General features: G+C 66.4%; 106 protein-coding genes and 3 tRNA genes (2 of these 109 running past the window's edge). 58 read left to right on the forward strand and 51 right to left on the reverse strand.

Annotation, left to right across the window (positions count from 1 at the left end):
• Both ACA097_RS07910 and ACA097_RS07915 read left to right on the forward strand, forming a co-directional pair.
• Positions 1–638, forward strand: the 3' portion of a protein-coding gene (locus ACA097_RS07910; protein WP_371369575.1) for a LysR family transcriptional regulator. The gene continues 283 nt to the left of window position 1, outside the view; only the last 638 of its 921 coding nucleotides appear in the window; its start codon lies off the left edge, out of view; it ends in the stop codon at positions 636–638.
• Between the two features lie 132 nt (positions 639–770).
• Complete coding sequence (locus ACA097_RS07915; protein ID WP_371369577.1) at positions 771–1,745, forward strand: 2-hydroxyacid dehydrogenase; 975 nt, start codon at positions 771–773, stop codon at positions 1,743–1,745.
• Positions 1,746–1,885: 140 nt separating this feature from the next.
• Here ACA097_RS07915 and ACA097_RS07920 read toward each other — a convergent pair whose 3' ends face one another.
• Positions 1,886–2,779 (reverse strand): DMT family transporter, encoded by an 894-nt coding sequence (locus ACA097_RS07920; RefSeq protein WP_043249438.1) that lies wholly within the window; start codon positions 2,777–2,779, stop codon positions 1,886–1,888.
• A gap of 136 nt (positions 2,780–2,915) precedes the next feature.
• Here ACA097_RS07920 and ACA097_RS07925 point away from each other — a divergent pair, with 136 nt between their 5' ends.
• Positions 2,916–3,791, forward strand: a complete 876-nt coding sequence (locus tag ACA097_RS07925; RefSeq protein ID WP_371369579.1) for a helix-turn-helix domain-containing protein — start codon at positions 2,916–2,918, stop codon at positions 3,789–3,791.
• A 47-nt stretch (positions 3,792–3,838) separates the two neighbouring features.
• Here ACA097_RS07925 and ACA097_RS07930 read toward each other — a convergent pair whose 3' ends face one another.
• From ACA097_RS07930 to ACA097_RS07945, 4 genes are all read right to left on the reverse strand, one after another.
• Entirely contained in the window at positions 3,839–4,162 is a 324-nt protein-coding gene (locus ACA097_RS07930) for a DUF3325 domain-containing protein (protein WP_371369581.1), read from the reverse strand.
• Positions 4,162–5,688 (reverse strand): PepSY-associated TM helix domain-containing protein, encoded by a 1,527-nt coding sequence (locus ACA097_RS07935; RefSeq protein ID WP_371369583.1) that lies wholly within the window; start codon positions 5,686–5,688, stop codon positions 4,162–4,164. Before ACA097_RS07935 ends, ACA097_RS07930 begins: the two co-directional genes overlap by 1 nt.
• Entirely contained in the window at positions 5,685–5,978 is a 294-nt protein-coding gene (locus ACA097_RS07940) for a hypothetical protein (protein ID WP_043249429.1), read from the reverse strand. Before ACA097_RS07940 ends, ACA097_RS07935 begins: the two co-directional genes overlap by 4 nt.
• Before the next feature lie 196 nt (positions 5,979–6,174).
• On the reverse strand, positions 6,175–7,566 hold the full coding sequence (locus tag ACA097_RS07945) for a PLP-dependent aminotransferase family protein (protein ID WP_043249427.1): 1,392 nt from the start codon (positions 7,564–7,566) through the stop codon (positions 6,175–6,177).
• 123 nt (positions 7,567–7,689) lie between these two features.
• Here ACA097_RS07945 and ACA097_RS07950 point away from each other — a divergent pair, with 123 nt between their 5' ends.
• Both ACA097_RS07950 and ACA097_RS07955 read left to right on the forward strand, forming a co-directional pair.
• Positions 7,690–8,553 carry a DMT family transporter gene (locus ACA097_RS07950; RefSeq protein WP_371369585.1) on the forward strand — a complete coding sequence of 288 codons (864 nt, stop codon included), beginning with the start codon at positions 7,690–7,692 and terminating at the stop codon, positions 8,551–8,553.
• Between the two features lie 444 nt (positions 8,554–8,997).
• On the forward strand, positions 8,998–11,028 hold the full coding sequence (locus tag ACA097_RS07955) for a DEAD/DEAH box helicase (RefSeq protein ID WP_371370494.1): 2,031 nt from the start codon (positions 8,998–9,000) through the stop codon (positions 11,026–11,028).
• 31 nt (positions 11,029–11,059) lie between these two features.
• Here ACA097_RS07955 and ACA097_RS07960 read toward each other — a convergent pair whose 3' ends face one another.
• From ACA097_RS07960 to ACA097_RS07980, 5 genes are all read right to left on the reverse strand, one after another.
• Positions 11,060–11,425, reverse strand: coding sequence for a YceK/YidQ family lipoprotein (locus ACA097_RS07960; RefSeq protein ID WP_371369587.1), 366 nt, complete (start codon positions 11,423–11,425; stop codon positions 11,060–11,062).
• Between the two features lie 47 nt (positions 11,426–11,472).
• Positions 11,473–12,606: an ABC transporter permease gene (locus ACA097_RS07965; RefSeq protein WP_371369589.1), complete on the reverse strand. Its 1,134-nt coding sequence runs from the start codon at positions 12,604–12,606 to the stop codon at positions 11,473–11,475.
• A 9-nt stretch (positions 12,607–12,615) separates the two neighbouring features.
• A complete protein-coding gene (locus ACA097_RS07970; protein ID WP_371369591.1) occupies positions 12,616–13,782 on the reverse strand; it encodes an ABC transporter permease in 1,167 nt (388 codons plus the stop codon).
• Complete coding sequence (locus ACA097_RS07975) at positions 13,770–14,741, reverse strand: HlyD family secretion protein (protein WP_160285874.1); 972 nt, start codon at positions 14,739–14,741, stop codon at positions 13,770–13,772. Before ACA097_RS07975 ends, ACA097_RS07970 begins: the two co-directional genes overlap by 13 nt.
• A 75-nt stretch (positions 14,742–14,816) precedes the next feature.
• Positions 14,817–15,293 carry a phosphate-starvation-inducible protein PsiE gene (locus tag ACA097_RS07980; RefSeq protein ID WP_043249414.1) on the reverse strand — a complete coding sequence of 159 codons (477 nt, stop codon included), beginning with the start codon at positions 15,291–15,293 and terminating at the stop codon, positions 14,817–14,819.
• Positions 15,294–15,461: 168 nt separating this feature from the next.
• On the opposite strand from ACA097_RS07980, the gene ACA097_RS07985 reads away from it, so the two are divergent.
• Positions 15,462–15,740, forward strand: a complete 279-nt coding sequence (locus ACA097_RS07985; RefSeq protein ID WP_043249411.1) for a DUF3509 domain-containing protein — start codon at positions 15,462–15,464, stop codon at positions 15,738–15,740.
• 243 nt (positions 15,741–15,983) lie between these two features.
• Complete coding sequence (locus ACA097_RS07990; RefSeq protein WP_043249408.1) at positions 15,984–16,241, forward strand: YebG family protein; 258 nt, start codon at positions 15,984–15,986, stop codon at positions 16,239–16,241.
• 225 nt (positions 16,242–16,466) lie between these two features.
• On the opposite strand, the gene ACA097_RS07995 is transcribed toward ACA097_RS07990, so the two are convergent.
• Complete coding sequence (locus ACA097_RS07995; protein WP_371369594.1) at positions 16,467–17,486, reverse strand: Leu/Phe/Val dehydrogenase; 1,020 nt, start codon at positions 17,484–17,486, stop codon at positions 16,467–16,469.
• A 158-nt stretch (positions 17,487–17,644) separates the two neighbouring features.
• Here ACA097_RS07995 and ACA097_RS08000 point away from each other — a divergent pair, with 158 nt between their 5' ends.
• On the forward strand, positions 17,645–18,454 hold the full coding sequence (locus tag ACA097_RS08000) for a SirB1 family protein (protein WP_160285872.1): 810 nt from the start codon (positions 17,645–17,647) through the stop codon (positions 18,452–18,454).
• A 160-nt stretch (positions 18,455–18,614) separates the two neighbouring features.
• Here ACA097_RS08000 and ACA097_RS08005 read toward each other — a convergent pair whose 3' ends face one another.
• From ACA097_RS08005 to ACA097_RS08015, 3 genes are all read right to left on the reverse strand, one after another.
• Positions 18,615–21,134: a LuxR C-terminal-related transcriptional regulator gene (locus tag ACA097_RS08005; protein WP_371369596.1), complete on the reverse strand. Its 2,520-nt coding sequence runs from the start codon at positions 21,132–21,134 to the stop codon at positions 18,615–18,617.
• A gap of 154 nt (positions 21,135–21,288) precedes the next feature.
• Entirely contained in the window at positions 21,289–22,659 is a 1,371-nt protein-coding gene (locus ACA097_RS08010; protein ID WP_371369598.1) for a DUF1329 domain-containing protein, read from the reverse strand.
• A 23-nt stretch (positions 22,660–22,682) separates the two neighbouring features.
• Complete coding sequence (locus tag ACA097_RS08015) at positions 22,683–24,440, reverse strand: DUF1302 domain-containing protein (RefSeq protein WP_371369600.1); 1,758 nt, start codon at positions 24,438–24,440, stop codon at positions 22,683–22,685.
• A 158-nt stretch (positions 24,441–24,598) separates the two neighbouring features.
• Here ACA097_RS08015 and ACA097_RS08020 point away from each other — a divergent pair, with 158 nt between their 5' ends.
• From ACA097_RS08020 to ACA097_RS08030, 3 genes are all read left to right on the forward strand, one after another.
• A complete protein-coding gene (locus ACA097_RS08020; protein WP_371369602.1) occupies positions 24,599–25,474 on the forward strand; it encodes a helix-turn-helix domain-containing protein in 876 nt (291 codons plus the stop codon).
• A gap of 235 nt (positions 25,475–25,709) precedes the next feature.
• Positions 25,710–27,131 (forward strand): NAD(P)/FAD-dependent oxidoreductase, encoded by a 1,422-nt coding sequence (locus ACA097_RS08025; RefSeq protein ID WP_371369604.1) that lies wholly within the window; start codon positions 25,710–25,712, stop codon positions 27,129–27,131.
• Between the two features lie 45 nt (positions 27,132–27,176).
• Entirely contained in the window at positions 27,177–27,524 is a 348-nt protein-coding gene (locus ACA097_RS08030; RefSeq protein WP_371369606.1) for a cupin domain-containing protein, read from the forward strand.
• 208 nt (positions 27,525–27,732) lie between these two features.
• Here ACA097_RS08030 and ACA097_RS08035 read toward each other — a convergent pair whose 3' ends face one another.
• The 3 genes from ACA097_RS08035 to ACA097_RS08045 are packed head-to-tail and all read right to left on the reverse strand — an operon-like array spanning position 27,733 to position 29,001.
• Positions 27,733–28,092: a PilZ domain-containing protein gene (locus ACA097_RS08035; RefSeq protein ID WP_043249391.1), complete on the reverse strand. Its 360-nt coding sequence runs from the start codon at positions 28,090–28,092 to the stop codon at positions 27,733–27,735.
• 59 nt (positions 28,093–28,151) lie between these two features.
• Positions 28,152–28,577, reverse strand: coding sequence for a DUF4124 domain-containing protein (locus ACA097_RS08040; RefSeq protein ID WP_371369608.1), 426 nt, complete (start codon positions 28,575–28,577; stop codon positions 28,152–28,154).
• 52 nt (positions 28,578–28,629) lie between these two features.
• A complete protein-coding gene (locus tag ACA097_RS08045) occupies positions 28,630–29,001 on the reverse strand; it encodes a tol-pal system YbgF family protein (protein ID WP_371369610.1) in 372 nt (123 codons plus the stop codon).
• 100 nt (positions 29,002–29,101) lie between these two features.
• Between ACA097_RS08045 and ACA097_RS08050 the strand changes: the two genes are divergently transcribed.
• From ACA097_RS08050 to pyk, 3 genes are all read left to right on the forward strand, one after another.
• Complete coding sequence (locus tag ACA097_RS08050) at positions 29,102–29,920, forward strand: outer membrane assembly lipoprotein YfiO (protein ID WP_371369612.1); 819 nt, start codon at positions 29,102–29,104, stop codon at positions 29,918–29,920.
• Positions 29,921–29,986: 66 nt separating this feature from the next.
• Complete coding sequence (locus ACA097_RS08055; protein WP_371369614.1) at positions 29,987–30,916, forward strand: universal stress protein; 930 nt, start codon at positions 29,987–29,989, stop codon at positions 30,914–30,916.
• A 66-nt stretch (positions 30,917–30,982) separates the two neighbouring features.
• Complete coding sequence (gene pyk / locus ACA097_RS08060; protein WP_043249381.1) at positions 30,983–32,434, forward strand: pyruvate kinase; 1,452 nt, start codon at positions 30,983–30,985, stop codon at positions 32,432–32,434.
• A 389-nt stretch (positions 32,435–32,823) separates the two neighbouring features.
• Here the strand turns inward: pyk and ACA097_RS08065 are convergent, their stop codons facing one another.
• From ACA097_RS08065 to ACA097_RS08075, 3 genes are read right to left on the reverse strand one after another with little or no spacing between them, the layout of a single operon-like run.
• The gene (locus ACA097_RS08065; RefSeq protein WP_043249379.1) at positions 32,824–33,597 is read right to left on the reverse strand and encodes an enoyl-CoA hydratase-related protein; all 774 of its coding nucleotides are present in this window, start codon (positions 33,595–33,597) and stop codon (positions 32,824–32,826) included.
• 43 nt (positions 33,598–33,640) lie between these two features.
• On the reverse strand, positions 33,641–34,576 hold the full coding sequence (locus ACA097_RS08070; RefSeq protein WP_371369617.1) for an iron-sulfur-binding ferredoxin reductase: 936 nt from the start codon (positions 34,574–34,576) through the stop codon (positions 33,641–33,643).
• Positions 34,569–35,696, reverse strand: coding sequence for a diguanylate cyclase (locus ACA097_RS08075; protein ID WP_043249375.1), 1,128 nt, complete (start codon positions 35,694–35,696; stop codon positions 34,569–34,571). The genes ACA097_RS08070 and ACA097_RS08075 overlap by 8 nt, the downstream gene beginning before the upstream one ends.
• Before the next feature lie 244 nt (positions 35,697–35,940).
• On the opposite strand from ACA097_RS08075, the gene ACA097_RS08080 reads away from it, so the two are divergent.
• A complete protein-coding gene (locus ACA097_RS08080) occupies positions 35,941–37,464 on the forward strand; it encodes a fumarate hydratase (protein WP_043249373.1) in 1,524 nt (507 codons plus the stop codon).
• A gap of 163 nt (positions 37,465–37,627) precedes the next feature.
• Here the strand turns inward: ACA097_RS08080 and ACA097_RS08085 are convergent, their stop codons facing one another.
• The 10 genes from ACA097_RS08085 to ACA097_RS08130 all read right to left on the reverse strand — a co-directional run bounded on the left by ACA097_RS08085 (position 37,628) and on the right by ACA097_RS08130 (position 45,792).
• Positions 37,628–37,930, reverse strand: a complete 303-nt coding sequence (locus ACA097_RS08085; protein WP_043249371.1) for a ribbon-helix-helix domain-containing protein — start codon at positions 37,928–37,930, stop codon at positions 37,628–37,630.
• A 20-nt stretch (positions 37,931–37,950) separates the two neighbouring features.
• Positions 37,951–38,532, reverse strand: a complete 582-nt coding sequence (locus ACA097_RS08090; protein ID WP_371369621.1) for a DJ-1/PfpI family protein — start codon at positions 38,530–38,532, stop codon at positions 37,951–37,953.
• Between the two features lie 100 nt (positions 38,533–38,632).
• Positions 38,633–39,232, reverse strand: a complete 600-nt coding sequence (locus tag ACA097_RS08095) for a DUF2846 domain-containing protein (RefSeq protein WP_371369623.1) — start codon at positions 39,230–39,232, stop codon at positions 38,633–38,635.
• 83 nt (positions 39,233–39,315) lie between these two features.
• Entirely contained in the window at positions 39,316–40,593 is a 1,278-nt protein-coding gene (locus ACA097_RS08100) for an acyltransferase family protein (RefSeq protein ID WP_371369625.1), read from the reverse strand.
• A gap of 46 nt (positions 40,594–40,639) precedes the next feature.
• A complete protein-coding gene (locus ACA097_RS08105) occupies positions 40,640–41,797 on the reverse strand; it encodes a phosphatidylserine/phosphatidylglycerophosphate/cardiolipin synthase family protein (RefSeq protein WP_371369627.1) in 1,158 nt (385 codons plus the stop codon).
• Positions 41,794–42,369: a YceI family protein gene (locus ACA097_RS08110; protein WP_371369629.1), complete on the reverse strand. Its 576-nt coding sequence runs from the start codon at positions 42,367–42,369 to the stop codon at positions 41,794–41,796. Before ACA097_RS08110 ends, ACA097_RS08105 begins: the two co-directional genes overlap by 4 nt.
• A 117-nt stretch (positions 42,370–42,486) precedes the next feature.
• Positions 42,487–42,822, reverse strand: a complete 336-nt coding sequence (locus ACA097_RS08115; protein ID WP_371369631.1) for an amidase — start codon at positions 42,820–42,822, stop codon at positions 42,487–42,489.
• On the reverse strand, positions 42,819–43,949 hold the full coding sequence (locus tag ACA097_RS08120; RefSeq protein WP_371369633.1) for a serine hydrolase domain-containing protein: 1,131 nt from the start codon (positions 43,947–43,949) through the stop codon (positions 42,819–42,821). Before ACA097_RS08120 ends, ACA097_RS08115 begins: the two co-directional genes overlap by 4 nt.
• 90 nt (positions 43,950–44,039) lie before the next feature.
• Positions 44,040–44,825, reverse strand: a complete 786-nt coding sequence (locus ACA097_RS08125) for an MBL fold metallo-hydrolase (protein WP_043249354.1) — start codon at positions 44,823–44,825, stop codon at positions 44,040–44,042.
• Between the two features lie 70 nt (positions 44,826–44,895).
• A complete protein-coding gene (locus tag ACA097_RS08130) occupies positions 44,896–45,792 on the reverse strand; it encodes an acyl-CoA dehydrogenase (protein ID WP_371369636.1) in 897 nt (298 codons plus the stop codon).
• A gap of 149 nt (positions 45,793–45,941) precedes the next feature.
• Between ACA097_RS08130 and olsB the strand changes: the two genes are divergently transcribed.
• Positions 45,942–46,700, forward strand: coding sequence for an L-ornithine N(alpha)-acyltransferase (olsB, locus tag ACA097_RS08135; protein ID WP_043249350.1), 759 nt, complete (start codon positions 45,942–45,944; stop codon positions 46,698–46,700).
• Positions 46,697–47,464: a lysophospholipid acyltransferase family protein gene (locus tag ACA097_RS08140; RefSeq protein ID WP_371369638.1), complete on the forward strand. Its 768-nt coding sequence runs from the start codon at positions 46,697–46,699 to the stop codon at positions 47,462–47,464. Before olsB ends, ACA097_RS08140 begins: the two co-directional genes overlap by 4 nt.
• A 150-nt stretch (positions 47,465–47,614) precedes the next feature.
• Here ACA097_RS08140 and ACA097_RS08145 read toward each other — a convergent pair whose 3' ends face one another.
• Positions 47,615–48,481 (reverse strand): universal stress protein, encoded by an 867-nt coding sequence (locus ACA097_RS08145; protein ID WP_371369640.1) that lies wholly within the window; start codon positions 48,479–48,481, stop codon positions 47,615–47,617.
• A gap of 74 nt (positions 48,482–48,555) precedes the next feature.
• Positions 48,556–49,149 carry an ACP phosphodiesterase gene (locus tag ACA097_RS08150; RefSeq protein ID WP_371369642.1) on the reverse strand — a complete coding sequence of 198 codons (594 nt, stop codon included), beginning with the start codon at positions 49,147–49,149 and terminating at the stop codon, positions 48,556–48,558.
• Positions 49,150–49,367: 218 nt separating this feature from the next.
• On the opposite strand from ACA097_RS08150, the gene ACA097_RS08155 reads away from it, so the two are divergent.
• Genes ACA097_RS08155 through ACA097_RS08165 form a run of 3 tightly spaced genes read left to right on the forward strand, consistent with a single transcriptional unit; the run spans position 49,368 to position 51,974 of the window.
• Positions 49,368–49,679, forward strand: coding sequence for a helix-turn-helix transcriptional regulator (locus tag ACA097_RS08155; RefSeq protein ID WP_043249342.1), 312 nt, complete (start codon positions 49,368–49,370; stop codon positions 49,677–49,679).
• 47 nt (positions 49,680–49,726) lie between these two features.
• Positions 49,727–50,890 carry an MFS transporter gene (locus ACA097_RS08160; protein WP_371369645.1) on the forward strand — a complete coding sequence of 388 codons (1,164 nt, stop codon included), beginning with the start codon at positions 49,727–49,729 and terminating at the stop codon, positions 50,888–50,890.
• A 34-nt stretch (positions 50,891–50,924) separates the two neighbouring features.
• On the forward strand, positions 50,925–51,974 hold the full coding sequence (locus tag ACA097_RS08165; RefSeq protein WP_043249337.1) for an alkene reductase: 1,050 nt from the start codon (positions 50,925–50,927) through the stop codon (positions 51,972–51,974).
• 82 nt (positions 51,975–52,056) lie between these two features.
• Here the strand turns inward: ACA097_RS08165 and ACA097_RS08170 are convergent, their stop codons facing one another.
• Entirely contained in the window at positions 52,057–52,914 is an 858-nt protein-coding gene (locus tag ACA097_RS08170) for an ATPase (protein ID WP_371369647.1), read from the reverse strand.
• A gap of 259 nt (positions 52,915–53,173) precedes the next feature.
• Here ACA097_RS08170 and ACA097_RS08175 point away from each other — a divergent pair, with 259 nt between their 5' ends.
• Positions 53,174–53,464, forward strand: coding sequence for a hypothetical protein (locus ACA097_RS08175; protein WP_043256919.1), 291 nt, complete (start codon positions 53,174–53,176; stop codon positions 53,462–53,464).
• 26 nt (positions 53,465–53,490) lie between these two features.
• Here ACA097_RS08175 and ACA097_RS08180 read toward each other — a convergent pair whose 3' ends face one another.
• The gene (locus ACA097_RS08180; RefSeq protein WP_371369649.1) at positions 53,491–54,489 is read right to left on the reverse strand and encodes an NAD-dependent epimerase/dehydratase family protein; all 999 of its coding nucleotides are present in this window, start codon (positions 54,487–54,489) and stop codon (positions 53,491–53,493) included.
• A 95-nt stretch (positions 54,490–54,584) separates the two neighbouring features.
• Positions 54,585–55,490, reverse strand: a complete 906-nt coding sequence (locus ACA097_RS08185) for a LysR family transcriptional regulator ArgP (protein ID WP_371370495.1) — start codon at positions 55,488–55,490, stop codon at positions 54,585–54,587.
• 101 nt (positions 55,491–55,591) lie between these two features.
• Between ACA097_RS08185 and ACA097_RS08190 the strand changes: the two genes are divergently transcribed.
• From ACA097_RS08190 to ACA097_RS08270, 17 genes are all read left to right on the forward strand, one after another.
• Complete coding sequence (locus tag ACA097_RS08190) at positions 55,592–55,996, forward strand: ACT domain-containing protein (RefSeq protein ID WP_043249329.1); 405 nt, start codon at positions 55,592–55,594, stop codon at positions 55,994–55,996.
• Between the two features lie 2 nt (positions 55,997–55,998).
• Complete coding sequence (locus tag ACA097_RS08195; RefSeq protein WP_043249328.1) at positions 55,999–56,601, forward strand: LysE/ArgO family amino acid transporter; 603 nt, start codon at positions 55,999–56,001, stop codon at positions 56,599–56,601.
• A 302-nt stretch (positions 56,602–56,903) separates the two neighbouring features.
• Positions 56,904–57,485 carry a superoxide dismutase [Fe] gene (sodB, locus tag ACA097_RS08200; protein WP_043249327.1) on the forward strand — a complete coding sequence of 194 codons (582 nt, stop codon included), beginning with the start codon at positions 56,904–56,906 and terminating at the stop codon, positions 57,483–57,485.
• A 193-nt stretch (positions 57,486–57,678) separates the two neighbouring features.
• Entirely contained in the window at positions 57,679–59,754 is a 2,076-nt protein-coding gene (locus ACA097_RS08205; RefSeq protein ID WP_371369652.1) for a putative bifunctional diguanylate cyclase/phosphodiesterase, read from the forward strand.
• A gap of 126 nt (positions 59,755–59,880) precedes the next feature.
• Positions 59,881–61,215: an imelysin family protein gene (locus ACA097_RS08210; RefSeq protein WP_371369654.1), complete on the forward strand. Its 1,335-nt coding sequence runs from the start codon at positions 59,881–59,883 to the stop codon at positions 61,213–61,215.
• A gap of 174 nt (positions 61,216–61,389) precedes the next feature.
• On the forward strand, positions 61,390–62,811 hold the full coding sequence (locus ACA097_RS08215; RefSeq protein WP_371369656.1) for a di-heme oxidoredictase family protein: 1,422 nt from the start codon (positions 61,390–61,392) through the stop codon (positions 62,809–62,811).
• Positions 62,812–62,821: 10 nt separating this feature from the next.
• Positions 62,822–63,883 (forward strand): imelysin family protein, encoded by a 1,062-nt coding sequence (locus ACA097_RS08220; protein WP_371369658.1) that lies wholly within the window; start codon positions 62,822–62,824, stop codon positions 63,881–63,883.
• Between the two features lie 88 nt (positions 63,884–63,971).
• Positions 63,972–65,069: a DUF1513 domain-containing protein gene (locus tag ACA097_RS08225; RefSeq protein WP_371369660.1), complete on the forward strand. Its 1,098-nt coding sequence runs from the start codon at positions 63,972–63,974 to the stop codon at positions 65,067–65,069.
• Between the two features lie 145 nt (positions 65,070–65,214).
• Positions 65,215–66,837, forward strand: coding sequence for a methyl-accepting chemotaxis protein (locus ACA097_RS08230; RefSeq protein ID WP_371369662.1), 1,623 nt, complete (start codon positions 65,215–65,217; stop codon positions 66,835–66,837).
• A gap of 284 nt (positions 66,838–67,121) precedes the next feature.
• Positions 67,122–68,234, forward strand: a complete 1,113-nt coding sequence (locus ACA097_RS08235) for an efflux RND transporter periplasmic adaptor subunit (protein ID WP_043249316.1) — start codon at positions 67,122–67,124, stop codon at positions 68,232–68,234.
• 81 nt (positions 68,235–68,315) lie between these two features.
• Positions 68,316–71,369, forward strand: a complete 3,054-nt coding sequence (locus tag ACA097_RS08240) for a multidrug efflux RND transporter permease subunit (RefSeq protein WP_371369664.1) — start codon at positions 68,316–68,318, stop codon at positions 71,367–71,369.
• Positions 71,370–71,574: 205 nt separating this feature from the next.
• A complete protein-coding gene (locus ACA097_RS08245; RefSeq protein WP_371369666.1) occupies positions 71,575–72,063 on the forward strand; it encodes a GspH/FimT family pseudopilin in 489 nt (162 codons plus the stop codon).
• Positions 72,060–72,590, forward strand: a complete 531-nt coding sequence (gene pilV, locus ACA097_RS08250; RefSeq protein ID WP_043249311.1) for a type IV pilus modification protein PilV — start codon at positions 72,060–72,062, stop codon at positions 72,588–72,590. Before ACA097_RS08245 ends, pilV begins: the two co-directional genes overlap by 4 nt.
• An 8-nt stretch (positions 72,591–72,598) precedes the next feature.
• Complete coding sequence (locus ACA097_RS08255; RefSeq protein ID WP_371369669.1) at positions 72,599–73,348, forward strand: PilW family protein; 750 nt, start codon at positions 72,599–72,601, stop codon at positions 73,346–73,348.
• On the forward strand, positions 73,345–73,923 hold the full coding sequence (locus ACA097_RS08260; protein WP_371369671.1) for a PilX N-terminal domain-containing pilus assembly protein: 579 nt from the start codon (positions 73,345–73,347) through the stop codon (positions 73,921–73,923). The genes ACA097_RS08255 and ACA097_RS08260 overlap by 4 nt, the downstream gene beginning before the upstream one ends.
• Positions 73,924–73,933: 10 nt before the next feature.
• Complete coding sequence (locus ACA097_RS08265) at positions 73,934–77,872, forward strand: pilus assembly protein (RefSeq protein WP_371369673.1); 3,939 nt, start codon at positions 73,934–73,936, stop codon at positions 77,870–77,872.
• Positions 77,869–78,306, forward strand: a complete 438-nt coding sequence (locus ACA097_RS08270) for a type IV pilin protein (protein WP_160285835.1) — start codon at positions 77,869–77,871, stop codon at positions 78,304–78,306. The genes ACA097_RS08265 and ACA097_RS08270 overlap by 4 nt, the downstream gene beginning before the upstream one ends.
• A gap of 3 nt (positions 78,307–78,309) precedes the next feature.
• Here the strand turns inward: ACA097_RS08270 and ACA097_RS08275 are convergent, their stop codons facing one another.
• From ACA097_RS08275 to ACA097_RS08285, 3 genes are all read right to left on the reverse strand, one after another.
• Positions 78,310–79,680, reverse strand: a complete 1,371-nt coding sequence (locus ACA097_RS08275) for an MFS transporter (protein ID WP_043249305.1) — start codon at positions 79,678–79,680, stop codon at positions 78,310–78,312.
• Positions 79,681–79,817: 137 nt separating this feature from the next.
• Positions 79,818–80,843, reverse strand: coding sequence for a ferrochelatase (gene hemH, locus ACA097_RS08280; protein ID WP_371369676.1), 1,026 nt, complete (start codon positions 80,841–80,843; stop codon positions 79,818–79,820).
• Between the two features lie 34 nt (positions 80,844–80,877).
• Positions 80,878–81,780: a TIGR01777 family oxidoreductase gene (locus ACA097_RS08285; protein ID WP_371369678.1), complete on the reverse strand. Its 903-nt coding sequence runs from the start codon at positions 81,778–81,780 to the stop codon at positions 80,878–80,880.
• A gap of 268 nt (positions 81,781–82,048) precedes the next feature.
• Between ACA097_RS08285 and ACA097_RS08290 the strand changes: the two genes are divergently transcribed.
• From ACA097_RS08290 to phrB, 4 genes are all read left to right on the forward strand, one after another.
• The gene (locus tag ACA097_RS08290; RefSeq protein ID WP_043249297.1) at positions 82,049–83,032 is read left to right on the forward strand and encodes an NAD(P)/FAD-dependent oxidoreductase; all 984 of its coding nucleotides are present in this window, start codon (positions 82,049–82,051) and stop codon (positions 83,030–83,032) included.
• Between the two features lie 104 nt (positions 83,033–83,136).
• Positions 83,137–84,093: a YbgA family protein gene (locus tag ACA097_RS08295; RefSeq protein ID WP_371369680.1), complete on the forward strand. Its 957-nt coding sequence runs from the start codon at positions 83,137–83,139 to the stop codon at positions 84,091–84,093.
• The gene (locus ACA097_RS08300; RefSeq protein ID WP_371369682.1) at positions 84,083–85,033 is read left to right on the forward strand and encodes a MerR family transcriptional regulator; all 951 of its coding nucleotides are present in this window, start codon (positions 84,083–84,085) and stop codon (positions 85,031–85,033) included. Before ACA097_RS08295 ends, ACA097_RS08300 begins: the two co-directional genes overlap by 11 nt.
• Positions 85,030–86,457 (forward strand): deoxyribodipyrimidine photo-lyase, encoded by a 1,428-nt coding sequence (gene phrB / locus ACA097_RS08305; RefSeq protein ID WP_371369684.1) that lies wholly within the window; start codon positions 85,030–85,032, stop codon positions 86,455–86,457. Before ACA097_RS08300 ends, phrB begins: the two co-directional genes overlap by 4 nt.
• Before the next feature lie 89 nt (positions 86,458–86,546).
• On the opposite strand, the gene ACA097_RS08310 is transcribed toward phrB, so the two are convergent.
• The 6 genes from ACA097_RS08310 to hemA form a co-directional block, all read right to left on the reverse strand.
• Positions 86,547–87,068, reverse strand: coding sequence for an acyloxyacyl hydrolase (locus tag ACA097_RS08310; RefSeq protein ID WP_371369686.1), 522 nt, complete (start codon positions 87,066–87,068; stop codon positions 86,547–86,549).
• A gap of 127 nt (positions 87,069–87,195) precedes the next feature.
• Positions 87,196–87,990, reverse strand: coding sequence for a glutamate racemase (gene murI, locus ACA097_RS08315; protein WP_371369688.1), 795 nt, complete (start codon positions 87,988–87,990; stop codon positions 87,196–87,198).
• Complete coding sequence (locus ACA097_RS08320; protein ID WP_371369690.1) at positions 87,983–88,738, reverse strand: molybdopterin-synthase adenylyltransferase MoeB; 756 nt, start codon at positions 88,736–88,738, stop codon at positions 87,983–87,985. Before ACA097_RS08320 ends, murI begins: the two co-directional genes overlap by 8 nt.
• Positions 88,732–89,562, reverse strand: coding sequence for a peptide chain release factor N(5)-glutamine methyltransferase (prmC, locus tag ACA097_RS08325; RefSeq protein WP_371369692.1), 831 nt, complete (start codon positions 89,560–89,562; stop codon positions 88,732–88,734). The genes ACA097_RS08320 and prmC overlap by 7 nt, the downstream gene beginning before the upstream one ends.
• Positions 89,563–89,568: 6 nt before the next feature.
• Positions 89,569–90,651, reverse strand: coding sequence for a peptide chain release factor 1 (gene prfA / locus ACA097_RS08330; RefSeq protein WP_371369694.1), 1,083 nt, complete (start codon positions 90,649–90,651; stop codon positions 89,569–89,571).
• A complete protein-coding gene (gene hemA / locus ACA097_RS08335; protein WP_043249282.1) occupies positions 90,648–91,916 on the reverse strand; it encodes a glutamyl-tRNA reductase in 1,269 nt (422 codons plus the stop codon). The genes prfA and hemA overlap by 4 nt, the downstream gene beginning before the upstream one ends.
• 189 nt (positions 91,917–92,105) lie before the next feature.
• On the opposite strand from hemA, the gene ACA097_RS08340 reads away from it, so the two are divergent.
• The 12 genes from ACA097_RS08340 (at position 92,106) to ACA097_RS08395 (ending at position 102,887) form a co-directional block, all read left to right on the forward strand.
• Complete coding sequence (locus tag ACA097_RS08340) at positions 92,106–93,827, forward strand: tetratricopeptide repeat protein (RefSeq protein ID WP_371369696.1); 1,722 nt, start codon at positions 92,106–92,108, stop codon at positions 93,825–93,827.
• A 7-nt stretch (positions 93,828–93,834) separates the two neighbouring features.
• Positions 93,835–94,458 carry a lipoprotein insertase outer membrane protein LolB gene (gene lolB / locus ACA097_RS08345; protein WP_043249272.1) on the forward strand — a complete coding sequence of 208 codons (624 nt, stop codon included), beginning with the start codon at positions 93,835–93,837 and terminating at the stop codon, positions 94,456–94,458.
• 4 nt (positions 94,459–94,462) lie between these two features.
• The gene (gene ispE, locus ACA097_RS08350) at positions 94,463–95,311 is read left to right on the forward strand and encodes a 4-(cytidine 5'-diphospho)-2-C-methyl-D-erythritol kinase (protein WP_371369698.1); all 849 of its coding nucleotides are present in this window, start codon (positions 94,463–94,465) and stop codon (positions 95,309–95,311) included.
• Between the two features lie 32 nt (positions 95,312–95,343).
• Positions 95,344–95,418 (forward strand) — tRNA-Gln (locus ACA097_RS08355).
• Positions 95,419–95,478: 60 nt separating this feature from the next.
• A tRNA-Gln gene (locus ACA097_RS08360) sits at positions 95,479–95,553 on the forward strand.
• An 86-nt stretch (positions 95,554–95,639) separates the two neighbouring features.
• Positions 95,640–96,581 carry a ribose-phosphate pyrophosphokinase gene (locus ACA097_RS08365; protein WP_015478849.1) on the forward strand — a complete coding sequence of 314 codons (942 nt, stop codon included), beginning with the start codon at positions 95,640–95,642 and terminating at the stop codon, positions 96,579–96,581.
• 118 nt (positions 96,582–96,699) lie between these two features.
• Entirely contained in the window at positions 96,700–97,308 is a 609-nt protein-coding gene (locus tag ACA097_RS08370) for a 50S ribosomal protein L25/general stress protein Ctc (protein ID WP_043249268.1), read from the forward strand.
• Positions 97,309–97,349: 41 nt separating this feature from the next.
• Positions 97,350–97,934 carry an aminoacyl-tRNA hydrolase gene (gene pth / locus ACA097_RS08375; RefSeq protein WP_043249265.1) on the forward strand — a complete coding sequence of 195 codons (585 nt, stop codon included), beginning with the start codon at positions 97,350–97,352 and terminating at the stop codon, positions 97,932–97,934.
• A 24-nt stretch (positions 97,935–97,958) separates the two neighbouring features.
• Positions 97,959–99,059, forward strand: coding sequence for a redox-regulated ATPase YchF (ychF, locus tag ACA097_RS08380; RefSeq protein WP_371369702.1), 1,101 nt, complete (start codon positions 97,959–97,961; stop codon positions 99,057–99,059).
• Positions 99,060–99,101: 42 nt separating this feature from the next.
• Positions 99,102–99,371, forward strand: a complete 270-nt coding sequence (locus ACA097_RS08385) for a hypothetical protein (protein ID WP_371369704.1) — start codon at positions 99,102–99,104, stop codon at positions 99,369–99,371.
• Positions 99,372–99,438: 67 nt separating this feature from the next.
• On the forward strand, positions 99,439–101,787 hold the full coding sequence (locus ACA097_RS08390; RefSeq protein ID WP_371369706.1) for an Orn/Lys/Arg decarboxylase N-terminal domain-containing protein: 2,349 nt from the start codon (positions 99,439–99,441) through the stop codon (positions 101,785–101,787).
• 116 nt (positions 101,788–101,903) lie between these two features.
• Positions 101,904–102,887: a zinc-dependent alcohol dehydrogenase family protein gene (locus ACA097_RS08395; RefSeq protein WP_371369708.1), complete on the forward strand. Its 984-nt coding sequence runs from the start codon at positions 101,904–101,906 to the stop codon at positions 102,885–102,887.
• Here the strand turns inward: ACA097_RS08395 and ACA097_RS08400 are convergent.
• A complete protein-coding gene (locus tag ACA097_RS08400; RefSeq protein WP_371369710.1) occupies positions 102,884–103,729 on the reverse strand; it encodes a nitrilase family protein in 846 nt (281 codons plus the stop codon). The two genes, ACA097_RS08395 and ACA097_RS08400, sit on opposite strands and share 4 nt — an antisense overlap.
• Before the next feature lie 23 nt (positions 103,730–103,752).
• Positions 103,753–105,255 carry a cytosine permease gene (locus ACA097_RS08405; RefSeq protein WP_371369712.1) on the reverse strand — a complete coding sequence of 501 codons (1,503 nt, stop codon included), beginning with the start codon at positions 105,253–105,255 and terminating at the stop codon, positions 103,753–103,755.
• A 287-nt stretch (positions 105,256–105,542) separates the two neighbouring features.
• Between ACA097_RS08405 and ACA097_RS08410 the strand changes: the two genes are divergently transcribed.
• Both ACA097_RS08410 and ACA097_RS08415 read left to right on the forward strand, forming a co-directional pair.
• Positions 105,543–106,445 (forward strand): LysR family transcriptional regulator, encoded by a 903-nt coding sequence (locus ACA097_RS08410; RefSeq protein WP_371369714.1) that lies wholly within the window; start codon positions 105,543–105,545, stop codon positions 106,443–106,445.
• Positions 106,446–106,627: 182 nt separating this feature from the next.
• Positions 106,628–106,704, forward strand: a tRNA-Met gene (locus tag ACA097_RS08415).
• An 84-nt stretch (positions 106,705–106,788) separates the two neighbouring features.
• Here ACA097_RS08415 and ACA097_RS08420 read toward each other — a convergent pair.
• The 5 genes from ACA097_RS08420 to ACA097_RS08440 all read right to left on the reverse strand — a co-directional run bounded on the left by ACA097_RS08420 (position 106,789) and on the right by ACA097_RS08440 (position 108,716).
• Positions 106,789–106,971 carry a hypothetical protein gene (locus ACA097_RS08420; protein ID WP_371369716.1) on the reverse strand — a complete coding sequence of 61 codons (183 nt, stop codon included), beginning with the start codon at positions 106,969–106,971 and terminating at the stop codon, positions 106,789–106,791.
• Between the two features lie 28 nt (positions 106,972–106,999).
• Positions 107,000–107,419 carry a type II toxin-antitoxin system VapC family toxin gene (locus ACA097_RS08425; protein WP_371369718.1) on the reverse strand — a complete coding sequence of 140 codons (420 nt, stop codon included), beginning with the start codon at positions 107,417–107,419 and terminating at the stop codon, positions 107,000–107,002.
• The gene (locus ACA097_RS08430) at positions 107,416–107,661 is read right to left on the reverse strand and encodes an Arc family DNA-binding protein (RefSeq protein ID WP_371369720.1); all 246 of its coding nucleotides are present in this window, start codon (positions 107,659–107,661) and stop codon (positions 107,416–107,418) included. Before ACA097_RS08430 ends, ACA097_RS08425 begins: the two co-directional genes overlap by 4 nt.
• Positions 107,662–107,771: 110 nt before the next feature.
• Positions 107,772–108,272, reverse strand: a complete 501-nt coding sequence (locus ACA097_RS08435) for a hypothetical protein (protein WP_371369722.1) — start codon at positions 108,270–108,272, stop codon at positions 107,772–107,774.
• Between the two features lie 171 nt (positions 108,273–108,443).
• Entirely contained in the window at positions 108,444–108,716 is a 273-nt protein-coding gene (locus ACA097_RS08440; protein WP_371369724.1) for a DNA-binding protein, read from the reverse strand.
• A 576-nt stretch (positions 108,717–109,292) separates the two neighbouring features.
• Here ACA097_RS08440 and ACA097_RS08445 point away from each other — a divergent pair.
• Together ACA097_RS08445 and ACA097_RS08450 are read left to right on the forward strand one after the other, a co-directional pair.
• A complete protein-coding gene (locus tag ACA097_RS08445; RefSeq protein WP_371369726.1) occupies positions 109,293–110,087 on the forward strand; it encodes a helix-turn-helix domain-containing protein in 795 nt (264 codons plus the stop codon).
• Positions 110,062–110,831: the 5' portion of a GNAT family N-acetyltransferase gene (locus tag ACA097_RS08450; protein ID WP_371369728.1), read on the forward strand. It continues 772 nt past the right edge of the window; the window shows 770 of its 1,542 coding nt (coding positions 1–770); its start codon is at positions 110,062–110,064; its stop codon lies beyond the right edge, outside the window. Before ACA097_RS08445 ends, ACA097_RS08450 begins: the two co-directional genes overlap by 26 nt.

Below are 110,831 nucleotides of genomic sequence, written 5' to 3' on the forward strand. Positions count from 1 at the left end.
GCGTGCACTCGATGACCGGCATCGGCCAGCACTACGTGATCCGCGCCATCGCCGGCTACCGCCAGGTGCACCCGGAAGTCAGCTTCGACCTGACCATGGCCAACCGCGTGCCGGACCTGCTCGACGAAGGCTTCGACGTGGCCATCGTGGTCGCCACCGAACTGCCGGACTCCGGCCTGGTGTCGCAGCGCATTGGCGAGACCTACAGCGTGCTTTGCGCCTCCCCCGTCTATATAGAGGCACGCGGCCTGCCGAAGACGCCAAGCGAGCTGGTCGAGCACGACTGCCTGCGCCTGGTCAGCCCGGTGCTGGCGCTGGACAAGTGGCTGTTCGAGGGCCCCAACGGCCAGGAAATGGTCACCATCGGCCCGCCGCCCTTCCAGGTGAACGTCGGCGACGCCATGACCGAGGCGATCCGCTGCGGCATGGGCATAGGCGCGCTGCCGGTGTATTCGGCGGCCGAGGGCCTGAAGGACGGCTCGCTGGTGCGCGTGCTGCCGCACTACAAGTTGCAGCTGCTCAACGTCTACGCGCTCTATCCCTCGCGCCAGTACCTGGATGCCAAGATCAAGACCTGGGTCGGCTACCTGCGCGAGAACCTGCCCGGCGTGCTGCTGGCCGACGAGGTCGGCATCTAGCCTGCCGCCGCGCGCGATTACCGCCCGCATTCCCGTCCGCATTCTCGTCTGCGAGGGGGCGCGGCTTGCCCACGCCCGGGGCGGGAATGCTAGGGTTGGCACCCTTCCCGTTCCCCCTCGATGCCCCGGACCATGAAAAAGAACGTCTTCGTCTTCAGCCGTCTCGCCCCGGAACACCTCGAGCGCCTGCGCGCGCAGTTCAACGTCACCGTGCTCGATCCCAAGCTCGGCGACGTCGACGCCCAGTACGCCGCCGCCCTGCCGACCGCCCACGGCATGATCGGCGTGGGCCGCCCGCTGGGCGCCAAACAACTGGCCCAGGCCGGCCAGCTGGAAGTGATCTCAAGCGTCTCGGTCGGCTACGACAACTACGACCTGGCCTACCTCAACGAGCGCGGCATCCCGCTGACCAACACCCCGGACGTGCTCACCGAGACCACCGCCGACCTCGGCTTCGCCCTGATCATGGGCACCGCCCGCCGCGTCGCCGAGCTGGACGCCTGGACCAAGGCCGGGCAGTGGAAGCGCACCGTGGACACCCCGCAGTTCGGCGTCGACGTGCATGGCAAGAAACTCGGCATCCTCGGCCTCGGCCGCATCGGCGCGGCCATCGCCCGCCGCGGGCGCTTCGGCTTCAACATGGAAGTCCTCTACCACGGCAACAGCCGCAAGCCGGAACTGGAGCAGGAACTGGGCGCGCGCTTCTGCGGCTTCGACGAACTGCTGAGCGAAGCCGACTTCGTCTGCGTGGTGGTGCCGCTGTCCGACGCCACCCGCAAGCTGATCGGCAAGCGCGAGCTGGAGCTGATGAAGCCCAGCGCCATCCTGATCAACATCGCCCGTGGCCAGGTGATCGACGAAGCCGCGCTGGTCGAGGCGCTGCAAGAGAAACGCATCCTCGCCGCCGGCCTGGACGTCTACGAGAAGGAGCCGCTGGGCGAGTCGCCGCTGTACGCCCTGCCCAACGCCCTGACCCTGCCGCACATCGGCTCGGCCACCCACGAGACCCGCCGCGCCATGGCCGAATGCGCGCTGGACAACTTCGAGACCGCGCTGCGCGGCGAGCGGCCGAAGAACCTGGTCAACCCGCAGGTGTGGAAGGGCTGAGGCCCAGAGGCACTGCGTATTACCTGTAGGAGCGGACCTTGTCCGCGAATCGCGCGCATGGCGCGCTCCTACAGGGGGCATTGGTGCGGGGTCTTTCGCGGATGAGATCCGCTCCTACGGGGCGCTTCCGTTGTGGATATTTACGCCCGCGCCGGCTGCAACACCGGCTTCGGCTTGCGGAACACCAGCACGTTGCCCGCCATCACCAGCACCAGCCCGGCCAGGGCCGGCGCGCTCCACTGATAGCCCTCCATGTACGTCGAGACGTTCAGCGCCACCACCGGGAACAGCACGGTGCAATAGGCCGCGCGCTCCGGGCCCATGCGCCCGACCAGGGTCAGGTAGGCGGTGAAGCCGATCACCGAGCCGGGGATCGCCAGGTAGACCAGCGAGCCGACGTAGCGCGGGCTGTAGTCGAAGGTGAAGGGCACGCCCTGCACCAGGCAGATCGCCAGGAGGATCAGCGAACCGTAGAGCATGCCCCAGGCATTGGTGCTCAGCGGCCGCAGGCCGGCCTTCTGCTGCAGGCTGGAGAGCATGTTGCCGGCGGAGAAGCAGAGCGTGCCGAGCAGCGCCAGGCCCAGGCCGTAGAAAGTCTCGCGGTTGGCGGCATGGCCCGACAGTTCCGGCCAGAACAATAGCGCCAGACCGAGCAGGCCCAGGGCGCCGCCGCCCACCACGTTGGTGGCGATGCGCTGGCCGAAGAAGATCCGTGCATTGAGCGCGTTCCACAGGGTCGCGGTGGAGAACACCACGGCGATCAGCCCGCTGGGGATCCACTGGCTGGCGGTATAGAAGCAGAGGAAGTTCACGCAGAACAGGCACAACCCCTGGGCCAGGCAGATCAGCTGGCCGCGCCGGCCGAGCGGCTGCAGGCGTCGGCTGAGCAGGAGGATGGCGAACAGCACCAGCGCCGCCAGGCTGAAGCGATAGGCGATGGACAGGGGGATGGCCACCAGACCGACCTGCAGCTTGATGGCGATCCAGGTCGTGCCCCAGATGAGCACGGTGAGCAGATAGAGCGAGAGGTTCATGGCGTTTCTCCGATTGCTGGCCGCCAGTGTCTGCCCGCCCCTTCCATGCGCGCTTGCAGATTCTTGCGCTTATTGCGCCGAACGGGGTGGCAACGCGCGCGGGCGCGAGTAAATTGAACGCCATCAGGAGTCGCCCATGCCCGCCATCCAACAGCTACAGGTCTTCCAGTCGATGAACAGTTCGCCCAACGCCCATCTGGAGCGTTGCGCCGAGCTGGGCGACGGCCTGTCCGCGGCGGTCTGGAGCAATCGCCACGACGCCCGCGACTATCTATCACCCGACCACCACACGCTGTCCTGCTACCTCGCCGGCGGCACCGGCACCTTCCGCCGCGGCGCGCCCGGCGCCAAGGGCGCGCCGGACAAGCTGTGCATCATGCCCGCCGGCGAAGAAGCTTCATGGATCGTCAACGGCGACATCCGCCTGGCGCACCTGTACTTCAGCGCGGAGCGCTTCTCCCTCGGCTGCGTCGAATTGCTCGACCGCGAGCCGCGCGAGCTGCAACTGCATTCGGTGACCTTCCTCGACGATCCGCAGCAGGCCGCGCGCTTCCGCCAGCTGGTGCAGCTGAACTGGGAAGAGCCGGGCGAACGCCTGCTCACCAGCAGCCTGGCCCAGGAACTGATCGACCACGCCCTGCTCACCCAGGTCGGCCGCCGCGATGGCCTGCGCCTGAAGGGCGGGCTCGCCCCGGCGCTGCGCAAGCGCCTGACCGACTACATCGAACAGCACCTCGCCGAGCCGCTGACCCTCGGCGAATTGGCGATGCTGGCGGCCCTCTCGGAATACCACTTCGCGCGGATGTTTCGCGAAAGCTTCGGCATGCCGCCGCACCAGTACGTCCTGGCCCGCCGCCTGACCCGCGCCTGCGAACTGCTGCGCCAGGGCGCCCTGCCGCTGAGCGAGATCGCCCTCGCCTGCGGCTTCTCCAGCGCCAGCCACTTCAGCAATAGATTCCGTGGAGCCCTGGGCGCATCGCCCGGCGAGTATCGCGCGGCGTTCGCGAGCTGAGCGTCAGGCTTTTCGCGGGAGCGAGCTCCTTCAGGGATGCTCCGCAATCAGCCGAAGACGGCGAGCACCCCGCCGAGCAACGGCACACCCGCCGCCGCCGGCAGCGCCAGGCGCGGCAGCCAGGCCAGCAGCGCCACCAACACAACCGCAGCGGCCATCAGCAGGCAGCTCCAGTAGATCAGCCCGTGCTCGATGCCCAGCCTGTGGATGCCGTAGGCCAGCGCCAGGCCGCCATCGACCAGCGCCACCGCGCGTAGCAGGCGCACGCGGCCCAGGCTCGGCGCGTGGCCGAAGAGGTCGCGGTGGTGCCGCGCCAGGCCCAGGCAGGCGGAGGTCAGGGCCAGCAGGTTGAGACCGAAGACCAGCAGCATCAGGCGAACTCCCCTTCCACCCGCACCCGCTGGCGCTTGGTATCGGGCGCGGCCGGGCGGCCGAGGCGCCAGGCCAGGGCGGCGAAGATCAGGCCGCTGGCCAGCAGCGCCAGATCGACCCCGGCAAGCATCCAGTCGCCGCGCGCCAGGCTGTTGCCCAGGCGCCCTGCTTCCGGCCCGAACAGGCCGAGCAGCGGCAAGCCCAGGGCCAGCACGGCGGCGGCGGCGAACTGCTCGCGGGCGAGGCAGCCGCTGCCCTGGCGCCATACGGCATGCAGCAGGGCGAGCAGCCAGACCACCACGAAACTGGTGGCTTCCCAGCGATCCCGCAGCGGCAGTTCGGCCGGCAGCAACCGCGACGCCGCCAGCAGGCCGAGGGAGGCCAACGGCAGGCCGCCGCAGACCGCACCGTTCAGCATGCGCACCAGCACCAGGCCGCGACTGCCGCGCGCTTCGCGCTTGGCCACCCATACCTGCAGGCCGCCGAAGATCATCCCGCAGCCGGCCAGGCCGAGCAGCAGGTAGAGCAGGCGCAGCAGCGAACCGCCGAACTGCGCCATGTGCAGGCCGCTCAGCCAGGCGTAGGTCTTGTAGCCGTTCGCGTAGGCCGGCTGCACATGCAGGAGCGCGCCCGTCGCGGCATCGAAGGATACGGTGCGCTGGTCATTGACCAGCCGCGTGTCCACGGCCGTGCGGACCTGGACCATGGAAGAGGCGTCGTTGGGATGTTCGAGGTTGATCCAGCCAACCTGGCTGCCGTCGCCCCACTGCGCCTGCGCACGCACGACCATGCGCGACAGGGACTTCGGCGGCTTCGCCGGGCGCCCCAGCTCCTCGCGATCGAAAGCGCGCTGCACCTCGTGTTCGAAGCGCTCGGCATCGCCCCGGTAGGACGCCTTGATGCCGGCCGTCATGTAGAGCGTGATGAAGATCACCAGCCCGGTGTAGGCCAGCAGCAGGTGGAACGGCAGGCCGATCACGCCCAGCACGTTATGCGCATCGAGCCAGGCGCGTTGCCGTGCCGCACCCGGGCGCAGGGTGAAGAAGTCCTTGAAGATGCGTCGGTGGACGATCACTCCGGACACCAGCGCCACCAGCATGAACATGCCGGCCAGGCCGACGATGTAGATGCCGGGCATGCCGGCGTGCAGGCCGTAGTGCAGGTCGAAGAAGAAGGTGCCGCCGACCGTCTTCGGCAGCTCCTCGCCCGTCTGCGCATCGAGCAGGAAGGAACGGAAAGCGCTCAGGTCCTCGGGCACCCAGCCGGCGGTCCAGTAGGGCATGCGCTCGCTCGGCGGCAGCATCCAGTAGGCATGCGCCCTGGGAGCGCGCTCGACGAGAGCGGCGTGGACCTGGTCCACGTTCACGCTGGGCACCGCCGTCTCGTGCAGCTGCGGCAGCATCCAGCGGGTCAGCTCCTTGTCGAAGCAGGACAGGCTGCCGGCGAACACCACGACGAACAGCAGCCAGCTGACCAGCAGCCCGCTCCAGGTGTGCAATCCGGACATCGACTGGCGCAGGCTCATGGACGCGCTCCAAAGTCATGCGGCAGGAAGGCCGCGAGCGCCAGCAGCGCACTCAGCGTCAGCGGCACCAGGCAAGCGCGCCAGGTGCTGCGCGCGCCAAAGGCGTAGAGCACCGCGAGAACCCAGACCAGGAAGCACGCCAAGCTGGCGAAGGCCACGCGATCGGCACGGGCCAGCGGCAGGTAGACGCTGAGGAAGGCCGTGGTGCAATACGCCAGGGCATAGCCGCCGAACAGCGCGGAGAGGATGCGCGCGCCCAGCGCCGCGCCGAGGCGTTCCTTGCCGCTCATGCGTGCGCCTCGCGCCGGGAGTGGGAGTCGGATAGGTACATGGCTCTGCTCACCTGCTGCAGGAGTCGTCCGAGAACGGTGAAAGAAGCCGCGAAATTTACATGAAATGCATTCGCATTTGAAAGAGATACACAAGAACACTTGCGAATAACCGCGTCCTGCTCATGCCGGGGCGTCGCACCCCGGCGCGCCGGGCTCAGCGGGCGCGTCGCGCCTTTGCCATGGCGCGTTGCAATAGTTCGAAGACCCTCGGCGACTGGCACTGGGCGACGTTGAAGCGCAGGTAGTCGGGCGCCGTCTGGCCGAGGCTGAAGACATTGCCCGGGGCCAGCACCATGCCCTCCTCCAGCGCCGCGCGCGACACCGCTGCCGCGTCGAGTCCATCAGGCAGGCGAGCCCAGACGAACACCCCGCCACGGGGTTCCAGCCAGGGCTGCAGGCCGATGGCTCGCAGGCGCGCAAGCGTCTCGCCCATGGCGTCGGCCAGGCGTGCGCGCAGGCCGTCCAGGTGGCGACGGTAGCCGCCCTTGCAGAGCAGCTGGTAGAGCAGCTCGCCATTGAACGGGCTGTTGCCGAAGGACGTGGCCAGCTTGAGGTCGACCAGTTGCTCGCACCAATCCGCCCGCGCGGCTATGAAGCCGCAGCGCACCGAGGCGGACAGCGTCTTGGAGAAGCTGCCGACCTGGATCACCCGCTGCAGGCCGTCGAACGCCGAGAGCCGTGGCGCGTGCTCGTATTCGAAGTCGGCGAAGATGTCGTCCTCGACGATCAGCAGGTCGTGGGCCTCGGCCAGCTTCAGCAGGCGGTGCGCCACCAGCGGCGAAAGCTGCGCGCCGGTCGGGTTGTGGAAGGCCGAATTGGTCAGGTACAGGCGCGGCCGGTGGCGCTGCAGGATGCCGGCCAGGGCGTCGACGTCCGGGCCGTCCGGCGTGTAGGGCACGCCGATGGGCACCGCGCGGTGCGCGCGAAGCAGGGCCTGGAAATTGAAGTAGCCGGGATCGTCCACCAGCACTTCGTCGCCCGGTTCGAGGAAGAAGCGGCAGACCAGGTCGATGGCGTGGGTGCCGCCGTCGGTGAGGACGATCTGCTGCGTGCCGAGCGCCACGCCGTATTCGCCCAGGCGCCGGGCGAGCTGCTCGCGCAGGCCGGCGTGGCCATAGGGGCGCCCGTACTCCAGCAGGCTCGACTGCGGTTCGCGGGCCAGTTGGCGGAGGGCGCGGCGCAGTTCGTCTTCCGGCAGCCAGGATGGCGGTAGCCAGCCGCAACCGGGTTTGAGCGAGTCCTCGGCGGCCTCCAGCGACTGCCGGGCGATCCACAGCGGGTCGATGCTGCGGTCCAGCGCCGGACCGATCTCGGCCAGCGACAGCGGCGGCAGCCGCCCGCAGACGTAGAAGCCGGAGCCGCGCCGCGAGGCGATCAGGCCCTCGGCAGCCAGCCGCTCGTAGGCCTCCACCACGGTGCTCTTGGAAACCTCCAGGCTGTCGGCCAGCGAGCGGATCGACGGCAGCCGCTCACCCGGCACCAATGTCCGCGCCGCGAGGCGGTCGCGCACCTGGCGCATCACCTGGTCTACCCGTGTCACTGCCATGGCCGCCTCGACTGTACTGAATAAATTTCAGGACAGTTTGTTCGGATTGTACTGATCTGTCACTGGCCGACTGTCCGCCCGAGCGCCACCATCGACACACTTCATCCCAGTGGCGAATGCATCATGAATGGCTCTCTCGGCGGTTGGTTCAGCGGTTTCCTCGGCGTCCTCATCTTCAGCGGCTCACTGCCGGCCACGCGGGTGGCGGTGGGCGACTTCGACCCGACCTTCCTGACCCTGGCGCGGGCCAGCATCGCCGGGCTGCTGGCCGCGGCCATCCTGGTCGTCCTGCGCCAGCGCCGCCCAGCCCGCGCCGACGTGCCGGCGCTGGTCGCGGTGGCCCTGGGCGTGGTGGTTGGCTTCCCACTGCTCACCGCCCTGGCGCTGCGTCATGTCAGCTCGGCACACGCCATCGTCTTCGTCGGCCTGCTTCCCCTGGCCACAGCCCTGTTCGCCGTGCTGCGCGCCGGCGAGCGGCCGCGCCCGGTGTTCTGGCTGTTCTCCCTGCTCGGCAGCGCGGTGGTCGCCGGCTACGCCCTGGCCCAGGGCGGCGCGGGCAGCCTGCTGGGCGACGGCCTGATGCTCGCCGCCGTACTGGTCTGCGGCCTGGGCTACGCCGAGGGCGCGCGGCTGTCGCGGCACATGGGCAGCTGGCAGGTGATCTGCTGGGTGCTGGTCGTTTCGCTGCCGCTCATGCTGCCCCTGGCGCTGTGGACCCTGCCCGCCGACCTGACCTCGGCACGCTGGCCGGCCTGGCTGAGCCTGGGCTACGTGTCGCTGTTCAGCATGCTCATCGGCTTCTTCTTCTGGTACCACGGCCTGTCCCGCGGCGGCATCGCCGCGGTCGGCCAGCTGCAGCTGCTGCAGCCGTTCTTCGGCCTGGCCCTGGCTGGCCTGCTGCTGCACGAGCAGGTCAGCCCGGCGATGGCCGCGTCCGCCGCCGCTGTAGCGGGATGCGTGGCGGCCGCAAAACGCTTCGCGCGCTGACAGGAGGTCGCCCGGCCGGCGCGACGCCCGTGCCCGGCCTGGAAAATGGGGGTATCATCGGTCGTTTGCGTATTTCTCCGGGCTTTCCGGAAGGATCCACCGATGACCTCTTCTGCCGAGCCGCCAGCCGCCCGTGACGATGTCGCGCCGCGCCCGCGCCTGACCCTGGGCAGCCACGTCCACAGCGGTTTCGACCTGCGCAGCGGGCGCATGCAGAACATCGCCCGGCACCGCGCCGCCCTCGCCTTCCTGTATTCCGGCATGCCGGTATCCGGGCCGATCAACCCGCGCAACGGCAACGAGCTGCGGGTGTTCCGCGACGACCGCATCATCCGCGTCAGCCGCCAGGCCGATCATGAGAACCAGCTGCGCCTGCAGCTGCGCAAGCTCGGCTTCAAACCGGCGATGCGCCGCAGCGACGCGCTGGAAGACAGCGCCGGGGAGATGTTCGAGCTGCCCGACGACGCCACCTGGCAGCAGTTCATGCGCGAAGGCCTGCCGCTGCTGCGCGAGCACGGCTGGGAAGTCGACATCCGCCCGGAGTTCGTCTTCGACCTCACCCCGGTGGAGAACTGGTACGCAGAGATCGAGGAAGCCGAGGACCGCCAGTGGTTCGACCTGGAGCTGGGCATCGAGGTCGACGGCCGCCGCATCAGCCTGCTGCCGGCACTGATCGAACTGATCCGCCGCACGCCGGCGCTGCTCGATCCGGTCGCCCTCTCGCGGCATGACGACGACGAGCAACTGGTGCTGCGCCTGGACGCCGGGCGCAACCCGGTGCACGCCTGGCAGACCGCCTCCGAGCGGCCGCTGCGCGTGGCCCTGCCGTTCGGCAAGCTGAAACCGCTGCTGGGCACCCTCTCCGAGTTCTACCTGGGCGACCAGCCGCCAGTGCGCCGCCTGCGCATGGGCGCACCGGATGCGGCACGGCTGACCGAGTTCGAAGAACTGCCGCTGCGCTGGCAAGGCGGCGACGAGCTGCGCGACATAGCCGTACGCCTGCGCGATTACCGCGCCCAACCCGCTCCGCTTCCGCAGGGCCTGCGCGCCGAGCTGCGCGCCTACCAGCACGAGGGCCTGAGCTGGATGCAGACACTGCGCGCGGTAGGCGCCAGCGGCATCCTCGCGGACGACATGGGCCTGGGCAAGACGCTGCAATCGCTGGCCCACGTGCTGCTGGAAAAACAGGCCGGGCGCCTTACCGCGCCGGCCCTGGTGGTGATGCCGACCAGCCTGATCCCCAACTGGATGGACGAGGCCGAGCGCTTCACCCCCGACCTGCGTGTGCTGTCGCTGCACGGCGCCGGGCGCCGCCGCGATTTCGCGAAGATCGAGGAACACGACCTCATCCTCACCACCTACGCCCTGCTGCCGCGCGATGCGGATAAGCTCGGCAAGCACGCCTACCACCTGCTGATCCTCGACGAAGCGCAGAACATCAAGAATGCCGGGACCAAAGCGGCCCAGGCGGCGCGCCAGCTCAACGCGCGCAACCGCCTGTGCCTGACCGGTACGCCGCTGGAAAACCACCTCGGCGAGCTCTGGTCGCTGTTCCATTTCCTGCTGCCGGGCTGGCTCGGCGACGCCAAGCAGTTCGCCCAGCACTACCGCACACCCATCGAGCGCCACGGCGACCAGGCGCGCCTGGCGCACCTCGCCGCGCGCATCCGCCCGTTCCTGCTGCGCCGCACCAAGGAGCAGGTGGCCTCGGAGCTGCCGCCCAAGAGCGAATTCATCCAGCACATCGAGCTCAGCGAGGCGCAGCGCGACCTCTACGAAACCGTGCGGCTGGCGCTGGACCAGAAGGTCCGCGAAGAGATCGCCCGCCGCGGCCTGGCGCGCAGCCGCATCGTCATTCTCGAAGCGCTGCTCAAGCTGCGCCAGGTCTGCTGCGACATCCGCCTGGTGCAGAAGGAAGCCGCACCGGCCGGTGGCCGCGCCGGCAAGGCGGTGACCTCGGGCAAGCTGGAATACCTGCTGGACATGCTCGAAGAGCTGCTCGCCGAAGGACGCCGCGTGCTGATCTTCTCGCAGTTCACCTCGATGCTCGCGCTGGTCGGCGAGGCGCTGCAGCAAAGGAACATCGACTACGCCCTGCTGACCGGCGACAGCCGCGACCGCCGCCAGCCGGTGGAGGACTTCCAGCAGGGCCGCGTGCCGCTGTTCCTGATCAGCCTGAAGGCCGGCGGCGTGGGCCTGAACCTGACCGCCGCCGATACCGTGATCCACTACGACCCCTGGTGGAACCCGGCCGCCGAGAACCAGGCCAGCGACCGCGCCTACCGCATCGGCCAGGACAAGCCGGTGTTCGTCTACAAGCTGATCGCCCGCGGCACGGTGGAAGAAAAGATCCAGCTGCTGCAGCGCGAAAAGGCCGCCCTCGCCGCCGGCATCCTCGAAGGCGCCGGCACCGACTGGCAGCTGGACGATGCCGATATCGATGCGCTTTTTGCGCCGCTACCCAAGGCGGTGTGAAAGCGCACCCGCAGGATCGCTCTGTAACGCCTCAATCGCCGTGGGTCAGCTCGATGCTGCCGTCGCGGTTCTGCCGGTAGATCGTGTAGGGCAGCGCCAGGGTGTCGGTGACGCCGGAGAGCAGGCCATCAAGAAAAGGCCAATAGATGCCTTGCGGCGAAGCGGGCGGCGGCGGTGACACTGCAGCGTCATGCTGATAAGCGCCCCCTGGGTCGCCGTAGAGCGCGCAGAAGTTGTAGGCGACTCCGCTGTAGATGCGTGGAATCCGGGTGCAGTAGGTTCCCTTCAGGTGCAGCTCGCCGACATCGGCGCTGGATTCGCTGTTCAGTGTCTGCACCGAACCACAGCTTACGAGCGTCATGCCGAAGATCAGCGGTAGCAGTCTCGATATGTTCACGATCGATCTCCTTGTCACCATTCTCCCCTGCGCCGGCGGCCGGCGACTCACCACCCCTTCAACTGATCCCAGCGCCAGTTGCGGAACTGGTAGATCAGCGTGCCGAGCAGGCCGTAGGCCGCCGCCATGCCGAGCAGCACGAGGATGCGATCGGCCACCGCCGAGAGTGGCAGGTTCATCTGGTTCATTTCCACCACCGCGCGGATCGCCCAGGTCGAGGGGATGGCGTCGGCCAGCCATTGCACCCAGGCCGGCATCGCCTGTGGCGGCCAGGTGAAGCCGGCCATGTAGAACAGCGGCAGGGTGATGAAAGTCATGGTCAGGTACACCGCCTCCTCCGAGGGCAGCACTTCGGCAATGAACTCGCTCATGGCGATCACCGCTAGCAGGAACGGCAGCACCAGCCCCATCAACATGAAGAAGGAGGCGGTCTGTCGATACCCCATCATCCACGGCCAGATCACGTAGAAGAGCATGCTCAGCACGGTCCAGATCAGCAGCTGCGCGGCGTAGCGGCCGAAACGGGTGGACGGCGGCTGGCGCAGCGAGCGCGGGGTGCCGCCGCGCAGGTTGAGGTTCACCCGTGTGCAGGAGAGCAGCAGGCTGTGCTGCAGGATCAGCGTCACCAGCCCCGGCAGTACGATGGCGGCGAAGCTGGTGCCGGGGTTGAACAGCGCGCTGAGGTCGCCGACCACCGGGCTGAGCAGCACGTCGGCCTGCTCCTCGCTGAAGCCGCTGCGCTTGAGCAGGTCGCGGTTGTAGCGCAGCGACAGCTCGTTGTAGGTGGTGCCGATGTCCTGCTGGATCTGCCCGTTGGCCATGCGGTTGGTGGCGTCGCCGAAGATCGGGATGGTCACCGCTTCGCCGCGCAGTACGCGTTTCTCGAACTCCAGCGGCACCACGATGATGCCGTACAGCTCGCGCCAGGCCAGGTCGCGCTGCGCGGTGGGCAGTTCGCTGTAGGTGCGCACGGCGATCTTCGGCGCGGCGTCGAGCAGGCGGATCAGCTCGCGGGAGGCGGCGCTATGGTCCATGTCGATCACCGCCACCGGCAGGTCGTCCATGGTGCGATGGGCGTACGGCAAGGTGGTCAGCGCCACCGACAGCACCATCAGCAGCCACAACGGCTTGCCCAGCATGTTCTGCAGCGACGCGCGGAATACGTTCCAGAAATTCTGCATGGCGCCTCCTCAGGCCGGGCTCAGGTCGAGACGCCGGCGCAGGCGCAGCTTGGCGATCATGTAGGCGAGCAGCGGATAGACCAGCAGGCGGCAGCAGGTGTACAGACCGGACTCCGCCGGCGCCTGGCGCAGGAACTGGTCGAACAGCCCGTGCAGGGTGTGCGTCAGCGGCTCGGCGATGCTGATCAGGCGGGCGATCTCCGGCATCGCCAGCTCCGGCAGCAGCACGCCGGAATAGGTCTGCGCCACGCCGATCAGCAGGCCGATCAGCGAGTACGCGCTGAAGCGGTTGGCGGTGAAGATGAACAGCACCAGCCCGACGCTCTGCGCGGCCATCACGTAGCACACGGTGATCGCCAGCATCCAGGTCGGGCTGCCATTGATACGCGCGCCGTTGAGCGTCACCAGCAGGAACAGCTCCAGCATCAGCAGCGCGCTGAACAGCAGCGTGTAGGGCGCCAGCTTGCCCAGCAAACGCGCACCCAGCGCCTTGGCCCGCAGGATGTGCGGCGAGGAGGCACGCAGCTCAGGCGCCTCGCGCGCCAGCACATGGACGGTGGCGACGATCACGAACAGCTGCAGCAGATGCACGATGGCGGCGAACTGCTGGTAGTAGATGTAGTTGCCGCTGGCATTGAACAGGCTCTCGTAGGCCACGCTGACGCTCGCCAGCGGCGGCAGCGACCTGCCCATGCCAGCCGCGATGCGCGGGCGCAGGTCCTGGTTGACGCTGCTGATCAAGCCACCGAAGTCCTGGGTCGAGTAATAGCCGGCGCTATAGAACAGCGAGTTGTAGTAGAGCACCGCCGAGGGCTGGCGACCGGCCAGGGCGTCGGCCTCGAAGTCGCGCGGGATGTACAGCAACGCATAGTCGTCGGCCGCGCGGATGCGCCGCAGGCCTTGCTGCAGGCCGCCGTCGAGCGTCTCCACCTGGGCGTGGGAACCGGCATCGAGCTCGCGCACGATGCGCCGCGACAAGCTGCTGTGATCGGCATCGACCACCGCCACCGGCATGTCCAGCAGGGTGCCGGCCTTGTACACACCGCTGATCAGGGTGAACAGCAGCAGCGGCCAGAGCCATCCCAGCCAGTGGATGGTCCAGCTGCGCACGGCGAGGCGTGTCTCGGTGTTGAAGGCCTGGACGAAGCGCTGCAGGTTGCGCCTTACTGCTTCCATTGCCACAGCGCGCTCATCCCCGGGCGCAGGCCCTGCACAGGTTGCAGCGGATACAGGCGGACCTCGAAGGTCTTCAGGTCGAAGTCGCCGGTGGCACGGGTCGCACGCTTGGTGGCGAAGTCGCCGAGCGGGGCGATGTAGCGCACCTCGGTGTCGATCTCCGCGTCGCCCAGCGCCGGAATCCGCAGCCGGACCTTATCGCCCTTGCGCACCTTGGCCAGGATGTCCTCGCGCAGGTTGAACACCAGGTAGCTGTCGGACAGCCGCACCAGGGTCAGCAACGGGCTGTAGGCGTTGACCAGCTCGCCCTCCTCCGCCGGGATCGGCCCGATCTCGCCGTCGGCCGGCGCCAGCACGTCGAGGTCATCGAGTTGCGCTTGCAGCTCGGCGAGCTGCGCATCGGCACGGCGCACCGCGGCTTCCAGCGCGCGGCGACGCTCCTCGCGGTCGCCCTGGTTGCCTTCGTCGAGATTGGCCTGGGCCTCGGCCACGCGGTTGCGCGCCACGTCACGGCCGCGCCGCGACAGGTCGAGCTGGGCCTGGGAGACGAAGTTGCGTCCGGCCAGTTCCTGGTTGCGCTGGTAATCCAGCTCGGCATTGCGCAACTCGGCCTGCGCCTGCGAGAGAGTGGCCTGCAGGGCGCGCAGGGTTTCCTCGCGGGTGCCGTGCAGGGACTCGTCGAGCTGCGCCTGCACCTGGCTGCGCGCGGCCTGCAGCGAGTCCAGCTGGGCCTGCAGCTCGGGGCTGCTCAGGCTGATCAGCCGCTGGCCTTTCTGCACGTCGTCACCGCGCCGCACATGCAGGCGCTCGACGCGGCCCTTGGCCTTGGAGGCGACTATCACTTCGGTGGCGTCCGCCTCGCCCTGCAGGAGCAGGGGCTGCGAGTGCAGGCGCAGGTACAGGGTGATGGCGATGATCACCAGCAACAGCAGGGGTGCGAACAGCTTCCAGCCCTTCATCGTCTCGGTATTCCCTCGGCAGCGCGACTCCACCGATGGTAGTGCATCGCGCCGACCGCGGGAGCCAACCGATGCTCAGCGCTCGTCGTCGTGCACCAGCGCGTTCTCGCCGCCCTTGCTCGAAGGCGCCGAAGGGAAGCGCGAGGACGCGTAGCGCACCACCAGGATTGCCAGCGCCAGCAGCAACAGGGCCACGGACACCAGGATGATGCCGTCGTCGGGCACGTGGTTGTGCTGGATGTCGGCGATCATCAGGCGCGTCAGCGCGGTCATTGCCACATAGATCAGGAAACGCACCGGCATGTGGTTGGTCTTGAAGTAGATGCCGACCATGGCACCCAGCTCCAGGTAGATGAACAGCAGCAGCACGTCGTCGATGCTCGCGTGGCCCTTCTCGAACATCTCGAAGAAGGCCACCGCCGCCGACCAGAACACGGTGCCGCCGATGGCGAACAGCGCCAGGTAGTGGAAACCTTCCACCAGCAGATTCCCCAGGGATTCGGCCACCCCGTGCATTTGTTGGCGCAGGCGCTCGGCCCATTCCAGTTTCATTCGTCGACTCTCCTTCAGCTGCGGCGCCTGTTGGCTTGGTACGTGCAAGTCACCTGCCATTGACCTCGGGCAGTGGTAGCGCACCGAGGCTGCGGCAAGATGACCGCGAACTTTGCAGACGCCCTCCAGTCCATGAAGGGTCACTCCCACCTAGAGGCAGGATCGAAGATGAACAGCCCATTCCAGGTGCTCAGCGATGCGTTCCAGGCCCAGTACCGGGTCAACTTCAGCCTCGAACGGCCGGACGGCAGCATCGTCCTGACCCTCTCCACCAGCGCCGGCGTGGCCGCCAAGCGGCTGATCCGCCAGGCCCAGCTGCAGGACCCGGAGCAGTTGCAACGGCTGATCCAGAGCATTCGCTTCGGCATCGCCATCGAACAGGGCGACAGCGCGCCGCGCCTGTTGGCGGACATGACCGCCAGCCGAGACATACGCAAGGCCTCCTGAATCTCCGCCAGCCCGCCCGGTGTGCGCATTTGCCGCACGCCGCTGCGCCGCGCGCACTAGATCGATCCCGGCCCCCCTTTCCCTGCCCCCATATGGCCCCGCGTGCCCCGAAGCGGAACGCCAACCATACTGGCCACTTGCAATTCAGCCCTTCCCTAACGACAGGGCATTGCATTATGCTTTTACTGTACAAATAAACAGTATTCTCCTACCCAAATATCAGAGAAGGCATAGAGGTGATGAATGGCCGTCGAAGTGGTGTACCGCAGCAGCCGCGATCCGGAGCGCCTGTTCATGGATAAGGCCGAAGCCGACCGGCACGACAAGATGCTCGAGCTGGCCGAAAGCCTGGCCGGCGTCCTGCACAAGGCGGTGCCCTCGCTGAGCGAGGACCAGGTCGAGGAGCTCGGCATCTTCATGGCCCGCAACCGCGACACCTTCGCCCGCGCCTTCAAGAACCAGCCCGACGCCCTGGGTGAGCTGTTCGCCGAGGCGGAGTGAATGCCTACTCTCCCATAGGAGCAACTGTCTTTTGGGCTCCCGCGTTCTCGGGAGTGACGGAATCAGGATTCGCTCCCTCCCCCGTCATCCCCGCGAACGCGGGGACCCAGAAAACCGCGTAGGAGCGGACCTTGTCCGCGAAGCGCGCACATGGCGCGCACCTATGGGGGCATCTGGGAATGGCGCTTCGTGGATGAGATCCACCCCTGCGGAAAACTGTGCGATTTAACCGCAGAGAATCCGCTCGGCGAGCATGTCCGCCACCCGCGCCGGCGAGCGGTGGTCGGCCTGGGCGTGGGCGTAGATCTCGGTCAGGCGGGAACCGATCTTCGCCAGGTGCGCGGTAATTGCCGGCAGCGTTTCACCCTGGTGCTGCAGGGATACGAAGATCAGCCCACCGGAGTTGATCACGTAGTCCGGCGCATAGAGGATGCCGCGGGCCTCCAGTTCATCGGCCACGTCGACGTGCGCCAGTTGGTTGTTGGCCGCGCCGGCCACTGCCGCGCAGCGCATCTGCGCCACCACCGAAGGCGTCAGCACGCCGCCCAGTCCGCAGGGGGCGAGGATGTCGCACGGCGTGGTGAGCAGCGCCTCGCTGGCGATCGGCTGGGCACCCAATTGCTCCACCGCGAGCTGCACCCTGCCGGCGTCCAGGTCGCTGACCAGCAGTTCCGCGCCGGCTGCAGCCAGGTGCTCGCACAGCGAGTAACCCACGTGCCCCAGGCCCTGCACGGCAATCCGCAGGCCATCCAGGTCGTCGCTGCCCAGTCGTGCCAGGGCGCTGGCACGAATGCCGGCGAACACACCCAGGGCGGTATGTGGCGAGGGATCGCCCCCGCTGGTGGTGCTGGTGACGTGCTCGGTGTGCTGGGCGATGCAGTCCATGTCGGCGCTGGATGTGCCGCTGTCCACCGCGGTGATGTACTCGCCGCGCAGGGACTCGATGAAGCGGCCAAAAGCCTCGAACAGCGCACCGCGGTTATCCACATGCGGCGCGCGCAGGATCACCGCCTTGCCACCGCCCTGGCGCAATCCTGCCAGCGCGGCCTTGTAGCTCATGCCCTGGGCCAGGCGCACGGCGTCGCGCACTGCCGACTCGTCGTTGGCGTAAGGCAGGTAGCGGCAACCGCCCAGAGCCGGCCCCAGCCGCGTGCTGTGGATGGCGATGATGGCCCTGAGCCCCGTGGCCGGGTCGAAGGCGACGTGCAGCTTTTCTAGCCGGGTGGCTTCCATCATGTCGAACATGGCGGCGCTCCCAATGCGGGTGCCTGTGGACATCCTGGTCGAGCGCCAGGACGTTGCCCGTAGATCCCTATCAGTATAGGCAGTGGCGGCACGCCACGACCGGGACTGGACGGACTGCCGGCGCTGCGAGTAAAACGCGGTATCAGCCGGAGAACGCCATGGACCCGCGCCAAGCCTGCCTCGCCTGCCTTGCCCAGGACCCGCCGGGTCTGTTCGAGGCGGCGCTGTGGATCGCCGCCGAGCACGAGCCGCAGAATCCTCCTGGCCAGGCCATGCGAATGCTCGACGACCTGGCCCAACGCCTCTTCGCTACCCTGCCCCTGGACGGTACCGCCGCCGAGCGCGCGCAACTGCTGCTACGCCAACTGAGCGAGCAGGGCTTCGCCGAGGACGATGACGTCCCTCTGCTGCCCCGCGCCGCACTACTGCCCCAGGTGCTGCAGCGCCGCCGCGGCCAGCCGCTGTCTCTGGCGCTGATCGCCCTGGAACTGGCCCGGCGCCAGGACATTCCCCTGCAAGGCGTGAACTTCCCCGGACGCTTCCTGCTGCGCGTGCCCGGCGCCGACCACCTGCTCGACCCAACCACCGGCCGTCGCCTGTACACCCGCGATTGCCGCGACCTGCTGGTGCGCAGCCTGGGCACCGGCGTCGAGCTCAACGCCAGCCACCTGCGCGACGCCAGTCCGGCAGACATGCTGCAGCGCCTGTCGCGCAACCTGCGCCAACTGCACCAGGCTGCCGAGCAACCGCTGGCCGCGCTGAAGGACGCACAACGAGTGCTCGAACTGGGCGAGCCGAACGTGGCCGACCACCTGGCCCGCGCCGATCTCTACCGTCGCCTGGAGTGCCCGCAGGCCGAGCGCTACGACCTCGAACGCGCGCTGCTGCTCAGCGAAGACCCGGCCGAGCAGCTGCGCCTGCGGCAGCGCATCGGGGAGATTCCGGTGCCGAAGAAAGCCCTGCATTAGATTCCTGTAGAAATCGCGGACAAGGTCCGCAGCAGGTGACGTACTTCCTTCCCGTAGGAGCGGATCTCATCCGCGAACAATCCCGGGACCGGGACATTTGTAGGAGCGCGCCATGCGCGCGAATCGCGGACAAGGTCCGCTCCTACGGGCATTCATCTAGCTAAGCCTTGAGCAACCCCAGCTCCTTCGCCCGCGCCACCGCCTGGGTACGCCGTTCCACACCGAGCTTGCCGTTGATGCGCCGGGCGTGGGTCTTCACCGTGTGCAGGGAGATGAACAGACGCTCGCCGATCTCCAGGTTCGAGCAGCCGCGCGCGATCAGTTCCAGCACCGACTGTTCGCGCTGGCTGAGCAAGGGCGGCAGGCTGGCGTCCGACGCCAGGGCGTAGAGCCCCGGCTGACGCTGGCGCGACTCGCCGAGCAGCGCCAACAGGCCAAAGCGTTGCGCCAGCTCCGCGCCAGCAGCGCAGGCGGCCTGCGCCGCCTCGGCTTGCCCGGCGAGCGCATGCGCCTCGGCCTTGGCCAGCCAGACCTCGCAGACCAGGGCCATGCGCCCCTGGCTCTGCACCAATGGCAGCAAATCGTCGAGGCGCGCCAGAGCCGCCTGCGCTTCGCCGTCGTAGGCTTCGGCCAGGGCAAGTTGGCAGGCGACCCGCGACAGCAGGTCCGGGGTCGCGGCCGGCGCACTCAGGCCGTCGCTCTGGTAACGCGCCAACACGCGGCCGAGGATTTCCCGAGCCTGGCCCGGTCGGCCCTGCCGCAGGCTAAGCGTGCCGCTGGCCAGCAGCAGCGCCCCGCGATAAAGCGCTTCGGGGATGTGCTGCAACTGCATCTGCCGCTCCGCCTCCAGCAAGCGATTGAAGGCCACGTCGATCTCACCGTCGCGGGCATCCAGCAGAGCCAGGCCGATGTAGCCGTACACCGAGGCAGGGTCCAGGCTGCGGCGCGTCTCTCGTAGGCCGCACTGCAGCAGCTCGCGCGCCTGTTCGTCGTGCCCCTGGCGCAGGCCCAGCCAGCCACGCCGCAGCAGCACCCGGCCGGTCATGGCGTAGCCGGCCTGGCGCAGCTCGGCCAGCGACTCCTGCACGCGCAGCAGCAGGCTCTCGGCGCGCGCCAGTTCGCCGCGCTGTTCCAGCCAGTAGGCGCGGTCCATTTCCAGATAGGCCTCGAAGACCACGCTACCTTGCTCTCGGGCACGCTTGAGTGCTTCGCGATTGAGCAGCCGCGCCTGGTCCAGTTGCCCTTCGGCCTGCGCCAGCTGGCTGAGCGCGGACAGGCAGATCAGCGTTTGCGCCCAGGCGTCCTGCGGCAGGTCGGCGAGCGCACCGCGCAGGCGCGCCTCCGCCCCCGGTCGACCACGGGCGTGGGCGAGCATGCCGGACAATCCGAGCCACTGCGCGATCAGCGCGCGCTGCCGTGCCTCGCTGGGCATCGGCAGGAAGCGCTCGAAGATCGCCAGCAATTGCTCGGCATCGTCGAGGCGGCCGACGAAGAGCAGTGCCCAGGCGTTGAGGATCACCAGGCGCGGCGTACTCAACAGCAGTTCTTCCGGCAGCTTCTCGCGCAGGCGCAGTACCCGCGCGACGTTGTGCCCCTGCAGCAACTGCTCTTCGGTCAGCCGCTGCAACAGGCTGGCGGCGACGTCCGGTTGCTCGGCACGCAGGGAATGTTCGAAGGCCGCGTGGCTGTCGCCGGATTGGCCGAACCACTGGCAAGCGCGACGGTGCAGGCTGCTGGCGGGCGTACGGCCAAGCTCGGCCAATCCGCCGGCCAGCACCGGCGCCACGCGGTACCAGCCGCAGGCGCCCTCCTCGGCCTCCAGGCAGGAGCCGCGCTGCAGCAACAGCTGCAAGGCCCCAGGGGATTCCTCGAACAGATGATCGACCAGCGCCGAGCAGCAACGCCCGACGCGCGCCAGGCCGCAGAGGATTTCGCCCAGCGGCTCGGGCAATTCGTCGAGCACCTCGCGCTGCAGATAGTCCTGCAGCAGCGCCTGTCCCGATTCGGCGAGCAGTGCGGGAGCGGGGACCAGTTCTTCCACCGGCAGGCCGAGCAGGCGCAAACGGATGCCGGCGCACCAGCCGCCGGTCTGTTCCAGGAGCAGTTGGCGAAGCTCGAGCGGCCACTCACGGCCACCCTGGCGCAACCATTCGGTCAGTTCGGTTTCGCTGAAATGCAGCTGGGCGGCTTCGACTTCCAGAAGCTCGCCCTCCAGCAGCAGGCGCGCCAGGTTGCACGCCGGGCGCCGGCGGCTGGCCAGCCACCAGCCGACTTGCGGCGAGGCCTGGGCCAGCAGGCGGTCAAGGCAGGCATCCAGTTCGGCATCGGGTTCGCGCGGATAGTCGTCGAGCATGATCCACAGCGGCTGCCGCGTTTCACGCAGGAAATCACTCAGCTGTCGCTCGTCGACACCTGAAAGGCCGAGCGCCTCGCCCAACCGAGCGACAAAGGCGCTCACGCTCAGGGCGCGGCCAGCCAGGGCCAGCCAGGCCACGCGGGTGCCGGAAGGCGCGGCACGGGCGCACTCGCCGAGCAGCACCGTCTTGCCGCTGCCCAGGGGCGCGAGCAGCAGGCGCAGGCGATGGTCGTCGCGTAGCAGCAGGTCGTGCAAGCGCGACCGCGGCAAGTGCTGGGGCGGCAGCCGGGGGAGCGAGGTAAGCAGTGTGACGGAGGTGAGCATGGGCAGGCTTCCCGAGCGGACCTGGAGCTTGAGGCTAGTCAGAGCCCGGATAGCCTTGAAGGATCATTCGTAATTCCTATGTATGAACATAGGAAACGCAAGGTGAGAAAAAAACTACAAACCGGCGGCGCGTCGCCGCGCCGCCGGTTAGGGGTCAGCGGACCCCTTCGTTACGCAGGGCGGCCGGGGTGTAGTCGGCCATGGTTGCCTTGATGCCGAACTGGTAGCCGGTCTTCTCTTCGTTGAACAGGCCCAGGGCCAGGTAACGGCCGGCGATCACGTCATAGAGCACCTCGGGCACGTAACCACCCGCCTGGTGCGCGTAGTTGAACATGTAGTGCCCTTCGGCGACGCGCCACAGCTGGCCGCGGCCGTCGTAGTGGTCGACTTCGGCGATCTGCCAGCTGTCCTCGTCGATGTACATGTGGCGCTTGGCGTAGATGTGCCGCTCGCTGGGCTTCACGGTGCCGACCACTTCCCACACGCGGTGCAGCTCGTAGCGGGTCAGGTCCTGGTTGAGGTGGCCCGGCTTGACGATGTCGTCGTACTTGTAGGTCGGCAGGCCCAGCTTGTAGCTGTTGTAGGGGATGTACATCTCCTTCTTGCCCACCAGTTTCCAGTCGTAACGATCCGGAGCGCCGGAGAACATGTCGAAGTTGTCCGAGGTGCGCAGGCCGTCGGAAGCGGTACCCGGACCGTCGTAGGCCACCTGCGGGGCACGGCGTACGCGGCGCTGGCCGGCGTTGTAGATCCACGCCAGGCGCGGTTCCTTGACCTGGTCGAGGGTCTCGTGGACCAGCAGCACGTTACCGGCCAGGCGCGCCGGCGCCGTTACCGCCTGCTTGAAGTACAGCAGGATGTTGCTGGCCTTGGAGATATCCACGTCCGGCATGTTCTGCGGGAAGGCGACGGTTTCCTCGAAGCGGATCGGCGTGTAGCTGCCGTTGGTCTGCGGGGTGACCTGCACCACGGTACGCGCCAGGTTGCCGCCACGGTAGCGGGTGATGTGGTTCCACAGCACCTCGACGCCATTCTTCGGAATCGGGAAGGCGTAGTAGCGGCTCTTCTCGAAGTTGGACAGTCCGTTGCCGTCGTTGATCGGCTGCACGTTGAGCGCGCTGGCCTTCACGGCGGCATAGACCTCGGCCGGCGCGGAGAAGGTGCGGTGGGTCTTGTACACCGGGATCTTGTAGGTGTCCGCGTAGCGCTTGAACATCGCCAGCTGGCCGTCGGTGAGCTTGTCCTTGTACTGCGCGACGTTCTGCGCAGTGATCACGAACAGCGGTTTCTCGCTGGCGAAGGGGTCGCTGAGGAAGCCACGGGAGTCTTCACTGCCGGCGCTCTTGTCGATGCCGCCGGTCCAGGCCGGGATGCTGCCATCGGCGTTGCCTTCCTTCTGCGCGCCCATGGGAGTGAGGCTGGTGCCGAGCTTGGCCGCCTCATCCGCCGAGACAGCCGCCATGACGGCGCCGGACAACAGGCTCAGAGCCAGGGCGCCGCATTGCAGGATTCGTTTCTTGTTCATCTTTCCTGTCCTTGACTGACCGATCAGAAGTTCACACCGAAGCTGACGGCGACGAAGTCACGGTCGTTGACCGGGTTGTAATCGCCGCCGAAGAAATCGGTATAGCTGATACTGGCGGTATAGGTGTTCTGGTAATCGGCGTCCACACCAACGCTGACCGCCTTGGCGCCTTCGCTGAAGTTCGGACCGTAACCGTTGACGTCATGCGACCAGGCCACGTTGGGCTTGAAGTTGATGCCGGCAATCACGTTCGGGTAATCGAGGATGCCGCGCACGCGGTAGCCCCACGAACTGGTGGTGTAGAAGCCGTCGTTGTTGCACTCGTCGGGGTTGGCGGCGTTCAGCGTGCTCTTGCACAGCGCATTGTTGGGCAGTTCGCCGATACCGTAGATCGAGTCGCGGCCGAAGCGCAGGCCACCATCGTTGACGCCGCTGATGTGGTTGTAGCCCACCTCGCCGACCACGGTCAGGCGTTCGGCCGCCAGTACCTGGTCGAAGAACTGGGTCACGGTCACCTGGGCCTGGGTCACCGGCTTGCGATCGTAGCCGTGGATCACCTCGCCGGCGGTGGGCGTGGCGGAGCCGCTGGAGTAGATCGGGTTGCCGAACAGGGTGGTGGGATACAGCGCGGCCACGGTCAGGTCGGTGCTGTTGAGCTGCAGCGGCATGTTCGGCCGGTAGCTCAGTTCACCGGCTACCGAGGTGCTGCCCAGGTTGGTCTGGAAGCTCAGGCCGTAGAGGCGGATGTCCTCCGGGTACTCGATGAAGTACTGCGCGGTGGCCGCGCCGGTGGCGGCGTTGGCGGTGGCCAGACCCTTGCCGGCGATGGTGCTGAAGACCGGGTTGCGGCTGTGGTAGTTCATCACGTAGGCGCCGAACTCGGTGTCGTTGAGCTCCGCCGCGTACCAGCGCAGGGCCAGGCCCCACTGGCCACCGTCACGCGGGGTGTCGTCGCCGGAGCGCGAGAGGTAGCGGTAGCCGTGCGCCGGGTTCGGATCGAAGTCGCTGCCGGCGTAGGCCAGCTTGTTGCAGCCGTTGGCGACCACGTCGGTGGTGGAGAAGAAGGTGCCGCAGTTGTCCACCACGGTCTTCTCCCACTTCAGCTGGTAGAAGCCCTCGGCGGTCAGGCTGTCGGTAAGGCCCTGGGAGAGGTAGAGCATGCTCACCGGGATCAGACCTTCCTTGATCTCCGCGCCGGGGCGGCGGAAGGCGGCGACGTCGACCGGGTTGATGCTGTTGATCGAGTTCTGGATGAAGGTGCTCTCACCCCAGCTGACCACCTGCTTGCCCAGGCGGACGTTACCCGGCAAATCGCCGATGCTGTACTTGTGATAGATGAAGGCGTCGAGCAGCTCTGCGCCGGACGAGCGAGCGCCCATGCTGCGGCCGTCGTCGCTGATGTCATAGAGCTCGCGGTGTTCGTCCTTCAGCTCGAAGTCATACCAGTACTTGCCCCGGACGAAGACGCCGGTGTCGCCGTACTTCAGTTCCAGGTCGTGGATACCCTTGAAGATCTTCGAGAAGGTCTCGCCCTTCTTGAAGTTGAGGCGGCCGTCGTCGGAGGTCTGCGACGAGGCGTGACCGCCGTTGCGGGTCCCGACGTAGTCCAGGTCGGCATCGCGCAAGCCCCAGCTGGCGCCGACCGACAAGGTCGAGTCGAACTGCCCCTCGATTTCCCCGATGTTGAAGTTGACGGCCTGAGCCTGGGTGGCGCAACCCAGGGCTACTGCAGCGGCCAATACCTGTGGCTGGAAGATCGCGCGCCTTGTTTTTGTTGTCATTCGGCACTCCTGACGGTGTCTAGGCGGCTACACGCTACTCAGCCCACCTCCCCAGCACCAAGCGCCCAAAGGGAGTATTTGCGCTATCAGTCGAAAGAGTGAATGCCCGCTCTGCCGCGGTCTTTCACGCCGACCATAGGTGCAGGACATGGCGCGTCATGCAGTGGCTGTATGATGGCGAGCGCTCCCTCTACCCGACTGCGCCGCTCTGCGGCATCCTGTGCGCCATGCAACCGATCACCCCGCCCTACGCCGACAGCCCTCTCACCGACAGCACCCGCGACGTCGTCCAGCGCTATCACCAGAGCTGGAAGCAGCGTGATCTCGACGCGGCCCTGGCGCTCTACCACGCCGATGTCGAGTACAACGACTACTTCCAGAACCGCTGCATGCGCCTGGCCGAGCTGCGCGCCTACGTCAGCCAGACCATGCCCAGCCGGCCGGACGAGTTCCTCGACCACATCGACCGCATCCGCGTCGATGGCGACACCGCGTTCATCCAGTACCGCACCGCCATCACCCTCAGCGGACGCCTGGCAGTGTTCCACTCCAGCGAAGCGATCACCGTGCGCGACGGCCGCATCTGGCGCATCAACGAATACGCCACCTTGGTGCGCGAGGAAGCCAGCGGCGGAACACGCAGCGGCAACGATGCACGCCCGCCGGCCAGCCGCCTGGGCCTGTCGCCACGCCAGCTGAGCCAACTGGCCGGCGATCTGGAGGAATACTTCAACAAGGCCCAGCCTTACCTGGCGGCGGACCTCGACCTGTCGCAGGTGGCCAGCGCCACCGGCTACACCCGCAACCAGATCTCCTACCTGCTCAACCAGGTGATGGGGCTGAGCTTCTACCAGTACGTCAACCAGCAGCGCCTGCAGCATCTGCTTGGCCAGCTGCGCCCGGGGCAGGATGCGCGGATCGACGAGCTGGCCTTCTCCGCCGGCTTCAACTCGCTATCGGCGTTCTACCGCTGCTTCCGCCAGCACACCGGGGTGTCGCCGCGCGAGTACCTCAAGCGCCTGGGCGCCCAATAGACGCAGAAATTTTTCTGGGTCCCCGCCTTCGCGGGGATGACGCCGGGAAGCCTCCGCCCCCATCGTCACTCCCGCGAACGCGGGAACCAATAAACGCGGCGATCAATGTCGCAGCACAGCTGCGCCGTCGCGCGAATCCTCACCCTTTTCCCCGCGTACCCGCGCGCACGACAGGAATGCGGCGCGCTTCTAGGCTTGCGCACATTCCCGCTTACCCTTGCCCGGAGTCGCCCCTATGTCGGCATGGCGCCATATCAGCCTGTGGATGAACCAACTGGATGACGACCTCATCCCGCGCCCGTCCCTGCAGGGCGACCTGGAGGCCGACGTGGCCATCGTCGGCGCCGGCTATACCGGACTCTGGACCGCCTACTACCTGAAGACCCACGCGCCCGAGCTGAAGGTCGCCATCGTCGAGGCGGAAACCGCCGGCTTCGGCGCCTCCGGCCGCAACGGCGGCTGGCTGATGGGCGCAGTGCTGGGCGAGGACCGTCTGGTCGGCCACCTGCCGGAACCGCGCCGCCGCGAAACCTGGAACCTGCTGCACGGCGTTCCCGACGAGGTCGCGCGCGTGCTGGAACGCGAAGGCATCGACTGCGACTACCGCAAGGGCGGCACCCTCTACTGCGCGGCGCGTTATCCCGAGCAGGAACGGCGCCTGCGCCAGTACCTGGCCTCGCTGCGCGGCGAAGGACTCGGCGAAGACGACTTCCGCTGGCTGTCGGCGTCCGAGCTCGGCGATCAGCTGCGCATCCCCGGCGCCCTGGGCGCGATCTATACGCCGCACTGCGCGACCATCAACCCGGCCAAGCTGGTCCGTGGCCTGGCCCGCGCGGTCGAGCGCCTGGGCGTGCCGATCTATGAAAAGAGCCGCGTGAGCCACTGGGAACAAGGCCTGGTGCGCACCGACAAGGGCAGCCTGAAAGCCCCGTGGATAGTCCCGGCGGTAGAAGGCTACGCCGCCGCGCTGCCGCCTTTGGGCAACTACCAGCTGCCGGTGCAGAGCCTGATGGTTGCCACCGAGCCGCTGGCGGAATCGGTGTGGGCGGAGATCGGCCTGGATCGCGGCCAGTCCTTCAGCGAGTTCAGCCGCCAGGTCACCTACGGCCAGCGCACCCTGGACAACCGCCTGGCCTTCGGCGCCCGCGGCGGCTACCGCTTCGGCGGCCAGCTGCGCACCGACTTCAGCCTCACCGACGACGAGGTTGGCCTGCGCCGCTACCTGTTCGGCGAGATCTTCCCGCAGCTCAAGGACGTGCGCATCACCCACACCTGGGGCGGCAACCTGGGCATGTCGCGGCGCTTCCATCCGCACATGCTGGTCGACCGTCGCAATGGCATCGCCCTGTCCGGCGGCTACGGCGGCGAAGGTGTCGGCGCGACCAACCTTGGCGGGCGCACCCTGGCCGACCTCATCCTCGGCCGCGAAACCCTGGAGACCCGCCAGCCCTGGGTCATCCACGAGCGCGCCATGACCGACGCCCTGCGCGCCTGGGAACCCGAGCCCTGCCGCTGGCTGGGCTACAACGCGATCATCCGCAGCTTCGTCCACGAGGACGAGGTGCTGGCCAACCCGAAAAGCCCGGCCTGGCGCCGGCGCCTGGCGGAGAAACTGGCCGCGACCATGGAAGGCCTGATGACCTGGAGGGTCGGCTGATTGGCCGGCCCTTCGACGACCACCGAGACGAACCCCGGAGCCCCGATGAAGATCACCCACCTCAAGGACACCCTCAACGCCGAGCTCGGCGCCCCCAGCCCGGTCGGCATTCCGGTCGGCGAGCCGATCCCGCACACCCGCGTCGCGGAAGTGGAGCGCCCCGACCAGGTCGATACCGGCGTCTGGGAATGCAGCCCCGGCCGTTTCCGCCGGCAGATCCTGCAGCAGGAGTTCTGCCACTTCATCGCCGGCCGCGGCACCTTCACCCCGGACGGCGGCGAACCCATCGCCTTCCAGGCCGGCGATGCCTTCCTCCTGCCGGAGAACAGCATCGGCGTGTGGGACATCCAGGAAACCGTGCGCAAGACCTTCGCGATCATCCATCGCGGCTGATGGACCGCGCTCCGACGCCCGTCGGAGCGCGCTTCAGGCAGGCGAGTCTTGTCCTCCGCCGGAGCGGATTCGCGGATGAAAGACGTTGGCGCCGCGAACCGGGCGCAGGGCAGGAAGGCCGGAATCGCTACTGAAGTAGCTGGAGAATTGCAGGCGCCCTTCCTTGGGCTCCTCACACCGTGCAGGTCGGTTCAGCGGGTCCCGCTGCTCAGACCGACTCCACCTGACGGCGAAAACTGAAATAACGGCGCAGCGCGTCGACCAGTTCGACGTATTCCGCCGGCGGCGCCACCAGGCTGAAGCCGGAGTCGAAGCTGCCCGGCGTCACGTCCTCGCGACACCACTGGCAGGTGCCGCTGAAGTCGATGAATTGCAGCTTGCCGTCCTGGCCGGGAATCTTCAGGCGCATGTCGAAACGCCCGCCCACCAGCATCGGCAGCTGGCTGATCATCAGCAGGCCGTCGAGCGAGACGTTGCCCAGGTAACCCATGGGCTTGTCGGTGACGCTGTTGAACACCTTCAGGTAATACGGCAGCTGATGGCGCTCTATGTGTCGTTGATGACGCATAATGGCTATTCGCTATGATTTAAGGCCAGTATGACGATGCTGCCCCTCCTGGGCCAGTACTAACGACAGCCTTCCGCCAGACGCGCGTTCAACTCGCGACGAGCGGCATCGATCTGTGCATCGCTGTAATAGGTTCGTTCTCCGTTGGTGCCTTCGGAGTAGTAACGGCCGCCGTGCTGGATCGACGCCAGGTTGTCGCGCAGGTGGGCGCACTGCGCGTCCTGCTCGGCCTGCTGCTGCGTCGCGCGCTTCTGCGCGTCGGCCTGTTCCTCGCTGCGCGCCGAATAGAACTTGCGCAGCTTTTCCTCGTGCTCGCGCGTGGCGGCGTCGCGCTCCATTACCTGCGGCTTCACCTCGACCCGCTGCGCACCGGCCGGCGGGGTCTCGCTGAAATGCAGCTTGCCCTGGGCATCGGTCCAGCGATAGATGTCGGCCGACGCCAGCAGAGGCATCAGGCCCGCGCACAGGCAAAGCAGAACGCGCATCGGTTCCTCCTCCATGAAGCCAGACTCATCAGCGTAGCAGCCGTGCCCGGAATCAGGGCTGCGCCGGCATCGGCTGCGCACCGGCGGCGGGCAGCCGGCCGTTCAGCCGCAGCGTTTCCAGACGCGCCTTGGCCCGGTAGGCATACTCGCTGGCCGGGTAGCTGGCAATGATGAAAGTGTAGGTCTGCGCCGCGTCTACGTAGAACTTCTGGCGCTCCAGGCACTGCCCGCGCAGCATCGAAATTTCCGGCTGCAGCCAGGGCCGCGCGCGGCTCTTGCGCTCGGTGCGCGACAGGTTGAGCAGCACCTCGTCGCAGTCGCCGCGCGCATAGGCGCGGTAGGCGCTGTCCAGGTAGCTGTTGGTCGACCAGCTGTTGCAGCCGGTAACACCCAGCGTCAGGGCCAGGATGAATAGGGTTCGCATGGGCATATCCTCCGATGGGAACTGTATCGGCGCGCCTTGGCCGCGCTGAAGGGCCTCACTAGACTGCGAACGGCACACGCCACGGCGCCAAGGAGATGCCATGCGCTTGACCCCCGTCGTAACCCTGGCCGCGCTGGTGGCCCTGCAGACCGCCTGCTCGCCCACCACCCCGCTGTTCGTCGCCCAGGTCACCACTGGCGAGGTGGCCGAATACAAGAAGCTCAAGGCCGACCGCATGACCGCCGCCGTGGAAGAGGAAGGCGACCTGCTCACCTACAGCGCCCAGGCGATCCGCGACGGCAAGAGCGCCGAGGCCGAGAAGCTCTACCTGACCGGCTACGACAACAGTCACTACAGCGCCGAAGTGCGCGCCATCGCCCTGTACCAGATCGGCCTCATCTATATGAGCCGCTACAACGACCAGCGCGACGACGCCAAGGCCCTCGACTATTTCCAGCGCATCGACCGCGAGTTCCCCGGCACCATGGCTGCCAGCCACGCCGACGCGCGGATCCTGATGATGCGCCAGCGCGCCAAGGAACCGGTACAGAAGAATGCCCGCGAGCTGCTGGCGACCTGGAAGCCGCAGTTCAACCTCGACCTGGACAAACCCAGCCTCGACCAGGACATGACCCTGCTGTCGCGCCGCGCGGTGCTCAAGGACCGCGTCCCCGAGGCCGAACAGTTGTACCTGCTGGCGGTCAACGACCCGGCGATCCCGCCGGACCTCAAGCAGAAGGCGCTCTACCAGCTCGGCCTGATGTACATGGCGCCGGACAACCCGCACCCGAACCGCGACAAGGCCATCGGCTACCTGCGCCGACTGCTGGTCGACTACCCCAGCGGCGACCTGGCCAACAAGGCCGCGCGGCACCTGGACAAGGCGCTCAACCAGAGCGGCTCCGCGCCGTCCAACTGATGCAGATCAATTCCGGCTGACTACGCTTGGTCTGCAATGGAACACAGACTCGCGAGGAGGCCAGATATGAAACTGCAGCACCTGCTGGTGATCGTCGATCCCACCCGCGAAGAACAACCCGCCTTGAACCGTGCCCAGTGGATCGCCGAGCGCTGCGGTGCGCGCGTCGAACTGCTGCTGTGCGACTTCAACCCGGCGCTGGACAACGGCCTGCTGATTTCCCCCCAGCAGATGGAGCGCGTGCGCATCCTGCAGCAGACCGAGCGCCTGGATTGGCTCGAACGCCTGGCCGCGCCGCTGCGCCAGGCCGGCGTCGAAACCACCTGCCACACGCGCTGGGGCAAGCCGCTGTACCGCGAAATACTCGCCCACGTGGCCGAGAAGCAGCCCGACCTGGTGCTCAAGTCGAGCAGCCGCCATGGCCTGCTCAAGCGGCTGTTCCTGACCAACACCGACTGGCAACTGATCCGCCACTGCCCGCAGCCGCTGTGGATGGTTCACCGTCAGGACTGGAACGGCCAGCGCCTGTGCGCCGCCCTCGACCCGTTGCACGAGGCGGACAAACCGGCAGCCCTCGACCGCCAGCTGATCGCCACGGCCCTTGAGCTGCATCGCCGCCTCGGCCTGCAGGCCGAATACCTGCACGCCTACATGCCGCTGCCGCAGACCCTCGCCTTCGACACCCAGCTGCTGGGCAGCTACGAGGAGCACGCCAAGGCCGTCGAAGCCCACCATCGCCACGCCCTCGACCAACTGCTCGACGCCCACCCGGCCATGCAGCGCAAGCACACCCACCTGCAGCTCGGCTTCCCCGAGGAGGCGATTCCCGAGTTCGTCCGCCAGCAGGGCATCGACTTGCTGCTGATGGGCGCGGTCTCGCGCAACCCGCTGGAGAGTGCGTTGGTCGGACATACCGCCGAACGAGTGCTGGAAGACGTGGAGTGCGACCTGCTGGTGCTCAAAGCGGTACGCGAACCGTCATCGGAAAAGGGGTAAGATGGCCGCCGGACCGGCCAGCCTCCGACTGACCGGTCAGCACGCTCGTCTTCCAAGGAGTCCCGCATGTCCGTCCGCCGCACCAAGATAGTCGCCACCCTCGGCCCAGCCAGCCAGTCCCCCGAAGTCCTCGAACAACTGATCATCGCCGGCATCGACGTCGCCCGCCTGAACTTCTCCCACGGCACGCCCGACGAGCACCGTGCCCGCGCCCAGCTGGTACGCGACCTGGCCGCCAAGCACGGTCGCTTCGTCGCCCTGCTCGGCGACCTGCAGGGTCCGAAGATCCGCATCGCAAAATTCGCCAACAAGCGCATCGAGCTGGCGGTCGGCGACACCTTCCGCTTCTCCACCAGCCACCCGCGCACCGACGGCAACCAGCAAGTGGTCGGCATCGACTACCCGGACCTGGTCAAGGACTGCGGCGTGGGCGACGAACTGCTGCTGGACGACGGCCGCGTGGTCATGGTGGTCAAGGAAGTGAAGGCCGACGAGCTGGTCTGCGAAGTGCTGATCGGCGGCCCGCTGTCCGACCACAAGGGCATCAACCGCCGTGGCGGCGGCCTCACCGCGCCGGCCCTGACCGACAAGGACAAGGCCGACATCAAGCTGGCCGCGAGCATGGACCTGGACTACGTCGCCGTGTCCTTCCCGCGTGACGCCAAAGACATGGAATACGCCCGCAGCCTGCTCAAGGAAGCCGGCGGCAACGCCTGGCTGGTGGCCAAGATCGAACGCGCCGAAGCCGTGGCCGACGACGAAGCCCTGGACGGCCTGATCCGCGCCAGCGACGCCGTGATGGTGGCCCGTGGCGACCTCGGCGTGGAAATCGGCGACGCCGAGCTGGTCGGCATCCAGAAGAAGATCATTCTGCACGCCCGCCGCTACAACAAGGCCGTGATCACCGCGACCCAGATGATGGAGTCGATGATCCACAACCCGATGCCGACCCGCGCGGAAGTCTCCGACGTGGCCAACGCCGTGCTCGACTACACCGACGCCGTGATGCTCTCCGCCGAGAGCGCCGCCGGCGAATACCCGGTGGAAGCGGTCAAGGCCATGGCGCGCATCTGCCAGGGCGCCGAAAAACACCCGACCACCAAGCAGTCGAGCCACCGCCTGGGCCACACCTTCGAGCGTTGCGACGAGAGCATCGCCCTGGCGGCCATGTACACGGCCAACCACTTCCCGGGCATCAAGGCGATCATCTGCCTGACCGAAAGTGGCTATACCCCGCTGATCATGTCGCGCATCCGCTCCTCGGTGCCGATCTTCGCCTACTCCCCGCACCGCGAAACCCAGGCCCGCGTGGCGCTGTTCCGCGGCGTCGAGACCATCCCCTTCGACCCGGCCGCGCTGCCGCCGGAGAAGGTCAGCCAGGAAGCCGTCGATGCGCTGCTGCAGCGCGGCGTGGTGACCAAGGGTGACTGGGTGATCCTGACCAAGGGCGACAGCTACACCACCCAGGGCGGCACCAACACCATGAAGGTGCTGCACGTGGGCGACCTGCTGGTCTGATCCTCGGGCAATGAAAGAGGCCGCCTTCGGGCGGCCTTCTTTTTGCGTCGATTTCTACGAAAAACGCGCATTCGCTCGATATTCCAGCAATGCCCTGCGGCCCAGGGGACACGGGCTCTAGCAGCATTGGCCCAAAGCTTATCCACAGGCCTTCCCACAGTATCTGTGAACAAGCTCACAGAATGCGGCGGCGCTCGATCGAGGCGCCCGACAGGCGGCACGAAGACAATGAAATCAAACCCTTGCGATGCTCGCGAAGGCGGCTCGGCGAGGGAATCGATCAAAACCCGAACAGGCCGACGCAGGCCAGGCAGAGCGGGCGCTGGCGGCTTTGCCCCCAAGTTTATCCACAGCCCTGCCCACAGATTCTGTGGGCAGGGCCGAGCGCGTCAGGCAAAGCGCGAGAAGTCCGGCTGGCGGCGCTGGGTGAAAGCGCTCAGGGCCTCCAGGGCTTCCGGCGAGCTCAGGCGCTGGACGAAGAGTTCGCCCTCTTCCGCCACCACGCGGCGCAGCTCGTCCATATAAGGTGCCTTGAGCAGGCGTTTGCTCAGGGCCAGCGCCGCCGGCGGCAGCGCCTGCAGGCCGAGACCGACTTCGCGGGCACGCTCCAGGGCGGCGGCGCCATCGGCTAGCGCTTCATTGGCGAGGCCCAGGGCAACGGCGTGCTCGCCGGTGAAGCCGTCGCCACGCATCAACAGGCTGGCCGCGCGGACATGGCCGAGCAGGCGCGGCACCAGGAAGCTGGAACCGAACTCAGGGCACAGGCCGAGGTTGACGAAGGGCATCTTCAGCTTGGCGCCGCGTGCGACGAAGACCTGATCGCAATGCAGCAGCAGCGTGGTGCCGATGCCGACAGCCGGCCCGGCCACTGCGGCCAGCACCGGTTTGCTGAACTCCATCAGCGCGCGCATGAAGCGGAACACCGGGCTGTCCGGACCGCTCGGCGGATGCTGCAGGAAGTCATGGATATCGTTGCCGGCGGTGAAGCACTCGGCGTTGCCGGCGATCAGCACGGCGCGCACCTCGCGGTCGGCTTCCGCCGCTTCCAAGGCGTCGGCCAGCGCCGCATACATTTCCCGGGTCAGGGCGTTCATCTTGTCGGCACGGTTCAGGCGCAGGCTCAACAGGCCCTGTTCGCGCTCGACGAGAATCGACTGGCTCATGGCAACTCCTTGGCAGCAGGCAATGCCGGCCGGGAGTGCCGGCTCAGGCATGGGAAAGGAAGACGTCGGCGAGGATCTGGCCGCGTGGCACTCCGGCCAGGTAAAGGTGGCGGGCAAAGCGCTCGACGCTGGCGGGCTGGCCGCAGAGTAAGGCGAGGGTTCGCCGCGAGACAAGCCGGAATTGCGCCAGAACAGCGTCCAGATCGGTCGGTAGCGCCAGCGTCACCTGCAGGTCCGGATGCGCGTCGGCCAAGGCTGCCAGCTCGCCGGCGAGGTAGTGCTCGGCCGGGCTGCGCGCCAGGTGCAGCAGGCGGATCGGCCCCTGGTGACTATCGGCGATGGCCTGCCGCAACAATCCCCACAGCGGCGCCAGGCCGGTGCCGCTGGCCATCAGCAACAGTGGGCGCTCCTGCCACTCGGGGTCGTAGTGCAACGCGCCGCCGCGCAGCTCGCCCAGGCGCAATTCATCGCCTACTCGCAGTTTCCGGGCTGCATCGCAGAAGGCGCCTGGGGCGTGGCAGGCGATGTGGAATTCCAGCCAGGGTTCTTCGCCGGGTAGGCTCGCCAGGGAATACGGTCGCGCAACTTCGCCATTCCACAGCACGAGATGCTGTCCGGCGCGGTAACGCAGCGGGCGCTGGGGTTGCAGGCGTAGACGCAGGACATCCGCGGCCGGCCAGTCCAGCTCGACTACGTTCGCCGGCAGGCCGTCGCGCAGCGGATCGAATACCTCGATGGCGCAGTCATCGACCACCAGGCACTGGCAGGCCAGGCGCCAGCCCTCTGCGCGCCTCGCCGGGTCCAGCGCCTCGGGGCGCTGGTCGCGCAACTCGCCCTGGCTGCAGCGCACCAGGCAAGCATGGCAACTGCCGGCCCGACAGCTGTAGGGAATGGCGATGCCCTTGCCGCGCAGTGCGTCCAGCAGGTTGCTGCCGGTGGCCACCTCCCAGAGCTGGCCGCCGGCACGAACTTCAGGCATCCGACTCCTCCCATGCCGCTTCGCAGCGATTTCGTCCGCTGCGTTTGGCACGGTAGAGCGCCTGGTCGGCCCGCTGCAAGGCCTCGTCGAGATCGTCGCTGGCCGTCAGCAGGGTCATGCCTGCCGACAGGCTCAGCACCGGCACGTCCACGCCCATCGGCTCGGCCCCGGCATAGGCCAGGCGCAGGCGTTCGCAGCAGCTCATCAGGTGGTCGGCAGTGGCGCCAGGCAGCAGCAGGACGAACTCCTCGCCACCGTAGCGCGCCAGCACGTCACCCTCGCGCAGGCAGGCCCGCGCCACTGCAGCGAAGGTCTGCAGCACGCGGTCGCCAGCAGCGTGGCCGTGCACGTCGTTGATCCGCTTGAAGTGGTCGAGGTCGATCAATGCCAGGCCGTGGCAGCGCCCCGGGGTCATTTCGTCGAGCGCGCGACCGGCCATGCGCAGGAAATGGCGGCGGTTGAACAGGCCGGTGAGCTCGTCGGTGGCGACCATGTCCTCGAGCTGGCGCATCATGCCGCGCAGGGTGTCCTGGTGCGCCTGCAGCGCATAGCGGCGCTGACGCATGCGCTGGCGCAGGGCCTGCACGTATCCGGCGAAGAGCGTCAGCCAGACCAGCACGATGAACAGTACGAGAAGCTGCAGGACCGCCTGCCCCGGCAGTTGCAGGCGCTGCTGGAAGGCTTCCCACAGGTTGAGCCCGGCGAAGGCGATGAACGCGAGGCCGGCGCAACGCGCGAACACCCGCGGCGGCAGCTGGAACACGCCGAACAGCAGGATCAGCACGTAAAGCACCATCAACGTGCCGCGCACACTGTCGACATGGGCGAGGAAGAAGGTGTTCCAGACCAGCGCCACCAGCACCTGGGGCTCGGTCAGGCTGGCATCGGCAAAGCGCTGGTTGCGCCCGCTGAGGAACAGCCAGAGGAACGCCATCTGGCTGAGCACCGCGCCGAGCGTCGCCGCCACGGCCACCGACAGGGCGCCATGGTAGAAATCTCCGAGCAGGGTCAACCACAACAACAGCATGGCCAGGCCATACGTGCCGAGGGCCATGCCGAAACGCCTGAGTAATAGTTTTTGGAGGGCGCGCTGCTTCAGCGGGGAACTCAGTGTGCTCATGGGGCTCCGTCCCGTAATGGCACCTGGCCTTCACTGTACTATCAAAGCCCGAGGCTGCCTAGCCAACCGGAAGTGGGCGTTTGCCGACCAAGGTCGGATCGCCGGCGCGTGCGCCCGAGCCTGGCACGGCGCTATACTACGGCGCCTTTTTTGCGCCGGTGCCTGACCGGACGCATCCGTGGTAATGGGCTTAGCCGCCTGACCTACCCCGCCTGACATACCCGCCTGAAGAGGACCGTGCTCCATGGCCGTGATCAAGCAAGACGACCTCATCCAGAGCGTCGCCGATGCCCTGCAGTTCATCTCCTACTACCACCCGGTCGATTTCATCCAGGCCATGCATGAGGCCTATCTGCGCGAAGAGTCGCCGGCCGCGCGCGACTCGATGGCGCAGATCCTCATCAACTCGCGTATGTGCGCCACCGGCCACCGCCCGATCTGCCAGGACACCGGCATCGTCACCGTCTTCGTCCGCGTCGGCATGGACGTGCGCTGGGACGGCGCCACCATGAGCGTCGACGACATGATCAACGAAGGCGTGCGTCGCGCCTACAACCTGCCGGAGAACGTCCTGCGCGCCTCCATCCTGGCCGACCCGGCCGGTGCGCGTAAGAACACCAAGGACAACACCCCGGCGGTGATCCACTACTCCATCGTCCCGGGCAACACCGTGGAAGTGGACGTCGCGGCCAAGGGCGGCGGCTCCGAGAACAAGTCGAAGATGGCCATGCTCAACCCGTCCGACTCGATCGTCGACTGGGTCCTGAAGACCGTCCCGACCATGGGCGCCGGCTGGTGCCCGCCGGGCATGCTCGGCATCGGCATCGGCGGTACCGCCGAGAAGGCCGCGGTGATGGCGAAGGAAGTCCTGATGGACCCGATCGACATCCACGAGCTGAAGGCCCGCGGCCCGCAGAACCGCATCGAGGAACTGCGCCTCGAACTGTTCGAGAAGGTCAACCAGCTGGGCATCGGCGCCCAGGGCCTGGGCGGCCTGACTACCGTGCTCGACGTCAAGATCATGGATTACCCGACCCACGCCGCCTCGCTGCCGGTCTGCATGATCCCCAACTGCGCCGCCACCCGTCACGCCCACTTCGTGCTCGACGGTTCCGGCCCGGCCGAGCTGGAAGCACCGTCGCTGGACGCCTACCCGGAAATCGTCTGGGAAGCCGGCCCGTCCGCGCGCCGCGTCGACCTGGACAAGATCACCCCGGAAGAAGTGCAGAGCTGGAAGCCGGGCGAGACCCTGCTGCTCAACGGCAAGATGCTCACCGGCCGCGACGCTGCGCACAAACGCATGGTCGACATGCTGAACAAGGGCGAAGAGCTGCCGGTGGACCTCAAGGGCCGCTTCATCTACTACGTCGGCCCGGTCGATCCGGTTGGTGACGAAGTGGTTGGCCCGGCCGGCCCGACCACCGCGACCCGCATGGACAAGTTCACCCGCCAGATCCTGGAAAGCACCGGCCTGCTGGGCATGATCGGCAAGTCCGAACGTGGTCCGATCGCCATCGAAGCGATCAAGGACAACAAGGCCGTCTACCTGATGGCCGTCGGCGGCGCCGCCTACCTGGTGGCCCAGGCGATCAAGAAGTCCAAGGTCCTGGCCTTCGCCGAACTCGGTATGGAAGCCATCTACGAGTTCGACGTGAAGGACATGCCGGTGACCGTGGCGGTCGATACCAACGGCGAGTCGGTGCACATCACCGGCCCGGCGATCTGGAAAGACAAGATCGCCCAGAGCCTGGCGGTGGAAGTGAAGTAACCCTTCACCTTCGCTCCATGAAAAAGCCCGGCCTAGTGCCGGGCTTTTTCTTGCGCTCGCAAACTGCCAGCATTTTTCTGGGTTCCCGCATTCGCGGGAATCACGGGACCAGAGGCGCGGTACCCGCCAACGTCATCCCCGCGAACGCGGGGACCCAATGGACTTACGCACTACGCGGCACCAGCGCCAGGTCGACGACGTTATCCCGCCGCTGCGCCAGGAACCGTGTGCAGCTCACCCGCAGGAAGGAAGCGAAGTTGACCACCTCCCCACGGTACTCCATGACCTCGTCGTAGAGCTTGGTGATCAGCTGGTTGGTGGTCATCCCGTCGACCTCGGCGATCTCCCGCAGGATGTCCCAGAACTGGTTCTCCAGGCGCAGCGTGGTGACCACGCCCCGGATGCGCAGCGAGCGCGAACGCGACTCGTAGAGGATGGGATCGGCCTTGACGTAGAGCTCGCACATGGTCTGCCTCCGTGCCTGGGTTACAGGCTGATCTTGGTGCCGAGTACTTCGAGGAACTTCGCCAGCCACGCCGGATGTGCGGGCCAGGCCGGGGCGCTGACCAGGTTGCCGTCGACATGCGCCGCGTCCACCGGAATGTCCACGTACTCGCCGCCGGCCAGACGCACTTCCGGAGCGCAAGCCGGATAGGCGCTGCACGAACGGCCCTTGAGCACGCCGGCTGCCGCCAGCAGCTGAGCGCCGTGGCAGACCGCGGCGATGGGTTTCTTCGCCGCGTCGAAGGCTTTCACCAGCTCGATCACCTTGGCGTTCAGGCGCAGGTATTCGGGCGCGCGACCGCCGGGAATCAGCAGCGCGTCGTAGTCCTCGGCGCGCACGCCGGCGAAGTCGGCGTTCAGGGCAAAATTGTGCCCAGGCTTCTCGCTGTAGGTCTGGTCACCTTCGAAATCGTGGATGGCGGTGCGCACCGACTGCCCCGCCTTCTTGTCCGGGCAGACGGCATGCACAACGTGCCCGACCATCTGCAGCGCCTGGAACGGCACCATGGTTTCGTAGTCTTCGGCGTAGTCGCCGACCAGCATCAGGATCTTCTTCGCGGCCATCGCTCGTTTCCTCCGGCAAAGCCCATCGGGGCTATTCAGGTTAGCCGGATTATCCGCCGCGTTCCGCCACGCCGGGTAATAGACCGCTACTACAAGCCACTCAGATGCCGACCTTGTCCAGCGCCTGGCCGACACCCTGCCAGAAGCGCGCCTGTTGCCGCACCTCGTAGCCGCTGGCGGCGATCTGCGCGGGCGCCTGGATCTGCCGGGTGTGCTGGATCTCGCTTTCGCCGGTCTTCGGATCGACCAGCTGCAGCGGCCCGTCGCCTTCGCTGTGGGCGTGCTTGGCGGGCACCCGGTCCTCGTCGTAGCGCAGGTAGTAGACACCTCCCGGCTTGGCTTCGAGCATGAAGCTGGCGATGCGGGTGAAGTCCAGCGGGCCGTCGGCGAAGAAGGTCCAGAAGCTGCCGAACAGCGGCCGGCGCATCTCCAGCTTGAAGCTGCCGGGCTCGAACTCCAGGGCCAGGTAGCCGTTGCTGGGCAGGCTGCCGATTAGTTCGTTGTTGAGGAACAGCGCCGGCGCTTCCAGTTCCTCGTCGGCCCACTTGTTCTGCGGGCGGTACAGGTAGACCACCGCGTGCCGGGCGTCGGCCGCCTGCAGGGCAACGAACGGCTGGCCGTCGACGGCGCCGAAGAAGGCGCCGTGGGAGCTGCATCCGGCAAGAGCCAGCAACAGGACGGCCAGGAGCGATCGGAACATGGTCTTCCCCTTCCAGTGGTCATGCGGCGAGCATAACCAGCGCCCTCCGCCCTGCCCCCCGCCAAAAGTCCGGGCGGCGCCGCTCAGGGCAAGGTAACGGGGCGCGCGGGCGACTGTGCCGGTAACAGGTGGCGTATCAACCACTTGCGCAACGGCACCACCAGGCGCTCCTGGAACAGCAGGCAGCTGACCACCATGAACAGCAGGAACAGCGGGTAGAGCCACAGCGACAACTGCTGCTGGGTCGCCGCGGTGACGCAATACGCCCAGTCGGCCAGGCAATCGCCCGGTGCGCGGATCAGCTTCTCGCCGCGCGAGAACAGGGTGAACAGCGGCACATGCAGTGCGAACAGCGACAGCGAGGCGGCGCCCAGGCGCGGCGACCAGTGCTGCAGGCGCCAGCTGCGCGGGTCCGGCGCCAGCGCTGAGAGGTACACCAGCACGAGTTGCGACGGCAGCAACAGGCCGTTGTGCAGCAGGTAGTACCACTGCTGGTTGCCCTGGGTGTAGAGGTAGTCGGCGACGAGGAAGTTGGCCAGGACGAAGCCACCTAGCGCCAGCACCGTTGCAGGGCTCAGGAGGCGCCCGGCGTCCTTGTGCTCGCGGAACAGCCCGTAGGCGAGGATGCCGCAGAGGAATTCCGGCAGCCGCAGCAGCGGATTGCGGTGGATCAGGCCGGTCCAGGGAATGCCGTAGGCCTCGTTCAGCAGCAACACGGCTGGCGGGAGCAGGTACAGCAACCAGATCACCAGCAGCGCCCGTGGCTTGTTGACCACGCGCATCAGCCGTGGCCCGACGAAGGGGAAGCAGAGATAGAAGAAGAACAGTGTCGACAGCGACCAGAGCGGCGCGTTGAAGGTCAGATACAGCGGGTTCCAGGCGTGCAGCATGGTCAGCTGGAGGATGCTGTTGAGCATCAGCTCGCGGTCGCTCATCCAGTGATGGAACAGCAGCGGCTGGATGCGCCCGAGCTGCTCGTGGGTGTCGTAGACGACAAAGCGCGGGGTCGCCTGGTCGAGGTCCGGGCCTATGCCCAGGTTGCTGATCAGCCAGAGCACGCCGATGGTCAGCAGGATCGAGCAGATGTGGATCGGGTAGAGGTTGGAGAATCGCTTGGTGAAGAAGCTGCGCGGGCTTTCCCGCAGGTGCCCGTCGGTGACGTAGACATGGGCGAGGAGGAAACCGGAAAGCACGAAGAAGGTGCTGGTGGCGAAGAAGCCGAGGCTGGTCAGCTCGTCCAAACCACGGAACTTCTGCTCCGCCGGGTAGGCGTGCAGGGTGTGGTAGATCACCACGTACAGGCCGAGCAGGAAGCGCAACCACTCCAGCCCGATGAATCTTTCCTTACGGGGTTTGCTCACGAACCCTCTCCTTAATATGTCGATCGCCGGCCGGTCCGGCCCCGACTCAACGGCGGCGGTCGAGGAAGTTCACCACCAGGCGGTCGAGCCATCCCCACAGGCGCTGGTGCAGGCGCATCCACAGGGAACGCGAGTGCCAGAGCGGAATGTCGATTTCACGGCTGTCGGCAAAGTCGGCGATCAGGCAATCGGCCACCGCAGCGGTGAATTCGCCATCGAGTACCTCGATATTGGCCTCCAGATTGAAGCGAAGGTTCCAATGATCGAAGTTGCACGAACCGACACTGGCCCAGTCGTCGACCAGCGCCACTTTCATATGCAAGAAGCGTGGCTGGTACTCGAAGATCCGGATGCCGGCACGCAGCAGGCGCGGGTAATAGCGTTGGCCAGCATAGCGCACGGGGGCGTGGTCGGTGAGGCGGCCGGTCAGCAACAGGCGCACCTCGACGCCGCGCCGCGCGGCCTTGCGCAGGGCTCGGCGGACCTTCCAGGTCGGCAGGAAGTACGGCGTCGCCAGCCAGATGCGCTGCCTGGCGTTGTTCAGGTTGCGCACCAGTGACTTCAGGATGTCGCGGTGCTGGCGAGCGTCGGCGTAGGCCACCCGCCCCAGCCCCTGGCCGCCATTGGGCGATGGCGGCAGGCGCTGCGGCGCAATCGCCTTGCGCGGCCGCCAGGCGCGCGGGTGCAGGCAGGCCTGCCACTGGCGCTCGAACAGCGTCAGCCAGTCGGCGCTCACCGGCCCTTGCATCTGCACCATGACTTCGTGCCAGGCGCTGCGGTTGTCCGGCACCGACCAGAACTCGTCGGTCGCCCCGGTACCGCCGACGAAGGCCAAGCGCCGGTCGACCAGTAGCAGCTTGCGGTGATCCCGGTGCAGGTTGCGCCAGCCGGCACGCCACAGCAGCGGGTTGTACAGGCGCAGCTCGCCACCGGCATCGAGCAGACGGCGGCGCCAGGTGCTCCCCAGGCGCAGGCTGCCGAACCCATCGAACAGGCAGCGCACCGTCACCCCACGCTCACGAGCGGCGAGCAGCGACTCCAGTAAACGCTCGGCGCAACTCCCGCCCTCGACCAGGTACAACTCGAGATCGACCTGTTCCTGGGCGGCTTCGATGGCCTCCAGCATGCGCGGGAAGAAATTTTCTCCATCGCAGTGCAGGGCGAACTGGTTGCCGCTGCGCCAGGGAAAGACCGACCCGCTCATCGTTCGGCGAAGATCAGCACGGCGCCGACCGGCACCGACAGGCCAATGCTCTGCAGGCCGGCGAGCTGGCGCAGGCGCTCGACGCCTGGAGCCAGGCCGAAGTCGGCGAGCTGCAGGATCAGCGGAGACAGGGTCACCACCTGGAAGCGTCGCGCGTCGAGGCGCGTTACCAGCACCTCGGCGCGATAGGCATGGCTGGCGCCGTGCAGTTCCAGGCGCAGCGGCAAGGTCATTTCCAGTTGCGCACCGCTGGCCAGGCCGAGGATCGGGCCCAGGTCCAGGTGCGCGGTCACGGTCGCTTCGGGGAAGCGCGCGGTATCGAACAGATGTTCCTTCAGGCGCTCGTCGCGCAACGGCACACCGCTCTGCACCGAATCCAGCTCGATGCGCAGGCTGGCCTGGCCCTTTTCATCGACATTGCCGTGCATCACCAGGAAGCGGTTGTTCTCGGTGCCACCGGCGTCGCGGCTGCTGATGAAACCGAGCCGCGAGGACTCGTAGTCGAGGTACCAGGCTGCCTGGGCCGGTGCGGCCAGGCAGGCGCTGGCGATCAGGGGGAACAACGCGCGCATGGGAGCCCTTGTGCTCGAAGAACTGTCACAAACGATAACGGCCGCCAGCGGAGTTGCAAGGGGCCGGATGCGTTTCGACAGGCGGGCGGCACCAGGGTTGCACCGCCCGCCGCGTCCTCATTGCGACAAAGCGTCCGCCTGGGGCAGCAGACGGCAACCCTCGCGCGGGCTGATCCAGGCGGCGGTCTGGGTGCTGCCCAGGCCGCTCGCAGTCACGCGCTTATTCTGCGCGTCGTCGAAGAAAGCGCTGGTCGACACGTACTGCTTCGTATAGCTCTGGCAGTACTCGGCGCTGTTGTTCATGACATAGCGGCAGGAGCAGTACTCCTTGGCCGTGTAGGCACCGATGATCGGCGGAAAGGAAGCCAGGTGCGTGCGGTTGGCGAAGGCCCAGGCTGACAGCCCGAGCAGGAGCAACAGCAGCAAGCTGAGCAGCGGATGACGGCGGATCATGGCTTCACCTCCGGCGCGGCGAAGGCCGCCAGGGCCCGCTTGAGGAAGTCGTCGTGGCGATAGGTGCCGTCGCGGTCGTCGGCGTAGCGGACGATCACCAGCCTCTGGTCAGGCAGCACATACATGGCCTGCCCCCAGTGGCCGAGGGCGGCGAAGGTGGTTTCCGGAGCACTCGGCCAGGGCGTGCGCGCGCCGGCCAGGGTGCGGTTCAGCCACCACTGGCCACCCGGCACCGCCTCATCTTCTTCGCCCTTGGCTGCGCGGTAACGCGGGAATGGCGTGAGGACGAACTGCATCCACGCCTGCGGCAGCAGCTGGCGATCCTTCCAGCGCCCGCCGCGCTCCATCAGCAGGCCGATGCGGGCGAGATCGCGGGCGCTCATGTAGGCGTAGGACGAGCCGACGAAGGTGCCGCTGGCATCGCGCTCCCAGACCGCCGAGCGGATACCCAGCGGATCGAACAGCGCGGTCCAGGGGTAATCGGCGTAAGCCTGCTCGCCGACCATCTGCTTGAGGCTGGCGGCCAGCACGTTGCTGTCGCCACTGGAATAGCGGAAGCGCGTGCCGGGCACCGCGTCCAGCGGGAAGCTGGCGGCGAAGCCGGCCATGTCGTCGCGGCCGCGGGTGTAGAGCATCGCCACCACCGAGGATTTCAGCGGCGCGTATTCGTAGTCCTCCTCCCAGGCCAGGCCCGAAGCCCAGTTGAGCAGGTGGCGCATGCTCACGTCCGGGTGGCTGGCGAAGGGCGCGAAGTGCGTGGCCACTGGGTCGTCGATCTGGAAGCGGCCTTCGCCGAAGGCCACGCCAAGCACGCTGGCCATGATGCTCTTGCTCATCGACCAGGCCAGGTGCGGCGTCTCGGCCTTGGTAGGGCCGGCGTAGCGCTCATAGATGAGCTGGCCATCGCGGATCACCACCACGGCGTCGGTGCGCACGCCCTTGCGGGTGGCATCGTCGCGCTGCGGGAAGGCGTAGTCCTCGAAGGCTTTCACGGCCGCGCCAGAGGGCGCAGGGCCACGCGCCCAATCGGCGTCGGGCCAGGTTTGCGCGGCGGACGCGGCGAAGCTGCACAGGCTCAGCGCCAGAGCGGCGCCTGGCAGCAGGGTGCGCAAGGAAGGAATGGGCATCGGCGGGCCTCTTGTTGTCGGACCGCCGGAACCCTAGCACGCGGGCGATGAACGGATTAAGCGCCGATCACGCCGTTGTGCAGGACCAATTCAGCGCGGCACCTGGTAGTCCTCCGGACCGAGCAGGTCGAGCCCGCATTCAAGCCGTTCGATCCAGTCGAGGAAGGCGTCGATCATCGGCCGGCCGACGAAGGGCCGGCCGTGCTGCGGGACGATCATCTCCAGGTCCAGCCCGCGGACCATCTTCGCCCACAGCCGGCACGCCTTGTTGCCGGCCATGTAGCGGCGGTGGAAACCGGTCATGTACTGCAGGTGGGCGTTGAAGTCCTGCACCGGTGCGGCATCGTCGACCAGGGAGGCGCCCATGTCGCCGGAGAAGAGGATGCGGCTCACCGGATCGTAGAGCTGGAAGTTGCCCACCGAGTGCAGGAAGTGCGCGGGCAGCAGCTTCAGCTGGCAGCGGCCGAGGTTCACCAGTTGCCCGCGGTCGGGCACGGCGATGATCCGGTCGTAGGTGGAGATGCCGTGGCTGACCGCCAGGTAGTTGGCCGTCAGGTGCGGCAGGAAGCGCGCCCAGAGCTTGGAGCAGAGCACCTTGGCGCGGGTGTGCAGCAGCCACTTGTCCAGCGCGGCGATGATGTCCGGGTCCTGGTGCGAGGCGAAGATGTAGTCCAGGTCCTGCAGCGGGAACAGTTTCGACAGTTCCAGCGACAACGGCGTGTAGGTCAGGTCGCCGCCCGGATCGAGCAGCAGATATTGCTCGTGGTCGACGATGAGGAACTGGTTGGTCTGCACGCCTTCGCCGCTGACGAGGTCGTCGAAGCACAGGCATTTATGGGTGCCGTTGTCGAACAGCACGATGGGGTCGCGACGCATGGAGCTTCCTGCATGGCATGCCGGTGGGCGGCGGAATGTCGCGCAGGTTACTGGGCCGGACCCGTAGCGCTTACTGACGTGGATCAACCCCCAGTGCGCTCCAGGCCTTGTCCAGTCGCTTGGCGCGGGCGCTGCCACCGAGCGCGAGCACGCCACGGTCGCGCTTCCATAGCGCGGCCCAGGGCTGCGGACCGGCGTCGATGGCGGCGTCCAGCGCCGGCGCCAGCGCGTCGAACTGGGCGAACAGACCGCCCAGCAGCACATGGGTTTCCGAGGCTGAGGCAGGATGCCGGACGACTTCTGCGCAGCCGGCGAGCAGCCCGGCCAGGCGCAGCGACAGCTCGCGCGGCCAGCCGCTGTCCAGGGCAACGCCATACAGCCAGGCGAGCATGGCGGCCATCACATGGAGGTCTTCGAGGGTGCGGAAGGGTTTGGCGTAGGCGTCCCAGCCATCTCCGGGCAAACGCTCGCAATGGGCACCGTCGAGGACCAGCCGGGCATGCGGGATATCGGGAATCAGCGGCAGCGCCGGCAGCGGCTCCAGGCGCGCGCCGGGAGCGCCTGCGAGCACCACGGTCATTGCCAGGCGCGGCTCCGCGCCGGGGGCTTCGTCGCGCGCCGCGACCAGCCACCAGCCGGCACTCTCGGCAGCAGTGGCGAAGTCCTTGCGGCCGTGCAGGGTCAGGCCGTCGAGACGTGTCGTCAGGTCCGCCGGGCGCAGCCGCTTGCCCTCGGTGACACACAGCGCGCCGAGGCTCGCCGGTGCAGCCGGCCACAGCGCACGCAGGGCCGCCTGGTAACCGCCGAGAAAGGCCAGGCCGGGCGTGCCCGCCAGGCGACCGGCGAGGACCGCCAGTTCGAGCGTGCTTGCGCCCTGACCGCGCATGAGCAGTTCGCAGTACCAGTCCTCCAGGGACAGACCGGCGGGCAGCCGTTCGAGCGGGCCGAGCAGGCGATTCCAAAGCATCGGGGATTCCTCTTCGTGCGGGCGGCGTTGAATGTCATACAAGCATCACGCCAACGTCATGGACGTGACACCGCCTCTTCCTAGCCTGAGCTTGCACAACAAAGGCGACCGGCCGCAACCCGCATGGCCGGCCCCACGGAGGCTCACGCATGACCCAGATCGCCCGCTCCAGCGACACCCCGAGCGAACGCCGCCTGAAAGCCGTCCGCCTGTACGGCGAAGCCGCTCTGCGCGAAGCCCAGGCGCTGCGCTACCGAGTCTTCAGCACCGAGTTCGACGCCCGCCTGAACGGCGCGGAGCTTGGCCTGGACATGGACGACTACGACCGTCACTGCCAGCACATCGGCGTGCGCGACGAGAACAGCGGCGCCCTGGTCGCCACCACGCGCCTGCTCGACCACCGCGCCGCCGAACGCCTCGGGCGCTTCTACAGCGAAGAGGAATTCCACCTCGACGGCCTGGGCGACCTGCAGGGCCCGGTGCTGGAGATCGGCCGCACCTGCGTCGACCCGGCCTACCGCAACGGCGCCACCATTGCCGTGCTCTGGGGCGAGCTGGCCGAAGTGCTCAACGAAGGCGGTTATCGCTACCTGATGGGCTGCGCCAGCATTCCCATGCGCGATGGCGGCCTGCAGGCGCACGCGGTGATGCAGCGTCTGCGCGATCGCTACCTGTGCCAGGAAAACCTGCGCGCCGAGCCGAAGACCCCGCTGCCGGCCGGCCAGGAAGTCCCGGAAAACCTCACCGCCGAACTGCCGCCGCTGCTCAAGGCCTACATGCGCCTGGGCGCGAAGATCTGCGGCGAGCCCTGCTGGGACCCGGATTTCCAGGTCGCCGACGTGTTCATCCTGCTCAAGCGCGACGAGCTGTGCCCGCGCTACGCCCGGCACTTCAAGGCGGCCGTATGATGCGCTGCTACCTGCGGATCGCCCGCCTGCTCGGCGTGCTCGGCCTCGGTATCGTGCTCGGTGCCTGGGTCGCGCTGCTCGAACGCCTGCCCGGCTACGACTGGACCTTCCTGCGCCAGGGTCTGACCCGCTGGTGGCTGGCCCGCCTGCGCCGCGCCCTGCCCTTCCGCATCCGCGTGCATGGCGAGCTGCCGGGCGAAACCGCGCTCTGGGTCAGCAACCATGTGTCCTGGGTCGACATTCCCCTGCTCGGCGCGCTGGCGCCGATGACCTTCCTGTCCAAGGCCGAAGTGCGCCAATGGCCGGTGGCCGGTTGGCTCGCCGAGAAGGCCGGCACGCTGTTCATTCGCCGCGGCTCGGGCGACAGCGCGAACCTCGGCCAGCAGATCGCCGGCGCACTGATGATGGGTCGTTCGACGCTGATCTTCCCGGAAGGCACCACCACCGACGGTAGCGGCCTGCGCACCTTCCATGGGCGCCTGCTGTCCGGCGCCATCGACGCCGGCGTGCCGTTGCAGCCGGTCGCCCTGCGCTACCTGCGCAATGGCGAACCCTGCAACCTGGCGCCCTTCATCGGCGACGACGACCTGCTCAGCCACCTGCTGCGGCTGTTCCGCAACGACCGCGGCACGGTGGAAATCCACCTGCTCGAACCGTTGCCGAGCTTCGGGCGCAACCGTGCGCAGCTGGCTCAACAGGCGCGCGCAGCCATCGGTCAGGTGATCTACGGGGAAGTCGCGCAGCCGCTGGAAATGGCTGCCTGAGAGAAGAATCGAACCTGCCGCGCACCACGGCGGGCAGGTTCTGCCCCGATCCAGGCCACGGAAGGCCGGTCATCGACTGGAAAGAAAGCGCCCGCCTTGCAGCGGGCGCTGTGCTTTCCGGGCAACGACGGACGATTCCGCAGCGCCGAATCAATCGCCGGCTGGCGGCGGCACGACCAGGATGTCGCAATCCAGTTCGCGCAGGGCGTAGTCGGCAACACTGCCGATCAGTGCTCGCTTGATCCCGCCCATCCCCCGGGTTCCCATCACCAGCAGGTCCGGCCGATGCTTGCCCACCATGCGCTCGAGCACATTGCCCGGCAGGCCGACCGCGACCAGTTGCTCGTCGATCAGGGGCTCCAGTTGTTGCTCACGGATGAACGCCTTGAGCTCGTCCACCGCCTGCCGAGTCTCGGTGCCGACGAACTCGTCGATGCGCTCCTCGCTGACACCCGAGTACTGCATCATGCCCTTGGCCAGCGGGCTGAAGGCATAGACGCCACGGCACACCGCCCCCTGCAGCAGACCCAGGCGTTCGGCGACGTGCACCGCATTGGCCGAAGCGGGCGACGTGTCCAGCGCCAGCAGCAAGTCGCGGTAGTCGCGCTCGGCCGGCTGGTTGACCATCAGCACCGGCAGCCGACCGCTGCGCAGCACGCGTTCGACCGTGGTGCCGACGAAGATGTCGCGCAGCAGGCTCTTGCGATGACTGCCCACCAATAGCAGGTCGGAGTCCTCTTCCAACGCGCAGGCGACGATCTTCTGGTTCGGATCGCCCACCTCGACACGGATGCGCGGGCAACTGCCGCCCAGGGTGGTCAGCTCGACCAGGCGCGCCTCGAGGATCAGGCGTACCTGGGTGACTTCCTGCTCGACCAGGCCCGCGGGCTGGTCCTCGTCCACCACGTGAAGCAGGGTCCATGGACAGCCGAAGCGCTTGGCCAGCGCCGCCCCTCGCTGCAGGGCCTTCTCCGAGCGCTGCGACAGGTCCGTGGCAATCATCAATGATCTCAACATGCTCCACCTCCTCTTTCCGTCGTCGATGGGTATTGCATCCCTTCTGCACCTGCAGACGCTTGATGCATATCAAGTCATGGCCGATCCGCGGCGATTTCCTCGAGCGAGCGCACATGCGCCAGCAACGCCGGGTAGAACTCGCGGAAGTCGGCGCTGAGCGGCTCGTACAGCCCCTGCAGTTCAATCCAGGCGCCATCGAGCAGCGTCGGCCGCGACAGTCGCCGGGCCATGCCCTGCACCACGTCCTGCAGCACGACGAAGTCGCGGTAGCTGCCCAGCCAGTCCTGCGCGGCCATGCGCGGTGCGATCCGCGCCAGGCGCTCGGGCAGCGACGGCGTGGTGCTCAGAACACCATAGACGCGCTGTGTGAATGCGTTCAGCGACTCGTCGCTGAACTGCTCCCAGTCACGCGCCAGGCAGTGGTCGAAGAAGACGTCCAGCAGCACCCCGGCCATGCGCCGCCGCTCGCCGGGGAAGCGCGCCTTGGCGGCGTGGATCAGCGGATGGCTGTCGGTGAAGGCGTCGATGCGCCGATGCAGGCGGATGGCGGCCTCGATGTCCGCCGGCCAGGCCCCGGCGAGCGGTCCCTTGACGAAATCGCCGTAGAGGCTGCCGAGCAGTTGGGCGGGCTGCGAGCCGCCGAGGTGGAGGTGGGCTAGGTAGTTCATGAACCGAGCTTAACGCGAATGTAGGAAATCGTCGTAGGAGCGAGCTTGCTCGCGAACAGCTCTGGTCCAAAGAGCTTCGCGAGCAAGCTCGCTCCTACGGACGGCCATGTCGATGGCTACTATCAAGCGGGTCGATGATCAGTATCGGCCCAAACGAATTCATATCGTTTTTCCACGATATATAGTTCGTTCCCAAGCGATACATACGAAGCCCCCACATGAACGACACGCCCGACTTCGACGAGATCTTCAAGGCCCTGGCCCACCCGGTGCGGCGCGACATCCTGCGCTGGCTGAAGGATCCGGAGCGCTTCTTCGACGAGCAGGAGCACCAACCGTTCGACATCGGGGTCTGCGCCGGGAAGATCGACCAGCGCACCGGGTTGTCGCAATCCACCGTCTCGGCGCATCTGGCCACCCTCCAGCGCGCCGGTCTGGTGACCAGCAGAAAAGTCGGCCAGTGGCACTTCTTCAGACGCAACGAAGAAACCATCCAGGCCTATGTCCGCCATCTGAGCGAAGCGCTGTAAGTACAGCGAACTGCCTACACATCCCATTCGTTTCCAGGAGCAGGCGCATGCCTACATCGCTTCTCGTCCTCGCCTTGTCCGCGTTTGCCATCGGCACCACGGAATTCGTCATCATGGGCCTGCTGCCCGATGTTGCTGGCGACCTTGGCGTCTCCATTCCCACCGCCGGCTGGCTGGTCAGCGGCTATGCCTTCGGCGTCGCCATCGGCGCCCCCATCATGGCGCTGCTCACCGCCAAGCTGCCACGCAAGCGCGCCCTGCTGATGCTCATGGGCGTGTTCATCCTCGGCAACCTGCTGTGCGCCGTCGCCGCCGGCTACGACATGCTGATGCTGGCGCGGATCGTCACCTCGCTCTGCCATGGCGCCTTCTTCGGCATCGGCTCGGTGGTCGCCGCCAGCCTGGTGCCGGCCAACCGCAAAGCCTCCGCCGTGGCCCTGATGTTCACCGGCCTGACTCTGGCCAACGTGCTCGGTGTGCCGCTGGGCACCGCCCTCGGCCAGGCCACCGGCTGGCGCTCGACCTTCTGGGTGGTGACCGGCCTCGGTGTGCTCGCCCTGATCGGCCTGTGGCGCATCCTGCCGGCCGGCCACGACGAAGAAGCGGTCGATCTGCGTCAGGAAACGGCTGCCCTGCGCAGCGGCCCACTGTGGCTGGCGCTGGGCACCACCGTGCTGTTCTCCGCCGCGGTCTTCGCCCTGTTCACCTACGTCGCGCCGCTGCTCGGTGAAGTCACCGGCGTATCGCCGCGCGGCGTGACCTGGACCCTGGTGCTGATCGGCCTGGGCCTGACCTTCGGCAATATCCTCGGCGGCCGCCTGGCCGACTGGCGCCTGGGCACCACCCTGGCCGGCGTGTTCGCTGCCATGGCGGTGGTCTCGGCAGTACTCAGCTGGACCAGCCATTCGCTGCTCGCCGCGGAAATCACCCTGTTCATCTGGGCCGCGGCCGCCTTCGCCGCCGTACCGGCCCTGCAGGTCAACGTGGTGCGTGTCGGCCAGGCCGCACCGAACCTGGTAGCCACCCTGAACATCGGCGCCTTCAACGTCGGCAACGCCTTCGGCGCCTGGGTCGGCGGCAGCGTCATCGACCACGGCCTGGGCCTGACCCGCGTGCCGCTGGCCGCCGCCGTCCTCGCTGTACTCGCGCTGATCGCCGTGATGTTCGCCTTCAGCGGCAAGCCCAACCAAGCACAACCCGTTCTCGACTGAACCCAACGCACACCCCGTACCGGAGCATCCCCCAATGACTACGCTCTTCGACCCGATCCAACTTGGCGACCTGCAACTGCCCAACCGCATCATCATGGCCCCGCTGACCCGTTGCCGCGCCGACGAAGGCCGCGTGCCCAACGCGCTGATGGCCGAGTACTACGCGCAGCGCGCCGATGCCGGCCTGATCCTCAGCGAAGCCACCTCGGTGACCCCGCTGGGCGTCGGCTACCCCGACACCCCCGGCATCTGGTCCGACGACCAGGTGCGTGGCTGGAGCAACGTGACCAAGGCGGTCCACGCCAACGGCGGCCGCATCATGCTGCAGCTGTGGCACGTCGGCCGTATCTCCGACCCGCTGTACCTGAACGGTGAAACCCCGGTAGCGCCCAGCGCCATCAAGCCGGCCGGCCACGTCAGCCTGGTGCGCCCGGTGAAGGAGTTCGTCACCCCGCGCGCCCTTGAGACCGAAGAGATCGCCGACATTGTCGAGGCTTACCGCCAGGGCGCCGAGAACGCCAAGGCCGCCGGCTTCGACGGCGTGGAGATCCACGGCGCCAACGGCTACCTGCTCGACCAGTTCCTGCAGAGCAGCACCAACCAGCGCACCGACCAGTACGGCGGCTCGGTCGAGAACCGCGCGCGCCTGCTGCTGGAAGTCACCGATGCCGCCATCGAAGTCTGGGGCGCCGGTCGCGTCGGCGTGCACCTGGCGCCGCGCATGGACTCCCATGACATGGGCGACTCCGATCCGCTGGGCACCTTCGGCTACGTGGCCCGCGAGCTGGGCAAGCGCGGCGTGGCCTTCATCTTCACCCGCGAGAAGGAAGGCCCGGACAGCATCGGCCCGAAACTGAAGGAAATCTTCGGCGGCCCGTACATCGCCAACGAGCGCTTCACCAAGGCCAGCGCGAGCGAATGGCTGGCCAGCGGCAAGGCCGACGCGGTGTCCTTCGGCATCCCATTCATCGCCAACCCGGACCTGGTCACCCGCCTGCGCACCGACGCGCCGTGGAACGAGCCGCGCCCGGAAACCTTCTACGCCAAGGGCGCGGTCGGTTACCTGGACTACCCGCGCCTGTAAGCGGCGGCACTAGCCCATAAAGAGAAAGGCCCCCGGTTGCCAGGCAATCGGGGGCCTTTTCAACTCAGCGCTCAGTCAGCGTTTACTGCGCCTGGCCACCCGTGAGCTGGCGCTGCAGGTTCTGCACCTGCGCCTGCAAGGTGTTGATGTTGCGCATCACCTGGCTGCGGAAGGCATCGAACTCGGCAGTGCTGGCGCCCTGCGCGTTCTGCTTCGGCTGGCTTTCAACTTCGCTGCGCAGCACCAGCAGGTCGTCCTGGATGCTCTTGATCGACTCGGCCTGGTTGCCCTGCTTCTTCAGCGCGGCGACTTCGCTGCTAAGGCTCTTGATCTGCTCGTTGGCGCTGGCCAGGTCGCCCTGCAGGCCCTTGACCTTGCCCTGCTCGTCCGAAAGCGCCTTGAGCTTGGCGTCAAGCTGCGCGATCAGTTGCGCGGCGCTTTGCTGTTGTGCCTTGAGCTCGTTACCGAGCTGGTCGAGACGCTTGGCCTGCTGGCCGTCGATCTGGGTCAGCGATGCCTGCTGCTGGCGCGCCTGTTCGCTGAGCTTGCCCTGCAGCTGCTTGACCTGCAGCTTGAGCTGTTCGCGGTCGGCGGTGACCGACGACTCGCTGGAAACGAACTTGCCGCGGATGTCGTCCAGGCGCCCGGAGGCTTCCTCGCTGATCTTGGCAAAGCTTTCCTGGGTGGCGATCAGTTGCTGCTCCATCAGCGTCAGCTGCTGGTGGCTCCACCAGGCCACGCCGCCCAGGGCGATGGCCATGGCCGCGACCAGCGCCCACAGCGGGCCGGTGCTGCCGCCACGCGGCTTGGGATCGGGCGCCAGGCGTTTGCCATCGGACTCGTAGACGCGACGCGGATGGTGGTCGAACTCCTCGCGGTCGGCGGCATCGGTGGTCAAGCTGGGAACATTGTCGAATTCGTCGAACGTATCGTTACGCATGGAAGGAACCTGTGGGGAAGCGGCTTGGCGCCTGCGCAGGAGCGCAGTATATCCGTTCGCGCCGACGCCATGGCATCGCGCCATCGGGGAGCGCGGCGCACCGTGGCGGCGCGTTTTCGCAGCGGCAAAGACCACGGCGGATGCCCACTGGTTCCCGCCAGAGCGCGAAAACACTGGCCAGTAGACACTATGGCATATGCCTTGCTCCACCCCTTCGCCGGCGCCACTGGGGCGCTATCTGCGGGGAGGGAGTTGGGTGATCGAATTCAACAAGGCCATCCTGGACTGCATGCGCGAACTGCGCCGCCGTCTGCGCGAAGAACAGGCGCTGGACATCCAGTTCCAGCAAACCGATGCCGTTACGCTGATGCTGCGTGCCTGCGAGACCTCCGCCCAGGAGAGCACCCGCGAGCTGGGCCAGCGCTTGAGCGAACTCAGCGGCGTAAGACTGTCGCGGGTGGTGCAGGAGCCGAGCTTCCTGCCTACGCAGGGCGGCAGCGAGCAACAGTATTCGGGGCCGCTGCGCGGGGGCGCCCGCGCTTCGAGGTAGGTGTATCGGCGTATAACCGCGAACGGTTATACGCCCTGCGCCCCCTTCTGTTTCCACCAGTCGCAGAACTCGTCCAGCGCATCCCACAGGCTGGCGCGCGGGTCGTAGTCGAGGAACTGCCGGGCGCGGCTGATATCCAGGCTGAAGTCCTTGGCCAGCACCGCCATGCCCATGCGCGTCAGGGTCGGCTCCGGTCGGCCGGGCTTGAGGTAGCTGACGCCTTCGCTGATAGCCGCCACCGTGTACGCCAGCGGGTATGGCATGTGTCCTTTCACAGGTGGTAGATCGAGGCGGCGCAGCACGTAATTGACGACATCCCACAGCGGAATCGGCTGGCCGTTGCTGATGTTGTAGGCCTGGCCGAGCGCCGGGCCGGTGGCCAGCAGCGCGCTGAACAGGGCGTCGTTGAGGTTCTGGATGCTGGTGAAATCGACCTTGTTCAAGCCGTTGCCGATGACCTTCAGCTTGCCCTTGCGCTGCGCCGCGATCAGCCGCGGGAAGATGCTGGTGTCGCCGGCGCCGGTGACGAAGCGCGGACGCAGCGCCAAGACCTCCAGGCCGAACTCGGCGGCGCCGAGGGCGACTTTCTCGGACTCGTACTTGGTCGATCCGTAGTGGTTGGCGAAGCGGGTCGGCACCTGCGCCTCGGTGATACCGACATGCGCCTGGCCATCGAAATAGATGGAAGGGGAAGACAGGTGCACCAAGCGGCGCACGCCCTGCTTCAGGCAGGCTTCGACGATGGACTCGGTCATCACCACGTTGGCCTGGTGGAACGACTCCAATGGTCCCCACACACCAACCGCACCGGCGCAATGCACTACCGCGTCCACTCCCGCGCACAGCTGGCGAACCAGCGCCGGGTCGTTAAGGTCGCCCGGCATGAACTCCGCGCCGCGCTTGACCAGGGGCTCCAGCGCCTCGGCACGGCGGCCGTTGACCCGCACCGCCAGGCCTTGCTCCAGGGCGAAACGAGCGAAACGTCCACCGATGAACCCGCTGGCCCCGGTCACCAGAATCTTCATGCACGCACCCCCTTGTATTTGTTGTGCGCCGAATCTAGCAGGCCGCAGGCTCCATGACTCTGGCCGCGCACGCCAGATCGACGTCCTTGCGAGCCTCAACCGCCAGCGATGGGCACCAGTTGCTCGGGCGCGTGGCGCAATAGATGGTCGGTGAGCGCACCGAGCAATTCGCCGCCATTGCGCCAGTGGTGCCAGTAGAGCGGCACGTCGATCACCCGCCCCGGCAGCAAGTCGACCAACTCGCCACGCGCCAGCTCGCCGCGAACCTGCTGTTCGGGAACCAGGCCCCAGCCGAGATCGCCGCAAGTCATGCGCACGAAGCCCTCCGAAGAAGGGCACAGGTGATAAAGGAAGCGTCCATCCACGCCCAACTCGGCCAGGTAGCGGTGCTGCAATTGGTCGTCCGGGCCGTAGACGATGGCCGGTGCCCGTAGCAGGGCCTCGGGGCGCACGCCGTCGGGGAAATGCCGGGCAATGAAAGCCGGGCTGGCCAGGCCGCGATAGCGCATGGCGCCCAGCGCTTCGCTGCGTGCTCCAGCTACAGGTCGCGGACTGCCGCAGACGCAGCCGGCCACTTCGCCCGCACGCATGCGCTTGAGGCCGACTTCCTGGTCTTCCACCACCAGGTCGAGCAACACCCGCCGCTCGGCGCAAAAGGCGCCGACCGCACCGGCCCACCAGGTCGCCAGGCTGTCGGCGTTCAATGCCAGGCGCAGGCGCTCGGGCGAGCCGCCTTCGTCCAACGCCGGCACCCATTGCTGCAGATCGCCTTCGAGCAAACGCACCTGCTGCACATGGTTGAGCAGGCGGCGCCCCAACTCCGTCGGTTGCGGCCGCGCCGCACGCACCAGCACCGGCTGGCCGACGCGCGCTTCAAGCAGCTTGATCCGTTGCGAAATGGCCGACTGCGACAACCCCAGCGCCTGGGCGCCCCGCTCGAAACCGCCCTGCTCCACCACGGCAGCGAGCGCCGCCAGCAACTTGTAGTCGAACATGATCAGAATTCCTAATGCGCCATAACCATGATTCGTTTTTCTTATACAGACGAACCCCTCAGACTGGCCAGCATTCCCGCTCGATAGACCCTGAAGGAGCCGCTCCCATGGCTGGCGAAACCTCCCTTTCCGCGCTGCTGCGCGAAATGAAGCCGGTGCTCAATCCCGGCGAATACGTGTTCTGCACCCTGCCCGGCACGCAGATACCAGCCGACGCCGAAGTGATCGGCAGCTTCCGCGAGCGCGAAGGACTGACGCTGATCCTCCCTCGCGCCGAGGCCGAGCGCCTGGACCTGGCCTACGACTACGTCGCCGCCTGGCTGACCCTCGAAGTGCATTCGGCGCTTCAGGCCGTGGGGCTGACCGCTGCCGTCGCCGGCGCGCTCGCCGAAGCAGGAATCAGCTGCAATGTCATCGCCGGCTACTTCCACGATCACCTGTTCGTCGCCCACCGCGACGGCGCGCCGGCCGTCGAAGTGCTGCGGCGCCTGTCCGCCGAAGAGAGGGCCTGAACATGTGGCAGAGCTACCTGAACGGGCTGCTGATGGCAGCAGGGCTGATCATCGCCATCGGCGCGCAGAACGCCTTCGTCCTGGCGCAGAGCCTGCGTCGCGAGCATCACCTGTCGGTGGCCCTGCTCTGCGTGCTGTGCGACGCCATCCTGGTCAGCGCCGGGGTGTTCGGCCTGGCGCGGATCCTGGCGGAGAACCCTACGCTGCTCGCCATCGCGCGCTGGGGCGGCGTGATCTTCCTCGTCTGGTACGGGTTCAAGGCGCTGCACCGCGCCCTTTCCCCCCAGGCCATGGCCGAAGCCAGCGAAACCGGGCCACGCTCGCGCCGCGCAGTGCTGATGGCGGCGCTGGCGGTGACCTTGCTGAACCCGCACGTGTACCTCGATACCGTACTGCTGATCGGCTCCCTCGGCGCCCAGCAGGCCGCGCCCGGCGCCTACGCCATGGGTGCCGCCAGCGCCTCGCTGCTGTGGTTCTTCACCCTCGCCCTCGGCGCCGCCTGGCTCTCGCCCTGGCTGGCGCGGCCGACCACCTGGCGCCTGGTCGACCTGATGGTCGCGGTGATGATGCTGGGCATGGCCAGCCAGTTGGTGCTCGCCAACTGAACACGGCGGGCACACGCACGACGCTTTGTCATGCTTGCCCGCCGATACTTCGCGAATGCCACGCAAGGCCGCTGCCGGGGCGTTTGCCCCTACAGTTGATGCGTGGATATGCCGGGGGGCCGGTGCTATGATCCGACGTTCGCGGCGCCAGCTAGCTAGGCCGGCTGGACGCACCCGGCGCGCACTTCGCTCATCGTTGCGGAGCGCTACGCACGGATGCCGCGACACCCACCGAACCGGCCCCGTGTACCGGTCGCGCGTTCGCCGCGCTAGCCCAGACCTGAGGAAGAAGGAGAGACACCATGGCTTTCGAATTGCCGCCGCTGCCTTACGCGAAGAATGCCCTTGAGCCGCACATTTCGGCGGAAACCCTGGAATACCACCACGACAAGCACCACAACACCTACGTCGTGAACCTGAACAACCTGGTCCCCGGCACCGAATTCGAAGGCAAGAGCCTGGAAGACATCGTCAAGACCTCTTCCGGCGGCATCTTCAACAACGCGGCCCAAGTGTGGAACCACACCTTCTACTGGAACTGCCTGAGCCCCAACGGCGGTGGCCAGCCCACCGGCGCCCTGGCTGATGCCATCAACGCCGCCTTCGGTTCCTTCGACAAGTTCAAGGAAGAGTTCACCAAGACTTCCGTCGGCACCTTCGGTTCCGGCTGGGGCTGGCTGGTGAAGAAGGCCGACGGCTCCCTGGCCCTGGCCAGCACCATCGGCGCCGGCTGCCCGCTGACCAGCGGCGACACCCCGCTGCTGACCTGCGACGTATGGGAACACGCCTACTACATCGACTACCGCAACCTGCGTCCGAAGTACGTAGAAGCGTTCTGGAACCTGGTGAACTGGGACTACGTAGCGCAGAACTTCGCTGCCTGATACCTTCACTGCTCCAGCGGAAACCCGGCCCTGTGCCGGGTTTCTGTTTTCTGCACCGGCGCGACCGCTGTCAGCTAACCTGAAAGTCGACGTCGTCAAGAAAACATGTGATGGCCCTTTGACGTCAAAGCGCCGTTTGCCAATACTCAGACCAGTCTCTCGCCGGATGGCGATGCACAAGGAAAGCAGCACCTTGAAACTGGACCCCCGGCACCGACTCTCACTGAAGCTGCTGCGCGTAGTTCTGCTCGCGGCGTTGGTGGTCGGCGTCGTCCTGAGTTGCGCACAGATCGTCTTCGATGCCTACAAGGCCCGCCAGGCCGTGCATTCCGATGCCCAACGCATCCTGGCCATGGTCCGCGACCCCTCGACCCAGGCGGTCTACAGTCTCGACCGCGACATGGCGATGCAGGTCCTCGAAGGCCTGTTCCAGCACGAGGCTGTGCGCTATGCCGCCATCGGCCACCCCGACGAACCTATGCTGGCGGAGAAGTCCCGCCCGCTGCTGGACAGCCCGACCCGCTGGCTCACCGACCCCATCCTCGGCCCCGAGCAGCACTATTCGATCCGCCTGGTCGGCCGCGGCGACCCGGGCGAGTACTACGGCGACCTGAAGATCACCCTGGACACCGCTCCCTACGGCCAGGACTTCGTCGTCACTTCGATCATCATTTTCATCTCCGGCATTCTCCGCGCCCTGGCCATGGCCCTGGTGCTGTTCCTGGTCTACCACTGGCTGCTGACCAAACCGCTCTGGCGGATCATCGACAACCTGTCGAGCATCAACCCCGACCGCCCCGGCGAGCACAAGCTGCCCATGCTTCAAGGCCACGAGCAGAACGAGCTCGGCCTGTGGATCAACACCGCCAACCAGTTGCTGGAATCCATCGAGCGCAACGGCCACCTGCGCCGCGAAGCCGAGGACAGCCTGCTGCGCATCTCCCAGTACGACTTCCTCACCGGCCTGCCGAACCGCAAGCTGCTGCAGCAGCGCCTGGACCAGATCCTCTCCGACGCCGGCCGCCTGGAGCACCGCGTGGCCGTGCTGTGCCTGGGCCTGGACGACTTCAAGGGCATCAACGAGCAGCACGGCTATCAGTTCGGCGACCAGTTGCTGATCGCCCTCGCCGACCGCCTGCGCGCCCACAGCGCCAATCTCGGCGCCCTGGCTCGCCTGGGCGGCGACCAGTTCACCCTGATCCAGGCCGACATCGAGCAACCCTACGAGGCGGCGGAACTGGCGCAACGGATCCTCGACGACCTCGAGCAGCCCTTCCAGCTCGACCAGCAGTCGGTCCAGCTGCGCGCCACCATCGGCATCACCCTCTACCCCGAAGACGGCGAGAGCACCGAGAAGCTGCTGCAGAAAGCCGAGCAGACCATGACCCTGGCCAAGACTCGCTCGCGCAACCGCTACCAGTTCTACATCGCCAGCGTCGACAGCGAGATGCGCCGCCGCCGCGAGCTCGAGAAGGACCTGCGCGACGCCCTGTCCCGCGACGAACTGCACCTGGTCTACCAACCGCAGGTGGACTACCGCGACCACCGGGTGGTCGGCGTCGAGGCCCTGCTGCGCTGGCAGCACCCGACCCAGGGCTGGGTCGCACCGGACCTGTTCATCCCGCTGGCGGAGCAGAACGGCAGCATCTTCGCCATCGGCGAGTGGGTGCTCGACCAGGCCTGCCGGCAACTGCGCGAATGGCATGACCAGGGCTTCGACGACCTGCGCATGGCCGTCAACCTGTCGACCATCCAGCTACGCCACAGCGCCCTGCCACGCGTAGTCAGCAACTTCCTGCAGATCCACCGCCTGCCGCCGCGCTCGCTGGAACTGGAAGTCACCGAAACCGGCCTGATGGAAGACATCTCCACCGCCGCCCAGCACCTGCTCAGCCTGCGCCGCGCCGGCGCACTGATCGCCATCGACGACTTCGGTACCGGCTACTCCTCGCTCAGCTACCTGAAGAGCCTGCCGCTGGACAAGATCAAGATCGACAAGAGCTTCGTGCAGGACCTCCTGCAGGACGACGACGACGCCACCATCGTCCGCGCCATCATCCAGCTCGGCAAAAGCCTCGGCATGCAGGTCATCGCCGAAGGCGTGGAGACCGTCGAGCAGGAGGCCTACATCATCGCCCAGGGTTGCCACGAGGGTCAGGGCTACCTCTACAGCAAGCCGCTGCCCGCCCGCGAGCTGACCCTCTACCTGAAGCAGGCGCGACGCCTGGTCGAAGCCGCCGGAAGCCCTCCCTCCATCGAACGACGCTGATCCCTGCCGGCCAGTGGCATGGCCAAACGCAATTGCGGCTTTTCAAAAATGCAAATCTTTCGCATTATGTTGCCGCTTTCGTTTGCGCTCCCCATTTCGCGCCATTTCCATGCAAAGGATCCCGTCATGACTCGTATGCCCTGGGCAACTGCCAGCCTGCTGGCCATCGCCATCTCTCTCGCCGGCTGCGGCGACGACAAGAAAGAAGCCGCCGCCCAAGCAGCCGCGCCCGCGGCCAGCACACAGAGCGCAGCGCCGGCGATCAAGGCCGACGAGGCAGCGGTCAAGGCGGTAGTGAAGAACTACGCAGATATCGCCGAAGCCGTGTACGGCGACTCCCTGAGCACCGCCAAGGCCCTGCAGACCGCCGTCGACGCGCTGATCGCCAAGCCCAGCGAAGCCAACCTGAAAGCCGCCCGCGAAGCCTGGCTGGCCGCCCGCGTCCCCTACTCGCAGAGCGAAGCCTTCCGCTTCGGCAACAAGGTCGTCGACGATTGGGAAGGCGCGATCAATGCCTGGCCGCTGGATGAAGGCCTGATCGACTACGTCGCCAAGGACTACCAGCACGCCGAGGGCAACCCGGCCGCCAGCGCCAACATCATCGCCAACACCGAGATCCAGGTCGGCGAAGACAAGATCGACGTGAAGGAAATCACCGGCGAGAAGCTGGCCAGCCTGAACGAAGTCGCCGGCTCCGAAGCCAACGTCGCCACCGGCTACCACGCCATCGAGTTCCTCCTCTGGGGCCAGGACCTGAACGGCAGCAACCCCGGCGCCGGCAACCGTCCGTACACCGACTACGCCCAAGGCAAGGACTGCACCAACGGCCATTGCGACCGTCGCGCCGCCTACCTGAAAGCCGCCACCGACCTGCTGGTGTCCAGCCTCGAAGAGATGGTCGGCAACTGGAAATCCGGCGTGGCCGATAACTACCGCGCCAAGCTGGAGGCCGACAACGCGTCCACCAACCTGCGCAAGATGTTCTTCGGCATGGGCAGCCTGTCCCTCGGCGAGCTGGCCGGCGAGCGCATGAAAGTGGCCCTGGAAGCCAACTCCACCGAAGACGAACACGACTGCTTCAGCGACAACACCCACCACACCCTGTACTTCGATGCCGCCGGCATCCGTAACGTCTACCTGGGCGAGTACAAGCGCGTGGATGGCAGCGTAGTGAAAGGCCCGAGCCTGTCCGAGCTGGTGGCCAAGGCCGACGCCCAGGCCAATGACACCCTGAAGGCCGACCTCGACGGCACCCAGGCGAAGATGCAGGCCATCGTCGACCGCGCGGAGAAAGACGGCGTGCACTTCGACCAGATGATCGCCCCGGCCGACGAGGCCGACCACAAGATCATCCGCGACGCCATCGCCTCGCTGGTCAAGCAGACCGGTTCGATCGAGAAAGCCGCCGCGGCTCTGGGCATCCAGGACCTCAAGCCGGACAACGCCGATCACCAGTTCTGATCGACCGCCACGACGCTGCGGCCCCTGGCCGCAGCAGTCTCCGGTACGCGCCAAGGCCCCGGCACTCGGGGCCTTGGCGTTTTTCGAAGCGCCAACGGCAAATAGAAATTTTTCGTATTTGAGTTTGCCCAACTGCTAAGATTGCCGCCCACTTCACCCACCTGGATCGCTCCGATGTATCGCCGTCCACGCCCCCTGCTCCTGGTTCCGCTGCTCGCCGCGCTCGCCCTTGCCGGTTGCAAGCCGGACCAGCCCAAGGCAGAGGCCGAGCCTGGCGAAGCCCTTTCCGGTGGTGCCGGCACCCTGTTCCAGAACGACCACAACGCCTTCTCGATGCCGGCGGCGAACCTCGCGCCGAGCCGCCGTCTGGACTTCAGCGTCGGCAACAGCTTCTTCCGCAATCCCTGGGTCATCGCCCCTTCGACCACCACGGCGCGCGACGGTCTGGGTCCGCTGTACAACACCAACGCCTGCCAGAACTGCCACATCAAGGACGGCCGTGGTCATCCACCGGGGCCGAACGACATCAACGCGGTATCCATGCTGGTGCGCCTGTCGATTCCCGCCGCCGCCGGCGACGCAGCGACCCTGCAGCGCCTGGGCGTGGTGCCCGAGCCGGTGTACGGCGGCCAGTTGCAGGACGCGGCCATTCCCGGGGTGGTTCCGGAAGCCCGCGTGCGGGTGGACTACGAGCCGCAGACGGTGACTTTCGCCGATGGCACCGAGGTCGAGCTGCGCAAACCGATCCTGCGCATTACCCGTCTCGGCTACGGGCCGATGCACCCCGAGACGATGTTCTCCGCCCGCATCGCCCCGCCGATGATCGGCCTGGGCCTGCTGGAAGCCATTCCCGAAGTGGCGATCCTGGCCAATGCCGATCCCAAGGATCTGAATGGCGACGGTATCCGTGGGCGCGCCAACCAGGTCTGGGACGATGCGGCACAGAAGACCGTGCTCGGCCGTTTCGGCTGGAAGGCCGGGCAACCGAGCGTGCCGCAGCAGAATGCCCATGCCTTCGCCAGCGACATGGGCCTGACCAGCGACCGCCTGCCCCACGACGATTGCACCGAGACCCAGACCGCCTGCCGCGAAGCCATCGACGGCGGCAAGCCCGAGGTCACCCGCAATATCTTCGACCCGATCCTGTTCTACACCCGCAACCTCGCGGTGCCGGCGCGGCGCAAGGTCGACGACCCGCAGGTGCTGGCTGGCAAGGCACTGTTCCACGAAGCCGGCTGCGCCGCCTGCCACATTCCCAAGTTCACCACCGACGCCGACGCTGCCGAGCCGGAGCTCGCCAACCAGGTCATCCGCCCGTACAGCGACCTGCTCTTGCACGACATGGGCGAAGGCCTCGCCGACAACCGCCCGGAATTCCTCGCCAGCGGCCGCGACTGGCGCACTGCGCCCCTGTGGGGCATCGGCCTGACCCAGGCGGTCAACGGCCACACCCAGTTCCTCCACGACGGCCGCGCCCGCAACCTGCTCGAAGCCGTGCTCTGGCATGGCGGCGAAGCCGAAGCCGCCAAGCAGCGCGTACTGGCCTTCGACGCCGAGCAGCGCAGCGCCCTGCTGGAATTCCTGAATTCACTCTAAGGAGCCGACCATGTTCCGCCCCCGACTACTGCTCACCAGCCTTGCCATCGCCCTCGGCGCCTGCTCGCCGCAGGACCCGCAGGCGACCACCAGCGCCGCGCTGGCGCAGCAGGTCATCCTGCCGGCCTATGGTCGTTGGGTCGACGCCGACCGCGCGCTGGCCTCCAGCGCCCTGGCTTTCTGCCAGGGCAAGGAAGACCTGGCCAAGGCGCGTGCCGACTTCGTCTCGGCACAGAAGGCCTGGGCCGAGCTGCAGCCGCTGCTGATCGGGCCACTGGCCGAAGGCAACCGGGCCTGGCAGATCCAGTTCTACCCGGACAAGAAGAACCTGGTCGCTCGCCAGGTCGAGCAACTGCTCAACGACAACCCGCAGATCGACCCGGCCGGCCTGGCCAAGTCCAGCGTCGTGGTGCAGGGCCTGACAGCCTACGAATACATCCTCTTCGACGCCAAGATCGACCTCGCCGACGCCGCCACCAAGGCGCGCTACTGCCCGCTGCTGGAAGCCATCGGCGCGCACCAGCAGGCCCTGGCCGAAGACATCCTGAGCCGCTGGAAGGCCGACAACGGCACCCTCGCGCAGATGAGCAAATTCCCTAACGCTCGCTATGCCGACGCCCACGAGGCCATCGCCGAGATGCTGCGCGTGCAGGTCACCGGCCTCGATCTGCTGAAGAAGAAGCTCGGCACGCCGCTGGGCCGCCAGAGCAAGGGCATCCCGCAACCGTTCCAGGCCGAGAACTGGCGCAGCGACACCTCGCTCGCCAGCCTGGAGTCCAGCCTCAACGGCGCCGAGGCGCTATGGAAGGGCACCGACGGCAAGGGCCTGCGCGGCCTGCTGCCGAGCGAGCAGAAAGACCTGGCCGGCAAGATCGACGCGGCCTATGCCGACGTCCACGGCAAGTTCGCCGCGCTCAAGCAGCCGCTGGGCGACCTGCTCAAGGATGACGCCGGCATCAAGCAGCTCAACGACCTGTACGACAGCCTGAACACCGTCCACCGCCTGCACGAGACCGACCTGGCCAAGGCCCTGGGCGTGCAGCTGGGCTTCAACGCCAACGACGGCGATTGATCGGCTGCGCGAGGGCCATGCGTCGTTGGACTCACGCACGGCCCCATGCTCGCCGGATCAAGGTGATTGAGAGAAAGAGGTGAACGCCATGTTGCGACGTCACGTGATCGGCCTGGGCAGCCTGCTGCTCGGCGCCCTCTCCTTCGGCGGCTGGACGCTGTCGCGCAAAGGCAAGGAGCCGTTGCTGCTGTCCGCCCGCGACGACGCGGATGGCAAGCACTACGCGGTCGGCTACCGTCTCGACGGCAGCTGCGTGTTCGTCACCGAGGTGGGCCTGCGCTGCCACGCCATCGTGCAGCATCCGCACCGGCCGCTGGCCCTCTTCGTCGCACGCCGACCGGGCCGCACCAGCTACCTGATCGACCTCGACAGCGGCTGCCTGCTGCAGTCCATCGACTCGCAGCCGAACCGCCACTTCTATGGCCACGGCGTTTGGCACAAGGACGGCGAATGGCTCTACGCCACCGAGAACGACACCAGCGATCCGGGCCGCGGCGTGCTGGGCCTATATCGCTTCGACGGCGAACGGCTGGCACACACCGGCGAAGTCCCGACCCACGGCCTGGGCCCCCACGAAGTGGCCTGGATGCCCGACGGCGAGACCCTGGTCGTGGCCAACGGCGGCATCCGCACCGAAGCCGAGAGCCGCGTAGAAATGAACCTCGACGCCATGGAACCGAGCCTGGTGCTGATGCGCCGCGACGGCGCGCTGCTCTCCAAGGAAACCCTGCCCCAGCAGATGAACAGCGTGCGTCACCTGGCCATCGCAAGCGACGGCACCATAGTCGCCTGCCAGCAGTACATGGGCGACGCCCACGAACGCGCCGACCTGCTCGCCATCAAGCGCCCGGGCCAGCCATTCCAGCCCTTCCCGCTGGCCGACGAGCAGCGCCAGGCGATGACCCAGTACACCGCCAGCGTGGCCGTGCACGACGAGCTGCGCCTGGTGGCGCTGACCGCGCCGCGCGGCAACCGTTTCTTCATCTGGGACCTCGACAGCGGCGCCCTGCGCCTGGACGCCCCGCTGCCCGACTGCGCCGGCGTCGGCGCGGTCAAGGACGGCTTCGTGGTCACCTCCGGGCAAGGCCGCTGCCGCCTCTACGACTGCCGCAAGGCCGAGATCGCCATGCAGCCGCTGCAACTGCCGCCGGCGTTCTGGGACAACCACCTGCACCTGGCTTCCTGATCCGCGCCAGGGCTTCCGTCGAAGCGTAACCAGACTCCTTCAGAATCTTCCGACACCGCTCGTCTGCCGCCTCTCATGCGGCGGCAGGCGCGGCCGATTTCTGTTCTGACCGAATCCCACTCCACGTCCGCGAGGCGTACCCACGATGTTCCGAACCTCCCTGCGCGCGCAGATTCTTTCTCTGCTCGGCGGCAGCCTGCTGCTCGTTTTGCTCGTTGCACTGGCGTGCTTCCAGTTCCTTTCCGGCAGCGTCAACGCCTACCAGGGCCTGCTCAGCGGCCCGGTGCGCTCGGCGCAACTGATCGACCAGGCCAACCTGGCCTTCAAGATCCAGGTCCAGGACTGGAAGGACGTACTGCTGCGCGGCCAGATGCCCGCCGACCTGGACAAGTACTGGGGCCAGTTCGAGGAACAGGAGCGCCAGGTACAGGACATCCTCCAGCGCCTGAACGAAAACGCCGCCGGCGATGCCGAGCTGCAGCGCCAGGTCAGCCAGCTGCGCGACGATCACCGCCAGCTCGGCGAGGCCTACCGCAAGGGTCTGGCCGCCTACAAGGCCGCCGGTAGCGAACCGCGTGCCGGCGACGCCGCGGTCAAGGGCATCGACCGCAACGCCAGCGCACAGATGAGCGCCCTGGTCGCCAGCCTGCACCAGCAGGCCGACCAGCAATCGCAGCTGATCAGCGCCAGCGCCCGCAGCACCGTGATCTTCGGCAGCCTGGTGCTGATCGCCGCCGGTGTCCTGCTCGGCCTGTTCAGCCTGTGGTTGGTCAACCGCAACCTGATCGGGCCGATCTCCCGGCTGATCGAGCACATCGCCCAACTGTCCCAGGGCAACTTCGGCGAACGCGTCGACGCCAGCCGCCAGGACGAACTGGGCCGCCTGGCCCGCGCCGCCAATACGCTGCGGGACTTCCTCGCCGACACCTTCAACCGCCTCAAGCGCAGCACCAACGAGCTGGACAGCGCTAGCGGCGAGCTGAATGCCATCGCCACCCTGATGGCCGAGGGCACCCGCGAGCAGTTCTCGCGCACCGACCAGGTGGCCACGGCGATGCACGAGATGTCCGCCACCGCCCAGGAAGTCGCGCGCCACGCCGCCGACGCTGCCCGCGCCGCCGACGATGCCGACCACCATGCGCAAGCTGGCGAGCAGGTGATGCAGTCGACCATCGACACCATCAGCCGGGTCAGCAGCGAGATTTCCAGCACCGCCGAGGTGATCCGCCGCCTGGAAGCCGACAGCGGCCGCATCGGCAAGGTACTGGAAGTGATCCGCGGCATCGCCGAGCAGACCAACCTGCTCGCCCTCAACGCCGCCATCGAAGCCGCCCGCGCCGGCGAACAGGGCCGTGGCTTCGCCGTGGTCGCCGACGAGGTACGCACTCTCGCGCAACGCACCGCCGAATCCACCGCAGAGATCCACCAGATCATCGACACCGTGCAGACCGGCGCGCTCAACGCCGTGCGCGCCATCGAGAACGGCCAGAGCCGCAGCGAGGGAGGCCTGGAGCAGGTGACCCAGGCCGGCAGCATGCTGCACAACATCACCCAGGCGGTGGAAGCCATCCGCGACATGAACCGGCAGATCGCGACCGCCGCGGAAGAGCAGACCTCGGTGGCCGAAGACATCTCGCGCAACCTCACCGAGATCACCGCCATCGCCACCACCAACAACGAAAACGTGCAACGCACCCAGCAGGCCAGCCAGCACCTGCACGGGCTCTCCGGCGACCTCAGCGGCGTCACCCACCGCCTCGGCGCCTGAGCCGACTCGCCACAGGGATGTGGCTTCCCCTTTCCCGATCCTGCCGCTCCTGCCGCGCCTTCAGCACCGTCCTACAAGTTCCTAATTCGCTTTCCGTAGGAAACGTCTTGCTACCAGGGCCCTTTGACGGCGAGGCGAACTGCGTCTAATGTGCGCTCTTCTGCCCCGCAATGGGGCATAAATCAACGGCTTAAGGGCCTGATGCCACTGCATCCGGAAGGCCGCCAGGCAGGGCGACCCACTTGTGGTGGTGTTTCGCCAGGCACGTACCAAGGAACAGGACAATGTTGCGCCGCATGCTGATCATGCTCGGCGTGGTCGCCGTTATAGTGGTGACGCTCGCCGGGACCAAATACCTCTCCATCAAACAGCAGATCGCCCAGTTCAGCGCGCCGCGCCCGCCGGTCAACGTGACCGCCACGGCCGCCGAGCAGCGCGAGTGGCAGAGCCGGCTGCCGGCCATCGGCACCCTGCGCGCCAACCAGGGCGTGACCCTGACCGCGGAAGTCTCCGGCACCGTGCGCGACCTGCTGTTCATCTCCGGGCAAAAAGTCCGCGCCGGCCAGCCGATGGTGCAGCTGGAAAACGACGTCGAGACCGCCACCCTGCACACCGCCGAGGCCGACCTGGGCCTGGCCCAGGTGGAGTTCGAGCGCGGTCGCAGCCTGGTCGGCCGCCAGGCCATCTCCAAGAGCGAGTACGACCGCCTGGCCGCCCAGCTGGCGCGCTCCAGCGCCACGGTCGCGCAGCTCAAGGCGTTGCTGGCGAAGAAGCGCATCCTCGCGCCCTTCGACGGCACCATCGGCATCCGCCAGGTGGACGTCGGCGACTACCTGTCGCCGGGCAACGCCATCGCCACCCTGCAGGACCTGTCGACGCTGCTGGTGGACTTCTTCCTGCCCGAGCAGGACTTCCCCCTGCTGCGCACCGGCCAGCGCATCAGCGTGCGCGTGGCGGCGTACCCGCAGATGCAGTTCGAGGGCCGCATCGAGGCGATCAGCCCGCGCGTCGACAACCAGACCCGCAACCTGCAGGTCCGCGCCAGCCTGGCCAACCCCGAGGGCAAGCTGCTGCCGGGGATGTTCGCCAACATCGAGGTGGAGCTGCCGGAGAAGCTGCAGCGCGTGGTGGTGCCGGAAACCGCGGTGGCCTTCACCCTCTACGGCAACTCGGTGTACGTGGTGGTGCCGAAGAAGGACGAGGCCGGCAAGCCGGTGAACGACGCCAAGGGCCAGCCGGAACTGACCGTGGAGCGCCGCTTCGTCAAGGTCGGCGAGCGTCGCGAAGGCGGTGCGGTGATCCTCGAAGGCCTGAAGGCCGGCGAGCAGGTGGTCACCTCCGGCCAGCTCAAGCTCGACAGCGGCACACCGGTGGCGATCACCGCCGACGCCCGCTGAGCGCAACCGTTGCACGGCGGCCACGCGCCGCCCCGCCTGCTGCCGCATAGCGCGCAGGCCGAATGACAAAGGACTGGAACCATGGCCTTTACCGATCCGTTCATCCGTCGCCCCGTGCTGGCCACCGTGGTCAGCCTGCTGATCGTCCTGCTCGGCATGCAGGCCTTCAGCCGCCTGGTGATCCGCGAATACCCGCAGATGGAGAACGCGCTGATCACCGTCACCACCTTCTATGCCGGGGCCAACGCCGAGACCATCCAGGGCTACATCACCCAGCCGCTGCAGCAGAGCCTGGCCAGCGCCGAAGGCATCGACTACATGACCTCGGTGAGCCGGCAGAACTACTCGGTGATCTCGATCTACGCGCACATCGGCGCCAATACCGACCGCCTGGTGACCGAGCTGCTGTCGAAGATCGGCGAAGTGAAGACCCAGCTGCCACCCGACGCCGAAGACCCGGTGCTGGACAAGGAAGCCGCCGACGCCTCGGCGCTGATGTACATCAGCTTCTTCAGCGAACAGATGAGCAACCCGCAGATCACCGACTACCTGTCCCGCGTGATCCAGCCCAAGCTCGCCACCCTGCCGGGCATCTCCGAGGCGGAGATCCTCGGCAACCAGGTGTTCGCCATGCGCCTGTGGCTGGACCCGGTGAAGATGGCCGCCTACGGCATCACCGCCAGCGACATCGATGACGCAGTGCGCAAGTACAACTTCCTGTCCGCCGCCGGCGAAGTGAAGGGCGAGCTGGTGCTCACCAGCGTCAACGCCGCCACCGACCTGAAGTCGCCGCAGGCTTTCGCCGCCATCCCGCTGAAGACCTTCGGTGACCGCCGGGTGTTGATGGGCGACGTGGCGAAGGTCGAGCTGGGTGCGGCGAGCTACGACTCGGTCAGCTCCTTCAACGGCATTCCCTCGGTGTACATCGGCATCAAGGGCACGCCCAGCTCCAACCCGCTGGACGTGATCAAGGAAGTCCGCGCCAAGCTGCCGGAGCTGGAAGAACAGCTGCCGCCGAACCTCAAGGTGACCATCGCCTACGACGCCACGCGCTTCATCCAGGCATCCATCGACGAGGTGGTGAAGACCCTCGGCGAAGCCATCCTGATCGTCATCGTCGTGGTCTTCCTGTTCCTCGGCGCCTTCCGCTCGGTGCTGATCCCGGTGGTGACCATCCCGCTGTCGATGATCGGCGTGCTGTTCTTCATGCAGGCCATGGGTTACTCGATCAACCTGCTGACGCTGCTGGCGATGGTACTCGCCATCGGCCTGGTGGTGGACGACGCCATCGTCGTGGTGGAGAACATCCACCGTCACATCGAGGAAGGGAAGACGCCGTTCCAGGGTGCCATCGAAGGCGCGCGGGAAATCGCCGTGCCGGTGGTGACCATGACCATCACCCTGGCCGCGGTGTACGCCCCCATCGGCTTCCTCAGCGGCCTGACCGGCGCGCTGTTCAAGGAGTTCGCCTTCACCCTGGCCGGTGCGGTGATCATCTCCGGGATAGTCGCGCTGACGCTGTCGCCGATGATGTGCTCGCGCCTACTGCGCCACGAGGAAAACCCCAGCGGCCTGGCGCATCGCCTGGACGTGATGTTCGAAGCGCTCAAGCGCCGCTACCAGCGCAGCCTGCATGCCACGCTCGACAGCCGCCCGGTGGTGCTGGTGTTCGGCGCGCTGGTGCTGGCGATCATCCCGCTGCTGCTGATGTTCACCCACAAGGAGCTGGCGCCCGAGGAAGACCAGGGCATCGTGTTCATCATGAGCAGCGCGCCGCAGACCGCGAACCTGGATTACCTGAACAAGTACACCAGCCAGTTCGAGAGCATCTTCCGCACCTTCCCCGAGTACTACTCGGCGTTCCAGATCAATGGCTACAACGGCGTGCAGACCGGCATAGGCGGCATGCTGCTCAAGCCCTGGGACGAGCGCAAACGCAGCCAGATGGAGCTGCTGCGCGCGGTGCAGGCGGAGCTGGACAAGATCCCCGGCATCCAGATCTTCGGCTTCAACCTGCCGTCGCTGCCGGGCACCGGCGAGGGCCTGCCGTTCCAGTTCGTGATCAACACCGCCAACGACTACGAGTCGCTGCTGCAGGTCGCCGAGCGGGTGAAGAAGCGCGCCGAGGCGTCCGGCAAGTTCGCCTTCCTCGACCTCGACCTGGCCTTCGACAAACCGGAGCTGGTGGTCGACATCGACCGCGAAAAAGCCGCGCAGATGGGCGTCTCCATGCAGGACCTGGGCGTCACCCTGGCCAGCCTGCTGGGCGAAGGCGAGATCAACCGCTTCACCATCGACGGGCGCAGCTACAAGGTGATCGCCCAGGTCGAGCGGCGCTTCCGCGACAACCCCGACTGGCTGGGCAGCTACTACGTGAAGAACGGCCAGGGCGACCTGCTGCCGCTGTCGACCCTGGTGACCCTGCACGAGCGCGCCCGCCCGCGCCAGCTCAACCAGTTCCAGCAGCTCAACTCGGCGATCATCTCCGGCGTGCCGATGGTCAGCATGGGCGAAGCGATCGACACGGTTAAGCAAATAGCCACCGATGAGTCGCCGCGCGGTTTCGCCTTCGACTACGCCGGCGCCTCGCGGCAATTCGTGCAGGAAGGCAACGCGCTGATGCTGACCTTCGCCCTGGCCCTGGCGGTGATCTTCCTGGTGCTGGCGGCGCAGTTCGAGAGCTTCCGCGATCCGCTGGTGATCATGGTCACGGTGCCGCTGTCGATCTGTGGCGCGCTGGTGCCGCTGTTCCTCGGCTTGTCCAGCCTGAACATCTACACCCAGGTCGGTCTGGTGACGCTGATCGGCCTGATCAGCAAGCACGGCATCCTCATCGTCGAGTTCGCCAACCAGCTGCGCCGCGAGCGCGGCCTGTCGGTGCGCGAAGCGGTGGAAGAAGCCGCGGCCATCCGCCTGCGCCCGGTGCTGATGACCACCGCGGCCATGGTCCTGGGCGTGATCCCGCTGCTGCTGGCCAGCGGCGCGGGCGCGGTGAGCCGCTTCGACATCGGCGTGGTGATCGCCACCGGGATGAGCGTGGGCACCCTCTTCACCCTGTTCGTCCTGCCCTGCGTCTACACGCTGCTGGCGAAGAAGGACGCCCTCCCCGCCACCGAGCCGGAGCCGGCGCACTGACGAAAAGAGCCCCGCGATGCGGGGCTTTTTTCTGCCACCTCGGCGCTGACACACGCTACCGCTCGCCCCTCCGATCCGACCGTTCGCGGTCATGTTCGCCTCCTGATACAGACGGCAAAAACTCCCCTTACATGCAACGGATATCCATGCACGGCCATGCCGGGCGCGTACCGGCTCCACCGTCCATACGCCAGCGGAATCCGCCATGCCGGGAAACGAAACGAACCGAGGCTTCACCCTCGTCGAGCTGATGGTCACCCTCGCCGTCCTGGCGATCCTGGCCACCCTCGCCACGCCCATGTTCGGCGACCTGATCCAGAAGAATAAGGTCGACACCGTGAGTGCCGAACTCACCCACCTGCTGCAATACGCTCGCAGCGAGGCGATCACGCGTGGGACTTCGGTAACCGTCAAGGCCACCGACAGCAACTGGGTCGGTGCGCTCGAGGTCGATGCCGGGAACGAGGTCCTGCGCAAGTACGGCAGCGAGGGAATCAACGGCTCCAGCAGCGTCACTGCCACCGCCAGCAGCACCAGGCTCAGTTTCTCGCCGTCGGGCACGCTATCCGGCGAAACGACCAGCCTGACGATCACCCTCTGCCCCACCTCCGGCTCCAGCACCGTTACCGGCCGGGTCCTGCAAATCTATGGCAGCGGACAGATCACCAGCAGCTCGACGGAGTGCTCGTCATGAGAGGCGAACGTGGCTTCAGCATGCTGGAAGTCCTGATCAGCCTGCTGCTGGTCAGTGTCGGTGCGCTCGGCATGGCCGCATTGCAGGGCAAAAGCATGCGTTATACCCAGGACGCGCTGCAGCGCAACGAGGCCATCCAGCTCGCCCAGCAGTTGCTCGAAGAAATGCGCAGCAACCCGGCTGGCGCCTTGAGCAGCAACAAATTCAGCAGCAGCTCGGCCTACTACAAGGCACTCGGCGACGCCTTCGAGACCACTACGCGTAGCGACTGCTCCACACGTGATCGCGGCGCTGGCGGCAGCGATGTGGCCAAGGCCGACCTGGCCTGCTGGCTGCAGTCGGTGCAGGCGAGCCTGCCGGTGACCAGCGCGATCCTCAGCGCCAGCTACAGCGTCTGCCCCAGCCAGTCGGACGGCATCTGCAGCGCCACCCCCAGTTCGGCCGTGCTGATCCAGATCGCCTGGAAGGACCCGACCGGCCAATGCGACGACAACCTGTGCACCTACCGCCTGCGCGGCGAACTCTGAGGTCCGGCATGTCCACCCATGTATCCCCGGGGCGCCAGACCGGCCTGTCCCTGATCGAACTGATGGTCGCCTTGGCTATCGGCAGCCTGCTGATCCTCGGCGCGACGCAGCTGTACATCAACAACAAGGCCCACTTCCAGTTCCAGCAGGGTCAATTGAGTAACCAGGAGAACGCGCGCTACGCCCTGTTGCTGCTGGACCAGCAACTGGCCCGCACCGGCTATCGCCATCTGCCGCAGGACTCCCTGGAGAGCGCCTTCCCGGCTCTGGGCAGCAGCAACGGCTGCCCAGCCTTCAGCGCCGGGCAGACCTTCCAGCTGACCAGCGACAAAACCGGCATCTGCATCCGTTACCAGGGCGCGAGCGACGAGACCGCCCAGGCCTCGAGCGGCAACCAGTACGACTGCCTGGGCAAGTTCGTGCCGCGCGGCACCAGCATCCTCACCCGCATCAGCTACGTCGCCGGCAGCACGCCGAGCAGCGGCACCCTGACCTGCAAGGCGCAGGACGGCACCGAGCAGACCTTGATCAGCGGCGTGGCCGGTTTCGTCTTCTCCACCCTCCCGTCGACCAACGCCAGCAGCCTGTCCGTTGGCTATGCCGCCTTGCTCGCCAGCGGAGCCGTCACCCGCGGCGGCATGAGCAGCGATATCGCCAGCCGCTGGAAAACCATCAGCGGCAAGACCCTGAGCGAAGACACCGCCTACGCCTACCAGATCGCCCAGGGCAGCGTGATGCTGAGGAACCTGATGCCATGAGCCAACACCCAAGCGCCCGCACACAAACCGGAGCCACGCTGGTCATCGCCCTGGTGATGCTGCTGCTCGGCACCCTGATCGCCCTCGGCAGCATGCGCAGCACCACCACCGAAACCCGCCTGATCGGCAACCTCGGCGAACAGCAACACGCCCGCGCGGCAGCCGAATCGGCACTGCGCGAAGGCGAACGGCGGCTGGCCGCGCAGACCAGCCTGGACCAGGGCTCCGACTCCTGCACCGCTAGCGTCGCCAACCACGCCAACCTGTGCGTCCTGGCCAGCGACAAGTACGACACCAACACCACGGCCGGAACCTCCTGGTGGAGCAGCGACGCCACTTCTATCGCCTACCTGGGCATGGACGGCAGCACTACCTTCACCACCGTGCCGCGCTGGAACGCTGCCTACATCGCCTTCGATCCCGCCGACTCCGGCGGAAACGTCGAGATCACCGATCCCGACGAGCGCTCCCAGGGGCGCGGACCGCACTACTACCGGGTGAGCGCAGCCGCCCAGGCCGACGGCAAGCGCCTCACCAGCGTGCTGCAGACCGTCACCATTCGCCGTTACTACTGAGGAGCCCGACGTGAATCGACGCCTCGCCCTGCCCTGGCTGCCGACCCTGCTCGGCGGCCTCCTGCTCGCTGTGGCCAACCCGACCGACGCCGCCACTCTCACCCTTAGCCAGCAGCCGTTGTTCCTCACAGAAGGCGTGGCGCCGAACATCATGGTGACCCTCGACAACTCGAACAGCATGCGCTGGTCCTTCGCCCCGGACGGGCTGAACCCGGCCACGGGCTCGACCTTCAACGGCTATACGGCAGACCAGGTGCGCACGAGCCGACGCGCCAAGTCGTCCACGTTCAACCCGCTGTACTACAACCCGAACGTCACCTATCAGGCACCGTACAGCGTCACCTACAGCAACGGCGGCATGACCTACACCCCGCTGACGACCAGCTTCACCGCCGCATACGTCAACGGTTTCAAGACCAGCAAGGGCAGCCTCGACCTCAGTTCGGCATACATGGTCAGCTGGGAATACGACACCGCCCGCGCGACCACCGACAGCACCTACTGGACCTATACCGGCTACACCTCATACAGCGGAACGGGCAAGGTCTACTACCTGGCAGCCAACCCTTCGGCGGACTTCGGTTCGAGCACTACGAGCAGCAGCAGTACCGGCACTAGCACTGTGACCAACAGCGTCACCTACGCAACCAGCGCCAGCAGTTGCCCTGCCAATATCAGCAGCACTAGCAGCACGTCGTCGACCAGCAGTACCAGCAATGGAGTGACCACCACGACGAGCACCACCACGACCACGAGCTACTCGAACATCAAGTGCACATCGTCCGGCAACGGCAACAACAAGAAGTACACGGTCACCGTCACCACCACCGCCACGCCGGTGACGACCACCACCGTCACCACCACGGACCGCACCAAGACAGGTGTTCCCGCGTACTACTACGTCTACAACACAGGCCTGAGCGGCTGCACCGCCAGCACCAACGACGACAACTGCTACAAGCTGGTGAACGTTTCCTCCACCTCAAGCCCCAGCGGGGGTGACGAGCGGCAGAACTTCGCCAACTGGTACAGCTTCTATCGCAACCGCGAGCTGGCCACCCAGTCCGGCGCCAACATCGCCTTCTCCTCGCTGCCGGATAACGCCCGCCTGAGCTGGCAGGCACTGGGCACCAGCGACACCTGCATCACCAGCAGCACCTACACCTCCAGCTACAACTGCCGGGGTCTGAGCAACACCAGCACCACCTATTACGACAACCGCCTGGGGACCTTCTCCGGCACCCACCGGGCACAGTTCTTCGAGTGGCTGGGCGACATCTACTTCAACCAGGGAACCCCGCTGCTCGCGGCAGTCGACCGCGTCGGCGCGCTGCTGAGCCTGACCGGCAAGTACAGCCCCTATGCCTATTCCATCGGCTCCAGCGAAACCCCGCTGTACAGCTGCCGCGCCAGCTACGGCATCACCCTGACCGACGGCATCTGGAACACCGCCGGCAGCCATGGCGAATACGACAACGCCACCCAGACCTTGCCCGACGGGCAGTCCTACACGCCACGCGCGCCCTACAAGGACAGCACCTCCAACACCCTGGCCGACCTGGCGTTCAAGTACTGGGCGACCGACGCCCAACCGAACATCGCCAACGAGGTGCCGGCCTATGTCGCCGAAAGCAACAGCAACGCCACCACCCAGTACTGGAACCCGAAGAACGACCCGGCGACCTGGCAGCACATGGTCAGCTACTTCGTCGGCCTCGGACTGACCACCAGCCTGACCAACCCGGCCTGGGGCGGCGACACCTACTCCGGCGACTACGACAAGCTCGTTGCCGGCACCCTGAACTGGCCGGCAGCGAGCTCCGGCAGCGCCAACAATGTCTACGACCTGTGGCATGCCGCGATCGATTCGCGTGGCGAGTTCTTCAGCGTCGACTCGCCCGGCGAACTGGTAGAAGCCCTGCAGAACGTCGTCAACCGCATCTCGCAACGCGAAGACTCCGGCGCCAGCCCGGCCTTGACCAGCTCGCCCCTGCTCGACTCGGATAGCAGCACCACTGACAGCGCGCTCTACAGCTACACGCCGAAGTTCAACAGCGCCGACTGGAGCGGCGACCTGATCAAGTACCAGCAGGACACCACCGCCGGCACCCAGACCCAGGTGTGGAGCGCCAAGGATGAGCTCGACGCCATTTACGGCAGCGGAAATAGCGCCTACTCCACCCGCGTGGTGAAGATGGCCAGCAGCGGCAGCACCACCGGGCTCAAGGACTTCACCTGGAGCAACCTGAGCAGCGCCCAGCAGACCACGCTGAACAAGACCTACGCGGGAGTCATCGACAGCAATGGCGAGAAGCGCGTCGCCTTCCTGCGCGGCGATCGCAGCAACGAGGGCAGCCTGTTCCGCACGCGCAGCAGCGTGCTCGGCGACATCATCGACTCCTCGCCGGTACTGGTGGGCGCGCCCAACCGCCTGTCTTCGCTGATGAACGCCACGCTCGGCAGCACGGACACTTCCTACACGACCTTCAAGGACACCTGGAGCGCACGCGCGACGCGGATCTACGTCGGCGCCAACGACGGCATGCTGCACGCCTTCGACGGCGACGGTAAGGAAGTCTTCGCCTACGTGCCCAGCGCGGTGGTCAGCAACCTCTACAAGCTCAGCGACAGCAGCTACACGAGCAAGACGCACCAGTACTACGTGGACGGCTCGCCAGTGACCGCCGACGTTTACTTCAGCGGCGCCTGGCACACCGTCCTGGTCGGCACCCTGCGTGGCGGCGGACGGGCACTGTTCGCGCTGGACATCACCGACCCGGCGAACATCAAGCTGCTCTGGGAGAAGAGCTACAGCGACAGCGACTACAGCGAGCTGGGCTACACCTACTCGCGCCCGACCATCAGCCTGCTGCACAACGGCACCTGGGCGGTGATCCTCGGCAACGGCTACAACGGCGCCAACGACAAGGCCGTGCTCTACCTGATGGACGTCAAGGACGGCAGCCTGATCAATGCGCTCACCGCCAGCGACGGCACGACCACCGCCAATGGCCTGGCGACGCCGCGCGCCGCCGACATCAACGGCGACCTGGTCACCGACTACGTCTACGCCGGCGACCTTCACGGCAACCTCTGGCGCTTCGACCTGATCGGCGCGGGCAGCCTGACGGCTAGCACCACCGCCGGCAGCTTCAAGGTCTCCTTCGGCGGCACGCCGCTGTACACCGCGACCACCGCGTCCGGCCAGGTGCAGCCGATAACCACTGCGCCCTACCTGGTCAAGCACAGCTCCGGCACCGGCTACCTCGTGGCGTTCGGCACCGGCAAGTACATCGAGTCCGACGACGCCGACCCGAACACCACCAAGGCCATGAGCCTGTACGGCATCTGGGATCGGCAGACCGCCGGCGAAAGCACCAGCAGCACGCCGACACTCAGTCGCAGCAAGCTGCAGCAGCAGACCATCAGCACCAGCGAAGTGACTGCCTCGTTCGACAACAACGGCACGGCGGTCACCCAGACGGTGCGAACGGTCAGCGACAACGACGTCACCTGGTACGACAGCAGCGGCAATGTCTCGAAGTACGGCTGGTACCTCGACCTGCCGAGCACCGGCGAGATGGTGGTCAACAATCCCTACGTCACCGCCGGCGTGCTGCTCACCAGCACCCTCACACCCAACGAAGACCCCTGCGCGGACGGCGTCACCACCTGGCTCATGACCCTCGATCCGTATACCGGCGGGGCCACCGACTTCACCACGCTGGACCTGAACAAGGACGGCGTGGTGGACGACAGCGACCTCTACAACAGCAGTGTCGTCTCCGGCATCCAGATGAACGGCCTGAAAGGCGGCTTCACCCTCAGCAACACCAGCTCGACCAGCAGCGACGTCAACGTCTGCGGCAGCAACGGCTGCGTGGACGTGGCCACCAGCAGCTCGGCATCCGGTCGGCGCAACTGGCTGAACATCAAGGAACAGGAATGAACGAGCAAAGATTCGAGGGTGGCTTCACCCTGCTGGAAGTGATGGTGGTCACGGTGATCCTGGCGATCCTGGCCGCCATCGCCTATCCGAGCTACGTGGAATACGTGCTGCGCGGCAAGCGCGCGGAAGGCCAGGCCCTGCTCAACCAGGCCGCCGCCCAGGAAGAGCGCTGGTACGCACTCAACCCGAGCTCCGGCTATGTCACCGATCAGTCCGCCGTGGCCAACCTGAACCTCACCGGCACCAACGGCAGCACGGTCACCTCGCCAACCGGGCTCTACACCCTCGCGGTCAGCAGCAGCGGCGGCGACGGGGGCTACACCCTCGCCGCCGATCCAACCTTCACCGATGAAAAGTGCACTCAGCTCACCCTGACCGCGCAGGGCGAAAAGGGCAGCAGCGGCACCGGCAGCGTCAGCGACTGCTGGCGCTGAGGCTCACGCCGGCTGCCGTTGCAGCGCGTCGCCGTCCTGCCCGGCCTCGCGCTGCAGGCTCCAGCTCTTCAGGTGCTCCAGGCTCTGGCGATAGGGCTTCAGGCCCTTGGCGAGGAACACCACGCCCGCCAGCAGGGCCACGCTGGTGACGATCAGCAGCGAGTAGCGCAGGGCCATGTCGTCGTGGAAGACGAAGTCGGTGACCAGCGCCACCGCGGTCGGGCCGACGCCCAGGCCGAACAGGGTGACCACGAACAGGTAGATGGCCGAGGCCTGGCCGCGCATCGAGTTGGGCATGATCTCCTGGATCGCCGCCGGGGCCACGCCGAACGGCATGCTCAGGCAGAACACCGTGGGCGCCAGCAAGGCGGCGGCCAGGTTGGCGTTGTCCAGCAGCGGGTAGATCAGCGACAGCGGCAGCACCAGGCAGGCAGCCAGCAGGCCGACCCGCATGTTCGCGTCGCTGCGCCCGCGCTTGGCCCAGCGGTCGGCCAGGCGGCCGCCGAAGACGATGCCCAGGCAGCCGAACACTGCAACGATGCTGCCGTACACCACTCCGACGTGCCCGGCGTCCCAGCCGTAGGTGCGGACGAAGAAGGTCGGCACCCAGGCACCGCTGCCGTAGCTGGCGAAGGAGATGCAGGCGAAGCCGAAGTTGTGGCAGATCACCGTGCGACGGTTGGCCCGCAGGTAGGCGCCGACTTCGCGCATCGGCACCTCGACCCCAGCACCGACGCCACGCCGCTGCGGCTCTTTGACTGCCAGCATGAGCAGGGTGAAGAGCGCACCGGCGGCGCCGAGCACCAGGAAGATCAATTGCCAGGGACGCACGTCGCCAAGCACCGGCAGGTGCAGGTCGCCTTGCGCCGAGGCGAACTTGATCACCAGGCCGCCGAGCAGGAAGGCCAGCCCGGAGCCGAGGTAGATGCCCATCGAGTAGACGCTGATGGCGGTGGCGCGGCGCTGCGCGGGGAAGCTGTCGGCGATCAGCGAATAGGCCGCCGGCGACAAGGCCGCCTCGCCCACGCCGACGCCGACACGGAACGCCAGGAACTGCCAGTACTGCCGGGCCAGGCCGCAGGCCGCGGTCATGGCGCTCCACACCAGTACACCGAAGGTGATCAGGCCGCGCCGGCTACGGCTGTCGGCCATGCGTCCGAGCGGGATGCCGCAGAGGGTATAGAAAAGCGCGAAGGACAAGCCCATCAGCAGGCTCATCTGCGTGTCGCTGATCGCCAGGTCGCGGCGAATCGGCCCGACCAGCAGGTTGAGGATCTGCCGGTCGATGAACGACAGGACGTAGGCGATCATCAGGATCGCCACCGTGGACCAGGCCACGGCGCTGGAGGGGTAGCCATTATTGTTGTTGTGCATGCCGGACTCCTGATTCGCCGCCAGCGCGGCGCGAGCGATGGGGAGAGGGTCCAGCTTAGGCAAGGGATGCGGACGGGCGCGCTCACTATCAGGTAGGTGAATGCGCGCGGCGCCCTCCGGCTAATGAGCGACCGGTCTCAGAGCGGCTCGGGCAGGCGCTCGCAGAGGCGGCCCAGGGCGATGGCCCAGGCCTGCTGGTCGTTCAGGCAGGGGATCAGCACCAGCTCCTCGCCGCCAGCGGCGATGAACTGTTCGCGACCGCGCTGGCCGATCTCCTCCAGCGTCTCGATGCAGTCGGCGACGAACGCCGGGCACATCACCAGCAGGCGCTTCACACCTTGCTTAGCCAACGCTTCCAACTGCGCCTCGGTATAGGGCTCGATCCACTTGGCCTTGCCCAGGCGCGACTGGAAGGACACCGACCAGCGTCCTTTCTCCAGCCCGGCCTTCTCGGCGAAGATTTCCGCGGTGCGCAGGCACTGGCTGCGGTAGCACAGCGCCAGGACTTCCGGGCGCACGTTGCGGCTGCTGGTGGCAGTGAGGTCGTGGCTGGGGTCGCCCACCAGCTTGCGGATGTGCCGCTCTGGCAGGCCGTGGAAGCTCAGCAGCAGGTGGTCGTAGGGCTGCTCCAGATAAGGCCGTACGCTGGTCAGCAGCGCCTGCTGGTACTCCGGCTCGGCGTAGAACGGCGGCAGGACCTGCAAGTACATGCCGTGCAGGTTGAGCGTCTGGATCAGCCGGCGCGCTTCCTCGATGGCCGTGGTGGTGGTGCTGTCGGCGAACTGCGGATAGAGCGGTGCGAAGGTCACCTGGCGCACGCCCTGGGCATAGAGGTCGAGCAGTGCGTTCTCGATCGACGGCTGCCCGTAGCGCATGGCCAGCGCCACCGGCCCGTGGGTCCAGTGCTTGCGCATCACCTGCTGCAGCCGGCGGCTGAGCACCACCAGCGGCGAGCCCTCGTCCCACCAGATCGACGAATAGGCGTGCGCCGACTCTTCCGGGCGCTTGCGCAGGATCAGGGACACCAGCAGGCGGCGCAGCGGCCAGGGCAGGTCGACCACGTAGGGGTCCATGAGGAACTGGTCGAGATAGCGACGCACGTCCTCCACCCGTGTCGAGGCCGGCGAGCCCAGGTTGACCAACAGCAGCGCATTCAGGGTCATGCAAGGTCCTTAATCGAGGAGTCGAGGCGGCCGCTCAGTGTTGTCCGAGGACATCGGCGAGGGCCGCCGGCAGATCGTTGTAACGGAACACGAAGCCGGCTTCCAGCAGGCGTTTTGGCGCAACCCGCTGGCCCCCCAGCAACAACAGCGAAAGCTCGCCCAGCGCAAGGCGCAAGACGAACCCCGGCACCGCCATGAAGGTCGGCCGGTGCAGGGCCTGGCCCAGCGCCCGGGTGAAGTCGCGGTTGCGCACCGGTTGCGGCGCGCACGCATTATACGGACCGCTGGCCTGGCTCTGGTGCAGGAGAAAATCGATCAGCCCGAGCATGTCCTCGATATGCACCCAGGACATCCACTGCCGACCGCTGCCCAACTGGCCGCCCAAGCCCAGACGGAACGCCGGCAGCATGCGTTTGAGGAAGCCACCCTCCGGCGCCAGCACCAAGCCGGTGCGCAGGCGCACCACGCGAATGCCGAGCGATTCGGCTTCCACCGCGATCTGCTCCCAGGCCAGGCACAGTTCGCTGGCGAAGTCCTCGCCGGCCGCCGAGCTGAATTCGTCCAGCGGACGCTCCCCCGCATCGCCATACCAGCCCACCGCCGAGCCGCTGATCAGCAGCTCCGGGCGCTGGGTGCGGCCTTCCAGCCACTCGACCAGACGCTCGGTCAGGCGCACCCGGCTGTCCCACAGCAGAGCCTTGCGCCGTGGCGTCCAGGGACGGTCGGCGATGGGTTCGCCAGCCAGGTTGACGACGGCATCCAGCGGTTCGTCGCCGTAGGCCTCGAAGCTGGCGATGCCGCGCACCGCTTCGCCGCACAACGAGCCGACCCGCTCGGGATGCCGGCTGAGCACCGTCAGCCGATGGCCGGCGGCGCTCCACTGGCGGCACAGGCGGCGGCCGATCAGGCCGGTACCGCCGGTCAAGAGGATATGCATGGCCCACTCCTTTCCATCAGGACAATCCCTACCATCAGTCTGGACGAGGGAACGACGCTTGCATTGGAACACCTGCCGGACAGTGCCGAGGGTCTACGCTGTAAGAGCCGGAAAAGGGCGCCGCGCTTCTCGACGGGAGGGCCGAATGTGCGGTGCGCTGATTGCCGGCAGCGAACCGAGTGGCAAGCGGTGCAATTATACAAACAAAACCGATTGTACAAGATTGTTCGACTCGCTAACCTGAATTCAACAACCCACGAGGCATGTCATGAGCGCCCCCATCGCCATCATCGGCACCGGCATCGCCGGACTGTCCGCCGCCCACGCCCTGCTCGACGCCGGACAGGAAGTCCGGCTGTTCGACAAAGGTCACGGCAGCGGCGGCCGCATGGCCAGCAAGCGCAGCGAGGCCGGCGACCTCGACCTCGGCGCGCAGTACTTCACCGCCCGCGATCGACGCTTCCTCGACGCCATCCAGAAATGGCGCGACGCCGGCTGGGTCGAGGAATGGGACCCGGCGCTCTACCAGTACCGCGACGGTGCGCTGAGTCCTTCGCCCGACGAGCAGCCGCGCTGGGTCGGCACGCCGCGCATGAGCGCCATTACCCGCGCACTGCTGCACGACCTGCCAGTGACCTTCTCCTGCCGCATCACCGAGGTCTTCCGCGGTGAGCAGCACTGGCAACTGCAGGATTCCGAGGGGCAAAACCACGGCCCGTTCAGCCATGTCCTGATCGCCACGCCAGCGCCCCAGGCTGCGGCCCTGCTGTCCAGCGCGCCGAAGCTCGCCGCCGCCGCCGCGAGCATCGCCATGGAACCGACCTGGGCCGTCGCCCTGGGGTTCGCCGAACAGCTGCAGACGCCGGTGCAAGGCTGCTTCATCCAGGAAGGTCCGCTCACCTGGATGGCCAGCAACCGTTGCAAACCCGGGCGCAGCGAGCACATGGACACCTGGGTGCTGCACGCCAGCAGCAGCTGGAGCCGGCAGAACATCGACAAGCCCAAGGAAGAAGTGATCGAACACCTCTACGGTGCCTTCGCCGAGATGATCGGCTGCGCGGTACCGGCGCCGGTGTTCGCCCTGGCGCACCGCTGGCTGTATGCCCGGCCGCTGGAACCACGGCAACTCGGCGCCTTGAACGATGCCGACCTGGGCATCTACGCCTGCGGCGACTGGTGTCTTTCCGGACGCGTCGAAGGCGCCTGGCTGAGCGGACTGGAAGCCGCCCGCCGCCTGCTCGAACACATCTGACCCACCGCCCAAACCTTGTACAAGGCATTGCTCTTGTACAAGGTTATGCCTATCCTGAACGCAATAGCTGTACAAGATCCATCACGCGTACAGGATTCGCCGCCATGCATCCTCCCAGCCGCCCCCGCCTTGGCATCAGCGCCTGCCTGCTGGGCAGTACCGTGCGCTACAACGGCGGACACAAGCGCTCGTCGCTCTGCCTCGATGTACTGAGCCAGCATTTCGACTTCGTCCCGCTCTGCCCGGAAATGGCCATCGGCCTGGGCGTGCCGCGCCAGCCGATCCGCCTGGTCGGCGAGCCAGCGGCACCGCGCGCGGTGAACAGCCGGGACGATACGCAGGATCACAGCCACGCCCTGCGCAGCTATGGCGCGGAGCAGGCAGCCCATCTCGACGACCTCGGCGGCTACATCTTCATGCAGCAGTCACCCTCCTGCGGCCTGCACCGCGTGCGCCTCTACGACGACAAAGGACAATACCGTCCCCCCGGAGCCCGCGGGCTGTATGCCGAAGCATTCTGCGCGGCGCGCCCGGAGCTGCCGGTCGAAGAGGAAGGCCGGCTGCATGATGCGCAGCTGCGCGAGAATTTCCTCACCCGCGTGTTCGCCCACCTGGAATGGCTGGCGCTGCTGCGCGACGGACTGACACGCAAGGGCATCCTCGACTTCCACGCCCGCTACAAGTACCAGCTGCTCGCCCATCACCCGCGCCAGTACGCCGAGCTCGGCCACTGGCTGGCGCAGATCGGCGCCCACGACCCGGCTGAATTCGGCCCGCGCTATTACCTCGCGTTCAGCCAGGCCATGAGCCGCTGCGCTTCCCGCGGCAGCCACGCCAACGTACTGCAGCACCTGGCCGGCTACCTGAAGGCCGTGCTGACCCACGAAGACAAGTTCGAGCTGCTCGGCGTGATCGAGCAGTACCGCCTGGGGGTGGTGCCGCTGGTAGTCCCGCTCACCCTGCTCAAACACCATTTCCGCCTGCATCCGCATCCCTACATCGCACGGCAGGCCTATCTGAAACCTCATCCCGAAGCACTGGGGCTGCGCAATGCAATCTGAAGAACACGAACCCGCCACCGCGGACTACCGGCAAGCGCTCGCGGAAGGGTGGCTGCCGATTCGCGAGGTGGCGAAGCTCACCGGCGTCAACCCTGTGACCCTGCGCGCCTGGGAGCGCCGCTATGGCCTGCTGGTGCCCCGGCGAACCGCCAAGGGCCACCGGCTGTACTCCAGCGAACAGGTCGAGCGCGTGCGCCAGGCGCTCACCTGGCTGGAGCGCGGCGTGGCGGTGAGCAAGGTTCGCGCGCTGCTCGACGACGCTGCACCCGCCGCGCTGCCCGAAGACAACTCGCCCTGGGGCGAACTGCTGCGGCACTGCCTGGAGGCGGTCATCCAGGTCGACGAACGCCGCCTGGACGAACTCTTCAACAGCGCCCTGGCGATCTACCCGGCACAGACCCTCTGCGAGCGATTGATGCTGCCGCTGCAGCAGCAACTCGCGCAGCGCTGGCAGGGGCAGTTCGGCAGCACGCTGGAGCACCTGTTCTATCACTCCTGGCTACGCAGCAAGCTGGGCAGCCGGCTGTATCACTACAACCGCCAGCAGCACGGCGCGCCCTTGCTGCTCATCAACCAGTCCGCACACCCGCTGGAAACCGGCCACTGGCTCTGCGCCTGGCTGGCCAGCAGCGCCGGCTGCCCCGTGCGGGTGCTCGACGGCCCGCTGCCGATCGGCGAACTCACCCTGGCGGAAGAGCGACTGCTGCCCCGCGCGCTGCTGCTCTACTCCGACCAGTCGCTGCCGCCGGCGCAGCTCAACCGCCTGCTCGCGGACAAACGCTGCCCGGTGATCCTCGCCGGCGCAGCGGTAACCATCCACTTCAATGAACTCGCCGACCTGCGCAGCAACGGCCAGGCCGAACTGCACCTGGCCGAGGACCCGCTTCAAGCACGCAGCCTGCTGCAAAACCTCGGCCTGCTGCACGGAGGCCCGGCATGAAGCGCCAACTGGTGTGGCTTCGCTGCGACCTGCGCAGCCAAGACAACAGCGCCCTGTACGCCGCCGCCGAACAGGGACCGGTGATCGCCCTCTACCTGCTCAGCCCGGAACAATGGCGCGCCCACGACGACTCGCCGAACAAGGTCGACTTCTGGCTGCGCAACTTGCGCGTGCTGCAGAAGGACCTGGCGCGCCTGAACATCCCACTGCTGCTGCGCAGCGCGCCGGACTGGAGCCATGCGCCCCGGGCGCTGCTGGATGTCTGCCGCGAGCACGACATCGGCACCGTGCGGGTCAACGAGGAATACGGCATCCACGAGAGCCGCCGCGACCAGGCGGTGCGCGACGCCCTGGCCGAAGCCGGTATCGGTTTCCACAGTCACCTGCATCAACTGCTGTTCGCCCCCGGCACCCTGCTGACCCGCTCCGGTGGCTACTTCCAGGTGTTCAGCCAGTTCCGCAAGCTCTGCTACCAGCGCCTGGCCACCGCCCTGCCCGGCTGCCTGCCGGCGCCGCGCGCACAGGAACCACTGGGCGTTCCGAGTGATCCTCTGCCGCAGAGCCTGGCAGGCTTCGAGCCCACTGCCGCGCAGGCAGCCGAGTGCTGGCCTGCCGGCGAAAACGAAGCACTGGCGCGTCTTGAGGCCTTCGCCGAAGACGAGCTGAAGCGTTACCAGGAAGTCCGCGACCGTCCGGACCTGGACGGCACCAGCCGCCTCTCGCCCTACCTCGCCGCCGGTGTGCTGTCGCCCCGCCAATGCCTGCACGCCGCGCTGGCGAACAACCTGGGCGAGTTCGAAACAGGCAACGCCGGCGCCGTGTCCTGGATCAACGAGCTGCTCTGGCGCGAGTTCTACAAGCACATCCTGGTCGGATTCCCGCGCGTCAGCCGCGGCCGCGCATTCCGTCAGGACACCGAAGCGCTGCCCTGGCGCCACGCACCGGCCGACCTGGAAGCCTGGCAGCAGGGGCGCACTGGCTTCCCTATAATCGACGCCGCCATGCGCCAGCTCCTGGAAACCGGCTGGATGCACAACCGCCTGCGCATGCTCAGCGCCATGTTCCTCAGCAAGAACCTGCTGCTGGATTGGCGCGAAGGCGAGCGCTGGTTCATGCGCCATCTGATCGACGGCGACCTGGCGGCGAACAACGGTGGCTGGCAGTGGAGCGCCTCCACCGGCACCGATGCGGCACCGTACTTCCGCCTGTTCAACCCGATTGCGCAGTCGCGCCGCTTCGACCCGCACGGCCGCTTCCTGCGCAAATGGCTGCCGGAACTGGCGCACCTGGACGACGACGCCATCCACGAGCCGTCCAGCCTCGGCCTGTTCGGCGCCGCCGACTATCCGGCACCGATGCTCGACCTGGGCGCCAGCCGCGAGCGGGTGCTGCGTGCCTTCCGAGAACTCCCCAAGAGCGAATGACACGTTGCCTTTGTAGGAGGCGCTCCTAAAGGGGGATGCGGAAACAAAAAGCCGGCCAATTGGGCCGGCTTTTTTCTGAGGGGTCGGTCTTACAGCGGGAAGCTATAGAAGAGACTGTAGGACTCGATGCCTTCGTTAGGCTGCGACAGTCCGGCGTTGGAATAGTGGATGGCGCGCACGCCGACCTTCTGCTCGCCGGCGAACTTCACGCCGAAGCCCAGGCGGTCCTCGAAGGCGAAGGAGCTGCCCAGGTCATGGTCACCGACCTGGTGACCGGTGAACCCGGCCACGCCGATGCCCGCTTCGATGAAGGGCTGCACCGAGCCGCCGCTGAACTGATAGACGAAGACCGGGGCGAAAGACAGCGAATGACGGGCCCCCGCCAAGGCGCCGGCGGCCCAGTAGGTATAGCCGGCATCCCAGTATCCAGTCAGGTGGCCAGTGCCGCTGTCCCACCAGGTCTTGTCCCAGTCGAAGCCCACCCCCAGGCGCAGGGTGGGATCGCCCTGCCCGGTGCCCCCGGCTGCCACTGTCAGATTCGCGGCTTGTGCGACGTTAGCTACACCCCCAACCAGTGCGGCCAAAAGGGCCAGCGAGAGCAGTTTCTTCATCAGAAATATCCTTATGGAATCGTTGAATGAAAAATCCCCGCGAATAGCCAAAGATTATAAGAGCGATCGTCGGACTTTTCTTACGAAATGTCAGCAAAATGCTATCGGTGCGTATGCGCCTTGATACTCAGTCCGCGAAAGGACTGACGAGCGCCTCGGAGCCCCAGAGGATCGGCAACACCTTGCGCAACTGCTCCACGTCGCCACTGGTCCAGAACCGCGTGGCGGCAGCCGGCTCGCAGGCTTCCAGTCCACGCGCAGCCAGCGAGGCTTGCAGGTGACGAGCCACGGCGGCGCCGGTGTCGATCAGGGTCACGTCCGGCGGCAGCATCTGGCCGAGCAGCGGGCGCAGGAAGGGGTAATGCGTGCAGCCGAGGATCAGCGTATCGCAACCCTCGGCCAGCAAAGGCGCGACGAAGCCCTGCAGCAGTTCGCGGGTCTGCGGGCCGCTCAGGTCGCCGGCCTCGATGCGCTCGACCAGCCCCGGGCAGGGCTGGGTGACCACACGCACATCGCTGGCGAAGCGGTCGAGCAGAGCGGCGAAACGCGCGCTCTTCAGCGTGCCGGTGGTCGCCAGCACGCCGACCACGCCACTGCGGGTGGCGGCAGCCGCTGGTTTCACCGCCGGCTCCATGGCCAGGATCGGCAACTGTGGGTAGAGCTCGCGCAGGTCGCCGGCCGCCGCGGCGGTGGCGGTGTTGCAGGCCAGCACCAGGGCCTTGCAGTCCTGAGCGATGAGGAAATCGGCGATGCGCCGGCAGCGCTCGCGGATGTACTCGGGAGTCTTCTCGCCGTAAGGCACGTGGCCGCAGTCGGCGAGGTAGATCAGCGATTCGCTGGGCAGGCGCGCGCGGATTTCGCGCAGCACCGAAAGGCCGCCGACGCCGGAGTCGAAAACCCCGATCGGCCGCGAGTCAGGCATGCCGCCCGCCGCACACGGGGCATTGCGGATCGCGCTTGACGCGCAGCTCGCGGAAGCGCGTGCCCAGCGCATCGATCAGCAGCAGTCGGCCCACCAGCGGCTCGCCGAATCCGGCCAGCAACTTCAGCGCCTCCAGCGCCTGGAGGCTGCCGACCAGGCCCACCAGCGGCCCGACCACGCCGGCTTCGCTGCAGGTCAGCTCGGCTTCGCTGCCATGGCCGTAGAGGCAGTGGTAGCAGGGACTGTCTTCGCGGCGCGGGTCGAACACCGAGAGCTGGCCTTCGAGACGAATGGCCGCGCCGCTCACCAGCGGTTTGCCGGCGGCCACGCAGGCGGCGTTGACCGCCTCGCGGGTGGAGAAGTTGTCGCAGCAATCCAGCACCAGGTCGACCTGCTCCAGCACCGCGGCGAGGCTGTCCTCGTCGAGCGCCTGGCGATGGGCGACCAGTTTCACCAGCGGGTTGATCGCCTGCAGGCGGGTGATGGCCGAGTCGACCTTGCTGCGGCCGACCTGGGTGCTGTCGTGCACCACCTGGCGCTGCAGGTTGGTCAGGTCGACGCTGTCGAAGTCCGCCAGGTGCAGCTCGCCAACGCCGGCAGCGGCGAGGTACAGCGCCACCGGCGAGCCCAGGCCGCCGAGACCGACGATGAGCACGCGCGCCTGCTGCAGGCGCAGCTGGCCGTCGATGTCGATCTGCGGCAGGAGGATCTGGCGGCTGTAACGCAGCAGCTCTTCGTCGTTCAGCATGGCAGGCGTCCCAGGGTGATGCGTTCGTGGCCGCCGAGGTCGCGACGACTCTCGACCTCGACGAAACCATTCTGGACCAGCAGGTCGCGTACCGCTGCCGCCTGGTCGTAGCCGTGTTCGAGCAACAGCCAGCCGCCGGCATCCAGATGCTGCGGTGCCTGCCGGGCGATCAGGCGGATGTCGTCGAGGCCATCGGCGCCCGCGACCAACGCGCTCTTCGGCTCGAAGCGCACGTCGCCCTCGCCCAGGTGCGGATCGCTGCTGGGGATGTACGGCGGGTTGCTGACGATCAGTGCGAAGCGCTCGCCTTCGACGGCGGAGAACCAGTGGCTCTGGCGGAAGGCGACGTTGCTCAGGCGCAGGCGTTCGCGGTTGCGCTCAGCCAGCACCACGGCCTCGGGAATGCGGTCTACGCCCAGCACCTGCCAGCTCAGGCGTTCGCAGGCCAGGGCCAGGGCGATGGCACCGGTGCCGGTGCCGAGGTCGAGCACCCGGGCCGGGCTAGCCGGTACCAGGGCCAGCGCGCTTTCCACCAGCAGCTCGGTGTCCGGGCGGGGAATCAGGGTGTGCGGCGCGACTTCCAGGTCCAGGCTCCAGAAGCCCTGGCGACCGAGAATGTAGGCCACCGGCTCACCGGCGCGACGACGTTCCAGCCAGCGATCGAAACGCTCGTGCGCTTCGCTGTCGACCAGCCGCTCCGGCCAGGTACGCAGGAAGCTGCGGTTCTTGCCCATGGCGGCGGCGAGCAGCAGCTCGGCGTCCAGGCGCGCGCTCGGCGAATCCGGCAGCTGCGCCTCGGCAAGCAGGGTCATGATGGTAGCCATGGCGCCTCAGTCTCCCAGGGCGGCCAGTTGGTCGGCCTGGTATTCCTGCAGCAGCGGCTCGATCACCTGCTCCACCGCGCCTTCCATGACCTCGCCCAGGGAATAGAGGGTGAGGTTGATGCGGTGATCGGTGACCCGGCCCTGCGGGAAGTTGTAGGTGCGGATGCGCTCGGAGCGGTCGCCCGAGCCCACCAGCAGTTTGCGCGTGCTGGCGATCGCCTGTTGCGCCGCGGCCTGCTGCTGGTCGTTGAGCTTGGCCGCCAGCCAGGCCATGGCCTTGGCGCGGTTCTTGTGCTGCGAACGCTCTTCCTGGCACTCGACCACGATGCCCGAGGGGATGTGGGTGATGCGCACGGCCGAGTCGGTCTTGTTCACGTGCTGGCCGCCGGCGCCGGAGGAGCGGTAGGTGTCCACGCGCAGGTCGGCCGGGTTGATCTCGATGGCCGCCTGCTCGTCCGGCTCCGGCAACACCGCCACGGTGCAGGCGGAGGTGTGGATGCGCCCCTGGGATTCGGTGGCCGGCACCCGCTGCACGCGGTGCGCGCCGGACTCGAACTTGAGCTTGGCGTAGACGTTGTCGCCCTCGACGCGGGCGATCACCTCTTTATATCCACCGTGTTCACCCTCGTTCTCCGAGAGAATCTCCAGGCGCCAGCCCTGCTTCTCGGCGTAGCGCGAGTACATGCGGAACAGGTCGCCGGAGAAGATCGCCGCCTCGTCGCCGCCGGTACCGGCGCGGACTTCCAGGAACACGTTGCGGTGGTCGTTGGGGTCCTTGGGCAGCAGCATGCGCTGCAGGCGGTCTTCCAGTTCGGCGAGGCGCGCCTTGGCGTCGGCGACTTCTTCCTCGGCCATCTCGCGCAGGTCGGGGTCGCTGTCCTTGAGCAGCGCCTGGGCGCCCTCGAGGTCGGCCTGGGTCTTGCGGAAATCGCGGAAGGCCAGGAACACCGGCTCGACTTCGGCGAATTCGCGGGAATAGGCGCGAAACTTGGTCTGGTCGCTGATCACCTCGGCATCGCCGAGCAGAGCGGTGAGCTCCTCGCAGCGGTCGCTGAGGGTGTCCAGCTTGGTCAGCAGTGAGGCTTTCATCGCTTCTCGCTGCCCTCTTCGAGGGCGAACAGTTCCTGGGCCAGGGCCAGCGCGTCGATGCGGCCCTCGGCGGAGAGTTTCTTCATCTGCACGCTGGGGGCGTGCAGCAACTTGTTGGTAAGGCCGCGGGCGAGCTGAGCCAGGATATCGGCCGCGTCGCCGCCATTGGCCAGCAGGCGCTGGGCCTTCTGCAGCTCTTCGTCGCGCAGGCGCTCGGCCTGCTGGCGGTAGGCGCGCAGCACGTCGACTGCGGCCAGCTCGCGCAGACGCACCATGAATTCGTGGACGCCCTCGCCGACCAGCTCTTCGGCAGCCTGGGCCGCGCCCTGGCGGCTCTTCAGGTTCTCGGCGACCACTTCGTGGAGGTCGTCGACGCTATAGAGGTAGACGTCCTCCAGCTCGCCGACTTCCGGCTCGATATCGCGCGGCACGGCGATGTCGACCATGAACATGGGCTTGTGCCGGCGCTGCTTGAGCGCCGTCTCCACCGCGCCCTTGCCGAGGATCGGCAGCTGGCTGGCGGTGGAGCTGATGACGATGTCGCTCTTGGCCAGGTACTCGGGCATGTCGGCCAGCAGGATCGCCTCCGCGCCCAGCTCCTGGGCCAGCAGGCTGGCGCGCTCGAGCGTGCGGTTGGCGACCACGATGCGCTTCACGCCCTGCTCGTGCAGGTGGCGGGCGACCAGGGTGATGGTTTCGCCGGCACCGATCAGCAGCGCCTGGCTGCGATGCAGGTCGGCGAAGATCTGCTTGGCCAGGCTGACCGCTGCGAAGGCCACGGATACCGGGTTCTCGCCGATGGCGGTGTCGGTGCGGACGGTCTTGGCGGTGCTGAAGGTGGCCTGGAACAGGCGCCCCAGCATCGGACCGATGGTGCCCGCCTCGCGCGCCACGGCGTAGGCCGACTTCATCTGGCCGAGGATCTGCGGCTCGCCCAGGACCATGGAATCGAGGCCGGCGGCCACGCGCATCATGTGCCGTACGGCGTCTTCGTCTTCGTGCACGTAGGCACTGCGACGCAGCTCGTCCAGGCTCAGGCGGTGATAGTCGGCGAGCCAGGCCAGCACGTCCTCGGCCTGCGGATGCTCCAGCTCCAGGTACAGCTCGCTGCGGTTGCAGGTGGAGAGGATCGCCGCCTCGCGACTGGCGGTGAGCCGGCACAGCAGCTGCAGGGCCTCGACCATCTGCCCGGGAGTGAACGCCACGCGCTCGCGGACGGCCACGGAAGCTGTCTTGTGGTTGATGCCGAGGGCGATGAAGGCCATGCAGGATCGCTGAGGTAATTCGGGAAGCCCGCAATTGTCCTACGTCGACGAAAGGAGGACAACCACCGCAATGCAAGCGGCCGATCTGTGCGTCTATGCTGGGTTTGGCGGCCCCCACCCCATGGGCTTGCCGATTGGCTTATGTCATGATGGGGCCCACCCCGCCGGTCAGGTTCATCTCTTTCGTCTATGAACAAATCCCTAGCGCTGCTGACTGCCTTGCTGCTGCTCGGCGGCTGCCAATCCATGCTGCACAAGGCAACAGCCCCCGCCCCGACCAAAGAGAGCGCGGCCAGCGCGGAGAAGAACCGCAAGTACGGCTCCTTCAGCGAAGACACCCTTTATTCGCTGCTGGTGGCGGAGATCGCCGGCCAGCGCAACCGCTTCGACATCGCCCTGGCCAACTACGTCGACCAGGCGAAGCGAACCCAGGACCCGGGCGTGGCCGAGCGCGCCTTCCGCATCGCCGAGTACCTCGGCGCCGACCAGGAAGCCCTGGACACCTCGCTGATCTGGGCCAAGGCCGCGCCCAACGACCTCGACGCCCAGCGCGCTGCCGCCCTGCAACTGGCCCGCACCGGCAAGTACGACGAATCCATGGTGTACATGGAGAAGGTCCTCAACGGCCAGGGCGACACCCACTTCGACTTCCTCGCCCTGTCCGCCGCCGAGACCGACCCGGACACCCGCGCCGGCCTGCTGCAGAGCTTCGACCGCCTGCTGAAGAAGTACCCGGACAACGGCCAGCTGTTGTTCGGCAAGGCCCTGCTGCTGCAACAGGACGGCCGCCCGCAGGAAGCCCTGAACCTGCTGGAAAGCAAGCAGGCCAGCCGCCACGAGGTGGCCCCGCTGCTGCTGCGCGCACGACTGCTGCAAAGCATGAAGCGCAGCAACGAGGCCCTGCCATTGCTCAAGGACGGCATAAAGGAACACCCGGATGACAAGCGCGTACGCCTGGCCTACGCGCGCCTGCTGGTCGAGCAGAACCGCCTGGACGACGCCAAGGCCGAGTTCTCCGCGCTGGTCCAGCAGTTCCCCGACGACGACGACCTGCGCTTCTCCCTGGCCCTGGTCTGCCTCGAGGCGCACGCCTGGAGCGAAGCCAAGGTCTACCTGCGCGAGCTGATCGACCGCGACAGCCACACCGACGCCGCGCACTTCAACCTCGGCCGCCTCGCCGAGGAAGAGAAGGACCCGCAGACCGCGCTCAAGGAATACGCCCAGGTCGGCCCGAGCAATGACTTCCTCCCGGCGCAGCTGCGCCAGAGCGAAATCCTCATGGACGACGGGCGGCTCGACGAAGCCTCCCGGCGCCTCGCCGAAGCCCGCGCCCGCCAGCCCGACTACGCCATCCAGCTGTACCTGATCGAAGCCGAGGGCCTGTCCAACCGCAATCAGGTCGACCGTGCCTGGAGCGTGATCGAGCAGGCCACCAAGCAGTTCCCGGACGACCTGAACCTGCTCTATACCCGCTCCATGCTCTCGGAGCGGCGCAACGATCTGGTGCAGATGGAGAAGGACCTGCGCTTCATCATTCAGCGCGAGCCCGACAACGCCATGGCGCTGAACGCCCTCGGCTACACACTGGCCGACCGCACGACCCGCTACGACGAAGCCCTCGACCTGATCCTGAAGGCCCACAAGCTGAGCCCGGAAGATCCGGCGATCCTCGACAGCCTGGGCTGGGTCAACTATCGACTGGGCCATCTCGACCAGGCCGAAGGCTACCTGCGCCAGGCCCTGGAAAAATTCCCCGACCACGAAGTCGCCGCGCACCTGGGCGAAGTGCTCTGGGCCCGCGGCAAGCAGAGCGAGGCTCGCAAAGTGTGGTCCACCGCCCTGCAGAACCAGCCCGACAGCCCGGTTCTGCGCGACACCCTGCAACGCCTGACCGGCTCCAAGACTCCCTGAGATTCCCATGCGTCTGATTCACCTTCTCGGCGCCGCCGCCCTGCTGATGCTGGCCGGCTGCGCCGGCCTCACCTCCCACGAATCCCTCGAAGGCCAGGGCAACGCCACCACCTGGAAAGCCCACAAGGAGCGCGTCGCCGCCCTCGACGGCTGGCAGATCGACGGCAAGGTTGGCATCCGCGCACCCAAGGATTCCGGCAGCGGCACGCTGTTCTGGCTGCAACGCCAGGGCTATTACGACATTCGCCTGTCCGGCCCGCTGGGCCGCGGCGCCGCACGCCTGACCGGGCGTGAAGGCGCAGTGACCCTGGAGGTCGCCGGCCAAGGCCGCTACCAGGCCGAATCCCCCGAAGCGCTGCTCGAACAGCAACTCGGCTGGCGCCTGCCGGTATCGCACCTGCTCTGGTGGGTGCGTGGCCTGCCCGCCCCGGACAGCAAGAGCCGCCTGACCCTCGATGGCGACAGCCACCTGGCCCGCCTGGAACAGGACGGCTGGAACGTCGAATACAGCAGCTACGCGCAGCAGGACGGCTACTGGCTGCCCGAGCGCCTGAAGCTGCACGGCCAAGACCTCGACGTCACCCTGGTGATCAAGAGCTGGCAACCGCGCCTGCTCGGCCAGGCGCACTGATGACATGCAAGCGCGCCTGACCCTGCCGGCCCCGGCCAAGCTCAACCTGTTCCTGCATATCCTCGGCCGCCGTCCCGACGGCTATCACGAGTTGCAGACGCTGTTCCAGTTCCTCGACCACGGCGACGAGCTGCACTTCGCCCCGCGCGAGGACGGCCAGGTCGTCCTGCACACCGAGATTCCCGGCGTCCCCCACGACAGCAACCTGATCATCCGCGCCGCGCGCAAGCTGCAGGAGCAATCCGGCTGCCGCCTGGGCGTCGACATCTGGCTGGACAAGCGCCTGCCCATGGGCGGCGGCATCGGCGGCGGCAGCTCCGACGCGGCCACCACCCTGGTCGGCCTCAACCACCTCTGGCAACTGGGCTGGGACGAAGACCGCCTGGCGGCCCTGGGCCTGACCCTCGGCGCCGACGTGCCGGTGTTCGTCCGCGGCCGCGCGGCCTTCGCCGAAGGCGTGGGCGAGAAGCTCACGCCGGTCGAACTCGAAGAGCCCTGGTTCCTCGTGGCCGTACCGCAAGTCTTTGTCAGCACAGCAGAAGTTTTCACCGACCCCGAGTTGACACGCGATACGCCGCCCATTAAAGTTCGCAGCCTTCTCGGGGTGGACGGTCATAACGACTGCCAGCCGGTCGTCGAGAAGCGTTACCCAGAAGTTCGTAACGCTTTGATCTTGCTGAACAAATTTACGTCAGCCAGATTGACCGGAACCGGAGCTTGTGTGTTTGGGAGCTTCCCAAACCAGGGCGATGCTGATAAAGTTCGCCGCCAACTTCCGGCCACTCTGCCAAGTTTCGTAGCCCAAGGGCGCAATATCTCGATGTTGCACCGCAAGCTTCAGGAGCTGGCCTGAGAAGGGATGCAGAGCATTCGGTTGTACGATACAGGGGCGTCGCCAAGCGGTAAGGCAGCAGGTTTTGATCCTGCCATGCGTTGGTTCGAATCCAGCCGCCCCTGCCATTAACCCCACCGGGGTTTGCGTACAGCGATAACGAAAGCACTGCACAGCAACATACATATAGGGGCGTCGCCAAGCGGTAAGGCAGCAGGTTTTGATCCTGCCATGCGTTGGTTCGAATCCAGCCGCCCCTGCCATATACCCTGAAAAGCTGCTCAAAAGCTTTGGCCTTTGAGCAGCTTTTTGATTCATCAGGTCCACCCTCACCCGGTAGGTACTGCGCGTGTCCAAGATGATGGTTTTCACGGGGAACGCCAACCCCGACCTGGCCCGCCGTGTCGTGCGCCAGCTCCACATCCCCCTCGGTGACGTTTCGGTCGGCAAGTTCTCCGACGGCGAAATCAGCGTCGAAATCAACGAGAACGTGCGCGGCAAGGACGTCTTCCTGATCCAGCCTACCTGCGCACCGACCAACGACAACCTGATGGAACTGGTCGTGATGGCTGACGCCTTCCGCCGTTCCTCGGCCACTCGTATCACCGCCGTGATCCCGTACTTCGGCTATGCCCGCCAGGACCGCCGTCCGCGTTCCGCTCGCGTGGCTATCAGCGCCAAAGTCGTCGCCGACATGCTGACCGTCGTGGGCGTCAACCGCGTCCTGACCGTCGACCTGCACGCCGACCAGATCCAGGGCTTCTTCGATATCCCCGTCGACAACATCTACGGCTCGCCCGTACTGGTCGACGACATCGAAGACCAGCGCTTCGAGAACCTGATGATCGTCTCCCCGGACATCGGTGGCGTGGTGCGCGCTCGCGCCGTCGCCAAGTCCCTGGGCGTCGACCTGGCCATCATCGACAAGCGTCGTCCGAAGGCCAACCAGTCCGAAGTCATGCACATCATCGGTGATGTCGAAGGCCGTACCTGCGTACTGGTCGACGACATGGTCGATACCGCTGGCACCCTCGGCCACGCCGCCAAGGCTCTGAAAGAGCACGGCGCCGCCAAGGTCATCGCCTACTGCACCCACCCGGTGCTGTCCGGCCGTGCCATCGAGAACATCGAGAATTCCGTGCTGGACGAGCTGGTGGTGACCAACACCATCCCGCTGTCCGCCGCTGCCCAGGCCTGTGGCCGCATCCGCCAACTGGACATCGCTCCGGTTGTCGCCGAAGCCATGCGCCGGATCAGCAACGAAGAATCGATCAGCGCCATGTTCCGTTGAGGAAACCCTCGACGAACCTGGCCTGACGAAAGCGCTCCGCCCCGGCGGAGCAATTGAAGAATCGCCCGAACGCTGGTCGCAAGCGCTCGGGCGATCTTGTCATTCTGGAGATTTAGAAATGGTTGATTTTGTACTGAATGCCCAAGCGCGTTCCGACCTGGGGAAAGGTGCGAGCCGCCGCCTGCGTCGTAACGCCGGTCTGGTTCCCGCGGTCATCTACGGTGGCGACAAAGCCCCGGCTTCCGTGACCCTGGAACTGCGCGAAGTTGCCAAGCTGCTGGAAAACGAGGCTGCCTTCAGCCACGTGATCGCCCTCAGCGTCGACGGCGCCAAGGAAACCGTGCTGATCAAAGCCCTGCAGCGCCACCCGGCCAAAGGCTACGTCATGCACGCTGACTTCCTGCGCGTCGTTGCCGACCACAAGCTGACCGCTCACGTTCCGCTGCACTTCCTGAACGAAGAAACCGCAGTTGGCGTCAAGCAAGGCGGCGGCGAAGTTTCGCACGTCATCTCCGAAGTCGAAGTTTCCTGCCTGCCGAAAGACCTGCCGGAATTCATCGAAGTCGACCTGGCGAAAGTCGAAGTCGGTCAGATCGTTCACCTGTCCGACCTCAAGCTGCCGAAAGGCGTGGAACTGGTTCAGCTGGCTCATGGCAATGACCTGGCCGTTGCCAACATCCACGCTTCCCGCGTAGTTAAAGAAGAAGGCGAAGGCGCCGCCGAGTAATAACTCGCGAGCCTCTGCCTCCTAAGGAAAGGGCCCCCGTCGTGACTGCCGTGCAACTGATCGTTGGCCTGGGTAACCCAGGCCCGGAATACGAACAGACCCGGCATAACGCGGGGGCCCTTTTCGTTGAGCGCCTGGCCGACCGCGAACGCGTCAGCCTGAGCCTCGACAAGAAGTACTTCGGCCTGGTCGGCAAGTTCAGCCACCAGGGCCGCGACGTTCGTCTGCTCATCCCCACCACCTACATGAACCGCAGCGGCCAGGCCGTGGCGGCGCTCGCCGGGTTCTTCCGCATCCCGGTCGAAGCCATCCTGGTGGCCCACGACGAACTCGACATGCCTCCGGGCACCGCCAAGCTCAAGAAGGGCGGCGGACACGGCGGGCACAACGGGCTGCGCGACATCATCGCCCAGCTCGGCAACCAGAACGGTTTCCACCGCCTGCGGCTTGGCATCGGCCATCCGGGGCACAGCAGCCTGGTTTCCGGCTTCGTCCTCGGCCGCGCCCCGCGCAGCGAACAGGACCTGCTCGACGCCAGCATCGATTCCGCCCTCGGCGTGCTGCCGGAAATGCTCGCAGGCGACTGGACGCGCGCGATGCAGAAGCTGCACAGCCCGAAGGCCTGACCCGTCTCCCCAGAGGTACACCACATGGGCTTCAACTGCGGCATCGTCGGCTTGCCCAACGTCGGCAAATCCACCCTGTTCAACGCCCTGACCAAATCGGGTATCGCGGCGGAGAACTTCCCCTTCTGCACCATCGAGCCGAACAGCGGCATCGTGCCGATGCCCGACGCACGCCTCGACGCCCTGGCCGAGATCGTCAAGCCCGAGCGCGTGATCCCGACGACCATGGAGTTCGTCGACATCGCCGGCCTCGTGGCGGGTGCCTCCAAGGGTGAAGGCCTGGGCAACAAGTTCCTCGCCAACATCCGCGAGACCGACGCCATCGCCCACGTGGTGCGCTGCTTCGAAGACGACAACGTCATCCACGTCAGCAACAGCGTCGACCCCAAGCGCGACATCGAGATCATCGATCTCGAACTGATCTTCGCCGACCTCGACAGCTGCGAGAAGCAACTGCAGAAGGTCGCGCGCAACGCCAAGGGCGGCGACAAGGAAGCCATCGCACAGAAAGCCCTGCTGGAAAAACTCATCGCCCACTTCACCGCCGGCAAGCCCGCGCGCAGCCTGGTCAAGGACATGGGTGACGAAGAGAAGCGCCTGGTGCGCGGCTTCCACCTGCTGACCAGCAAGCCGGTGATGTACATCGCCAACGTCGCCGAGGAAGGCTTCGAGAACAACCCGCACCTCGACGCCGTGCGCGCCATCGCCGCCGAAGAAGGCGCCGTGGTCGTGCCGGTGTGCAACAAGATCGAAGCCGAAATCGCCGAACTCGACGACGACGAAGAGAAGCAGATGTTCCTCGAGACCATGGGCATGGACGAGCCGGGCCTGAACCGCGTGATCCGCGCCGGTTACGAGCTGCTCAACCTGCAGACCTACTTCACCGCTGGCGTGAAGGAAGTCCGCGCCTGGACCGTCCGCATCGGCGCCACCGCCCCGCAAGCCGCGGCCGTGATCCACACCGACTTCGAGAAAGGCTTCATCCGCGCCGAAGTGGTCGCCTACGACGACTTCATCCAGTTCAAGGGCGAACAGGGTGCCAAGGAAGCCGGTAAATGGCGCCTGGAAGGCAAGGACTACATCGTCAAGGACGGCGACGTGATGCACTTCCGCTTCAACGTCTAAGCCTCGGCACGTCCCCTCGGATCCAGCCGCACCCGAACCCCCTTGAGCGCAGCCGCCTCAAGGGGGTTTTCTTTTGCAGCCGCTCGGCCAACCGGCGGCAACGCGCTCCCGATGCCGCCTGTCGGCCACAGGGTCTTCGGCCTTTCGCAGCAGAACCGTCCCGCTCCGGGCCCCGACGAAAACGCGGGTACCGCCGTCGGACCGGTGCTTAGCTATCTGAAGACACACAGCATCGCCGGCGAGCGCGCGGCGGTGGCAGGGCTCGTTGCCGTGCTCGTGCAGTTCGCGAAAGGCATGGTGCCCGTTGATTGAACGGTAGTCCCCGCGGGTGCCCGACAGACCTTGCCGGCCCCGCTCCACTTCATGCCGGGGATGCGTCATGTCTTTCGATCGGATGTTCGACTTCCTGTTGTGCAGCTCGACCAGCGAGCCGCGCAGCTTTTCCTCGACCCGGCTCGGCCAGGTCGCCGACGAACTGATCCGCCTCGGCTATGGCGTCTCTTTCATGGAGACGACCGCCGATGCCTGCTCGGCGGTACGCGCGGATGCGGCGATCGGCTGCATCGTCGTCGAGTGGTCGATGTCGGAGCCGGAGAACGAAGTCGAGGCGTTCGTGCAGTTCGTGCGCGAGCGCGGCCTCGAGGTGCCGATCTTCATCCTCGCCGAGCGCCACCGGCTCGACGAAATCCCGGTGCAGGTGCTCGGACAGGTGAGCGGCTACGTGTTCATCGAGGAAGACACCCCGGAGTTCGTCGCACGCAATCTCGCGAGCCACCTGCGCAACTATGCCGAGTCGCTGAAGACGCCGTTCTTCGGCGCCATGGTCGACTACGCGGACCAAGCGAACCAGATGTGGACCTGCCCCGGCCACAACGGTGGCGTGTTCTACCAGAAGAGCCCGGTCGGCCGGGCCTTCGTCAAGCATTTCGGCGAAGCGGTGTTCCGCAACGACCTCGACAACTCGGTGCTCGAGCTCGGCGATCTGCTCGTGCACGAAGGGCCGGCGCTCGCCGCACAACAAGCAGCCGCGCGCATCTTCGGCGCCGAGAGGACCTACTTCGTGCTCAATGGCACGTCCACCTCGAACAAGATCGCGCTGACCGCGCTCGTCGCGCCGGGTGACCTGGTGCTGTTCGACCGCAACAACCACAAGGCCGCACACCACGGCGCGCTGCTGCTCGGCGGCGGCCTCCCGGTGTATCTACCGACCACGCGCAACGCGCACGGGCTCATCGGCCCGATCGACTTCGCGGCACTCGACGAAACGCGCATCCGCGAAGCGATCCGCAACCATCCCCTCGTGAAAGACCCGGAGGCATGGCGCAAGGAGAAGCCTTTCCGCGTGGCGGTAATCGAGCAGTGCACCTACGACGGCACGATTTACAGCGCGCAGCAACTCGTCGAAAAGCTCGGCCCGCTGTGCGAATACATGCTCTTCGACGAGGCATGGGCCGGCTTCATGAAGTTTCACCCGATCTATCGCGGACGCTTCGCGATGGGCGTCGAAGGGCTGGACGCCAGCGCCCCCGGCCTTATTGCGACGCAGTCGACGCACAAGCAGCTGGCCGGCTTCTCGCAGGCCTCCCAGATCCACGTGAAGGACGCCCACCTCGACGGCCAGCGCCGCCAGGTCAGCCACCGGCGCTTCAACGAAATGTTCCTGCAGCACGCCTCGACGTCACCTTTCTATCCGCTCTTCGCCTCCCTCGACGTCGGGGCACAGATGATGCGCGGACGCTCCGGCGAGGTGCTGTGGGACGACACGATTCGCCTGGGCATCGAGCTGCGCAAGAAGATCCGGGCGCTGCGCGACGAGTACGAGGCGACGCAGACCGACCCGGCACGGCGCTGGTTCTTCGAGCCGTTCGTGCCGACGCTCGTGCCTGCAGCGCCCGGCGCAGCGGGTGCGCTGCGGCGCTGGGAGGACGTGCCCACCGACGAACTCGCGTCAGACCCGCGCTACTGGGAACTGGCGCCAGGCGAAACCTGGCACGGCTTCGGCACGCTGGCGCCCGGCTACGCGATGACCGATCCGAACAAGATGACGCTGCTGACGCCCGGCTTCGACCGCGCGACCGGTAAATACGCCAACCACGGCGTCCCTGCGTCGGTGCTCGCGCAATTCCTGCGCGAATGCCGGATCGTGCCGGAGAAGAACGACCTGAACAGCATCCTGTTCCCGCTCACGCCAGGGCTCGAATCATCGAAGGCGGGCACGTTGCTCTCCGCACTCGTGCGCTTCAAGCAGTTGCACGACGACAACGCGCTGCTCGACGACGCGCTCCCCGCGTTCGTCGCCGCGCATCACGATCGCTATGCGGGCATGGGCCTGCGCGACCTGTGCGCTCAGATGCACGCGTTCTACCGTCAATGGGACGTGAGCCGGCTGCAACGCCAGCCGTTCGAAGCGGAGCATTTCCCCGAGCCCGCAATGCTGCCGCAGGAAGCGATGCACGCACTCGTGCGCAACGACGTCGAGCTGCTGCCCATCGACCAGGTCGCCGGGCGCATCGCGGCGACGCTGGCGCTGGTCTATCCACCGGGCATCGGCGTGGTCGTGCCAGGCGAGCGCTACGATGGGCGCGCCCAGCCGATGCTCGACTATTTCCGCATGTTCGAGGAGGCCGGCAACCTGTTTCCGGGCTTCGAAAACGAGATCCAGGGCATCTACCGCCGGATCGGAAGCGATGGTCGTACGCGACTGCATACCTACGTCGTGATCGAATGACGCCCCATCAGCCACCTCGCTTGCAGGCCAGACCTGCGGATTGATGCCGGACAACCCAGCGCCGGCCGCCGCTGGCTACGCTGAACCGAACCCGCTCCCTGAACCGGAGGTGCTCCATGCGCGCCATGCTGCTCGAACAGGTCGGCCAGCCGCTGCAACTGCGCGAGCAGCCGATGCCGGAACCCGGCCCCGGCGAACTGCGGGTTCGCGTGGCAGCTTGCGGGGTTTGCCGCACCGATCTGCACGTCGTCGACGGCGAGTTGCCGCGGGCGCCGCTGCCGATCATTCCGGGCCACGAGATCGTCGGCTACGTCGATGCTCTTGGTACTGGGGTCGAGGGTTTCACCCTGGGACAGCGGGTCGGCGTGCCCTGGCTGGGGCACACCTGCGGCCACTGCTCGCACTGCATCCATGCGCGGGAAAACCTCTGCGACGCGCCGCAGTTCACCGGCTACACCCGGCCCGGCGGCTACGCCGAATACGTGGTGGCCGACGCGCGCTACACCTTCGCCCTGGGTAATGCCGGAGACGACGCCGACCTGGCTCCCCTGCTCTGTGCCGGGCTGATCGGCTGGCGATCGCTGGTCAAGGCGGGCGACGGCCAACGCCTCGGCCTGTACGGCTTCGGCGCGGCGGCGCATATCGTTTTGCAGGTAGCGCGCTGGCAAGGGCGCGAGGTGTATGCCTTCAGCCGGCCCGGTGACCGCGCCGCCGAAGCCTTCGCCCGGTCGCTGGGCGCCGCCTGGGCCGGCCCATCCGACCAGTTGCCGCCGCAGCCATTGGATGCGGCGATCATCTACGCCCCAGCCGGCGAACTGGTGCCCGCCGCGCTGCGCGCCGTGCGCAGGGGTGGCCGGGTGGTCTGCGCCGGCATCCACATGAGCGACATCCCGAGCTTCCCCTACGCCATCCTGTGGGGCGAGCGCGAGGTCGTCTCGGTGGCCAACCTCACCCGCCAGGACGGCCTCGACTTCTTCCCCATCGCCGCACAAGCGGGCGTGCGCACCGAGGTCCACCGCTACCCGCTGGAGCAGGCCAACCAGGCCCTGGACGACCTGCGCCACGGGCGCTTCCAGGGCGCGGCAGTGCTGGTGCCTTAGCCCAGCAATCCGCCTTCGTCATAAAGGCTCGGCCGGCGGTCCTGGTGCAGGTGGTTGTAGCGGCTGATGCGCTTGTTGCGCGCCTCCGCCAGGTTCAGCGTGGCCAGCAGGATCTGCTCGCCACCCTCCCCCTCCGGGCCGGCTTGTGGATAACCGTCGGCATCGACGATCACCGAGCCCTGCACCCAGTCCACCCCGCGCTCGCTGCCGTGGCGGTCGCAAGCGGCGATGAACAGGCGGTTGATCGAGGCGTTGGCCTGCACACGCACCACTTCCGCCGGACGCTCCAGCGCCGGGCGCGGCCCCCAGGGCCAGTTGACCGGCGCGCAAAGCAGCTCGGCGCCGGCGAGCGCCGGCAGCCGCACCCACTCGGGAAACTCCAGGTCGTAGCAGATCATCACCGCGAGCCGCCCGAAGACCGTCTCCACCACCGGCGGCGCCTCGCTGCCGGCGGTGAAGATGGCGTTCTCGCCATCCCACAGGTGCGCCTTGCGGTAGATCGCCCGCACGCCGCTGGCATCCACCAGCGCCGCGCTGTTGGCCACACGCTCGCCGTCCAGACGCTCGCAGAAGCCGCCGACGATGACGATATCCAGCTCCCGCGCCAGCGCCTGCCAGAGCTCGAGGGTCGGGCCCTCCTGCGTTTCGGACAGCGCCAGCGCCTCGGTCAGGTCATGGAAGACGTAGCCGCTCTGCGCCAGCTCCGGCAGCACCACCACCTGCGCACCACGCAGTGCCGCGTCGCGGATCGCTCGCTCGGTGATGCGGCGGTTGTGGGCCAGGTCGCCGACGCTGGGCGCCAGCTGGCAGCAGGCCACGGTGACAGGTCTGGAAACGCTCATGGGTTGATCCATTGCCAACGGGTTCAAGGCTGCTCGCCGCCCTGGCGGGCCATGGCGAGGATGTCGCGCTCGCTGATGGCGTCGACCACGCGGCGCTCCGCCTCCAGGTCCAGCGAGCGGCTGAGCACGTAGTAGGTCAGGCCCGAAACCAGCAGGCCCACCAGCCAGGCGATGTCCACGCCGTCGAGCATCCGCGCCACGGGGCCGACGAACACTTCCTTACCGGCGGCGGCATCGAAGATGTAGAAGAACGGGACCATGCAGACGAAACCCACCACGTACGAGACGATGCCACGCAGCTGCCAGGCGCCGTAGATGCCCTTGGGCGTGAAGAAGTGCGGGATCGCATAGCGACCCTTGCGCACGCCGAAGTAGTCCACCAGGTTCACCGCGGTCCAGGGCACCAGGAAATACAGCATCAGCACCAGGAAGGTGTTGAGGATGGAAATGCCGTTGCCGCGGATCGACAGCACGCAGCCCAGCAGCACCAGGGTGATGACCAGGATCGACAGCACCCGCGCACGCGGCGTGGGGTTGATGCGGCGCACCGAATCGACGCCGGTTAGCAAGGTCAGCATGGCGCTGTAGGTGTTGAGCGCGATCACCGGCAGGAAGCCAGCCACCGACACCAGCACCAGCACATGGCCCAGGCCCGGCAGCAGCGAGGAACCCACGCGGTCGAGCGCCACCAGGGCGTCGGAAGCCTGCAGCAGCTGCGCCAGCCAGGCGCCCAGGCCGATCATCCAGGCGCCGGACAGCGAAGCACCGAGGAACACCGCGGCGATCAGCTTGGCGCGGCTGGTGTGCTTGGGCAGGTAGCGCGAGTAGTCCGACACATAGGGCGCGTAGGAAATGTTGTAGCTCGCGGCGATGGCGAACTGGGTGGCGAAGGCGACCCAGCTGAAGCCCAGGGTGCTCGCCGGCGCGGCTGGCGCATCGGCCTGCCCGGCACCGAACATCAGCGCGACCGTCACCAGCGTGTAGAGCGGCAGGGTCAGCATCAGCGCCCACTTGAACGCCTTGTGCATCAGGTCGTGGCCGTAGATCGACAGCAGCGCGCCCACGGCGATCACCGCGCAGGCCACCGGGATCGGCTCGAGGCCGAAGACGTTGCGCAGGCCGTCCATGATCAGCGAGACGTTCACCACGTTGAAGCCGACGAACACGAACAGCGTCGCCAGCAACGCCAGCACCACCCCGCGATAGCCGAACTGGGCGCGCGACTGGATCATCTGCGGCAGGCCCATCTCCGGCCCCTGCGAGCCGTGGAAGGCCATGAACAGGGTGCCGAACATGATGCCCAGCGCGCCGGCCAGGGTTGTCCACAGGGCGGACAGGCCCAGGCTCGGGCCGACGAAGCCGATGGAAATGGTGAAGAAGTGGAAGTTGCCGAGGAACCAGAACGGCCCCTGGCTGGAGAGCCGGGCGTGGCGCTCGGACTCGGGGATGTAGTCGATGGAATGGCCTTCGATGGCCAGCCCGGCGCCGGTTTCGGCGGTGCGGGCGGAATGGCTGGACCCAGACATGGGGACGCTCCTGCTCTGCGCGATCTTGTTCTTGTGGCGGGTTCGATACGGCTGCTTAAACATCGAATCCATCTATGTTGCGCAAGGTGCTCGTGGCGGCGGACGATGGCGCCCGCCTGAGCCCGCGGCCTATCATGAGCCGCCGGTGACAGCTACTTCCCGCGTCCCTGCCTGCGCAAGCCGATGCCGTCGAAGACGGAATCTAGGCCCAGGTGACAGGCCATAAAATACCGGCCACCCACTGTTCACATAGATTGCGACCTATATGAGTCGCCCCGAGGTCAACGATGCTGGGCAACGTATCGGAACTGGATATCCGCCTGATCCGCGTGTTTCTCGCGGTGGTCGAGGCCGGCGGCATATCCGCCGCCCAGGGCACGCTCAACACCACCCAGCCGACCATCAGCGCGCAACTGGCCTCGCTGGAAACCCGCCTGGGCTTTCGCCTCTGCCAGCGCGGCCGCGCCGGCTTCGCCCTGACGCCCAAGGGCAGCCAGTTCGTCGACGCGGCACGGCGCCTGCTGGCCGCCGCCGAAGGCTTTCGCGTCGAGGTGCAACAGATCAACCGCACCCTCGGCGGCACCCTCAACATCGGCCTGCTCGGGCAGATCGACCCGCAGGCCAACAAGCGCATCGCCCTGGCCATCGCCCGCCTGCGCGCCCGTCACCGCGGCCTGTACTTCCAGTTCACCGAACTGTCCTCGACCTTCCTCGAGGAAAAGCTCATCAACGGCCACCTCGACCTCGCCATCGGCTACTTCTGGCACCGCCTCGACACCATCGACTACCTCCCGCTGTTCCGCGAAACCCAGATTGCCTACTGCGGCGCCGCCCACCCGCTGTACCCGCAAGCCGGCGGGCTGAGCAGCGAAGACGTGGCCGAACACGAATGGGTCTGGCCCAGCCACCCGCTGCCGGAAATGCCCGCCCCCACAGCGCTGGAAAACCTAACCGCGCTCACCGACAGCATGGACGGCGCTGCCCTGCTGATCCTCTCCGGCCAGCACCTGGGCTTCCTGCCGCAGCACTACGCGACCAAGCACGTCGAACAGGAACAACTGCGCGCGCTGAACCCCGACCAGCTGCGCTACGAAGTCGACTTCCAGGCCGCCATGCGCCGCTCCGCCCGGCCAGGCGAGCTGGTAAGCGCCTTCCTGGAAGAGCTGATGGAAGTGTTCGAGCTGGAATAGATGGCATGCGCCGGCGACCAACGCCGCCCCCCTCCCCGGCTCGAAGCGCATGCCCAAACCGATGCGCACACCCATCGGACAGCGCTATCGGCACTTTCCCGCTAAACGGTTGAAAGATCAGAAAATTATCGTAGGCCAGGGGTTGACATCCCCCAGCGACATGCGGAAAATGCGCGCCACTCGGCTACATAGCTCAGTCGGTTAGAGCGCAGCATTCATAATGCTGATGTCCCAGGTTCAAGTCCCGGTGTAGCCACCATATCTAGAAAGGGGTTAGCGAAAGCTAACCCCTTTTCTTTTTGCCTGTTGAAAACACGGTCTGACCGCCAGTTGCCTGGCAGCCTCAGAGCATCGTGTAGACAATCAGGGCCATCAGCAGCGCGGCCAGCGCAATCGCCAGGCGCTCCATCCAGGAGAAGAAACGCCTAACCGGCCGGCCTCTCGCCTTCTGGCAAAAGTTGTAGGTGGATATCGCCTCCAGAAACATCGGTATCCCCACTAGCACTATCAGCGCAGCCATTTTCATGGCATCCAGCCTCCCTGCTGGTTGATTGTCAGTCCTTCCACGGATCTGTCAGCGAAACCCCGAAGTGCTCGAAGTGGCGAACATTCCGCGTAGCGATTTGTGCGCCGTGCAGCCGGGCAATCGCCGCAATCTGTCCGTCCGCCATATCGGCGAGTTTTCCCCTGGACTCACTCTCCGCCACCAGTTCGGCATAGTGCACCGCGGCGTCGGTATCGAAGGGCAGGATGTTGCCGGCGAAGTCTTCCTCGAACATCACGAGGGCCAAGTCATGCAGGGCCTGCTTACGCTTCCCATCGGGCATCCGGGCAATGCCGTAGAGAATCTCTGCCACGGTGATCGCGCTTATGTGTAGGTCATCCACAGGTTGCGCATCGATCCAGGCAACCACCGCGGGGTCCGGCTTGGCGCGCATCAGTTCCGAAAGAACATTGGTGTCGAGCAGGATCATTCGTCGAAGTCCGCCGCACGAGCCTTGGTCGTGCGAGCCGGTATCTCGATATCGGCGCCGCCCATAGACGCGAAGCGCGCATGAATCCGGCTACCCAAGCCACCTCGCTTTACGTCCCTGGAGAGAGCCTGGGCGAGAATCACCCGCACCTCTTCCTCCATCGAGCGGCCGTGGCTGGCTGCGACCACGCGGAGTTTGGCCTTGAGGTCTTCGTCCAGGTTTCGAATGGTGATGCTGGCCATGGGTGCCTCCAGTGCAATCAATGAAATCATCGAAAGCATACGCGTGTTATCCAAGAGGAGCGAGCACCTCGCTGTCGCACTTGAAAAGCTGCCCAACGAGTATGTGCTTCCTAGAATCCCCACCGCCTACGCAACTCACCAAACTCCCGCGCCGCCGCTTCTGCCGTGGCCACTTCCTCTTCCAGGGCCGGCAGGCTGTAGCGGGTTTCCTTGCGGGTAATGGCGCCGGGCAGGCCGGGGGCCAGGTTGCTGACTTCCTGGCTGAAGTAGTTGAAGGCCCAGCCGCCGTGGATGAAGGCGTTGCGCCGGGCGCGGATGCGGTCCATGCGCCCGTACCAGGCGTTGAACTCGCGCAGGCAGGCCTCATCGTCGGCGCAGCGCTGGGCGACCATCGCCCGCAACGCATCCATCTTGGCCTTCAGCGTCAGCTGCTCGACCAGCGGCCCCAGCAGCGCCGCCTCGCCCGTACCGGCCAGGCGGCCCAGGCAGAGGTCGAGGTTCAGCTCGAAGCGCGACAGCAGCAGCACCAGCCGGCCGATCAAGGCACCGACCGCCGCCTCCAGCTCCGCCTCGGACAAGGGGAAAGCGGGCAACGGGCTCAGCTGGGTCATGCGCCCTCTCCTTCTCGACCCGCGCTCGGCTGATACAGCTCGATCGCCAACCTCGCGCAGCGGCGCGACGTATCGACGCAACCGCAGTCGTGCCTTCTATAAAGGAAGGGATGCGAACGACGCCCCCAAGCGGATAACCCCAACTGCACCGGCGCAAGCCAACCCTCTGCCTCACTCATCCTCGTAATCGCCCTGGCTGAAGATCGACTTGCCCCGCTCCAGGTCACGGCGGATGCGGTGGAGGTTGATGACGCGGCGGCGGCCGATCTTCAAGGTGGGGACGGTCTTCGTCTCTACCCAACCACGCACCACGTCCTCGGTGATCTCTTCCATGCCGAGCATTTGCGCGAACCCGACCTGAGAGCAGAACGGCGCGGTACGGAAGTCGGTGACCTTCTCGGCAGCCCCGGTGACGGTGAACCCCACTATTCCAGACTCTTCCATAGCATTTGACCTATAATCGGAGCACATCAAGATCTTCAAATGGCATTATTTACCAGCTATATAAAACCGATTATAGGAATGAGGATTTATTTTCCTAGTATTATTTGCCAATTTTTTAGATGAAAAAAGAATGATCAGAGAGCGTATAGTCGCTATTTGGGAATATAAGAAACTCACAGCCAAGAAGCTGGAAGAGCTCAGCGGTATTGATCGTGAGAAGTGGTACGCGTTAAGGAAGGGTGGACGTCGAGCAAACGAAGACGACATAGAGTCGATGGTTAAGATCCTTCCGCATTACGCCCTTTGGCTTGTAAGCGGCCAGATTGCTCCTGAGTCAGGTCAGACAAGCCCTGAATACGACGAAACCAATCGAAACTTGCCCGATCAGAGCGTCGGATAGCGATTACCAAGAGAGTAGCTAGGCGCTGGTACGCCCGAGAGGAAGGGTAAAGGATCTGATAAAGCGCGAATCGGCAGAAGCCCGACGCGGGGTCTATCCGCCGGTCATCGAAAGCGAATATTCCTTGAATGGAATATTCGCTATTGATAAGGTGCGCAGCGCACAGGGAGATAGGAATGAATCAAAAAGCTCAAGTGGTCGCTGCTGTCTATGACAAAGATATTGACGCCGGCAGGGTCGTCGGGCGATCCCTCAAAAGCCTCCGGGAAGCCGTTGGTTATACTCAGCTTCAAATGGCAGAACGGCTGGGCATAGGCCAAGCTGCCATTTCAAAAATTGAGGCTAGAGGCGATGTACAGATTTCTTCCTTGAAGAAGTATGTGGAAGCTCTCGGAGCCTCTCTACGCATAGAAGCCGCATTCAATGCAGATAGCGCGGTTTCAACACGACTTCGTGAGGAACTTCAGCTAGACGAGCACTCCTCCCGTCAACTAGTGCTGCCAATTTTTAGCAGCGACGAACTGACCTTAGAAGCATCAAAGGATCTAATACTCAGCATTCATCCACAGTACTCAGAGAAAATCCTAGCTGGGAAAAAGACTGTTGAATTACGCCGGAGATTTCCGCTTTCAACTGCCAGAGGCACGAAAGTCTACATTTACTCTACATCTCCGGTGAGAGCCATTGTAGGATCAGCCGAAATATCTGAAATCATCAAGCTTCCAATAAAAAACATTTGGGCCAGATACTCAAAATGCGCCTTCATTAAAAAGAATGATTTCGAAGAGTATTTCAAAGGCCTATCCGAAGGCTTTGCACTTGAACTTATGAACGCAAAAACCTTTGAAACACCAATCAATCTTGAAGTATTGAGAGAACGATTTAACTTCACCCCACCTCAATCGTTCATTTATGCCAAGCAGGAAATGCGCAGAGCCCTCATGGATGAGCAGACAAATATATCTAATTGACACAAACATAATAATTGGCCTAGAAGACAATAAAACTGTTCAACCAGCTTTTGCAGCATTCATACAACTAGCCACAAAGAATAAAGTTGACGTATACATTCATGAAGCCGCAAAGGATGATATTGCCCGCGATAAGAATTCCGAACGCCGGAAAATATCCGAAAGCAAATTAGCCAAATTCACCTATCTTGCGAAGGTTCGCGGATTTGATGCCAATTCGCTAGGTGAAGAATTTGGCTCAATTCGCAAGCCCAATGATGTAGTTGATGTGACCCTCCTTCACGCACTGCATATAGGAGCGGCAGACTTCCTTGTAACGCAAGATCGAGGTCTTCACGACAGGGCAAGAAAACACTCGTCAGAGCTTGGTCGCCGCGTCCTTCTCATTGCCGATGCAGTCGAACTACTTCAAACCACCTTTGAGCCGAAAGAGAGCCCTGTACGTTTTGTCGAGGAAGTTGCGGCACACACCATTCCCCTAACTGATACGATATTCGATAGTCTGAGAGAGGACTACGCCCCTTTCGATCAATGGTGGAAAGAAAAATGTGTACGCGAACATCGGCCATGCTGGATAGTCGCCGACTACAACAGCAAGGACATCGCAGGACTAATTGTAAGAAAGGACGAAACTTCGGATAACACCGACGCTCTTACTCCTGCGGAAAAAATTCTTAAAATCTGCACATTCAAGGTTCGCCCCGAAAGCAGGGGATTCAAGCTTGGCGAACTACTTCTTAAGAA

The sequence above is a fragment of the Pseudomonas sp. QL9 genome, assembly GCF_041409665.1.
Taxonomy (GTDB): domain Bacteria; phylum Pseudomonadota; class Gammaproteobacteria; order Pseudomonadales; family Pseudomonadaceae; genus Pseudomonas; species Pseudomonas knackmussii.

Excerpts from the sequence above, each read along its gene's own strand:
- ACA097_RS07915 (WP_371369577.1), top strand. The coding sequence starts at position 771 with ATGAAAAAGAACGTCTTCGTCTTCAGCCGTCTCGCCCCGGAACACCTC.
- ACA097_RS07920 (WP_043249438.1), bottom strand. The coding sequence starts at position 2,779 with ATGAACCTCTCGCTCTATCTGCTCACCGTGCTCATCTGGGGCACGACC.
- ACA097_RS07925 (WP_371369579.1), top strand. The coding sequence starts at position 2,916 with ATGCCCGCCATCCAACAGCTACAGGTCTTCCAGTCGATGAACAGTTCG.
- ACA097_RS07930 (WP_371369581.1), bottom strand. The coding sequence starts at position 4,162 with ATGCTGCTGGTCTTCGGTCTCAACCTGCTGGCCCTGACCTCCGCCTGC.
- ACA097_RS07935 (WP_371369583.1), bottom strand. The coding sequence starts at position 5,688 with ATGAGCCTGCGCCAGTCGATGTCCGGATTGCACACCTGGAGCGGGCTG.
- ACA097_RS07940 (WP_043249429.1), bottom strand. The coding sequence starts at position 5,978 with ATGAGCGGCAAGGAACGCCTCGGCGCGGCGCTGGGCGCGCGCATCCTC.
- ACA097_RS07945 (WP_043249427.1), bottom strand. The coding sequence starts at position 7,566 with ATGGCAGTGACACGGGTAGACCAGGTGATGCGCCAGGTGCGCGACCGC.
- ACA097_RS07950 (WP_371369585.1), top strand. The coding sequence starts at position 7,690 with ATGAATGGCTCTCTCGGCGGTTGGTTCAGCGGTTTCCTCGGCGTCCTC.
- ACA097_RS07955 (WP_371370494.1), top strand. The coding sequence starts at position 8,998 with ATGTTCGAGCTGCCCGACGACGCCACCTGGCAGCAGTTCATGCGCGAA.
- ACA097_RS07965 (WP_371369589.1), bottom strand. The coding sequence starts at position 12,606 with ATGCAGAATTTCTGGAACGTATTCCGCGCGTCGCTGCAGAACATGCTG.
- ACA097_RS07970 (WP_371369591.1), bottom strand. The coding sequence starts at position 13,782 with ATGGAAGCAGTAAGGCGCAACCTGCAGCGCTTCGTCCAGGCCTTCAAC.
- ACA097_RS07975 (WP_160285874.1), bottom strand. The coding sequence starts at position 14,741 with ATGAAGGGCTGGAAGCTGTTCGCACCCCTGCTGTTGCTGGTGATCATC.
- ACA097_RS07980 (WP_043249414.1), bottom strand. The coding sequence starts at position 15,293 with ATGAAACTGGAATGGGCCGAGCGCCTGCGCCAACAAATGCACGGGGTG.
- ACA097_RS07985 (WP_043249411.1), top strand. The coding sequence starts at position 15,462 with ATGAACAGCCCATTCCAGGTGCTCAGCGATGCGTTCCAGGCCCAGTAC.
- ACA097_RS07990 (WP_043249408.1), top strand. The coding sequence starts at position 15,984 with ATGGCCGTCGAAGTGGTGTACCGCAGCAGCCGCGATCCGGAGCGCCTG.
- ACA097_RS07995 (WP_371369594.1), bottom strand. The coding sequence starts at position 17,486 with ATGTTCGACATGATGGAAGCCACCCGGCTAGAAAAGCTGCACGTCGCC.
- ACA097_RS08000 (WP_160285872.1), top strand. The coding sequence starts at position 17,645 with ATGGACCCGCGCCAAGCCTGCCTCGCCTGCCTTGCCCAGGACCCGCCG.
- ACA097_RS08005 (WP_371369596.1), bottom strand. The coding sequence starts at position 21,134 with ATGCTCACCTCCGTCACACTGCTTACCTCGCTCCCCCGGCTGCCGCCC.
- ACA097_RS08010 (WP_371369598.1), bottom strand. The coding sequence starts at position 22,659 with ATGAACAAGAAACGAATCCTGCAATGCGGCGCCCTGGCTCTGAGCCTG.
- ACA097_RS08015 (WP_371369600.1), bottom strand. The coding sequence starts at position 24,440 with ATGACAACAAAAACAAGGCGCGCGATCTTCCAGCCACAGGTATTGGCC.
- ACA097_RS08020 (WP_371369602.1), top strand. The coding sequence starts at position 24,599 with ATGCAGTGGCTGTATGATGGCGAGCGCTCCCTCTACCCGACTGCGCCG.
- ACA097_RS08025 (WP_371369604.1), top strand. The coding sequence starts at position 25,710 with ATGTCGGCATGGCGCCATATCAGCCTGTGGATGAACCAACTGGATGAC.
- ACA097_RS08030 (WP_371369606.1), top strand. The coding sequence starts at position 27,177 with ATGAAGATCACCCACCTCAAGGACACCCTCAACGCCGAGCTCGGCGCC.
- ACA097_RS08035 (WP_043249391.1), bottom strand. The coding sequence starts at position 28,092 with ATGCGTCATCAACGACACATAGAGCGCCATCAGCTGCCGTATTACCTG.
- ACA097_RS08040 (WP_371369608.1), bottom strand. The coding sequence starts at position 28,577 with ATGCGCGTTCTGCTTTGCCTGTGCGCGGGCCTGATGCCTCTGCTGGCG.
- ACA097_RS08045 (WP_371369610.1), bottom strand. The coding sequence starts at position 29,001 with ATGCGAACCCTATTCATCCTGGCCCTGACGCTGGGTGTTACCGGCTGC.
- ACA097_RS08050 (WP_371369612.1), top strand. The coding sequence starts at position 29,102 with ATGCGCTTGACCCCCGTCGTAACCCTGGCCGCGCTGGTGGCCCTGCAG.
- ACA097_RS08055 (WP_371369614.1), top strand. The coding sequence starts at position 29,987 with ATGAAACTGCAGCACCTGCTGGTGATCGTCGATCCCACCCGCGAAGAA.
- pyk (WP_043249381.1), top strand. The coding sequence starts at position 30,983 with ATGTCCGTCCGCCGCACCAAGATAGTCGCCACCCTCGGCCCAGCCAGC.
- ACA097_RS08065 (WP_043249379.1), bottom strand. The coding sequence starts at position 33,597 with ATGAGCCAGTCGATTCTCGTCGAGCGCGAACAGGGCCTGTTGAGCCTG.
- ACA097_RS08070 (WP_371369617.1), bottom strand. The coding sequence starts at position 34,576 with ATGCCTGAAGTTCGTGCCGGCGGCCAGCTCTGGGAGGTGGCCACCGGC.
- ACA097_RS08075 (WP_043249375.1), bottom strand. The coding sequence starts at position 35,696 with ATGAGCACACTGAGTTCCCCGCTGAAGCAGCGCGCCCTCCAAAAACTA.
- ACA097_RS08080 (WP_043249373.1), top strand. The coding sequence starts at position 35,941 with ATGGCCGTGATCAAGCAAGACGACCTCATCCAGAGCGTCGCCGATGCC.
- ACA097_RS08085 (WP_043249371.1), bottom strand. The coding sequence starts at position 37,930 with ATGTGCGAGCTCTACGTCAAGGCCGATCCCATCCTCTACGAGTCGCGT.
- ACA097_RS08090 (WP_371369621.1), bottom strand. The coding sequence starts at position 38,532 with ATGGCCGCGAAGAAGATCCTGATGCTGGTCGGCGACTACGCCGAAGAC.
- ACA097_RS08095 (WP_371369623.1), bottom strand. The coding sequence starts at position 39,232 with ATGTTCCGATCGCTCCTGGCCGTCCTGTTGCTGGCTCTTGCCGGATGC.
- ACA097_RS08105 (WP_371369627.1), bottom strand. The coding sequence starts at position 41,797 with ATGAGCGGGTCGGTCTTTCCCTGGCGCAGCGGCAACCAGTTCGCCCTG.
- ACA097_RS08110 (WP_371369629.1), bottom strand. The coding sequence starts at position 42,369 with ATGCGCGCGTTGTTCCCCCTGATCGCCAGCGCCTGCCTGGCCGCACCG.
- ACA097_RS08115 (WP_371369631.1), bottom strand. The coding sequence starts at position 42,822 with ATGATCCGCCGTCATCCGCTGCTCAGCTTGCTGCTGTTGCTCCTGCTC.
- ACA097_RS08120 (WP_371369633.1), bottom strand. The coding sequence starts at position 43,949 with ATGCCCATTCCTTCCTTGCGCACCCTGCTGCCAGGCGCCGCTCTGGCG.
- ACA097_RS08125 (WP_043249354.1), bottom strand. The coding sequence starts at position 44,825 with ATGCGTCGCGACCCCATCGTGCTGTTCGACAACGGCACCCATAAATGC.
- ACA097_RS08130 (WP_371369636.1), bottom strand. The coding sequence starts at position 45,792 with ATGCTTTGGAATCGCCTGCTCGGCCCGCTCGAACGGCTGCCCGCCGGT.
- olsB (WP_043249350.1), top strand. The coding sequence starts at position 45,942 with ATGACCCAGATCGCCCGCTCCAGCGACACCCCGAGCGAACGCCGCCTG.
- ACA097_RS08140 (WP_371369638.1), top strand. The coding sequence starts at position 46,697 with ATGATGCGCTGCTACCTGCGGATCGCCCGCCTGCTCGGCGTGCTCGGC.
- ACA097_RS08145 (WP_371369640.1), bottom strand. The coding sequence starts at position 48,481 with ATGTTGAGATCATTGATGATTGCCACGGACCTGTCGCAGCGCTCGGAG.
- ACA097_RS08150 (WP_371369642.1), bottom strand. The coding sequence starts at position 49,149 with ATGAACTACCTAGCCCACCTCCACCTCGGCGGCTCGCAGCCCGCCCAA.
- ACA097_RS08155 (WP_043249342.1), top strand. The coding sequence starts at position 49,368 with ATGAACGACACGCCCGACTTCGACGAGATCTTCAAGGCCCTGGCCCAC.
- ACA097_RS08160 (WP_371369645.1), top strand. The coding sequence starts at position 49,727 with ATGCCTACATCGCTTCTCGTCCTCGCCTTGTCCGCGTTTGCCATCGGC.
- ACA097_RS08165 (WP_043249337.1), top strand. The coding sequence starts at position 50,925 with ATGACTACGCTCTTCGACCCGATCCAACTTGGCGACCTGCAACTGCCC.
- ACA097_RS08170 (WP_371369647.1), bottom strand. The coding sequence starts at position 52,914 with ATGCGTAACGATACGTTCGACGAATTCGACAATGTTCCCAGCTTGACC.
- ACA097_RS08180 (WP_371369649.1), bottom strand. The coding sequence starts at position 54,489 with ATGAAGATTCTGGTGACCGGGGCCAGCGGGTTCATCGGTGGACGTTTC.
- ACA097_RS08190 (WP_043249329.1), top strand. The coding sequence starts at position 55,592 with ATGGCTGGCGAAACCTCCCTTTCCGCGCTGCTGCGCGAAATGAAGCCG.
- ACA097_RS08195 (WP_043249328.1), top strand. The coding sequence starts at position 55,999 with ATGTGGCAGAGCTACCTGAACGGGCTGCTGATGGCAGCAGGGCTGATC.
- sodB (WP_043249327.1), top strand. The coding sequence starts at position 56,904 with ATGGCTTTCGAATTGCCGCCGCTGCCTTACGCGAAGAATGCCCTTGAG.
- ACA097_RS08210 (WP_371369654.1), top strand. The coding sequence starts at position 59,881 with ATGACTCGTATGCCCTGGGCAACTGCCAGCCTGCTGGCCATCGCCATC.
- ACA097_RS08215 (WP_371369656.1), top strand. The coding sequence starts at position 61,390 with ATGTATCGCCGTCCACGCCCCCTGCTCCTGGTTCCGCTGCTCGCCGCG.
- ACA097_RS08220 (WP_371369658.1), top strand. The coding sequence starts at position 62,822 with ATGTTCCGCCCCCGACTACTGCTCACCAGCCTTGCCATCGCCCTCGGC.
- ACA097_RS08225 (WP_371369660.1), top strand. The coding sequence starts at position 63,972 with ATGTTGCGACGTCACGTGATCGGCCTGGGCAGCCTGCTGCTCGGCGCC.
- ACA097_RS08230 (WP_371369662.1), top strand. The coding sequence starts at position 65,215 with ATGTTCCGAACCTCCCTGCGCGCGCAGATTCTTTCTCTGCTCGGCGGC.
- ACA097_RS08235 (WP_043249316.1), top strand. The coding sequence starts at position 67,122 with ATGTTGCGCCGCATGCTGATCATGCTCGGCGTGGTCGCCGTTATAGTG.
- ACA097_RS08240 (WP_371369664.1), top strand. The coding sequence starts at position 68,316 with ATGGCCTTTACCGATCCGTTCATCCGTCGCCCCGTGCTGGCCACCGTG.
- ACA097_RS08245 (WP_371369666.1), top strand. The coding sequence starts at position 71,575 with ATGCCGGGAAACGAAACGAACCGAGGCTTCACCCTCGTCGAGCTGATG.
- pilV (WP_043249311.1), top strand. The coding sequence starts at position 72,060 with ATGAGAGGCGAACGTGGCTTCAGCATGCTGGAAGTCCTGATCAGCCTG.
- ACA097_RS08255 (WP_371369669.1), top strand. The coding sequence starts at position 72,599 with ATGTCCACCCATGTATCCCCGGGGCGCCAGACCGGCCTGTCCCTGATC.
- ACA097_RS08260 (WP_371369671.1), top strand. The coding sequence starts at position 73,345 with ATGAGCCAACACCCAAGCGCCCGCACACAAACCGGAGCCACGCTGGTC.
- ACA097_RS08270 (WP_160285835.1), top strand. The coding sequence starts at position 77,869 with ATGAACGAGCAAAGATTCGAGGGTGGCTTCACCCTGCTGGAAGTGATG.
- ACA097_RS08275 (WP_043249305.1), bottom strand. The coding sequence starts at position 79,680 with ATGCACAACAACAATAATGGCTACCCCTCCAGCGCCGTGGCCTGGTCC.
- hemH (WP_371369676.1), bottom strand. The coding sequence starts at position 80,843 with ATGACCCTGAATGCGCTGCTGTTGGTCAACCTGGGCTCGCCGGCCTCG.
- ACA097_RS08285 (WP_371369678.1), bottom strand. The coding sequence starts at position 81,780 with ATGCATATCCTCTTGACCGGCGGTACCGGCCTGATCGGCCGCCGCCTG.
- ACA097_RS08290 (WP_043249297.1), top strand. The coding sequence starts at position 82,049 with ATGAGCGCCCCCATCGCCATCATCGGCACCGGCATCGCCGGACTGTCC.
- ACA097_RS08295 (WP_371369680.1), top strand. The coding sequence starts at position 83,137 with ATGCATCCTCCCAGCCGCCCCCGCCTTGGCATCAGCGCCTGCCTGCTG.
- ACA097_RS08300 (WP_371369682.1), top strand. The coding sequence starts at position 84,083 with ATGCAATCTGAAGAACACGAACCCGCCACCGCGGACTACCGGCAAGCG.
- phrB (WP_371369684.1), top strand. The coding sequence starts at position 85,030 with ATGAAGCGCCAACTGGTGTGGCTTCGCTGCGACCTGCGCAGCCAAGAC.
- ACA097_RS08310 (WP_371369686.1), bottom strand. The coding sequence starts at position 87,068 with ATGAAGAAACTGCTCTCGCTGGCCCTTTTGGCCGCACTGGTTGGGGGT.
- murI (WP_371369688.1), bottom strand. The coding sequence starts at position 87,990 with ATGCCTGACTCGCGGCCGATCGGGGTTTTCGACTCCGGCGTCGGCGGC.
- ACA097_RS08320 (WP_371369690.1), bottom strand. The coding sequence starts at position 88,738 with ATGCTGAACGACGAAGAGCTGCTGCGTTACAGCCGCCAGATCCTCCTG.
- prmC (WP_371369692.1), bottom strand. The coding sequence starts at position 89,562 with ATGGCTACCATCATGACCCTGCTTGCCGAGGCGCAGCTGCCGGATTCG.
- prfA (WP_371369694.1), bottom strand. The coding sequence starts at position 90,651 with ATGAAAGCCTCACTGCTGACCAAGCTGGACACCCTCAGCGACCGCTGC.
- hemA (WP_043249282.1), bottom strand. The coding sequence starts at position 91,916 with ATGGCCTTCATCGCCCTCGGCATCAACCACAAGACAGCTTCCGTGGCC.
- ACA097_RS08340 (WP_371369696.1), top strand. The coding sequence starts at position 92,106 with ATGAACAAATCCCTAGCGCTGCTGACTGCCTTGCTGCTGCTCGGCGGC.
- lolB (WP_043249272.1), top strand. The coding sequence starts at position 93,835 with ATGCGTCTGATTCACCTTCTCGGCGCCGCCGCCCTGCTGATGCTGGCC.
- ispE (WP_371369698.1), top strand. The coding sequence starts at position 94,463 with ATGCAAGCGCGCCTGACCCTGCCGGCCCCGGCCAAGCTCAACCTGTTC.
- ACA097_RS08370 (WP_043249268.1), top strand. The coding sequence starts at position 96,700 with ATGGTTGATTTTGTACTGAATGCCCAAGCGCGTTCCGACCTGGGGAAA.
- ychF (WP_371369702.1), top strand. The coding sequence starts at position 97,959 with ATGGGCTTCAACTGCGGCATCGTCGGCTTGCCCAACGTCGGCAAATCC.
- ACA097_RS08390 (WP_371369706.1), top strand. The coding sequence starts at position 99,439 with ATGTCTTTCGATCGGATGTTCGACTTCCTGTTGTGCAGCTCGACCAGC.
- ACA097_RS08395 (WP_371369708.1), top strand. The coding sequence starts at position 101,904 with ATGCGCGCCATGCTGCTCGAACAGGTCGGCCAGCCGCTGCAACTGCGC.
- ACA097_RS08400 (WP_371369710.1), bottom strand. The coding sequence starts at position 103,729 with ATGAGCGTTTCCAGACCTGTCACCGTGGCCTGCTGCCAGCTGGCGCCC.
- ACA097_RS08405 (WP_371369712.1), bottom strand. The coding sequence starts at position 105,255 with ATGTCTGGGTCCAGCCATTCCGCCCGCACCGCCGAAACCGGCGCCGGG.
- ACA097_RS08410 (WP_371369714.1), top strand. The coding sequence starts at position 105,543 with ATGCTGGGCAACGTATCGGAACTGGATATCCGCCTGATCCGCGTGTTT.
- ACA097_RS08420 (WP_371369716.1), bottom strand. The coding sequence starts at position 106,971 with ATGAAAATGGCTGCGCTGATAGTGCTAGTGGGGATACCGATGTTTCTG.
- ACA097_RS08425 (WP_371369718.1), bottom strand. The coding sequence starts at position 107,419 with ATGATCCTGCTCGACACCAATGTTCTTTCGGAACTGATGCGCGCCAAG.
- ACA097_RS08430 (WP_371369720.1), bottom strand. The coding sequence starts at position 107,661 with ATGGCCAGCATCACCATTCGAAACCTGGACGAAGACCTCAAGGCCAAA.
- ACA097_RS08435 (WP_371369722.1), bottom strand. The coding sequence starts at position 108,272 with ATGACCCAGCTGAGCCCGTTGCCCGCTTTCCCCTTGTCCGAGGCGGAG.
- ACA097_RS08440 (WP_371369724.1), bottom strand. The coding sequence starts at position 108,716 with ATGGAAGAGTCTGGAATAGTGGGGTTCACCGTCACCGGGGCTGCCGAG.
- ACA097_RS08445 (WP_371369726.1), top strand. The coding sequence starts at position 109,293 with ATGAATCAAAAAGCTCAAGTGGTCGCTGCTGTCTATGACAAAGATATT.